The organism is Thermomonospora sp. CIF 1 (genome assembly GCF_001896795.1).
Taxonomy (GTDB): domain Bacteria; phylum Actinomycetota; class Actinomycetes; order Streptosporangiales; family Streptosporangiaceae; genus Thermomonospora; species Thermomonospora curvata.
In genome coordinates this window covers 342,019-454,747 of the sequence record NZ_MOYN02000021.1, presented here as the reverse complement: position 1 = coordinate 454,747, position 112,729 = coordinate 342,019, and the positions used below count along the sequence as shown (strand labels likewise).

The 112,729-nt window shown below is 72.5% G+C and carries 106 protein-coding genes, 1 pseudogene and 3 riboswitches (1 of these 110 cut by a window edge); of the genes and pseudogenes, 63 read left to right on the top strand and 44 right to left on the bottom strand.

What is annotated here, in order from left to right; translation table 11 throughout:
- Nucleotides 1–38: 38 nt before the first annotated feature.
- Together glnA2 and BUE48_RS15345 are read left to right on the top strand one after the other, a co-directional pair.
- Nucleotides 39–1,400 (top strand): gamma-glutamylpolyamine synthetase GlnA2, encoded by a 1,362-nt coding sequence (glnA2, locus tag BUE48_RS15350; RefSeq protein WP_012853432.1) that lies wholly within the window; start codon nt 39–41, stop codon nt 1,398–1,400.
- An 81-nt stretch (nt 1,401–1,481) separates the two neighbouring features.
- On the top strand, nt 1,482–4,517 hold the full coding sequence (locus tag BUE48_RS15345; protein WP_012853431.1) for a bifunctional [glutamine synthetase] adenylyltransferase/[glutamine synthetase]-adenylyl-L-tyrosine phosphorylase: 3,036 nt from the start codon (nt 1,482–1,484) through the stop codon (nt 4,515–4,517).
- Between the two features lie 78 nt (nt 4,518–4,595).
- On the opposite strand, the pseudogene BUE48_RS15340 reads toward BUE48_RS15345, so the two are convergent.
- The 3 genes and pseudogenes from BUE48_RS15340 to glnA form a co-directional block, all read right to left on the bottom strand.
- Nucleotides 4,596–5,234: pseudogene (locus tag BUE48_RS15340) on the bottom strand (phosphatase PAP2 family protein); the annotation flags it as partial.
- A 255-nt stretch (nt 5,235–5,489) separates the two neighbouring features.
- Nucleotides 5,490–6,317, bottom strand: a complete 828-nt coding sequence (locus BUE48_RS15335; RefSeq protein ID WP_286990234.1) for a class I SAM-dependent methyltransferase — start codon at nt 6,315–6,317, stop codon at nt 5,490–5,492.
- A 235-nt stretch (nt 6,318–6,552) separates the two neighbouring features.
- Nucleotides 6,553–7,977, bottom strand: coding sequence for a type I glutamate--ammonia ligase (gene glnA, locus BUE48_RS15330; RefSeq protein ID WP_012853428.1), 1,425 nt, complete (start codon nt 7,975–7,977; stop codon nt 6,553–6,555).
- 251 nt (nt 7,978–8,228) lie between these two features.
- Between glnA and BUE48_RS15325 the strand changes: the two genes are divergently transcribed.
- Complete coding sequence (locus BUE48_RS15325; RefSeq protein ID WP_012853427.1) at nt 8,229–8,711, top strand: RDD family protein; 483 nt, start codon at nt 8,229–8,231, stop codon at nt 8,709–8,711.
- 65 nt (nt 8,712–8,776) lie between these two features.
- On the opposite strand, the gene BUE48_RS15320 is transcribed toward BUE48_RS15325, so the two are convergent.
- Nucleotides 8,777–9,469 (bottom strand): DUF4191 domain-containing protein, encoded by a 693-nt coding sequence (locus BUE48_RS15320; protein ID WP_012853426.1) that lies wholly within the window; start codon nt 9,467–9,469, stop codon nt 8,777–8,779.
- A 36-nt stretch (nt 9,470–9,505) separates the two neighbouring features.
- A complete protein-coding gene (lipA, locus tag BUE48_RS15315; protein WP_041439825.1) occupies nt 9,506–10,432 on the bottom strand; it encodes a lipoyl synthase in 927 nt (308 codons plus the stop codon).
- 52 nt (nt 10,433–10,484) lie between these two features.
- Between lipA and BUE48_RS15310 the strand changes: the two genes are divergently transcribed.
- Both BUE48_RS15310 and BUE48_RS15305 read left to right on the top strand, forming a co-directional pair.
- A complete protein-coding gene (locus tag BUE48_RS15310) occupies nt 10,485–10,814 on the top strand; it encodes a YbjQ family protein (RefSeq protein ID WP_012853424.1) in 330 nt (109 codons plus the stop codon).
- A gap of 142 nt (nt 10,815–10,956) precedes the next feature.
- Nucleotides 10,957–11,472, top strand: a complete 516-nt coding sequence (locus BUE48_RS15305; protein WP_286990230.1) for a YfbM family protein — start codon at nt 10,957–10,959, stop codon at nt 11,470–11,472.
- 13 nt (nt 11,473–11,485) lie between these two features.
- Here the strand turns inward: BUE48_RS15305 and lipB are convergent, their stop codons facing one another.
- The 8 genes from lipB to BUE48_RS15265 form a co-directional block, all read right to left on the bottom strand.
- The gene (gene lipB, locus BUE48_RS15300; RefSeq protein ID WP_041441966.1) at nt 11,486–12,154 is read right to left on the bottom strand and encodes a lipoyl(octanoyl) transferase LipB; all 669 of its coding nucleotides are present in this window, start codon (nt 12,152–12,154) and stop codon (nt 11,486–11,488) included.
- Nucleotides 12,155–12,288: 134 nt separating this feature from the next.
- Nucleotides 12,289–13,026, bottom strand: a complete 738-nt coding sequence (locus BUE48_RS15295) for a Type 1 glutamine amidotransferase-like domain-containing protein (RefSeq protein WP_012853421.1) — start codon at nt 13,024–13,026, stop codon at nt 12,289–12,291.
- A 91-nt stretch (nt 13,027–13,117) separates the two neighbouring features.
- On the bottom strand, nt 13,118–14,011 hold the full coding sequence (locus BUE48_RS15290; RefSeq protein WP_012853420.1) for a TIGR01777 family oxidoreductase: 894 nt from the start codon (nt 14,009–14,011) through the stop codon (nt 13,118–13,120).
- 102 nt (nt 14,012–14,113) lie between these two features.
- Nucleotides 14,114–15,586, bottom strand: coding sequence for a 2-oxoglutarate dehydrogenase, E2 component, dihydrolipoamide succinyltransferase (gene sucB, locus BUE48_RS15285; protein WP_012853419.1), 1,473 nt, complete (start codon nt 15,584–15,586; stop codon nt 14,114–14,116).
- A 37-nt stretch (nt 15,587–15,623) separates the two neighbouring features.
- Nucleotides 15,624–17,015 (bottom strand): dihydrolipoyl dehydrogenase, encoded by a 1,392-nt coding sequence (lpdA, locus tag BUE48_RS15280; protein ID WP_012853418.1) that lies wholly within the window; start codon nt 17,013–17,015, stop codon nt 15,624–15,626.
- Nucleotides 17,016–17,128: 113 nt separating this feature from the next.
- Nucleotides 17,129–18,631, bottom strand: coding sequence for a leucyl aminopeptidase (locus tag BUE48_RS15275; protein ID WP_041439820.1), 1,503 nt, complete (start codon nt 18,629–18,631; stop codon nt 17,129–17,131).
- A 182-nt stretch (nt 18,632–18,813) separates the two neighbouring features.
- Nucleotides 18,814–19,572, bottom strand: coding sequence for an adenosylcobinamide-GDP ribazoletransferase (locus BUE48_RS15270; RefSeq protein ID WP_286990227.1), 759 nt, complete (start codon nt 19,570–19,572; stop codon nt 18,814–18,816).
- Nucleotides 19,569–20,525 (bottom strand): bifunctional adenosylcobinamide kinase/adenosylcobinamide-phosphate guanylyltransferase, encoded by a 957-nt coding sequence (locus BUE48_RS15265; protein ID WP_012853415.1) that lies wholly within the window; start codon nt 20,523–20,525, stop codon nt 19,569–19,571. Before BUE48_RS15265 ends, BUE48_RS15270 begins: the two co-directional genes overlap by 4 nt.
- 131 nt (nt 20,526–20,656) lie before the next feature.
- Here BUE48_RS15265 and BUE48_RS15260 point away from each other — a divergent pair, with 131 nt between their 5' ends.
- Entirely contained in the window at nt 20,657–20,845 is a 189-nt protein-coding gene (locus tag BUE48_RS15260; protein ID WP_342610134.1) for a hypothetical protein, read from the top strand.
- Between the two features lie 26 nt (nt 20,846–20,871).
- On the opposite strand, the gene BUE48_RS15255 is transcribed toward BUE48_RS15260, so the two are convergent.
- Both BUE48_RS15255 and BUE48_RS15250 read right to left on the bottom strand, forming a co-directional pair.
- On the bottom strand, nt 20,872–21,873 hold the full coding sequence (locus BUE48_RS15255) for an aldo/keto reductase family protein (protein WP_286990225.1): 1,002 nt from the start codon (nt 21,871–21,873) through the stop codon (nt 20,872–20,874).
- Between the two features lie 37 nt (nt 21,874–21,910).
- Entirely contained in the window at nt 21,911–22,507 is a 597-nt protein-coding gene (locus tag BUE48_RS15250) for a DUF3043 domain-containing protein (RefSeq protein WP_012853412.1), read from the bottom strand.
- Nucleotides 22,508–22,681: 174 nt separating this feature from the next.
- On the opposite strand from BUE48_RS15250, the gene BUE48_RS15245 reads away from it, so the two are divergent.
- Together BUE48_RS15245 and pspAA are read left to right on the top strand one after the other, a co-directional pair.
- A complete protein-coding gene (locus BUE48_RS15245) occupies nt 22,682–23,509 on the top strand; it encodes a PspA/IM30 family protein (protein WP_083789871.1) in 828 nt (275 codons plus the stop codon).
- Nucleotides 23,506–23,784 (top strand): PspA-associated protein PspAA, encoded by a 279-nt coding sequence (pspAA, locus tag BUE48_RS15240; protein WP_041439818.1) that lies wholly within the window; start codon nt 23,506–23,508, stop codon nt 23,782–23,784. Before BUE48_RS15245 ends, pspAA begins: the two co-directional genes overlap by 4 nt.
- Nucleotides 23,785–23,905: 121 nt before the next feature.
- Here the strand turns inward: pspAA and nadA are convergent, their stop codons facing one another.
- Nucleotides 23,906–25,072, bottom strand: coding sequence for a quinolinate synthase NadA (gene nadA, locus BUE48_RS15235; protein ID WP_012853409.1), 1,167 nt, complete (start codon nt 25,070–25,072; stop codon nt 23,906–23,908).
- Nucleotides 25,073–25,349: 277 nt separating this feature from the next.
- Between nadA and BUE48_RS15230 the strand changes: the two genes are divergently transcribed.
- Nucleotides 25,350–25,709, top strand: coding sequence for a HesB/IscA family protein (locus BUE48_RS15230; protein WP_012853408.1), 360 nt, complete (start codon nt 25,350–25,352; stop codon nt 25,707–25,709).
- Between the two features lie 577 nt (nt 25,710–26,286).
- Nucleotides 26,287–27,261, top strand: a complete 975-nt coding sequence (locus BUE48_RS15225; RefSeq protein ID WP_012853407.1) for a carbohydrate kinase family protein — start codon at nt 26,287–26,289, stop codon at nt 27,259–27,261.
- Nucleotides 27,262–27,315: 54 nt separating this feature from the next.
- Here BUE48_RS15225 and BUE48_RS15220 read toward each other — a convergent pair whose 3' ends face one another.
- Nucleotides 27,316–27,534: a sulfurtransferase TusA family protein gene (locus BUE48_RS15220; RefSeq protein WP_041441963.1), complete on the bottom strand. Its 219-nt coding sequence runs from the start codon at nt 27,532–27,534 to the stop codon at nt 27,316–27,318.
- Between the two features lie 432 nt (nt 27,535–27,966).
- Nucleotides 27,967–29,163: a cysteine desulfurase family protein gene (locus tag BUE48_RS15215; protein WP_012853405.1), complete on the bottom strand. Its 1,197-nt coding sequence runs from the start codon at nt 29,161–29,163 to the stop codon at nt 27,967–27,969.
- A 167-nt stretch (nt 29,164–29,330) separates the two neighbouring features.
- On the opposite strand from BUE48_RS15215, the gene ctaC reads away from it, so the two are divergent.
- The 4 genes from ctaC (at nt 29,331) to BUE48_RS15195 (ending at nt 33,760) form a co-directional block, all read left to right on the top strand.
- On the top strand, nt 29,331–30,149 hold the full coding sequence (gene ctaC / locus BUE48_RS15210; RefSeq protein WP_286990219.1) for an aa3-type cytochrome oxidase subunit II: 819 nt from the start codon (nt 29,331–29,333) through the stop codon (nt 30,147–30,149).
- On the top strand, nt 30,146–31,831 hold the full coding sequence (gene ctaD / locus BUE48_RS15205; protein WP_012853403.1) for an aa3-type cytochrome oxidase subunit I: 1,686 nt from the start codon (nt 30,146–30,148) through the stop codon (nt 31,829–31,831). Before ctaC ends, ctaD begins: the two co-directional genes overlap by 4 nt.
- Nucleotides 31,832–31,834: 3 nt before the next feature.
- A complete protein-coding gene (locus BUE48_RS15200; protein WP_012853402.1) occupies nt 31,835–32,245 on the top strand; it encodes a cytochrome c oxidase subunit 4 in 411 nt (136 codons plus the stop codon).
- A 318-nt stretch (nt 32,246–32,563) separates the two neighbouring features.
- The gene (locus BUE48_RS15195; protein WP_245536867.1) at nt 32,564–33,760 is read left to right on the top strand and encodes a L,D-transpeptidase; all 1,197 of its coding nucleotides are present in this window, start codon (nt 32,564–32,566) and stop codon (nt 33,758–33,760) included.
- An 8-nt stretch (nt 33,761–33,768) separates the two neighbouring features.
- Here the strand turns inward: BUE48_RS15195 and BUE48_RS15190 are convergent, their stop codons facing one another.
- The 5 genes from BUE48_RS15190 to BUE48_RS15170 all read right to left on the bottom strand — a co-directional run bounded on the left by BUE48_RS15190 (nt 33,769) and on the right by BUE48_RS15170 (nt 41,039).
- Nucleotides 33,769–35,064, bottom strand: coding sequence for a M48 family metallopeptidase (locus BUE48_RS15190; RefSeq protein WP_286990216.1), 1,296 nt, complete (start codon nt 35,062–35,064; stop codon nt 33,769–33,771).
- Nucleotides 35,061–36,341 carry a peptidase MA family metallohydrolase gene (locus BUE48_RS15185; RefSeq protein WP_012853399.1) on the bottom strand — a complete coding sequence of 427 codons (1,281 nt, stop codon included), beginning with the start codon at nt 36,339–36,341 and terminating at the stop codon, nt 35,061–35,063. The genes BUE48_RS15190 and BUE48_RS15185 overlap by 4 nt, the downstream gene beginning before the upstream one ends.
- A 54-nt stretch (nt 36,342–36,395) precedes the next feature.
- Nucleotides 36,396–37,166 (bottom strand): CHAP domain-containing protein, encoded by a 771-nt coding sequence (locus BUE48_RS15180; RefSeq protein WP_245536866.1) that lies wholly within the window; start codon nt 37,164–37,166, stop codon nt 36,396–36,398.
- A 10-nt stretch (nt 37,167–37,176) separates the two neighbouring features.
- A riboswitch (cyclic di-AMP (ydaO/yuaA leader) is annotated at nt 37,177–37,326 on the bottom strand.
- Between the two features lie 368 nt (nt 37,327–37,694).
- Nucleotides 37,695–37,868, bottom strand: a riboswitch (cyclic di-AMP (ydaO/yuaA leader).
- 580 nt (nt 37,869–38,448) lie between these two features.
- Nucleotides 38,449–39,369: a C40 family peptidase gene (locus BUE48_RS15175; RefSeq protein WP_012853396.1), complete on the bottom strand. Its 921-nt coding sequence runs from the start codon at nt 39,367–39,369 to the stop codon at nt 38,449–38,451.
- Between the two features lie 215 nt (nt 39,370–39,584).
- Nucleotides 39,585–41,039 carry an NYN domain-containing protein gene (locus BUE48_RS15170; protein WP_012853395.1) on the bottom strand — a complete coding sequence of 485 codons (1,455 nt, stop codon included), beginning with the start codon at nt 41,037–41,039 and terminating at the stop codon, nt 39,585–39,587.
- A gap of 80 nt (nt 41,040–41,119) precedes the next feature.
- Between BUE48_RS15170 and BUE48_RS15165 the strand changes: the two genes are divergently transcribed.
- From BUE48_RS15165 to BUE48_RS15155, 3 genes are all read left to right on the top strand, one after another.
- Nucleotides 41,120–42,907, top strand: coding sequence for a DEDD exonuclease domain-containing protein (locus tag BUE48_RS15165; protein WP_052305524.1), 1,788 nt, complete (start codon nt 41,120–41,122; stop codon nt 42,905–42,907).
- 43 nt (nt 42,908–42,950) lie between these two features.
- The gene (locus BUE48_RS15160) at nt 42,951–43,697 is read left to right on the top strand and encodes a rhomboid family intramembrane serine protease (RefSeq protein WP_012853393.1); all 747 of its coding nucleotides are present in this window, start codon (nt 42,951–42,953) and stop codon (nt 43,695–43,697) included.
- A 71-nt stretch (nt 43,698–43,768) separates the two neighbouring features.
- A complete protein-coding gene (locus tag BUE48_RS15155; RefSeq protein ID WP_012853392.1) occupies nt 43,769–44,053 on the top strand; it encodes an Lrp/AsnC family transcriptional regulator in 285 nt (94 codons plus the stop codon).
- Between the two features lie 128 nt (nt 44,054–44,181).
- Here BUE48_RS15155 and trpD read toward each other — a convergent pair whose 3' ends face one another.
- Nucleotides 44,182–45,261, bottom strand: coding sequence for an anthranilate phosphoribosyltransferase (gene trpD / locus BUE48_RS15150; RefSeq protein WP_012853391.1), 1,080 nt, complete (start codon nt 45,259–45,261; stop codon nt 44,182–44,184).
- 64 nt (nt 45,262–45,325) lie between these two features.
- On the bottom strand, nt 45,326–45,772 hold the full coding sequence (locus tag BUE48_RS15145; protein ID WP_052305523.1) for a response regulator transcription factor: 447 nt from the start codon (nt 45,770–45,772) through the stop codon (nt 45,326–45,328).
- Nucleotides 45,773–45,853: 81 nt separating this feature from the next.
- Here BUE48_RS15145 and ctaE point away from each other — a divergent pair, with 81 nt between their 5' ends.
- The 5 genes from ctaE (at nt 45,854) to BUE48_RS15120 (ending at nt 51,453) form a co-directional block, all read left to right on the top strand.
- The gene (gene ctaE, locus BUE48_RS15140) at nt 45,854–46,507 is read left to right on the top strand and encodes an aa3-type cytochrome oxidase subunit III (protein WP_353745295.1); all 654 of its coding nucleotides are present in this window, start codon (nt 45,854–45,856) and stop codon (nt 46,505–46,507) included.
- A gap of 45 nt (nt 46,508–46,552) precedes the next feature.
- Complete coding sequence (gene qcrC / locus BUE48_RS15135) at nt 46,553–47,464, top strand: cytochrome bc1 complex diheme cytochrome c subunit (RefSeq protein WP_012853388.1); 912 nt, start codon at nt 46,553–46,555, stop codon at nt 47,462–47,464.
- Nucleotides 47,461–48,579: a cytochrome bc1 complex Rieske iron-sulfur subunit gene (qcrA, locus tag BUE48_RS15130; RefSeq protein WP_012853387.1), complete on the top strand. Its 1,119-nt coding sequence runs from the start codon at nt 47,461–47,463 to the stop codon at nt 48,577–48,579. Before qcrC ends, qcrA begins: the two co-directional genes overlap by 4 nt.
- Nucleotides 48,576–50,237 (top strand): cytochrome bc1 complex cytochrome b subunit, encoded by a 1,662-nt coding sequence (gene qcrB / locus BUE48_RS15125; protein WP_012853386.1) that lies wholly within the window; start codon nt 48,576–48,578, stop codon nt 50,235–50,237. Before qcrA ends, qcrB begins: the two co-directional genes overlap by 4 nt.
- 91 nt (nt 50,238–50,328) lie before the next feature.
- Nucleotides 50,329–51,453 carry a glycosyltransferase family 4 protein gene (locus BUE48_RS15120; RefSeq protein WP_012853385.1) on the top strand — a complete coding sequence of 375 codons (1,125 nt, stop codon included), beginning with the start codon at nt 50,329–50,331 and terminating at the stop codon, nt 51,451–51,453.
- A gap of 27 nt (nt 51,454–51,480) precedes the next feature.
- Here BUE48_RS15120 and BUE48_RS15115 read toward each other — a convergent pair whose 3' ends face one another.
- Nucleotides 51,481–51,885 (bottom strand): ATP-binding protein, encoded by a 405-nt coding sequence (locus BUE48_RS15115; RefSeq protein ID WP_012853384.1) that lies wholly within the window; start codon nt 51,883–51,885, stop codon nt 51,481–51,483.
- A 1,770-nt stretch (nt 51,886–53,655) separates the two neighbouring features.
- On the opposite strand from BUE48_RS15115, the gene BUE48_RS15110 reads away from it, so the two are divergent.
- The 6 genes from BUE48_RS15110 to BUE48_RS15085 all read left to right on the top strand — a co-directional run bounded on the left by BUE48_RS15110 (nt 53,656) and on the right by BUE48_RS15085 (nt 58,906).
- Nucleotides 53,656–54,891, top strand: a complete 1,236-nt coding sequence (locus tag BUE48_RS15110; protein WP_286990204.1) for a M23 family metallopeptidase — start codon at nt 53,656–53,658, stop codon at nt 54,889–54,891.
- Nucleotides 54,872–55,594: a hypothetical protein gene (locus BUE48_RS15105; RefSeq protein ID WP_052305520.1), complete on the top strand. Its 723-nt coding sequence runs from the start codon at nt 54,872–54,874 to the stop codon at nt 55,592–55,594. The genes BUE48_RS15110 and BUE48_RS15105 overlap by 20 nt, the downstream gene beginning before the upstream one ends.
- A 558-nt stretch (nt 55,595–56,152) precedes the next feature.
- Nucleotides 56,153–56,737 carry a DUF4142 domain-containing protein gene (locus BUE48_RS15100; RefSeq protein ID WP_169313032.1) on the top strand — a complete coding sequence of 195 codons (585 nt, stop codon included), beginning with the start codon at nt 56,153–56,155 and terminating at the stop codon, nt 56,735–56,737.
- Nucleotides 56,738–56,758: 21 nt separating this feature from the next.
- A complete protein-coding gene (locus tag BUE48_RS15095; RefSeq protein WP_286990201.1) occupies nt 56,759–57,871 on the top strand; it encodes a DUF1996 domain-containing protein in 1,113 nt (370 codons plus the stop codon).
- Nucleotides 57,787–58,029, top strand: a complete 243-nt coding sequence (locus BUE48_RS15090) for a hypothetical protein (RefSeq protein ID WP_286990199.1) — start codon at nt 57,787–57,789, stop codon at nt 58,027–58,029. Before BUE48_RS15095 ends, BUE48_RS15090 begins: the two co-directional genes overlap by 85 nt.
- 217 nt (nt 58,030–58,246) lie before the next feature.
- Nucleotides 58,247–58,906, top strand: a complete 660-nt coding sequence (locus BUE48_RS15085; protein WP_286990197.1) for an NAD(P)H-binding protein — start codon at nt 58,247–58,249, stop codon at nt 58,904–58,906.
- Between the two features lie 124 nt (nt 58,907–59,030).
- On the opposite strand, the gene BUE48_RS15080 is transcribed toward BUE48_RS15085, so the two are convergent.
- Complete coding sequence (locus tag BUE48_RS15080; protein WP_012853377.1) at nt 59,031–60,848, bottom strand: AMP-dependent synthetase/ligase; 1,818 nt, start codon at nt 60,846–60,848, stop codon at nt 59,031–59,033.
- Between the two features lie 269 nt (nt 60,849–61,117).
- On the opposite strand from BUE48_RS15080, the gene BUE48_RS15075 reads away from it, so the two are divergent.
- From BUE48_RS15075 to BUE48_RS15055, 5 genes are all read left to right on the top strand, one after another.
- Nucleotides 61,118–61,885, top strand: a complete 768-nt coding sequence (locus BUE48_RS15075; RefSeq protein ID WP_012853376.1) for a metallophosphoesterase family protein — start codon at nt 61,118–61,120, stop codon at nt 61,883–61,885.
- Nucleotides 61,886–61,943: 58 nt separating this feature from the next.
- Nucleotides 61,944–62,375, top strand: coding sequence for an SRPBCC family protein (locus tag BUE48_RS15070; RefSeq protein WP_012853375.1), 432 nt, complete (start codon nt 61,944–61,946; stop codon nt 62,373–62,375).
- 66 nt (nt 62,376–62,441) lie between these two features.
- Complete coding sequence (locus tag BUE48_RS15065; protein WP_286990193.1) at nt 62,442–62,768, top strand: hypothetical protein; 327 nt, start codon at nt 62,442–62,444, stop codon at nt 62,766–62,768.
- A gap of 27 nt (nt 62,769–62,795) precedes the next feature.
- On the top strand, nt 62,796–63,743 hold the full coding sequence (locus BUE48_RS15060) for an ROK family glucokinase (RefSeq protein WP_012853373.1): 948 nt from the start codon (nt 62,796–62,798) through the stop codon (nt 63,741–63,743).
- Between the two features lie 10 nt (nt 63,744–63,753).
- Nucleotides 63,754–64,461, top strand: coding sequence for an endonuclease/exonuclease/phosphatase family protein (locus BUE48_RS15055; RefSeq protein WP_012853372.1), 708 nt, complete (start codon nt 63,754–63,756; stop codon nt 64,459–64,461).
- An 18-nt stretch (nt 64,462–64,479) separates the two neighbouring features.
- Here the strand turns inward: BUE48_RS15055 and BUE48_RS15050 are convergent, their stop codons facing one another.
- Nucleotides 64,480–65,280 (bottom strand): hypothetical protein, encoded by an 801-nt coding sequence (locus BUE48_RS15050; protein ID WP_012853371.1) that lies wholly within the window; start codon nt 65,278–65,280, stop codon nt 64,480–64,482.
- Between the two features lie 371 nt (nt 65,281–65,651).
- On the opposite strand from BUE48_RS15050, the gene BUE48_RS15045 reads away from it, so the two are divergent.
- From BUE48_RS15045 to thiI, 3 genes are all read left to right on the top strand, one after another.
- Nucleotides 65,652–66,368 (top strand): lysophospholipid acyltransferase family protein, encoded by a 717-nt coding sequence (locus BUE48_RS15045; protein ID WP_012853370.1) that lies wholly within the window; start codon nt 65,652–65,654, stop codon nt 66,366–66,368.
- 325 nt (nt 66,369–66,693) lie between these two features.
- On the top strand, nt 66,694–67,719 hold the full coding sequence (locus tag BUE48_RS15040) for a 6-phosphofructokinase (protein ID WP_012853369.1): 1,026 nt from the start codon (nt 66,694–66,696) through the stop codon (nt 67,717–67,719).
- A gap of 164 nt (nt 67,720–67,883) precedes the next feature.
- Nucleotides 67,884–69,128: a tRNA uracil 4-sulfurtransferase ThiI gene (thiI, locus tag BUE48_RS15035; RefSeq protein ID WP_012853368.1), complete on the top strand. Its 1,245-nt coding sequence runs from the start codon at nt 67,884–67,886 to the stop codon at nt 69,126–69,128.
- Between the two features lie 49 nt (nt 69,129–69,177).
- Here thiI and BUE48_RS15030 read toward each other — a convergent pair whose 3' ends face one another.
- From BUE48_RS15030 to aroF, 3 genes are all read right to left on the bottom strand, one after another.
- On the bottom strand, nt 69,178–70,083 hold the full coding sequence (locus BUE48_RS15030) for a DUF5954 family protein (protein ID WP_286990188.1): 906 nt from the start codon (nt 70,081–70,083) through the stop codon (nt 69,178–69,180).
- 108 nt (nt 70,084–70,191) lie between these two features.
- Entirely contained in the window at nt 70,192–71,145 is a 954-nt protein-coding gene (locus BUE48_RS15025) for a DMT family transporter (protein ID WP_286990186.1), read from the bottom strand.
- 265 nt (nt 71,146–71,410) lie between these two features.
- Nucleotides 71,411–72,454: a 3-deoxy-7-phosphoheptulonate synthase gene (aroF, locus tag BUE48_RS15020; RefSeq protein WP_012853365.1), complete on the bottom strand. Its 1,044-nt coding sequence runs from the start codon at nt 72,452–72,454 to the stop codon at nt 71,411–71,413.
- A gap of 291 nt (nt 72,455–72,745) precedes the next feature.
- Between aroF and BUE48_RS15015 the strand changes: the two genes are divergently transcribed.
- A complete protein-coding gene (locus tag BUE48_RS15015; RefSeq protein ID WP_012853364.1) occupies nt 72,746–73,369 on the top strand; it encodes a sulfite oxidase-like oxidoreductase in 624 nt (207 codons plus the stop codon).
- 435 nt (nt 73,370–73,804) lie between these two features.
- Here BUE48_RS15015 and BUE48_RS15010 read toward each other — a convergent pair whose 3' ends face one another.
- The 5 genes from BUE48_RS15010 to thiO all read right to left on the bottom strand — a co-directional run bounded on the left by BUE48_RS15010 (nt 73,805) and on the right by thiO (nt 78,999).
- The gene (locus BUE48_RS15010; protein ID WP_012853363.1) at nt 73,805–74,665 is read right to left on the bottom strand and encodes a deoxyribonuclease IV; all 861 of its coding nucleotides are present in this window, start codon (nt 74,663–74,665) and stop codon (nt 73,805–73,807) included.
- Nucleotides 74,666–74,794: 129 nt separating this feature from the next.
- The gene (pknB, locus tag BUE48_RS15005) at nt 74,795–76,738 is read right to left on the bottom strand and encodes a Stk1 family PASTA domain-containing Ser/Thr kinase (RefSeq protein WP_286990182.1); all 1,944 of its coding nucleotides are present in this window, start codon (nt 76,736–76,738) and stop codon (nt 74,795–74,797) included.
- Nucleotides 76,739–76,832: 94 nt separating this feature from the next.
- A complete protein-coding gene (locus BUE48_RS15000) occupies nt 76,833–77,657 on the bottom strand; it encodes a thiazole synthase (RefSeq protein ID WP_052305518.1) in 825 nt (274 codons plus the stop codon).
- Nucleotides 77,654–77,854: a sulfur carrier protein ThiS gene (gene thiS, locus BUE48_RS14995; protein ID WP_012853360.1), complete on the bottom strand. Its 201-nt coding sequence runs from the start codon at nt 77,852–77,854 to the stop codon at nt 77,654–77,656. The genes BUE48_RS15000 and thiS overlap by 4 nt, the downstream gene beginning before the upstream one ends.
- Complete coding sequence (thiO, locus tag BUE48_RS14990) at nt 77,851–78,999, bottom strand: glycine oxidase ThiO (protein ID WP_286990179.1); 1,149 nt, start codon at nt 78,997–78,999, stop codon at nt 77,851–77,853. The genes thiS and thiO overlap by 4 nt, the downstream gene beginning before the upstream one ends.
- Nucleotides 78,991–79,104, bottom strand: a riboswitch (TPP riboswitch). Its footprint overlaps the gene before it by 9 nt.
- A gap of 78 nt (nt 79,105–79,182) precedes the next feature.
- Between thiO and BUE48_RS14985 the strand changes: the two genes are divergently transcribed.
- From BUE48_RS14985 to BUE48_RS14970, 4 genes are all read left to right on the top strand, one after another.
- Nucleotides 79,183–80,367, top strand: coding sequence for an NAD(P)/FAD-dependent oxidoreductase (locus BUE48_RS14985; protein ID WP_012853358.1), 1,185 nt, complete (start codon nt 79,183–79,185; stop codon nt 80,365–80,367).
- Between the two features lie 59 nt (nt 80,368–80,426).
- Nucleotides 80,427–80,789 (top strand): Rv2175c family DNA-binding protein, encoded by a 363-nt coding sequence (locus BUE48_RS14980; RefSeq protein ID WP_041439812.1) that lies wholly within the window; start codon nt 80,427–80,429, stop codon nt 80,787–80,789.
- 40 nt (nt 80,790–80,829) lie between these two features.
- Nucleotides 80,830–81,510, top strand: a complete 681-nt coding sequence (gene thiE, locus BUE48_RS14975; protein ID WP_012853356.1) for a thiamine phosphate synthase — start codon at nt 80,830–80,832, stop codon at nt 81,508–81,510.
- 100 nt (nt 81,511–81,610) lie between these two features.
- On the top strand, nt 81,611–81,775 hold the full coding sequence (locus BUE48_RS14970; RefSeq protein WP_012853355.1) for a hypothetical protein: 165 nt from the start codon (nt 81,611–81,613) through the stop codon (nt 81,773–81,775).
- A 12-nt stretch (nt 81,776–81,787) separates the two neighbouring features.
- On the opposite strand, the gene BUE48_RS14965 is transcribed toward BUE48_RS14970, so the two are convergent.
- Together BUE48_RS14965 and BUE48_RS14960 are read right to left on the bottom strand one after the other, a co-directional pair.
- Nucleotides 81,788–82,702 (bottom strand): serine/threonine-protein kinase, encoded by a 915-nt coding sequence (locus tag BUE48_RS14965; RefSeq protein ID WP_012853354.1) that lies wholly within the window; start codon nt 82,700–82,702, stop codon nt 81,788–81,790.
- 407 nt (nt 82,703–83,109) lie between these two features.
- Complete coding sequence (locus BUE48_RS14960) at nt 83,110–84,171, bottom strand: polyprenyl synthetase family protein (protein WP_012853353.1); 1,062 nt, start codon at nt 84,169–84,171, stop codon at nt 83,110–83,112.
- 324 nt (nt 84,172–84,495) lie between these two features.
- On the opposite strand from BUE48_RS14960, the gene metF reads away from it, so the two are divergent.
- Nucleotides 84,496–85,431: a methylenetetrahydrofolate reductase [NAD(P)H] gene (gene metF / locus BUE48_RS14955; RefSeq protein ID WP_286990174.1), complete on the top strand. Its 936-nt coding sequence runs from the start codon at nt 84,496–84,498 to the stop codon at nt 85,429–85,431.
- 88 nt (nt 85,432–85,519) lie between these two features.
- On the opposite strand, the gene BUE48_RS14950 is transcribed toward metF, so the two are convergent.
- The 5 genes from BUE48_RS14950 to BUE48_RS14930 all read right to left on the bottom strand — a co-directional run bounded on the left by BUE48_RS14950 (nt 85,520) and on the right by BUE48_RS14930 (nt 88,355).
- Nucleotides 85,520–86,122 carry a GNAT family N-acetyltransferase gene (locus tag BUE48_RS14950; RefSeq protein WP_245536863.1) on the bottom strand — a complete coding sequence of 201 codons (603 nt, stop codon included), beginning with the start codon at nt 86,120–86,122 and terminating at the stop codon, nt 85,520–85,522.
- Nucleotides 86,123–86,131: 9 nt separating this feature from the next.
- Nucleotides 86,132–86,461, bottom strand: coding sequence for a hypothetical protein (locus BUE48_RS14945; protein WP_012853350.1), 330 nt, complete (start codon nt 86,459–86,461; stop codon nt 86,132–86,134).
- Between the two features lie 58 nt (nt 86,462–86,519).
- Nucleotides 86,520–87,338 (bottom strand): hypothetical protein, encoded by an 819-nt coding sequence (locus tag BUE48_RS14940; protein ID WP_286990172.1) that lies wholly within the window; start codon nt 87,336–87,338, stop codon nt 86,520–86,522.
- Between the two features lie 141 nt (nt 87,339–87,479).
- A complete protein-coding gene (locus BUE48_RS14935; RefSeq protein WP_012853348.1) occupies nt 87,480–87,833 on the bottom strand; it encodes an ArsC/Spx/MgsR family protein in 354 nt (117 codons plus the stop codon).
- Nucleotides 87,834–87,887: 54 nt separating this feature from the next.
- Complete coding sequence (locus BUE48_RS14930; RefSeq protein WP_012853347.1) at nt 87,888–88,355, bottom strand: YbaK/EbsC family protein; 468 nt, start codon at nt 88,353–88,355, stop codon at nt 87,888–87,890.
- 107 nt (nt 88,356–88,462) lie between these two features.
- On the opposite strand from BUE48_RS14930, the gene BUE48_RS14925 reads away from it, so the two are divergent.
- The 3 genes from BUE48_RS14925 to BUE48_RS14915 all read left to right on the top strand — a co-directional run bounded on the left by BUE48_RS14925 (nt 88,463) and on the right by BUE48_RS14915 (nt 91,604).
- Nucleotides 88,463–89,176 (top strand): L,D-transpeptidase family protein, encoded by a 714-nt coding sequence (locus tag BUE48_RS14925; protein WP_148233029.1) that lies wholly within the window; start codon nt 88,463–88,465, stop codon nt 89,174–89,176.
- A 283-nt stretch (nt 89,177–89,459) separates the two neighbouring features.
- Nucleotides 89,460–89,957: an SAV_6107 family HEPN domain-containing protein gene (locus tag BUE48_RS14920; protein ID WP_012853345.1), complete on the top strand. Its 498-nt coding sequence runs from the start codon at nt 89,460–89,462 to the stop codon at nt 89,955–89,957.
- A gap of 222 nt (nt 89,958–90,179) precedes the next feature.
- Complete coding sequence (locus BUE48_RS14915; RefSeq protein WP_012853344.1) at nt 90,180–91,604, top strand: MFS transporter; 1,425 nt, start codon at nt 90,180–90,182, stop codon at nt 91,602–91,604.
- Nucleotides 91,605–91,767: 163 nt separating this feature from the next.
- Here BUE48_RS14915 and bldD read toward each other — a convergent pair whose 3' ends face one another.
- On the bottom strand, nt 91,768–92,262 hold the full coding sequence (bldD, locus tag BUE48_RS14910) for a transcriptional regulator BldD (protein ID WP_012853343.1): 495 nt from the start codon (nt 92,260–92,262) through the stop codon (nt 91,768–91,770).
- A 397-nt stretch (nt 92,263–92,659) separates the two neighbouring features.
- Between bldD and pyrR the strand changes: the two genes are divergently transcribed.
- From pyrR to BUE48_RS14820, 18 genes are all read left to right on the top strand, one after another.
- On the top strand, nt 92,660–93,346 hold the full coding sequence (gene pyrR / locus BUE48_RS14905; RefSeq protein WP_012853342.1) for a bifunctional pyr operon transcriptional regulator/uracil phosphoribosyltransferase PyrR: 687 nt from the start codon (nt 92,660–92,662) through the stop codon (nt 93,344–93,346).
- Nucleotides 93,343–94,284 (top strand): aspartate carbamoyltransferase catalytic subunit, encoded by a 942-nt coding sequence (locus tag BUE48_RS14900; protein ID WP_012853341.1) that lies wholly within the window; start codon nt 93,343–93,345, stop codon nt 94,282–94,284. The genes pyrR and BUE48_RS14900 overlap by 4 nt, the downstream gene beginning before the upstream one ends.
- A complete protein-coding gene (locus tag BUE48_RS14895; RefSeq protein WP_012853340.1) occupies nt 94,281–95,570 on the top strand; it encodes a dihydroorotase in 1,290 nt (429 codons plus the stop codon). The genes BUE48_RS14900 and BUE48_RS14895 overlap by 4 nt, the downstream gene beginning before the upstream one ends.
- Complete coding sequence (carA, locus tag BUE48_RS14890) at nt 95,567–96,700, top strand: glutamine-hydrolyzing carbamoyl-phosphate synthase small subunit (protein WP_286990167.1); 1,134 nt, start codon at nt 95,567–95,569, stop codon at nt 96,698–96,700. Before BUE48_RS14895 ends, carA begins: the two co-directional genes overlap by 4 nt.
- Nucleotides 96,701–96,797: 97 nt before the next feature.
- Nucleotides 96,798–100,121, top strand: coding sequence for a carbamoyl-phosphate synthase large subunit (carB, locus tag BUE48_RS14885; protein WP_286990165.1), 3,324 nt, complete (start codon nt 96,798–96,800; stop codon nt 100,119–100,121).
- A 29-nt stretch (nt 100,122–100,150) separates the two neighbouring features.
- Nucleotides 100,151–101,056, top strand: a complete 906-nt coding sequence (locus BUE48_RS14880) for a dihydroorotate dehydrogenase electron transfer subunit (protein ID WP_286990164.1) — start codon at nt 100,151–100,153, stop codon at nt 101,054–101,056.
- A complete protein-coding gene (locus BUE48_RS14875; RefSeq protein WP_012853336.1) occupies nt 101,053–102,063 on the top strand; it encodes a dihydroorotate dehydrogenase in 1,011 nt (336 codons plus the stop codon). Before BUE48_RS14880 ends, BUE48_RS14875 begins: the two co-directional genes overlap by 4 nt.
- A gap of 12 nt (nt 102,064–102,075) precedes the next feature.
- Nucleotides 102,076–102,774, top strand: coding sequence for an orotidine-5'-phosphate decarboxylase (pyrF, locus tag BUE48_RS14870; protein WP_012853335.1), 699 nt, complete (start codon nt 102,076–102,078; stop codon nt 102,772–102,774).
- 364 nt (nt 102,775–103,138) lie between these two features.
- Nucleotides 103,139–103,465: an integration host factor, actinobacterial type gene (gene mihF, locus BUE48_RS14865; protein ID WP_012853334.1), complete on the top strand. Its 327-nt coding sequence runs from the start codon at nt 103,139–103,141 to the stop codon at nt 103,463–103,465.
- Between the two features lie 28 nt (nt 103,466–103,493).
- On the top strand, nt 103,494–104,165 hold the full coding sequence (gene gmk / locus BUE48_RS14860) for a guanylate kinase (protein ID WP_012853333.1): 672 nt from the start codon (nt 103,494–103,496) through the stop codon (nt 104,163–104,165).
- The gene (gene rpoZ / locus BUE48_RS14855; RefSeq protein ID WP_041439798.1) at nt 104,161–104,433 is read left to right on the top strand and encodes a DNA-directed RNA polymerase subunit omega; all 273 of its coding nucleotides are present in this window, start codon (nt 104,161–104,163) and stop codon (nt 104,431–104,433) included. Before gmk ends, rpoZ begins: the two co-directional genes overlap by 5 nt.
- 28 nt (nt 104,434–104,461) lie before the next feature.
- On the top strand, nt 104,462–105,664 hold the full coding sequence (coaBC, locus tag BUE48_RS14850; RefSeq protein ID WP_012853331.1) for a bifunctional phosphopantothenoylcysteine decarboxylase/phosphopantothenate--cysteine ligase CoaBC: 1,203 nt from the start codon (nt 104,462–104,464) through the stop codon (nt 105,662–105,664).
- Nucleotides 105,665–105,852: 188 nt separating this feature from the next.
- Nucleotides 105,853–107,046 carry a methionine adenosyltransferase gene (metK, locus tag BUE48_RS14845; protein ID WP_012853330.1) on the top strand — a complete coding sequence of 398 codons (1,194 nt, stop codon included), beginning with the start codon at nt 105,853–105,855 and terminating at the stop codon, nt 107,044–107,046.
- Between the two features lie 172 nt (nt 107,047–107,218).
- On the top strand, nt 107,219–109,249 hold the full coding sequence (locus BUE48_RS14840; protein ID WP_041439795.1) for a primosomal protein N': 2,031 nt from the start codon (nt 107,219–107,221) through the stop codon (nt 109,247–109,249).
- 73 nt (nt 109,250–109,322) lie between these two features.
- Nucleotides 109,323–110,870 (top strand): serine/threonine-protein kinase, encoded by a 1,548-nt coding sequence (locus BUE48_RS14835; protein WP_012853328.1) that lies wholly within the window; start codon nt 109,323–109,325, stop codon nt 110,868–110,870.
- Between the two features lie 63 nt (nt 110,871–110,933).
- A complete protein-coding gene (def, locus tag BUE48_RS14830) occupies nt 110,934–111,479 on the top strand; it encodes a peptide deformylase (RefSeq protein ID WP_012853327.1) in 546 nt (181 codons plus the stop codon).
- 64 nt (nt 111,480–111,543) lie between these two features.
- On the top strand, nt 111,544–112,470 hold the full coding sequence (gene fmt / locus BUE48_RS14825; protein WP_286990158.1) for a methionyl-tRNA formyltransferase: 927 nt from the start codon (nt 111,544–111,546) through the stop codon (nt 112,468–112,470).
- Between the two features lie 67 nt (nt 112,471–112,537).
- Nucleotides 112,538–112,729 carry the 5' end (the start) of an RsmB/NOP family class I SAM-dependent RNA methyltransferase gene (locus BUE48_RS14820; protein WP_012853325.1) on the top strand. Its footprint extends 1,224 nt past the window's final position, so the window shows 192 of its 1,416 coding nt (coding positions 1–192); the start codon lies at nt 112,538–112,540; the stop codon falls past the right edge of the window.

The following is a 112,729-nucleotide window of genomic DNA, read 5'->3' as shown; positions in this document are numbered from 1 at the left end:
CGGGTCGGGCAAGCAGAAGGCAATCAAGGGAGAAGGCCTTGGACCGTCAGCAGGAGTTCGTGCTCCGCACTCTGGAGGAGCGCGACATCCGCTTCATCCGACTGTGGTTCACCGACGTGCTCGGGTTCCTGAAGTCGGTCGCGGTCGCGCCCGCCGAGCTCGAAGGCGCCTTCGCCGAGGGCATCGGATTCGACGGGTCGGCCATCGAGGGGTTCGCCCGGGTCTTCGAGGCCGACATGATCGCCAAGCCCGACCCGGCGACCTTCCAGATCCTGCCGTGGCGTTCGGAGGCGCCCGGGACGGCCCGGATGTTCTGCGACATCCTCATGCCCGACGGCACGCCCAGCTTCGCCGACCCCCGCTATGTGCTCAAGCGGGCGCTGGCCAAGGCGGCCGATCTGGGGTTCACCTTCTACACCCACCCCGAGATCGAGTTCTTCCTGTTCAAGAACCTGCCGGAGGACGGCTCCGAGCCCGATCCGGTGGACGCCGGCGGCTACTTCGACCACACCCCGCACAGCACCGCCCACGACTTCCGGCGCAACGCGATCATGATGCTGGAGGCGATGGGCATCTCGGTGGAGTACAGCCACCACGAGGGAGCCCCCGGCCAGCAGGAGATCGACCTGCGGTACGCCGATGCGCTGACCACCGCCGACAACATCATGACGTTCCGGCTGGTGATGAAGGAGGTCGCCCTCGAGCAGGGGGTGTGGGCCTCCTTCATGCCCAAGCCGTTCACCGACCACCCCGGCTCGGGCATGCACACCCACATGTCGCTGTTCGAAGGCGACCGCAACGCCTTCTACGAGCCGGGCGCCGAATACCAGCTGTCGAAGGTGGCGCGGGCCTTCATCGCCGGCCTGCTGCGGCACGCCGCCGAGATCACCGCCGTCACCAACCAGTTCGTCAACTCCTACAAGCGGCTGTGGGGCGGCGTGGGCGCCTCCGCGGGCGCCGGCGGCGAGGCCCCCTCCTACATCTGCTGGGGCCACAACAACCGTTCGGCGCTGGTGCGGGTGCCGATGTACAAGCCGCACAAGGGCCATTCCACGCGCATCGAGTTCCGTTCCCTGGACACCGCGGCCAACCCCTACCTGGCCTTCGCCGCCATCCTCGGCGCCGGTCTGAAGGGCATCGAGGAGGGCTATGAGCTGCCGCCGGGCGCCGAGGACGACGTGTGGGCGCTGAGCCCGGCCGAGCGGCGGGCGCTGGGCATCGAGCCGCTGCCGCAGAGCCTGGATGAGGCCATCAAGGCCATGGAGCGCAGCGAGCTGATGGCCGAGGTGCTCGGCGAGCACGTGTTCGACTTCTTCCTGCGCAACAAGCGCGCCGAATGGGAGGAATACCGGCGTCAGGTCACCGACTGGGAGCGCAAGCGCCACATCGCCGTGCTGTAAGGACACGCCGAGCGAAACTTTCGATCACATCTCGGCCCGGTTTGCCTTCCGAGGCCTGGATGTCCCGTTACGGTTGAGGCCGTGAGCGAGCCGTGGACCTCTGAACGCCGTCCATCCTCTCTGACCGGCCGGCTGGCCCGGCTCGGTTTCACGGACGCCGGGCGTGCCGAACGGCTGCTGGCCGAGGCCGCCGCGGAAGGCGTGACGGTCACCGACGCGATGCTGGACGCCCTGGGCGGCGCCGCCGACCCCGACCTGGCCCTCTCCAGCCTGCTGCGGCTGCTGGGCGAGCTCGACGCGCCGGAACGCGCCGCGCTGCAGGCCGATGAGGGCCTGCGGCGCCGCCTGCCCGCGGTGCTGGGGGTCAGCGCCGCGCTCGGCGAGCACCTGGCCCGGCACCCGGGCGACTGGCGGGTGCTCAGCGGCGATGGAGCGATCCAAGCGCCCGACCCCCGCGACCTGCGCGACAGCCTGCTGCGCGCGGTGGGCGCCGACCCCGCCGACCCCGCCCCCACGGCCGCCGACGCCTCCACCGAGACGCTGGTGGCGCTGCGGGCCGTCTACCGCCGTCACCTGCTGCACCTGGCCGGCCGGGACCTGACCGGCGTGCTGGACGTCGGCGAGGTCGCCGCCGAACTGGCCGACCTGGCTTCCGCCGCCCTGGAGGCCGGGCTGGCCGTCGCCCGGACCGAGGTGCCCGAGGCCGACTCCTGCCGGCTGGCGGTGATCGGCATGGGCAAGTGCGGCGGACGGGAGCTGAACTACGTCAGCGACGTCGATGTGATCTTCGTGGCCGAGCCCCGCCCCGGCCACGACGAGACCGAGGCGCTGCGCGCCGCCTCCCGCCTGGCCTCGGGCCTGATGCGGGCCTGCTCGGCCAGCACCCCCGAGGGCGCGCTGTGGGAGGTCGACGCCGCGCTGCGCCCCGAGGGCAAGGCCGGGCCGCTGGTGCGCACTCTGGCCAGCCACCGCGCCTACTACGAGCGCTGGGCCAAGACCTGGGAGTTCCAGGCGCTGCTGAAGGCCCGCCCGGTGGCCGGGGACATGGAGCTGGGCGCCGACTACATCGACGCCATCGCCCCCCTGGTGTGGAAGGCGGCGGCCGGGGAGGAGTTCGTCGAGGACATCCAGGCCATGCGCCGCCGGGTGGAAGAGCACCTGTACAAGCGCACCGAGGAGACCGACCGGCAGCTCAAGCTGGGGCCCGGCGGGCTGCGCGATGTGGAGTTCGCCGTCCAGCTGCTGCAGCTGGTGCACGGCCGCGCCGACGAGACCCTGCGCAGCCGCGGCACCCTGGAGGCGCTGTCGCTGCTGTCGGAGGGCGGCTACGTCGGCCGCGACGACGCCGCCGGGCTGGCCTCGGCCTACCGGTTCCTGCGCAACGTGGAGCACCTGCTGCAGCTGCACCGGCTGCGCCGCACCCACACCGTCCCCGACGACCCGGCCGACCTGCGGCGGCTGGGCCGGGCGCTGGGGCTGCGCACCGACCCGGTGGGGGAGTTCACCCGCCTGTGGCGGCGGCACGCCCGCACCGTGCGCACCCTCCACGAGAAGCTGTTCTACCGGCCGCTGCTGCGCGCGGTCGCCCGCCTCCCCGAAGAGGAGGCCCGGCTGACCCCCGAGGCGGCCCGCACCCGCCTGGTCGCGCTGGGCTTCACCGACCCGGCCGGGGCGCTGCGGCACATCCAGGCCCTCACCTCCGGGGTGTCGCGGCGCGCCGCCATCCAGCGCACCCTGCTGCCGGTGATGCTGGGCTGGTTCGCCTCCGCCCCCGACCCCGACGCCGGGCTGCTGGGCTTCCGCCAGGTCAGCGACGCGCTCGGCACCACCCCCTGGTACCTGCGGCTGCTGCGCGACGATGTGACGGTGGCCGAGCGGATGGCCAAGGTGCTGGCCTCCAGCCGGTACGCCACCGACCTGCTGCTGCGCGCCCCCGAGGCGGTCGCCATCTTGGGCAACGACGCCGAGCTGGCCCCCCGTCCCTTCGAGGCCCTGCTGAACGAGGCGCTGGCCGCCGTCCGCCGCCGCGAGGACGACGATCGCGACGCCCACGCCTCCGCCGAGGACGCGGTGGCCGCGGTGCGCGGGCTGCGCCGCCGGGAGCTGTTCCGCATCAGCGTCGGCGATCTGCTCGGCCTGATCGATGTGCGCACCGTCGGCGAGGCGCTCACCGACATCGCCACCGTCACCATCGAGGCGGCCCTGCAGGCGGCCATCAACAAGATCGAGATGGAGCGGCGCGGCCCGCTGCCCACCCGCATCACCGTGGTCGCCATGGGCCGTTTCGGCGGACGCGAGCTGGGCTACGGCAGCGACGCCGACGTGATGTTCGTGCACGACCCGCTGCCCGGCGCCGACGAGCGGGACGCCCAGAACGCCGCGCACGCGGTCGCCGAGGAGATGCGCCGCCTGCTGTCGCGGCCCGCCCCCGACCCGCCCCTGCAGATCGACCCCAACCTGCGCCCCGAGGGCAAGGCCGGCCCGCTGGTGCGCACCCTGGCCTCCTACGAGGCCTACTACTCGCGCTGGTCCTCGCCCTGGGAGGCCCAGGCCCTGCTGCGCGCCGACCCGGTCATCGGCGACGCCGAGCTGGGCCACCGGTTCCGCGCCCTGATCGACCCGATCCGCTGGCCCCGGGACGGCATCAGCGATGCGGCGCTGCGCGAGATCCGCCGGCTCAAGGCGCGCATGGAGTCCGAGCGGCTGCCCCACGGGGTGGAGCGGCGGCTGCACACCAAGCTCGGCCCCGGCGGCCTGTCGGATGTGGAGTGGGTCGCGCAGCTGCTGCAGCTCCAGCACGCCCACGAGGTCGCCGGGCTACGCACCACCTCCACCCTGGCCGCCCTCGACGCGGCCGTGGAGGCCGGGCTGCTGGACCCCGCCGACGGGGAGGTCCTCTCCTCGGCCTGGAAGCTGGCCACCCGCATCCGCGGCACCATGATGCTGGTGCGCGGCAAGGCCTCCGACCTGCTGCCCACCGACCACCACCGGGAGCGCACCGCCGTCACCCGCGTCCTGGGCTACCCGGGCACCGGGGACCTGCTGGAGGACTACCGCCGGCACGCCCGCCGCGCCCGCCGGGTCATGGAGCGGGTCTTCTACGGCATCTCCGACTAGCGCGGCGGCCGGGGCGGGCTCCTTCGGCGGCGCCGGCGCACGGTGCCGGTGCGCGGCCCGCGTCAGCAGCAGCGCTCCGGCGACCAGGCAGACGCCCACGACGGCGTCCACCACGTAGTGATTGGCGGTGGCGATGATCACCAGCACGGTGACCGCCGGGTACAGCGCGCCGATCGCCTTGACCCAGGACCGCCCGCCCAGCAGCACCAGCGCGAATCCGCACCACAGCGCCCAGCCGGCGTGCATGGACGGCATCGCGGCGTACTGGTTGGTCAGCGTGCCCGCGCTCTGCCCCGAGTACAGCCCCCACGAGCCCAGCGCCTGCACCGGGTCGACGAAACCTTCGCCGGTCAGGAAACGGGGCGGGGCCAGCGGGTAGAGCCAGAACCCCACCAGCGCCGCCGCCGTGGCCGCCATCAGCGCCGTCCGCAGCCACCGGTAGTGGCGGGAACGGAACCGGTACAGCCACACCAGGACGATCAGTGTCACGGCGAAGTGGGCGATGCCGTAGAAGTAGTTGGCCGACAGCGCCAGCCAGGAGGCCTGCAGCAGCGCCTGGTTCAGGCTCAGCTCGATGTCGATCCCCAGCGTGCGTTCCAGCGCCAGGATCTCGTAGGCGTTCTGGAACGCCACCGCCGTGCCGCCGTCGTTGAGCACCAGCCGGGTGAGGGTGTAGGCGCTGTAGAACACTGCGATCAGCAGCAGTTCACGCCACATCGGCGGGACGGCCCGCCAGGTTCGGGAGGCCGTCTGGACGGTTTCGGACACGGAACCGGGGGACCGCCGGCGGGGGTTCGACAGGGCGGTGGGAACCATGCCACCCATACTGATCAACCGTCACCTGAATGTGATCACCAAGATGAACGGTGTTCATCTCAGACTTGAGTAGTAGGCCCCCTCTGTGGCAGATGGGACTTATAGAGGATAAGGGGATACTTTTTCAGTCCCAGGTCGGGGTGAGATCCCGGCCGGTCAGGGCTCCCACCACAGGGTGCACAAAGTGCGTCCCTCGGTGCCGGGGAAACGCGGCCGGGCGGGGTCGACGCCCAGCTCGCGCAACGCTTCGGCGACCTGTGCGGTGCGCTCGGGCGGCAGGAAGAGCCGCCGCCGCACCCGGTCGGCCAGCGCGCTCAGATCCGGGTAGCGCCCCCAGCCGCCCCGATCCGTCCACCGTTCGATCCGCGGGTCCACTCCGGCCGCCCGCAGCGCGGCCAGCGCGTCGTCGGCGGTCGGACCGTCCGGGCGGACCAGGCCGTGGAATCTCTCCCACAGCGGGTTGAGGGCGTGCAGCGGGTGCCGGGCGGGGATCTCCACGACCACCCGCCGCCGCGCCCGCGCGGTCAGCGCCGCCGCGAACGGTCCCAGATCGGCGACGCCGTACAGCACGTGATGACAGACCACCACGTCGGCCGGGGCGACCTCGGCCGCGACGTCCGGCCAGCGGCCGCGCACCGTCTCCACCCGCACACCCAGATGCCTGCCACTGGCCCGCAGCGCCTCGAGCAGGTGCTCCTCGGGGTCCACGCCCACGATCAGCCCCGCGCGGCCCGCCAGGGGCAATGAGGCCCCGCCGGCACCGCATCCCACATCCAGCACCGTGCCGCCCTCCGGCAGGGCCTGCACGGCGCGCTCATGGGAGCGGCTGCCCGGGGGAAGATCCACCTCGTCCATGCCGCGCACCACGGTGGCCGGGCGCGGCGCCGGCCCGCCGCCCGGGGAACGCAGGTGCCCGGGCGGCCGCCAGGCTTCCACCGCGGCCCGCCAGCGGGCCAGCGGATCGCTGAGAGCGGTTGCGTCCATGACCGCATCAGACCACGGTCCGCCCTCGGGGTGACGGCGCCCCGCCGCTGAGCGGCCGGGACGAGACCCATCCCACCTGTGCGCCGCTCCGTTGAGCGGTGCGGCGCGCGCCACCGCCTTGACGCCGAACGACGCCGAAAACGGCAGGGGCGCCGACCGGATACCCGGCCGGCGCCCCTGGCGCCGTGGTCTCACCGCCCTCCGAGCGGCTGCAGGCCGCCGCGGGAGGAGTGGATCACACGTCGTAGTAGAGCTCGAACTCGTGCGGGTGCGGACGCAGGCGCAGCGGGTCCAGCTCGTTCTCGCGCTTGTAGGAGATCCAGGTCTGGATCAGGTCCTCGGTGAAGACGCCGCCCTCCAGCAGGAACTCGTGGTCGGCCTCCAGGGCGTTGAGCACGGCCTCCAGCGAGCCGGGGACCTGCGGGATGGCGCGGGCCTCCTCCGGCGGCAGCTCGTAGAGGTCCTTGTCGATCGGCTCCGGCGGCTCGATCTTGTTCTTGATGCCGTCGATGCCGGCCATCAGCATCGCCGAGAAGGCCAGGTACGGGTTGCAGGAGGGGTCCGGCACCCGGAACTCGATCCGCTTGGCCTTGGGGTTGGAGCCGGTGATCGGCACCCGGATGCAGGCCGAGCGGTTGCGCTGCGAGTACACCAGGTTGACCGGGGCCTCATAGCCCGGCACCAGGCGGTGGTAGGAGTTGACGGTCGGGTTGGTGAAGGCCAGCAGCGCCGGGGCGTGCTTGAGCAGGCCGCCGATGTACCAGCGGGCGATGTCCGACAGCCCCGCGTAGCCGACCTCGTCGTAGAACAGCGGCGAGCCGTCCTTCCACAGCGACTGGTGGCAGTGCATGCCCGAGCCGTTGTCACCGAAGATCGGCTTGGGCATGAAGGTCACGGTCTTGCCGGCCGCCCGCGCGGTGTTCTTGACGACGTACTTGTAGAGCATCAGGTTGTCGGCGGTGCGCAGCATCTCGCCGAAGCGGAAGTCGATCTCCGCCTGGCCGGCGGTGCCGACCTCGTGGTGCTGCATCTCCACCTGGATGCCCACCTTGAGCAGGTTGACCACCATCTCCGAGCGCAGGTCGGTGTAGTGGTCCATCGGCGGGACGGGGAAGTAGCCGCCCTTGTAGGGGGGCTTGGCGCCCAGGTTGCCGCCGTCCTCCTCACGACCGGTGTTCCAAGCGCCCTCGATCGAGTCGAGGTAGTAGTACCCGGCGTTCTGCTTGGTCTCGAACCGGACGTCGTCGAAGATGTAGAACTCGGCCTCCGGGCCGAAGTACGCGGTGTCGGCGATGCCGGTGCTCTTGAGGTAGTCCTGAGCCTTCTTGGCGACGTTGCGCGGGTCGCGGGTGTAGGGCTCCCCGGTCAGCGGGTCGTGCACGAAGAACGTGATGTTGAGGGTCTTGTGCTGACGGAAGGGGTCCACCACCGCGGTGCTCACGTCCGGCAGCAGCAGCATGTCGGACTCGTGGATCTCCTGGAAGCCGCGGATGGAGGACCCGTCGAACATCAGGCCCTCGGTGAAGACGCTCTCGCTGAAGTTCGAAGCGGGGAACGTGAAGTGCTGCACCGTGCCCGGCAGGTCCACGAACCTGCAGTCGACGAACTCGATGCCTTCGGATTCTATGAAGCTCAGGACCTCGCCGGCGCTGCTGAACATCCAACCTCCTTGGGGCGCTTTCTGCATCTGGAACGCTAGGACCTGGCCGTTTCCCTGTCGTGTCCCAAATGTTTCGCGTGTGTTACGCATCGTGCACTGCTGTGACATGCCGCGCTCGCAGGCCGACGACCTACCCCTTCGTCACCGTCCGAACACCCCTTCGGACGCTGCGTGCGGCATCGGGAGAAGACCGGCGTAAGGGGCCGCGCCCGGCGTCGGAGGGCGGGCCGGGCAGCGGATACCGTTGAGCCATGAGCAGTGGCAGGCAGGCGGCCGGCGGGCCGCGATGGACGCAGACCTGGCTGAGCGGGGCGCGCTCGGCCGGTGCGGATCTGGGCTATCCGGGGCAGCGGCTGGGCCTTCCCGAAGAGGGCCCCACCGCGATCGCCGGCTACGGCCGCCGGCTGGTCGCCCTGTTCATCGACTGGGGGGCGTGCCTGGTGGTCTCCTCGTTCCTGACCCGCGCGCTGGAGCTGGCCCCGCAGGACCGCAGCCTGCTGACGCTGGCGCTGTTCGGCCTGCAGTCGCTGGTGCTGACCGCCACGATCGGGATGACGCTGGGCAAGCGGCTGTGCGGCATCCGCATCGTCCGGCTGGACGGCCGCCCGATCGGGCCGCTGTGGGCGCTGGTGCGCACCCTGCTGTTGCTGGCCGTCGTCCCGGCCCTGCTGTGGGACCGCGACCACCGGGGCCTGCACGACCGGGCCGCCAACACCGCCGTGGTCAACATCTGAGACCCCGCGGAAAACACGACGCCACCGCGCCGAGCGCGGTGGCGTCGTCACGTTCTCGAAGGGTTTCAGCGCATCCTGGGCTTGGGACCCTTGGGCATGCGCACGTTGCGCGGGATGGGGCCCTTGGGCATCTGCATCCGCTGCGGCAGCGCCCGCAGCCGGTCGTTGAGCTGGGCGACCTGCGCCTTGTTGAGGTTGCGCGGCAGCTTCATCAGGTGCCGCTGCAGCTTGGTGAGCGGCACCTGCCCCTCTTCATCGCCGACCTGCACGTCGTAGATGGGAACCTGCTGGGCGGCGCGGGCGATGTGCTTCTTTTCCGCCCCGAGCAGCTGCCCCACCCGGCTGCGCGGCCCCTCGGAGACCAGGATCACCCCCGGGCGGCCGACCACCCGGTGCACCATGTCCAGGTTGCGGTTGCCGCGCACCGCCTCGCTGACCGTCCAGTTGCCGCGCATCGACTTCAGCACCGCCGCGGCCGCTCCCGGCTGCCCGGCGAGCATCTTGAACTGGACGCGCTGGGCCATCTGGCCGAACACGACCATCCCCACCAGCACCGCGAACAACACGCCGAGCGGAACGAAGAACCACAGCCCGCCGAAGATCAGCCCGATCGCCACGAACAGCAGCAGCGTGCCCAGCACGGCGCCGCAGACGATCGGCAGCGCCTTGGGATCCGCCTTCCGCAGGACCTGGGCGACCATGCGGATCTGCTTGAGGCGGCCGGGGCTCTTGCCCGATTCCGTGGCGTTGTTCGACATGTCCCTCAGGATAGTCGCGTCATCGGGGGCCTTCGGCTACCGGCGGGCCGCGATGGCCTGCTGGTAGAGACGGCCGGCGCGGTAGCTGGAGCGCACCAGCGGCCCGGACATCACCCCGGCGAAGCCGATCTGCTCGGCCTCGGCCTTGAGCTCGATGAACTCCTCCGGCTTGACCCACCGCTCGACCGGGTGGTGGCGCGGTGAGGGCCGCAGGTACTGGGTGATGGTGACCAGCTCGCACCCGGCCGCGTGCAGGTCGCGCAGCGCCTGGGAGACCTCCTGGCGGGTCTCGCCCAGCCCCAGGATCAGGTTGGACTTGGTGACCAGCCCCGCCTCCCGGGCCCTGGTGATGACCTCCAGGGACCGCTCGTAGCGGAACGCCGGGCGGATGCGCTTGAAGATGCGCGGCACCGTCTCCACGTTGTGCGCCAGCACCTCCGGCCGCGCTTCGAACACCTGGGCCAGCAGCGACGGCACCGCGTTGAAGTCGGGGATGAGCAGCTCCACCCCGCAGCCGGGCACCGCCCGGTGGATCTGCCGCACCGTCTCGGCGTACAGCCAAGCCCCCTGGTCGGGCAGGTCGTCGCGGGCCACGCCGGTCACCGTGGCATAGCGCAGCCCCATCGCGGCCACCGACTCGGCCACCCGGCGCGGCTCGTCGGGGTCGTAGGCGGCGGGCTTGCCGGTGTCGATCTGGCAGAAGTCGCAGCGCCGGGTGCACTGGTCGCCGCCGATCAGGAAGGTGGCCTCACGGTCCTCCCAGCATTCGTAGATGTTGGGGCAGCCGGCCTCCTGGCACACCGTGTGCAGGCCCTCGTCCTTGACCAGCTTGGTCAGCTCGCGGTACTGCGGGCCGGTCTTCAGGCGCGTTTTGATCCACGGCGGCTTGCGCTCGATCGGGGTCTGGCTGTTTCGGGCTTCTATGCGGAGGAGCCTGCGCCCCTCTGGGGTCACCGTGGTCACCCCTCTAATGTACGTGCCGGCCGATGCCCCCCGACCCGTCATGGGAGTCAGCATGATCGTGAGCACCATGAACGACCTGCCCGGCTATGAGGTGACCGAGGTGCTCGGCGATGTGTTCGGGCTGACCGTCCTCGTGCGGACGCCCTCGTCGCAGATCGAGGCCGGGCTGCGCACCTTCTTCGGCGGCGGCGAGGCCCGCGGGCTGTCCAAGGAGCTGCACGACGGCCGGCTGGAGGCGCGCCGGCGGCTGATCGAGGCGGCCGAGGAGCTGGGCGCCGACGCGGTGCTGGCGATGCGCTTTGAGACCAGCGAGCTGCGCGACAACGGCCTGGAGATCTGCGCCTACGGCACCGCCGTCAAGGCGCGCCGCCGGGCCTCGTAAGGATCTTCGTAACGATTCGGAACGCCGAAGCAGTGCAAACAGGCACAGATCGCCGCGTTCGTGACAATCGCCGCTGCCGGTCTCCCTAAGGTGGTGACTCCCTGTTGCCCGTTACCGATGAGTTAGGTGAAGGAGCCGTCCCGTGGGCCTGGCGATGTCGTACCTCAGGCTGCCCCCGTCGCTTGAGGGCCGGCGGGATCCGGACGGGATCGCCCAGCTGGTGTTCGGCCGGCCCGACTGGCGCCGCCGCCATCCGGCCGACCGGATCGCCGATGTGGGCGGCGCCTGGCAGGCACTGCATTACCTGATCACCGGCGACCCCTGGGACGGCCGCCCGCCCGAGGGCGACGTGGTGTGCGGCGGCCGGCTGCTGACCGAGGACGGCACCGGCGAGCTGGGCATGGACGTGATCTACCTGCCGCCCGAGCGGGTCCGCCCGGTCGCCGAACTGCTGGCCGAGGTCCCGTTCGGGATGCTGGCCGAGCGCTTCGATGCGGCCGCGATGGCCGCCGCCGGGGTGCAGGACGCCGACCGGATGGACGCCGATGCGTGCGAGCGGGTGCTGCGCCCCGCCTACGAACGGCTCACCCGGCTGTTCGGCGCGGCGGCGGCCGACGGCCAGGCCGTCTACAAGACGATGGCTCCCCACGCCCGCTGAAGAAGGGCGGGGCTCAGCCCTCCAGCTGGGCCGGTGTGCGGTGCAGGATCTCCCGCGCGCCCAGCACCTCTGCCAGGTGCCGCTCCACCAGCGGCACGACCTCCTGGACCGGCACCCGCCGCCCCAGCTCCAGGCTGAGCGAGGTGGAACCCACATCGCGGATGCCGCACGGCACGATGCGGTCGAACCACGACATGTCGCAGTCGCAGTTGATCATGAAGCCGTGCATGGTCACCCCGCGCGAGACCCGCACGCCGATCGAGCCGATCTTGCGGTCGGGGGTGCCGGGCACCCACAGGCCCCGCCGGCCCTCCACGGTGATCGTCTCCAGGCCCAGCTCGGCGCAGACCCGCATCATCATGATCTCCAGCTTGCGGACGTAGGCGATCACGTCCACCGGGTCGGGCAGCCGGACGATCGGGTAGCCGGTCAGCTGTCCCGGCCCGTGCCAGGTGATCTTGCCGCCGCGGTCCACGTCGATCACCGGGGCGCCGGGATCGGTGACCGGCCGGTCCATGGGGGTGGTGCGCTTGCCGGCGGTGTAGACCGGCTGGTGCTCCAGCAGCAGCGCGGTGTCGGGGATCAGCCCGGCGATCCGCCGCTCCTGGGTGCGCCGTTGCAGCTCCCAGGCGGTCTGGTAGGGGACGGCCCGCTCGCCGAACCCCACGTGGACGATGACCAGCTCACCATTGCGCGTCGCCGCGGCCCCGGTGTCGCCTGCCGCCGCTCCGCTCGCCTCGAGTACGTCTGTCACAGCGACCAGCCTACGACCGGGCCCGTCGCCGATCGGCCGGTGCCGCGGATCTCGCCGGACGCTCAGGAACCCGACAGCAGCCGCGGTTCGATCACCATCTCCTTGACGCCGCCGGAGCCGTCCGGCTCGATGCCGTAGGCGCGGCCCTGTTCGCGGTAGGAGACCGCCTGCACCAGCTCGGTGCCCACATAGTGCAGCCCGACGCCCTCATCGGCGGCGTACCCGGCGGGCAGCAGGCCCTCGCCCACCGAGCGGTGCAGCAGCGGCCGCCGCTGCGGATCGCTGTCGTAGTGGACGCCGCACGAGTACGGCACAAAGCCCAGCCCGTCGGTCAGCGGGCGCAGCCGCGGCCCGAAGGAGTCGGTGTTGCCGCCCACGTGCCAGCACAGCGCCCCGGCGCTCTGCCCGGCCAGGACCACCCCCTCCTGCCAGGCCTCGCGCAGGATCTCCACCAGGCCGTGCAGCCGCCACAGCGCCAGCAGGTTGGCGACGCTGCCGCCGAACACATACAGCAGGTCCTGGCTGAGGATGTGGGAGCGCACATCGGCGACGTTGGGCATCGGGAACAGCGCCAGATGGCTGACCTCGGCGTCCAGCCTGGACAGCGCCGCATAGCCGCGGGCGATGTGCTCCGAGCCGTCTCCCTGCGCGGTGGCCAGGAAGCACACCCGGGGCCGGTCCTGCCCGGTCAGGTCGAGCGCGTACCGCAGCAGCGGGCTGGGGGACAGCCCGTACCGGTCGTCGGGGATGAACGTCCCCCCGCCGATGGCGAGGATGTGCGGCTGTCCGTCAGTGCTCATCTCGTCGGCCTCTTCTCTGCGGCTGTGTCACCTCACCCGTCACCGTAGGACCACTGGTGTTGTCAGGGCGTGACTTTGGCCAACCTTGACCTCAGGGCCCGGACAGCTCCGCGCGCAGGGCTTCGCTCAGCACGGGATGAGTGAAGGAGAACCCGGCTTCCAGCAGCCGGCGCGGCATCACCCGCTGGCTGACGAAGACGCCCTCCTCGGCGAAACCGCCCAGGGCGATCTTCAGCGGCAGCTTGGGCACCACCCAGGGCGCGGGACGGCGCACCGCCTCGGCCAGCGCCCGGGTGTACTCGGCGTTGGTGACCGGGTGGGGCGCGGTCAGGTTCACCGGCCCCGACAGCCGCCCCTCGATGAGGAAACGCAGCGCGGCCACCTGGTCGGTCAGCGAGATCCAGCTCATCCACTGCCGTCCCGAGCCCAGCCGCCCGCCCAGGCCCAGCCGGAACAGCGGCAGCAGCCTGGCCAGCATCCCGCCCCGGCGGCTGAGCACCACGCCGGTGCGCGGCAGCACCACCCGGATCCCGGCGTCGGCGGCCGGCTGCGTCGCGGCCTCCCAATCGGCCACCAGCTGCGCCAGGAAACCGGCGCCCTGAGGGGAGTCTTCGTCGGCCTCCCGGTCGCCGGTGTCGCCGTAGTAGCCGATGGCCGACCCGCACACCAGCACCTTGGGCCGGTCGGCCAGGCCGGCCAGCGCGGCGGCGATGGTGCGCGTGCCGTTCACCCGGCTGTCGCGGATCAGCTGCTTGTAGGCGCGGTTCCAGCGCCGGTCGCCGATGCCGGCCCCGGCCAGGTGCACCACCGCGTCGGCGCCCTCCAGCGCCGCGGTCTCCACCCGCCCGCCGGGCTCCCAGCGCGCCTCCGCGGGGCCGCGCGGCTGCCGCCGGACCAGCCGCAGCACCCGGTGCCCGTCGCTTTCCAGGCTTTGCGCCAGCGCGCCGCCGATCAGCCCGGACGCCCCCGTGATCGCGACCTTCATGACCCCACCCTAATCGCGGCGGCCCCCTCCAGACGGGAAGGACCCCGCCGCCTCCGCGCCGGGAGACGGACGGGGTCCTGCGGATGCGCGTGGACGCGCAGGTCACAGACCGAGCTCGGCCTCGAAGTTGCCCTCTTCCAGGCGCTGCTTGACGGTGCCCAGGAAACGGGCGGCGTCGGCGCCGTCGATCAGCCGGTGGTCGTAGGTCAGCGCCAGGTAGACCATCGAGCGGACCGCGATGACCTCGCCGAGGTTCGGGTCGTCGATGACCGCCGGGCGCTTGACGACCGCGCCGGTGCCGAGCATGGCGACCTGCGGCTGGTTGAGGATCGGGGTGTCGAACAGCGCGCCGCGGCTGCCGGTGTTGGTGATGGTGAACGTGCCGCCGGTCAGCTCGTCCGGGCTCACCTTGTTGGTGCGGGTGCGCTCGGCCAGGTCGGCGATGCGCTGGGCCAGGCCGGCCAGGTTGAGCTGCCCGGCGTTGTGGATGACCGGCACCATCAGGCCGCGGTCGGGCACGTCCACCGCGATGCCGAGGTTCTCCACGTCGTGGTAGGTGACCTCGTTGGTCTCGCTGTTGATGACCGCGTTCAGCTTGGGGTGGACCTTGAGGGCCTCGACCGCGGCCAGCGCGAAGAACGGCAGGAACGACAGCTTGACGCCCTCGCGGGCGGCGAAGTCGTCCTTGGCCCGCTCCCGCAGCCGCGCGATCTTGGTGACGTCCGCCTCGACCACGGTGGTCAGCTGGGCGGACACCTGCAGCGACTCCACCATCCGGCGGGCGATGGTCTGCCGGATCCGCGACATCTTCTCGGTCTTGCCGCGCAGCTGCAGCGCCTCGGGCGAGGGAACGGCCGGCGCCGGGGCGGCCGGGGCCTGCGGCGCGGCGGGAGCCTGGGGAGCCGCCGGAGCCGGGGCGGCCTGCTGGGCGGCCTGCTTGGCCTTGGCGGCCTCCAGCACGTCCTGCTTGCGGATGCGGCCGCCGACGCCGGTGCCCTTGATCTGGCTGAGGTCCACGCCGTGCTCGGCGGCCAGCTTGCGCACCAGCGGCGTGACGTAAGGGGCCTCCGCGGCCGGGGCGGGGGCCTGCGGCTGCGGCGCCGGGGCGGGCGTTTCGGCCTGCGGTTCGGGAGCCGGAGCCGGCTGCGGCGGGGCCTGCGGAGCCGGAGCCGGGGCCGGTGCGGGAGCCGGGGGCGGCGCCGGGGCGGCCGACTGCGCGGGCGGCGGCCAGGACGCCGGCGGCGGCGACTGCGGCTGGGCCGGGGCGGCCGGCGGCTCGGGCTGCGCCTGCGGCTGCGGTTGCGGCGCGGCGGCCGGGGCGGCGGCGGAGACCTCCTCCTCAGAGGAGATGATCGCCAGTTCGGCGCCGACCTCCACGGTCTCGTCCTCGGCGACGGAGATCTTGGTCAGGATGCCCGAGGCAGGCGAAGGGATCTCGGTGTCGACCTTGTCGGTCGACACTTCGAGAAGCGGCTCGTCCGTCGCGACGTGCTCACCCTCCTTCTTCAGCCAGCGGGTGACGGTGCCCTCGGTCACGCTCTCGCCGAGCTGGGGCATGGTGACGGAGACCGGCATGGCTCTCAGCGACTCCTTCGGAATATGTGCGGGCGGATCAGCCGTGCACGTGCAGTGGCTTGCCGGCGAGCGCCAGGTGTGCCTCGCCGACCGCCTCGGACTGGGTTGGGTGGGGATGTATCAGCTGGGCGACCTCGCTGGGAAGGGCCTCCCAGTTGTAGATGAGCTGGCCCTCGGTGATGAGTTCGCCTACCCGGGCTCCCACCATGTGGATGCCGAGCACCCGGCCGCCCCGTTCGGCGATCACCTTGACCTCGCCCTGTGTTCCCAGGATCTTACTCTTCGGATTCCCAGCAAGATCATATGTAACCTGCATGATTTGATGGCCGCGTTCGGCGGCTTGTGCGGAGGTCAGCCCCACGGAGGCCACCTCCGGGTCGCAGTAGGCGATGCGGGGCACCCCGTCGTAGTCGATGGGGGCCGGGGACAGGCCGCCGAGCCGTTCGGCGACCAAGATGCCCTCGGCGAAGCCCACGTGCGCCAGCTGCGGGGTGGCGATCAGGTCGCCGACCGCGCTGATGGTGGGCACCGAGGTGCGGCAGTAGCGGTCCACCTCGACGAAACCGCGCTCGGTGCGCACCCCGGCCTCGGCCAGGCCCAGGCCGGCCGAGCACGGGGCGCGGCCGACCGCCACCAGCAGCAGCTCCGCCGCCAGCGTCCGGCCGCCGGCCAAAGTGACCGTCACGCCGGTTTCGGTGGTCTTGACGCCCTCCACGCGGGCGCCGAGCTCAAAAGCGATGCCGCGTTTGCGGAAGGCGCGTTCCAGCCGCCGGGAGCTGGAGGGCTCCTCCATCGGCAGCAGGTGCGGCAGCGCCTCGACGATGGTCACCTCGGCGCCGAACGAGCGCCAGATGCTGGCGAACTCCACGCCGATCACGCCGCCGCCCAGCACGATCACCGAGGCGGGCACCCGCTGCAGCGTCAGCGCCTGGTCGCTGAAGATCACCCGCTCGCCGTCGACCGGCAGGCCGGGCAGTGAGCGGGGCGCCGAGCCGGTGGCCAGCACCAGGTGGCGGCCCTCGCAGCGGACCGGGCCGGCCGGCGTGGCGACCTGGACGGCGGTCGGCCCCGCCAGCCGGCCCTCGCCTTCGACGATCGTGACGCCCTTGGCGCGCAGCAGCCCGGTCAGCCCCTTGACGGTGCCGGAGACCACCTTGTCCTTGTAGGCGTGCACCGCGGGCATGTCCACGCCTTCGAAGGAGGCCCGCACTCCGAACCGGGCGGCCCGGCGGGCGGTCTCGGCGACCTCTGCGGCGTGCAGCAGCGCCTTGGTCGGGATGCAGCCCCGGTTCAGGCAGGTGCCGCCGAGGGTGTCCCGTTCGATGAGGGCCACCCGCATGCCGAGTTCCGCAGCGCGCAGGGCGCAGGCGTACCCCCCGCTGCCGCCTCCCAGGACGACGACGTCGAAGGGGCCGCCGCTGTCGACCAACTGAACGCTCCTTGGGTGATGCGTGGTGTCCGGCTCCCGCTGCGGCGCGCAGGCCACAGGGAAAGCTTTTCACTTTTTCCGGCTCGGCACCTGTGGAAACGCGGCGAAGAGGGTCACAGCGTTCCCGCGGCGACCTCCTCGGCGATCTGCACCAGGGTGCGGGTGGCGGCGCCGGTCCCGCCCTTGGGGACCTCGCCGTAGGGCTCGCCCTTGTTGAAGGCCGGGCCGGCGATGTCCAGGTGCGCCCACTTGACGCCCTCGGGGACGAACTCCTTGAGGAAGATGCCCGCCACCAGCATGCCGCCCCAGCGCTCGCCGCTGATGTTGGCGATGTCGGCCACCGCCGACTCCAGCCCCTTGCGCAGCTCCGCCGGCAGCGGCATGGGCCAGGCGGCCTCGCCGGCGCGGGTGGCGGCGGCCACCACCTTCTCGCGGACCTCGTCGTCGTTGGCCATCACCCCGCAGGTGCGGGTGCCCAGCGCCACCAGCTGCGCACCGGTCAGCGTGGCGACGTCCACCAGCAGGTCGGGGGAGTCCTCGCCGGAGCGCACCAGCGCGTCGGCCATGACCAGCCGGCCCTCGGCGTCGGTGTTGAGCACCTCCACGGTCTTGCCGCCGTAGACGGTGAGCACGTCGGAGGGCCGCTGGGCGGTGCCGCTGGGCATGTTCTCCGCCAGCGGCAGGTAGCCGATCACGTTGACCTTGGGCTTGAGCAGCGCGATGGCGCGCAGCGCGCCCAGCACCGCGCCCGCCCCGCCCATGTCGGACTTCATCCAGTCCATGGCCTCGGACGGCTTGAGCGACAGGCCGCCGGTGTCGAAGGTGATCCCCTTGCCCACGAACACCACCGTCTTGGCGGCCTCGGGGTGGGAGTAGGCCAGCCGCACCAGCCGGGGCGGGCGGGCCGAGCCCTGCCCGACGCCCACGATGCCGCCGTAGCCGCCCTCCGCCAGCGCCTTTTCGTCGAGGATCTCCACCCCCAGGCCGACCTCGCCGGCCACCTTCGCGGCGATCTGGGCCAGATCGTCCGGGCCCAGGTCCGAGGGCGGGGTGTTGACCAGGTCGCGCACCAGCGTCACCGAGGAGGCCAGCGTCCGCGCCCGCTCCAGGGCCTGCTCGCCGTCCTCGACCGGGCCGCCGGTGGCCACGGTCAGCTCCGCGACCGGCTTTTTGTGCTCGCCGGTGCGGTACTTGCCGAAGGAGTAGTTGCCCAGCAACGCGCCCAGCGCCACCGCGCCGACCTCCTCGGCCGTGCCCGCCGGCAGTGCGAGGGCCACCTTGGCCGAGCCGGCCAGCGCGCGCACCGCCGCGCCCGAGGCGCGCCGCAGCGCATCGGCGCCGGTCTCCTCCCCGAGCCCGGCCGCCACCAGGACGGGCGCGGGCAGCGTGCCCAGCGTGGGCAGCTTGGTGATCTCACCGGCCTTGCCGGTGGCGCCCAGCGCCTGCAGCGCCGTCGCCAGCCTGCCGCCGAAGGCCCGGTCGATGTCGTGGGCGCCGTCGGCCAGCCGGGGCGGGGCGCCGTCCGACGAGTCGGAGCCGCCGGGCGCGATCCCGATGACGATCGCGTCGACTTCCAGGGCGGACGGGGCTGTGCTGGTAAGACTGATGGTCGTCACGCAATCTGATGCTAGTGCCCTGGCCGACCGCTTTCGTTCTGTTGATCGACTCGCCTTGGAGTTCCTCGACCGGCCGGCCGGGCCGTGACCGGTCCCGGCCGAGGAGTTCGCCGTTGCGGAGCGGGCCGGGCCCATCGCGCTCCCCCGGAACGCCGACGTGCGCGTCTGCGCCCGCAGGGCGCTCAGCGCACGGCGATGAAGGCGACCAGCGCGGCGGTCTCGGCGATCTCCACCAGGGCGCCCAGGACGTCCCCGGTCACCCCGTGCAGGCGGCGCAGCACGCGCCGGAGCGTCACCAGCCCGGCGGCCAGCCCGGCGGCGACGGCGCCGGCGCCGTGCAGGGCGCCCTCCAGACCGCCGGCCGCCGCCCCGGCCGCGGCCGCCGCGGCCGCCGCGGCGACGGTGACGGCGACGGCGGCGGCCGTGGGGACCGTGCCCGCGACGAGCGCGCCGAGACCGCCGGGCCGGGCGCCGGGCACCCCGGCCCGGCAGGCCCACGGCAGGGTGAGCCGCCCGGCCACCGCCGCGGTCACCGCCGCCAGGGCCGCATCGGGCGCCGTGGCCAGCGCGGTGACCTGGATCAGCAGCGTCAGCAGCACCGCGACGACCCCGAACGGGCCGATGTCGGACCGCTTCATGATCTCCAGCGCCTCGGCGGCGGGCCGGGCGCTGCCCAGCCCGTCGGCCAGGTCGGCCAGGCCGTCCAGGTGCAGGGCGCGGGTCACGGCCGCCGTGGCGGCCACCGCCAGCGCCGCGGCCGGCAGGCGGGGGACGCCCAGCGGCCCGGCCGCCAGCAGCACCGCCGCGGCGGCGCCGCCGGTGATCAGCCCGGTGGCCGGGGCGAGCAGCATCGCCGCCCGGGCCGAGGCGCGGTCGATGCGCACCGTCCCGGCCGGGACGACGGTGAGCAGCGTCACCGCCAGCCGCAGACCGGCGATCACCGAAGCTCCAGGACGCGCCCGGCGACGACCAGCACCGCCTCCTCCGACTCGGCCGCAAGGCGCTGGTTGAGCCGGCCGAGCCGGTCGCCGAACGCCCGCCCGGCCGCGGTCAGCGGGACCGGCGCCAGGCCGACCTCGTCGCTCACCGCGACGACGCGGGCCCGCGTGGCCCGCCACGCCGCCACCAGCTCCTCCAGGCGCGGCTCCAGGCGGGAGGGGTCGTCCCAGGCGCCGGTCTCGTCCATCACCGCGGCCAGCCAGCTGCCGATGCCGTCCACCAGGACCGCGCCCGTGGCGGACCTCAGGACGCCCGCGAGATCGGTCGTCTCCACGGTGCGCCACCAGTGCGGGCGGCGTCGCCGGTGCGCCTCGATCCGCGCGGCCCACTCGGCGTCGCCGCCGGCGGGGGCGGCGGTCGCCACGTACGTCACCTGAGGGCAGGCCGCCAGCCGCAGCTCGGCCTCGGCGGACTTGCCCGACCGCACGCCGCCCAGCACCAGGGTGCGGTGGGGGCCCTCGGGCGGATGCGTCCACCACGGCAGGCGGCGCCGCAGCTCGCCGGGGGAGGGCAGGCGGTGGTCGTTGTGGACGGCCAGCACCCGGGTGCCGGGGGCGACCGCGCCCAGGTGCCGCAGCAGCCCCAGATGCTCCGGGTGGCCCGCCAGATCGAGCAGCACGGCGTCGTAGACCGCCCCCGCCGCGGGCCGCGGGCGCTCCCCGGGGCCGCCGGCGACCAGCAGCCGGCCGCCGCCCGGCGAGCGCGCCTCGTACCCGCCGGGCAGCGGCGTGCGCTCCAGGTGCTCCAGCGGCACCCCGTCCACCAGCGCCCGCGTCGGCTCGAACGCCACCCCGGCCCGGCGCAGCCCGCTGCAGGAGGCGCAGCGGCAGTCCGGCTCGGGCCAGCCGCGCGGCCCGGCGGTGCCGATCAGCTCGATGCGGGGAGAGGCTGCCATGTCGCGGCGCACCGGAAACCTTTCATCTGGGACCGGGGCATCTGGGACCGGGCCGGGCATCGGCGGGCGGCAACGGCTAGTCTCGCCTTCCGACAAGGGAGGTCGAGCTTTTCATGCCGTGGAGCTGGCGTTTGCAAGGGGGCGACGGGGAGATCGTGACCGTGCCCGGCGTGCCCGAAGAGACGTTCGCCACCCAGGCGGACGCGGAGTCGTGGCTGGGACTGCACTGGCGCGAGCTGCGGGACGCCGGGGTCGAGCAGGTGGTCCTGCTGGAAGACGGCGCCGTCGTCTACCCGATGAGCCTGCTCGACCCCGAGTGAGCTCCGCCGTCCCGCAGCCGTGACGGCTAAGGACGCCGGGGAGGGCTGACGGTCTTGGCCGGGTCGCGGACGATCACCGGGCCCAGCACCTCGTCGATGCGCTTGAGGACGTCGGCCTCCAGCTTCACCCCGGCGGCCTTGACGTTGTCGCGGACCTGCTCGGGACGGGTGGCCCCGATGATGGCCGCCGACACGTTCGGGTTCTGCAGCACCCAGGCGATCGCCAGCTGCGCCATCGTCAGGCCCAGCTCCTGGGCGATCGGCCGCAGGTTCTGCACCCGGGTGAGGATCTCATCGGTCAGCAGGCCCTTGATGAAGTTCGCCCCGCCGGCCTGGTCGGTGGCGCGCGAACCGGCCGGCGGGGGCTGACCCGGCAGGTACTTGCCGGTCAGCACGCCCTGGGCGAGCGGGGACCAGACGATCTGCCCGATGCCCTCCCGCTCGCACAGCGGCACGACCTCTTCTTCGATGACCCGCCACAGCATCGAGTACTGCGGCTGGTTGGAGACGATGCGGTCCAGGCCCATCTCGTCGGCGATCTTCAGGGCGCGCTCGATCTCCTCGGCCCGCCACTCCGAGACGCCCACGTACAGCACCTTGCCCTGGCGCACCAGGTCGTCGAAGGCCCGCAGGGTCTCCTCCAGCGGGGTCTCATAGTCGAACCGGTGCGCCTGGTACAGGTCGATGTAGTCGGTCTGCAGCCGGCGCAGCGAACCTTCGACCGACTCCATGATGTGCTTGCGCGACAGCCCGCGGTCGTTCTTGCCGGGGCCGGTGGGCCAGTAGACCTTGGTGAAGATCTCCAGGCCCTCGCGCCGCTGCCCCTTCAGCGCCCGGCCCAGCACCTCCTCGGCCCGGGTGCCGGCGTAGACGTCGGCGGTGTCGAACGTGGTGATCCCCTCGTCGAGGGCCGCGTGCACGCACGCCACCGCGGCGTCCTCTTCGATCTGGGACCCGTGGGTCAGCCAGTTGCCGTAGGCGATCTCGCTGATGACCAGACCGCTGCGGCCAAGGTGTCGGAACTCCATGATCCCGACCCTAGCGGGCCGCGCCGCGCGGCGAGCTTCAGCGCCGGTCGCGGGCCTCCACCCGCTCGCCGATCTTCACCTGAGGCTCCGGTATCCGCAGCCGGCGGATCTGCATGGCGCGCACGGCCGCATACAGGCCCACGCCCTTGCGGTCTTCGTCGGGGAAGCGCTCGGCGGTCAGCTTCTTGACCCGCATGCTGATCACCAGGCCCTCGATCAGCACCGCGGCCAGCAGCAGCGGCGGGGCGAACAGCATCAGCAGCGCGGTGATGGGCGAGCGGATGAAGCTCAGCAGCACGATGACCAGCATCGCGTACATCAGGTAGGAGCCGATGGTGCGCCGGCCGTCGACGTAGTCGCGGGCGAACCGGCGGACCGGGCCCTTGTCCCGCTTGAGCAGGTAGCGTTCGTCGCCGCGCCGCATTCCCTCGCGTACCAGCGCGCGCTGCTTGGCCTGCCGTTCGCGGAGCCGCCGGTAGGCCTCCTTGCGGTCGCGCGGGGCGGTGATGTACTGCCGCCGCCGCTTTTCGGCCTCGCGGCGCTTGGGCGTGGGACGACCCTTGCCTCCCGGCTTGGCCACGGGGGGAGGGGGTGCTTCGGAGGTGGCCTGGCTACGACGTCGGAACACGGCCATCAGGGTACCCTCCGCGTCCGCTTGGGCCGTCCGTGGAACCCGGGGGCGGGTGGGTACGTCCTACCAGGACCAGGGGACGGCAACACCATGGAGCCGCCAGACGTTAACGCGTAGGGTGATATCAGCCCCAGCAGTGGTCATTGCAGTACATCACGAAGGGACCGGCGCCGCGCGATGAGCGTGATGAAGCGAATGTCGATGATCTTCAAGTCCAAGGCGAACAAGGCGCTGGACCGTCTGGAGGATCCTCGTGAGACCTTGGACTACTCCTACCAGCGCCAGCTGGAGATGCTGCAGAAGGTGCGCCGCGGGGTGGCCGACGTGGCGACCGCCCGCAAGCGCCTGGAGCTGCAGATCCAGCAGCTGGAGCAGCAGCACACCAAGCTGACCGAGCAGAGCCGCAAGGCGCTGCAGGTCGGCCGCGAGGACCTGGCCCGCGAGGCGCTGCAGCGGCGCGCCGGCCTGGACGGCCAGCTCAACGAGCTGCGCATGCAGCACCAGAACCTGCAGAGCGAGGAGGAGAAGCTGACGCTGGCCTCCCAGCGGCTGCAGGCCAAGGTGGACGCCTTCCGCACCCGCAAGGAGACCATCAAGGCCACCTACACCGCGGCCGAGGCGCAGACCAGGATCAACGAGGCGTTCGCCGGGATCTCCGAGGAGATGGGCGATGTCGGCCTGGCCATCCAGCGGGCCGAGGAGAAGGCCGAGACCATGAAGGCCCGCGCCGGCGCCATCGACGAGCTGCTGGCCTCCGGCGCGCTGGACGACTTCAGCGGTTCCCGGGACGACATCCAGGCCGAGCTGGACCGCATGGGCGCCACCGCCGGCGTGGAGCTGGAGCTGGAGCGGATGAAGGCCGAGCTCGGCCAGGCGCCGGCCCCTAAGCAGCTGGACGCCGGCACCCCGCAGCAGGCCCCCCAGCAGGCTCCCCACCAGCAGGCCGCCCCGCAGCAGCCGCCGGCCCAGGGGCCCTGGCCGCAGCAGCCGGGGGGTGCCCAGTGATCGTCCGCATCATGGGCGAGGGGCAGCTGGAGGTGGCCCCGGGCGATCTGGCCGCGCTCAACGAGCTCGACGAGCGGGTCGAGGCCGCCATCGAGGCGGGGGACGAGGAGGCGTTCCGGACCGCGCTGCACGAGCTGCTGGAGAGCGTGCGCAGCGTCGGCACGCCGCTGCCGGCCGACAGCCTGGAGCCCTCTGAGCTGATCCTGCCGCCGGCCGACTCCCAGATGGAGGAGGTCCGCAAGATGCTGGGGGACGCCGGGCTCATCCCCGGCTGAGGCCGCCCGCCTGCGGCTTTTTACGGCCGGGGAACGCGCCCGCCGGGCGGAAGGCCCGCCCGTCTTCGGGCGCGTCCCTCGTGCCCGCCGCGTGCGGTGCCCGCCCGCGGCCGGCGGTGCGTCAGGGCAGGGCCAGCATCTGGTCCAGCGCCGCCTTGGCGTAGTGGGCGGTCTCCTCGTCCACCTGGATCCGGTTGACCACCTCGCCCTTGGCGAGCGACTCCAGCGCCCACACCAGGTGCGGCAGGTCGATCCGGTTCATCGTGGAGCAAAAGCACACGGTCCGGTCCAGGAACATCACGTTCTTGTCCGGGTGCATGTTCGCCAGGCGCCGCACCAGGTTCAGCTCGGTGCCGACCGCCCACGAGGAGCCGGCCGGCGCCGCGGCCAGGGTCTTGATGATGTACTCGGTGGAGCCGACGTAGTCGGCCTCCACCACCACCTCGTGCCGGCACTCGGGGTGCACCAGGATGTTGACGTCCGGGACGCGGGAGCGGATCTCATCCACCGAGGCCTTGGTGAAGCGGGCGTGCACCGAGCAGTGCCCGCGCCACAGCAGCATCCGGGCGTCGCGGAACTGCCGGGGCGTCAGGCCGCCCTCCGGCCGGTGCGGGTCGTAGACCACGCAGTCGTCCAGCGAAAAGCCCATCTCCAACACCGCGGTGTTGCGTCCCAGGTGCTGGTCGGGCAGGAACAGCACCTTCGAGCCCTTGGAGTAGGCCCACTCCAGGGCTCTGCGCGCGTTGGAGGAGGTGCACACCACGCCGCCGTGCCGCCCCACGAACGCCTTGATGTCGGCCGAGGAGTTCATGTAGGTGACGGGGACCACATCGTCGGCGATCCCCACCTCCTCCAGGACCTCCCAGCACTCTTCGACCTGGTCGAAGGTGGCCATGTCGGCCATCGAGCAGCCGGCCGCCATGTCCGGCAGCACCACCTGCTGGTGGTCGGCGGTGAGGATGTCGGCGGACTCGGCCATGAAGTGCACGCCGCAGAAGACGATGTAGGGCGCCTGGGGACGGGCCGCCGCGTCGCGGGCCAGCTTGAAGGAGTCGCCGGTCACGTCCGCGAACTGGATGACCTCATCGCGCTGGTAGTGGTGGCCGAGCACGAAGACCTGATCGCCGAGCGCGGCCTTGGCCGCCCTGGCACGTTCCACCAGCGCGGGGTCGGAGGCCGGGGGCAGCGCCCCCGGGCACGAGACGCCGCGCTCGCTGGCCGGGTCGGACTCGGTGCCCAGCAGCAGCAGCGGAAGGCTCCGGGTACCGAGCTCGGGGGTGGTGGTCACGGGATCCTCCTCTGCGACGGAGACTTATCGTCGCTCTGACACTAATGGTCGCATATCCCGAAATCCGGTGAACCCCCGGGGTCCCCGGCCGGGGTGAGGCGGAGGTCACCGCCCCGCCCGGGTCCGCCCCGCGGGTAGACGGAATGCCCGCGGCGCGGGGTACGTTGGTGTGCTGAGGAGGCGCGGCGACGTCTTGGGGGCGTCCGCGGCCCCAGCCATCATCGATCGAACGCGACGGTCGCCGGACGGCCGACGAGCTAGACCGGGAGCTGAACACATGACGGTAGAGAGCACCGAGACCACCGAGCAGGTCAGCGGCGTCATCCTCACCGATGCCGCCGCCGCCAAGGCCAAGGACCTGCTGGAGCAGGAGGGCCGTGACGACCTGGCGCTGCGCGTGGCCGTGCAGCCCGGCGGCTGCTCCGGGCTGATCTACCAGCTCTACTTCGACGAGCGGGAGATGGACGGCGACCTGGTGCAGGACTTCAACGGCCTGCAGGTGCGGGTGGACCGCACCAGCGCGCCCTACCTGGCCGGCGCCACCATCGACTTCGTCGACACCATCGAAAAGCAGGGCTTCACCATCGACAACCCCAACGCCACGGGCACCTGCGCCTGCGGCGACTCCTTCAACTGACCCTTACTCGGCGCGCCGTCTCCGCTGAACCTTTTTCAACACGCCGTTTCCACAGGCCGGGACGGGAGCCTCACAGCCAGGGACGATGCCGTGACCTGCGACGTCACGGCTCAGACACCCTCGGGGCTCCCGTCTCCGGCGCCCGAGATCATGTGTTGAAAAGGTTCGCTCAACCTGTTTCGACGCACGGCCCACGGAGCCGGGGCCGGAAGCCCCGATGGTGCCTGCTGCGACGACGTTCCAGGTCACAGCGTCGTCCCTGACCGCGACGTCACCGCCTCGACCTGCGCGGACGGCGTGCTGAAAAGGGTTCGCCGAGCCTCGGCCAAGGCGCCGGCGTCCACGGCGTGCGGCCCGGGTGCCACAGGCGCCCGGGCCGCGTCGCTGCCGCCCTGCACGAGCCCGTCCACGAGGTGACGCGCCGCTTTCTTTCGCCGGAACCGAAGCCGCGATCCCCGCATTCGGGGAGACTTGACGGGCGTTAGCCTTTGGTGGCCCGAAGGCGCCTCCCGTGAAGGCTTTGCGGGACTGAAACAGCCGGAAAAGAACCGGACGACACCGACGAGGAGAGCGACGCGTGCGCATCGCCGTGACCGGATCCATCGCCAACGACTATCTGATGAGCTTCCCCGGCAAGTTCACCGACCAGCTCATCCCCGACCAGCTGCACCGTGTGTCGCTGTCGTTCCTGGTGGACGAGCTGGAGATCCGCCGGGGCGGCATCGCCGCCAACATCTGCTTCGGGATGGGCTCGCTGGGCCTGCGGCCGATCCTGGTCGGCGCCGTGGGCAACGACTTCGCCGACTACCGCTCCTGGCTGGAGCGGCACGGGGTGGACACCGAGTCGGTGCACGTCTCCGAGCTGCGGCACACCGCCCGCTTCCTGTGCACCACCGACGTCGATCACAACCAGATCGCCTCTTTTTACGCCGGGGCCATGAGCGAGGCGCGCGACATCGAGCTGGGGCCGGTCGCCGACCGGGTCGGCGGCCTGGACCTGGTGGTGATCAGCCCCAACGACCCGGAGGCGATGATCCGGCACACCGAGGAGTGCCGCGAGCGCGGCTTCCCCTTCGCCGCCGACGTCTCCCAGCAGCTGGCCCGCATGGAGGGCGAGCAGATCCGCACGCTGATCGAAGGCGCCCGTTACCTGTTCACCAACGAGTACGAAAAGGCGCTGGTGGAGCAGAAGACCGGGTGGGGGGACACGGAGATCCTCGACCGCGTGGAGATCCGGGTGACCACGCTCGGCCCCAAGGGCGTGGTGATCACCCGTAAGGGCCAGCCGGAGATCCACGTGCCCGCCGCCCCCGTGCGCAAGGCGGTCGAGCCCACCGGCGTCGGCGACGCCTTCCGCGCCGGCTTCCTGTCGGCCACCGCCTGGGGGCTGTCCCTGGAACGCGCCGCCCAGGTCGGCAACCTCGTGGCCGTCCACGCCCTGGAAAGCCCCGGCCCCCAGGAGTACCGCCTGGAGCGGGAGGAGTTCCTGTCCCGCTTCACCGACGCCTACGGCCAGAGCGCGGCCGACGAGATCGCCTCGCACCTGCCCTGAGAACGGGCGGGCGCGCCGTTGCGGGCGGCCGTGGCCGAAAGGCCCGGCCGCCTGCTAATAGCAGCGGCGAATGTGGAAGGCCCAGCCCTGGGCAAGGGGCTCTTCGCGGATGAACTCCTGAGACTTCATCCGGCACCAGGCCGGCACGTCGGTGCGGGCGGCCACATCGTCGGCCAGCACCGCCACCACCTGCCCGATGGGGACCTCACGGATCCGCTCGGCCAGCCAGATGATCGGGATGGGGCATTTGCGGCCGAGCGCGTCGATCACCAGCGCCGGCGGGGGAGCCGCGGGCGCGGCGGGCTCGGCCGGGGCGGGAGCCTGCTGCTCGGGGGCGGACCGCGCCCGCCGGCGACCGGCCGCTCTGGCTGATCCGCGGGTGCCGCGGCCTCGGAACATCATCGACCTCCTCCCCACGGCCGAAGCCCGGGGATTTCAGGCCCTCGCGGGCCGGACCTTCCTGTTTCACAGGCCGCGGCGGCCCCTGGGACGAACCCGGCTTGCCGGGGCCTTACACGACCTCTACAGGCTTCACATCCCGCCGGCCCGGCGGTAGACTCAGCGGCTCTTTCCTCTTTGCCATTGAGCGGGCTCAATATATCAGACCGATACCACAGCGCGTGGCCCCGCACTGCACTGCCCCAGTGCCCGAAAGCGCCCATGGACGGCCACGCCACCTGCCTTTTCCCGCCGCTTCGGCGCCGCTCATCCGGTGACCATGCCGGCATCGCGGCGCAGCCGGCTCACCACGTCCGCAAGCACCGTCAAGAACCGGTCGACATCGGGGGATTTCGTGCCACGAGGCAGCGATACCCGCACATTGCCATGGGTAATCACTCCCATGGCCTCCAGCACATGGCTGGGACGCAGGGTGTCGGCCGTGCAGGAGCTGCCGGAGGAGACCGCGAACCCGAACCGGTCGAGCTCGGTCAGCAGCGCCTCTCCCTCCACATACAGGCAGGAGAAGGTGACGATGTGCGGCAGCCGCCGCACCGGGTCGCCGACCACCTCCACATCCGGCACCAGGCGGGGCACCTGCTCGCGGATCCGGTCCACCAGCGCCGACAGGCGGGGGCCTTCGTCGGCCATCTCCGCCCGGAACGCCTCCAGCGCCGCGGCGGCCGCCACCGCCGCGGGCACGTTCTCAAAGCCCGGCACGTGCCGCCGCTCGCGCTCATCGGCCGGCAGCGGCGAACGCCACCGGGTGTTCTTGCGGATCACCAGCAGCCCCACCCCGGCGGGCCCGCCCCACTTGTGGGCGCTGGCGGCCAGCAGCGACCAGCCCTCCGGCAGGTCCGTCCGCCCCACCGACTGGGCGGCGTCGGTGAACAGCGGCACCCGCACCGCCCGGCAGGCCTGCGCCACCTCCTGCACCGGCTGCAGCGTGCCCACCTCGTGGTTGGCGGTCTGCAGGCAGGCCAGCGCGGTGTCCGGGCGCAGCGCGGCGGCGAACGCCTCCGGGTCGACCCGGCCGTGCCGGTCCACGCCCACCCGGGTGACCTCGCCGCCCTCCCGCTCGTGCAGCTCGGCGGCGTGCAGCACGCTGGAGTGCTCCACCGCCCCGACCACCAGGTGACGTCCCACCCGGCGCCGGGCGCGCAGCGCGCCCAGCACCGCCAGGTGCACCGCCTGGGTGCCGGAAGAGGTGAAGAAGACCTCATCGGGCAGCACGCCCAGCACCGCGGCCACGCGGGCGCGCGCCCGCTCCAGCAGCAGCCGGGCGTTGCGCGCCGCCCCGTACAGGCGGGCGGGATCGGCCCAGCCCGCCTCCAGCGCCTCCAGCAGCGCCCGGCGCGCCGCCGGGTGCAGCGGCTCGCCGGAGGCCGCATCGAGGTAGCCGGCGGGCGCGCCCGCCGGCCCCGCCGCGGCGGTGGCGTCGTCGAAGCTGAGCGGCCCGTTCATCGCATGCCGCCGGGTCGGCCGGATACAGATGACACGACCTCGACATTAACAACTCGGCACCCGATCAGGGGGGTGGCGACCCTCCGCGCTAATGTGTCCTGCACACGTGTGAACTACCGATCTGAGTGCCCGGTTGCACCGGGCTTCATCTGTGGGGAAGGCATTCCGTGAGTCCGACCCGCTCAAGGGAGCGGCGTACGCCGGTGCGCGCCCGCCGCGCATTGACCAGTGCCGGCGCGCTGGCCCTGCTGGCGATGACCGCCACCGCGTGCAGTGGCGAGGCGGCCCGCCTTGGCATGCCCGAGCCGATCAGTGACCAGGCCGAGCGCATCCTGCAGCTATGGCAGGGGTCCTGGATCGCCGCGTTCGCGGTCGGTGGCGTCGTCTGGGGTCTGATCCTCTGGGCGGTGCTGTTCCACCGCAAGCGCTCCGACGATCTGCCGCCGCAGGTGCGTTACAACCTGCCCATCGAGATGCTCTACACGGCGGTGCCGTTCGTGATCATCGCGGTGCTGTTCTACTTCACCGCGCGTGATCAGAGCTACATCGAGAAGACGAGCGACGACAACGTCGCCGCCGTGATCGATGTGTACGGCTTCCAGTGGAGCTGGCAGTTCGACTACAAGGAGAGCCTGGCCAAGGACGCCCCGACGGTGGCGTCCGTGGTCGGCGTCCCGGTGGATCCCAACGCCGCCAGCAAGCCGCAGGTGATGATCCCCGCCGGGCAGAAGGTGCGCTTCCGGCTGCACTCCAACGACGTCATCCACTCGTTCTGGGTGCCCGCGCTGCTGTACAAGAAGGACATGATCCCGGGCTACGTCAACGAGTTCGAGATCACGGCCAAGAAGACGGGCCTGTACGAGGGCCGCTGCGCCGAACTGTGCGGCGTGGACCACAGCCGGATGCTGTTCCAGCTGAAGGTGGTCACGCCGGAGGAGTACCAGAAGTTCATCGCTGAGTCCAAGGCGGCCGGAGGAACCCAGTGACCACGCTCAGCCATGCTCCGAGCGCACCGCCGCTCGCTGCGCCGCGGACGAGCAAGGGGCGCCTGCTGGCGTCCTGGCTGTCCAGCACCGACCACAAGGTGATCGGTTACCTGTACCTGATCACCTCGTTCATCATGTTCCTCATCGGCGGCGTGATGGCCATCGTCATGCGTGCCGAGCTGTATGAGCCCGGCATGCAGCTGGTGAGCAACGAGCAGTTCAACCAGCTGTTCACCATGCATGGCACGGTCATGCTGCTGATGTTCGCCACGCCGCTGTTCGCCGGCTTCGCCAACGCGATCATGCCGCTGCAGATCGGCGCGCCGGACGTGGCGTTCCCGCGGATGAACATGCTGGCCTACTGGCTGTTCCTGTTCGGCAGCCTGATCGCGCTGTCGGGCTTTTTGACCCCCGGCGGCGCGGCCAGCTTCGGGTGGTTCGCCTACGCCCCGCTGTCGGACGCGGTCCGCACCCCCGGCGTCGGCGGCGACCTGTGGGTGCTGGGCCTGGCCATGAGCGGTCTGGGCACCATCCTGGGCGCGGTCAACTTCATCACCACCATCCTGTGCATGCGCGCCCCGGGCATGACGATGTTCCGGATGCCGATCTTCACCTGGAACGTCCTGCTCACCTCGATCCTGGTGCTGCTGGCCTTCCCGCCGCTGGCCGCGGCGCTGCTGGGGCTGGCCGCCGACCGGCTGTACGGGGCGCACGTGTTCGACTCCTCGCACGGCGGGGCGATCCTGTACCAGCACCTGTTCTGGTTCTTCGGCCACCCGGAGGTCTACATCATCGCGCTGCCGTTCTTCGGCATCGTGACCGAGATCCTGCCGGTGTTCAGCCGTAAGCCGATCTTCGGCTACATCGGCCTGGTGGGCGCCACCATCGCCATCGCGGGCCTGTCGGTCACCGTGTGGGCGCACCACATGTACGTGACCGGCCAGGTGCTGCTGCCGTTCTTCTCCTTCATGACGTTCCTCATCGCGGTGCCCACCGGGGTGAAGTTCTTCAACTGGATCGGCACCATGTGGCGCGGCCGGCTGACCTTCGAGACGCCGATGCTGTGGTCGCTGGGCTTCCTGGTGACCTTCCTGTTCGGCGGGCTGACCGGTGTCATCCTGGCCTCCCCGCCGATGGACTTCCACCTGTCGGACTCCTACTTCGTGGTGGGCCACTTCCACTACGTGGTGTTCGGCACCGTGGTGTTCGCGATGTTCGCCGGGTTCTACTTCTGGTGGCCGAAGTTCACCGGCAAGATGCTCAACGAGAAGCTCGGCAAGCTGCAGTTCTGGATGCTGTTCATCGGCTTCCACGGCACCTTCCTCGTGCAGCACTGGCTGGGTGCGGCGGGCATGCCGCGCCGTTACCCCGACTACGCCGAGGAGTTCACCGCCCTGAACCAGGTGTCGACGATCTTCTCGATCCTGCTGTCGCTGTCGCTGCTGCCGTTCTTCTACAACATCTACATCACCGCCAAGAAGGGCAAGAAGGTCGAGGTGGACGACCCCTGGGGGTACGGAGGCTCGCTGGAGTGGGCGACCTCCTGCCCGCCGCCGCGGCACAACTTCACCTCGATCCCGCAGATTCGCTCCGAGCGCCCCGCCTTCGACCTGCACTACCCGTACGCGGATGCCAAGGGCGAGCTGGCGGAGGCCGGGGCCGGCACCGGATCGGAGAAGTGACCGATGCGCGTTCAGGCATTCATGTTCTACGGGTGCGCGATCTTCTTCCTGATCACTGACATCGTCTACTGGCTGTGGTCCAAGGAGTGGACGGGCACCACCGCGCTGGCCCTGTCGGTCGGCCTGGCCGGGCTGATCGGGTTCTACATCCACTTCACGATCCGGCGCCTGGAGAAGGCCAACAACGGCCCGCTGTATGAGGACGACCCCGACGGGGAGATCGTCCAGGCGGCCGGCGAGGTGGGCTTCTTCAGCCCGCACAGCTGGTGGCCGCTGTTCGTGGCGGCCTCGGCGGCCTGCATCACCCTCGGCCTGGTCTTCGGCTGGTGGCTGGTGGTCTTCGGGATCGCCGCCACGCTGCTGAGCTGCATCGGCCTCGTCTTCGAGTACTACCGGGGTCACTTCCAGCACTGATCAGGCAAAAGGTCTGCTAAGGGGGCCGGTGTCCGCTTATCAGCGGAGACCGGCCCCCTTCATAATTGACCCGTCCAGACGGTGGGTGACCGGTATCACACCGATGGGGGAATCGCGATCGTCCGGCCCCATTGCGCCGGACGCCGGATGACCGGTCGCCCGGCCCAGGCACGGGGGGTTGTGAGGGTGTACTTCAGCGTCCGCAAGACGGGGGACAGGCGTGCAAGCCGTCCGGCCGTCCGCACCGCGGCGAGCGCGGGCATCGGGATGGTCCTGGTCATCGGGCTCGCCGGTTGCACGGGGGGCGATACCGCCCAGGTGAAGGCCGCACCGGTCGGCTTAAGCGTCGTCCCGCGCAACGGCAGCGGGGACGTCCTCCCCGACACCCCGATCGTGGTCAGCGCGGCGGGCGGCACCCTGCAGAACGTCACCGTCCGCGCCCGCGGCGCCGAGGTGGCGGGCCGGATCAGCGACGACGGCAGCCAGTGGCGGTCGCGCTGGGCGCTCACCCCGGGCACCCGCTACGAGGTGATCGCCACCGCGCTCGGCCCGGACGGCCGCACCCACACGGTCACCGGCACGTTCACCACCCGCACGGTCGAGCGGGCGGTGACCGCCTCCGTCGAGGCGCCCGCCCCGGGCGAGACGGTGGGCGTGGGAATGCCGATCATCGTGCGGTTCGACCGTGAGATCACCGACCGGGCCGCGGTGGAGCGGGCGCTGGAGGTGCGCTCCAGCAAACCGGTCGTGGGCGCCTGGCACTGGTTCGACGGCCAGAACGTCGTCTTCCGCACCCGCGAGCACTGGCCCGCCCACACCCGGGTGCGGCTGATCGCCCATCTCAACGGGGTCCGCGCGGTCCGCGACGGGTACGCCACCGAAGACCTGGACCTGAAGTTCAAGATCGGCGAGGCCCATGCCAGCGTGGCCAACGCCAAGACCCACCGCATGGCCGTCTACCGGGACGGCAAGAAGATCCGCGACTTCCCGATCAGCATGGGCCGCGGCGGGGTCCGCAAGTACACCACCACCAACGGCCACCATCTGACGATGGAAAAGGGCAACCCGGTGATCATGGACTCCTCCACCGTCGGCTGCCCGCCCGGCTGCCCCGGCCACTACCGCCTGACCGTCAACTGGGCGGTGCGCATCTCCAGCAGCGGCGAGTACACCCACTCGGCGCCCTGGTCGCTGCACGCCCAGGGGCACCGCAACGTCAGTCACGGCTGCATCAACATGAGCCCGTCGGCGGCCCGCTGGTTCTACCACTTCAGCTACCGGGGCGACCCCTTCCGGGTCGTCGGCACCAACCGGGAGCTGGAACCCACCAACGGCTGGGGCTACTGGCAGCTCGGCTGGGACGAGTGGGTGAAGGGCAGCGCGCTCAAGCAGGCCCTGTCGGTCGGCCCGCACGGTTCCGAGCCGGTGCGGGAGCCCTTGCCGCAGGCCGAGGCACCGGCGACCCCGGCGGCCTCCCCGTCGGCGCTGATCTCCCCTCAGGCCGGCGGGGACTGAGCGCGGCTTCAGGGCCGGGCGGCCCGCCCGCCGTGCAGGCGGGCCCAGTCCCGGGCCATGGCGATGCGCTCGGGCACGCTGGGGTGGCTGAACCACAGCGCGTACTCCACCGGGTTCGGCCGCAGATCCGACAGGTTCCGCAGCGCCAGCTCGCGCTGCATCGACACGAACGTGGCCGCATCGCCGGTGAGCGCCAGCGCGTGCGCGTCGGCCCGCGCCTCCACCCGCCTGCTGATCAGGTTCTGGACCGGGCCGCTGAGCTGGGTCAGCACGCTGACCACGGCCAGCAGCAGCGCCACCGAGCGCGGGTCGCAGACCACCGGCTCGGCCGTCCGGTCGGCCAGCCCCGCCCGGCGGCGCAGCCCGGGCGAGGTCAGCGCCAGGTACAGCAGGCAGACTCCCCCGGAGACCCCCAGGGCGCCGGTGAGCGTGCCGCGGAGGACGTCGTTGTGCTTGGCGTGGCCGAGCTCGTGGGCGACGATCGATTTGATCCGCTCGGGCGGCGATTTCAGCAGCGTGTCGTAGACCACGATGCGGCGGGTGGAGCCGAATCCCGACACGTAAGCGTTCAGCGAGGTGGTCCGCCGGGAGGCGTCGGCCACCAGGACGTCGGTGACCGGCACCCGGTCCCGCGCGGCCATCGCCAGCAGCTCGGTGCGCAGCGGCCCGGCGGGCAGCGAGTGGAACCGGTTGAACACCGGCTCCACGAGCAGCGGGTAGAGGAACGACAGCACCACCACGAGAGCGAACCCGCCCGCTGCCGCCCCCGCCCACCAGTAACGCGGAAAACGCCGGGCCAGGACGTACAGCAGCAGCACCGCCACCGTCCAGATCACCCAGGCCAGCGCCAGCGACTTGAGCTGGTCGGCCAGCCAGGCCGGCCAGGTCTGGACCGACAGGCCGTAGCGGCGCAGCACACTCTCCCGCCAGATCCGCAGCGGCAGGGCGGCCAGCCGCAGCAGCGTCGTCACCGCCACCACCGCCACCGCCAGCCGCAGCGCCCGCCCGGGCACCCGCGCGGTGCACCAGCCGATGAAGCGCGCCCCCAGCGGGGTCAGCCCCAGCACCAGCACGACCGCCAGCCCGGTGAGCAGCCCCGCGTACGCCGGCGGGTTGAGCGCGGCGTCGAAGGCCGCCGAGCGGGCCAGTTCGGCGGGGGAGAAGTCCCGGGCCGGATCGGGCTCGCTTCCGCCGCCGGGCAGCGGTTCCCACGGCGTGGTCGCCATCAGCAGGACGCCGTCTCCCGCCAGCAGCACCACGCCCGTGATCAGTGCGGCGGCACGGGCCCGTCCGGCAGCGGTCATCGCAGCTCCCTGTGCAGGTAGTCCCGCCACATCGCGGTGAGGCCGGCGGTGTCCAGGCCCAGGACCGAACGCAACGCCGCGTCTTGGGAGCGTTCACCGGCGGCACGGTAGAGCCGCACCAGCGCGTCCTCTCCGTACCGGTCGGCGATCATGCGGCAGGCCAGCCACGCCTCCGCATACGCCTGCGGCAGCCGTGCGGCGTCGGCGAACTCCGCGGGGCCGGGCAACCTCCGCGGCAGGTGCCCGGCGGTCACCTCGGCGCGCAGTTCCCGCGCCGCCGAGCGGACCGGCACCTTCGTGTCCCGGTAGCCCACGTAGTCGGCCAGGCCCTCGATCAGCCACAGGGGAGTGCGCCCGTCGCGGGCGCCTCCGGTGGCGATGTGGGTCAGCTCGTGGGTGAGGACCACCTTCCGGCCGAGGGCGTTGAGCCTGGAGAACGTCCCCGGGGCGATGACGATGCGGTCCTCCCCCGAGTCGCCGGAGACGGCCAGCGCCGCGATGGACCCCGCATCGCCCAGCGGGTCGCCGTCGGGCACCAGCGCGGCGGCCTGCACGTCGTCGGCCGGGACGAGCGCGACCGCCCGGCGCGCCCAGCGCTCTCCCAGCACCTCGGTGACGACGGGCACGGCCGCATCCAGCCGGTCGGCGATCTCCCGCAGCAGGGGAGAGGAGCCGATCACCAGGCTGTGCTCGCCGCGCACGACGTCGAGTGGGCCGCTATCCCAGATGTCGGCCTCGTCGCGCAGGCCGTGGGCGGTGCCGTCCCCGACCAGCCGCCAGGCGCCGCCGCGCCGGGCGAAGGTCAGGTAGCGGGTCCGGGTCACCTCGCGGCGGTCGTGGCCTTTCAGCCGGTACCGCAGCGTCACCTCGAGCACCGCGCCGTCCCGGCCTGCGGCCACCGGGACCGGTGAGGCGAGCTCTTCCCGCCAGCCGCTCAGCGGCAGCCGGGTGAGGTTGTCGAACACGGTCGCCTGCGCGTTCCGGAAGGGTGCGGGGGCGGCCGTGACGGTGGCCAGGAAGGCGATCCGGTCGCCGTCCCGCACGGCGCGGGCGCGGCCGTCCAGGATCTGCCGGACGGCTTGCGCGTCCGGCCGCGGTGGTGCGGGAGCGGCGGTGGCATCGGCCGCCGGGGCGGGGGAGCCGCCGTCCCGCAGGACGGCCCACAGGCCGCCCGCCGCCAGGAGGAGAACGGCCACCAGCGCCGAGACGACGAGCACCGGCCGGCGCACTGTGCGCCGGCCGGTGCCGTTCGCCGATGTCTCGGGTCCGCCGTCCATGCCGGTGATCCTATGGGGGTTCACCGGTGCCCGGACGGGGCGGCCGCCGGGAGGTCACTCGGCGGCGTAGTCGGGGTACCCGTAGCCGACGATGGTGTCGGGGGTGCGGACCTTGGAGACGACGGCGTTGGAGATGTTGCCCTCCACGGTCTTGATCTTGCCGTTGTCGAGCACCTCGGCGACCAGGCCCACGTGGTCGATGCCGCCGATGCTCTTGCCGCCGGCCCAGTCGAAGAACACCACCGCGCCGGGCTTGGGCTTGGTGCCCCAGCGGCCCTTGTCCTTGAAGGACTTGGCGTGGGTGACGGTGTAGGCGTCCGCGCCCAGCTCATCGGTGCCGACCTGCTCACCGACCCAGGTCACGAACATCGCGCACCAGGGGGCGGACTTGTAGACCTTGGGGTCGCTGCCGCCGCCGTCGCGCTGGAGGGTCCGCTTGGCGTGCGGGGTGGAGGCGTACCACTTGCCGAACTTGCTCTCGCCCTTGGCGTCCTCGGTGAGGCCCAGCTGGGACTCGGCCACCTCGATCACCTCGCCGGCGGTCACGGCCTTCTTGCCGCCGTGCTTTTTGGCGGGGGCCTTGTACACCGCGGCGTGCGCGCTGCTCACCGTGCCGGTCCCGCCGGCCAGCGACTTGGCCGCCTTGCCGCTCTCGGCGAGGGTGGTGATCGGGGCGGCGGCGCCCACGGCGGCCTGCGCCGGCGCCTGGGCGGCCACGCCCAGCGCGGTGGTGGCCACCGCACCGGCGACCAGGGCGCTGGCGACGGTGCTCTTGCGGGACTGGAGGGTGCGGGTGAGGCGGGTGATGTGGTGCTTGCCTGCCACGAGCATGTGCTCCTCTGCTTCCAAGCCGCCTACCGGGTTAGCTGACGGGTTCGGGCTGGAAGTCGCCCTACGGCCTGCTGCGGCCGATTCACCCCGGGAAATGCGGTGGGTCCCCGGCTCCGCGCCCTGGGAAGGCATGCGGACTCGGCGGCGGACGTCGTGGACGGACGTCCGTCTGGGCAATGGAAAGGGAATTCTTGGGAAGGGAAGCGGCGCGGCATCGCGGCCGGGCGCCGCTGGGATGAGATCTGCGGCCCTCAGCGGGCGCGGTGCCCTGTGGGCACCGCCGGGCTCAACGCCTGAGGGCGCGGTGAACGGTGTCGGCCTTCACGGGGGCCGGGTGCCGGTCGTGCTCCTGCCAGGAGACGGTGTGCTCCTGCCCGGCGGCGTGCGGCACGGCGGGGGCCTGGGCCGGGGTCGCGGTGCCCAGAACCAGGACGGGCGCCAGCGTCAGTGCACCGACGATCGCGCCGCCGGTGAGCCTGGCGCTACGGGTGATGCTGCTGACAGCGATGCTGAACAGAGGTCACTCCTTCTTCCAGACGCCTACCGGGTTAGCTGACGGGTTCGGGCTGGAAGTCGCCCTACGGCACATCCGTCCCCTGGACGGGATCCGGTGGGGGATGCGCCGATTCACCCCGGGAAAGGTGGGTCCCCGGCTCCCTCGCCTCCCCCGCCCGGCCGTTCGGGCGGCCGGAACGCTCAGATCGGAGGCGAAAGGACTCGGCGGGCCGCAGATATGCGGCGCTGACTTACTGAGTACCTGGTTGTTGCGGCTCGGGCGGCCGGTCCGCATCGGGACCTCCGGCGCCCGCGGCATGTGCGGTGCGCGCCGGGCGGCCGCGCCGGCAATGCACGGGGCGGCGTCTGGGGAACGTCGCCGCCGGTGCGACGCATGGGGGGCGCCGCTGTCCGAACCAACGTATCAAACGTCAACTCGAAGGCAAATCATCCGCAAAACGGACGCGAGACAGGTCACGTGTCCCCAGCGGATGCCCGCTTCAAGTTGTACGTAGGCAAAACCCAGGTTAGGGAGGATTCATTCCCCGGTCTGGGGATTCCCCGGCGGCCGGGCCGCCGAGGGCGCGTGCCGGTCCCGGGGCGCGGCGCCCCGGATCCCCCGTGCGGCAAGGCTTTTGCGGGCCTTGGCCGGATGCCTCCAGAGCGTGGGGGAGCGGCGGGAAAATGACGTCCGTCACACCGGCTGCGGGTAAAGACGAGACGGCGGCCCGACCCGGCCCGCATGAGGCCGGATCAGGCCGCCGGTCGGCGTTTCGGCGCCTCAGGGACGGCCTGCGCCGTAGTAGTTGGCGGCGTAGTAGCCGGAGGTGATGGACACCACCTCCACGTTCTTGCCGGTACGCGGAGCGTGGATCATCTGGCCGTTGCCGACGTAGATGCCCACGTGCCCCAGGCCGCTGAAGAACACCAGGTCACCCGGCTGCAGGTCGCTCTTGGCGACCCGCCTGGTGGCGCTGTACTGCGAGTAGGTGGTGCGCGGCAGGCTCACCCCGGCGGCGCCCCAGGAGCGCATCGTCAGCCCCGAGCAGTCGTAGGCGTTCGGCCCCGCGGCGCCGTACTGGTACGGCTTGCCGAGCTGGGCGTAGGCGAACTGCAGCGCCACGCGGGCCGGCCCGCTGGCCGGACCCTGGTAGGTGCCGCCCCCGCCGCTGCCGGGACGCTCGGGGGTCACGCCGATCCGGCGCAGCAGCGCCTGCTGCTGGGCGATGGACTTTTCGACCTTCTCCTTCTGCGCCTTGAGCTCCTTGGAGCGGCGCAGGACCTCGTCGTAGGCCTCCTGGGCCTGGGCCTGCTGGCGCTTGAGCCGCTGCGCGGCGGCCAGGAAGGACCTCAGCTCCGCGCTGCGGTTGCGGGACAGGTGAGTGAAGATCGCCGTCTGGTCGAGCACCTTCTGGGGGTCCCCGGTGCCCACGAAGCGGGTCACATCGCCCAGCTCGCCGGTCTTGTAGGCGGTCGCCGCCATCTCGGCGATCTTGGCGCGGGTCTTCTCGAAGTCCTCCTGCTCGGCGGCGGCGGCCTTCTTGGCGGCCTTGAGCTTGGCCTTGGCCGCCTTCAGGTCCTCCCTGACCTGGTTGTACTTCTCCACCAGCTGATCGACCTGCTCGTTGAGGCGGTCGATCTTCTTTTGCACTTCAGAGGCCGAGGGAGTGGGGTCGGCGTACGCGGTGACGGGAGCCGCCACCGTCGCCGCTACGGCAAGGCAGGTCGTCGCCAAGAACCTGCGGGTCTTTTCACTGGCCACAGTCGTGTTACGCCCCTCTCTCCACCCTCTCCGGCGCAGACACTAGCGAGACGCAACACCTGTCACAACCGATTCGTATGTTCTTGTCAGGGCATTTCAGTAGTTTCCACGCCCGGTTGTCACATGATCACCATGTGTGCCCCGGAAAGGGCGGTTCAGCCCCGGCCGAGGCGGCGCAGCAGCAGCGCGGCGGACGCCGGGCGGGCCTCGGCGCGGCGGGCGGCGTCGGCGACCTCCCGGTCGGAGGAGACCACGATCACCGGGCGGCCCGGCGGCTCGGCCCGCACCAGCTCGCCGATCAGCTCATCGGCGGTCTGCCCCGGCGCGCTGAAGCACACCCGCACCCCGCGCGGGGCGGCCATCTTCACCGGGGCGTCCAGCTCGGCCCCGTCGAACACGCACGTCACCTCCGCGCCGGTCTGCGCCGCCAGCCCGCCCAGCCCGCTGACCAGCCGGTTGCGCTGGTCGGCCAGCGGCAGATCCCCATATCCGGTCTTGGTGACGTTGTAGCCGTCGACGATCAGGTGCACCTGCGGCAGGGTGAGCAGCCGGTCCAGCAGCTTGGGGTCCTGGTCCGACAGCGACCGGCCGGGCAGCGCCCGGTGGGCCAGCAGCTCGGGCTCCACCGAGCCCACCGAGTCGGCCGGGCGGCCGATCGTGGAGGGCAGGGCCAGCTCCCGGCGCACCCCCAAGGCGGCGTCGACCAGGGTGTCCAGCAGCATCCGCAGCCGCACGTCGTCGACGTTGCGGCCCTCCCGGGCGGCCCGGCGGCTGCTTTCGTGGGCGGCCTCGGCCTGCGCCAGCTTCGAGCGCAGCCGGCGCAGCTCCTTGTCGGCGGCGGCGCCGGCCTCCCGGGCCGCGGCGCGCTGCTGCTCCAGCTCGGCGGCCAGCGACTCGGCCCGCTGCCGGGCGGCCTTGACGGCGGCGCGCTCTTCGTGCAGCTTGCGGCGCAGCTCGGAGATCTCCGCCTTGGCCTTGCGCAGCTCGGCGCGCAGCCGCTCCAGCTCACCGGCCCGTCCGGCGCGGGCCTCGGCCAGCTCCCGCTGCAGCGCGGCGATCCGGCGCTCGTAGGCGGCGTCCTCGGCGGCGCTGGCGGACCGTTCCAGTTCCCGGCGGGCCGTCTCCACCAGGCGGGGCCAGCCGGGCGGGCGCAGCAGGTAGGCCACGGCGGCCACGGTCACCGGGTCGGCGGCCGGCGGGACCGTGCCCGAGGCCACCGCCTCGACCAGTTCCGGTTCGGCCGCCCGCAGCGGCCCGGCGGCCTTCTCCCGGAACACCGGGTCCTGTTCCAGGACGGGGGCGATGTGCCGGCCGGCGCGTTTGGCCCGGTGGCGGCGCTCCCACCGGGCGAACGGCCGCAGCGAGGCCGGGATCTCCTCCGTCGCCAGCGTCCCGAGCAGCTCCGCAGCGGCCTCCACGACCCGCTGGCGCACCGCCTCCGGCAGCGGGCCGTCGAGCCGTTCCGGCGCCCTCTGGGAGACCTCGGGGGTTTCCGGGCCGCTGTCGATGATCGTGCTCCTCCCAGGCTCCCGATTGCGATCCGGCGCGCATACCGGGTTCTTCCCGACCTTCCACGCGTCGGCTGATCGCAAACGCACAAGCGTACGCATCCACCCTAGAGCCACCGCCGCGGTGGCGGGCGGGAGGTGACCCGACTGAAATGTCGGCGTTCTGGACTACGGTACGGCCCATGACGTCCACAGGCGCCGCCGAGCCGCCCACCGGCCCGGGTGCCCGGGGAGTCCAGGGCACCCTCGACGACCTCGGCACGCCGCTGGTGGACGTCACCTTCGTGGTGGTGGACCTGGAGACCACCGGCGGCTCACCGGCCGACTCGGCGATCACCGAGGTCGGCGCGGTGAAGGTGCGCGGCGGCGAGCGGCTGGGGGAGTTCGCCACCCTGGTCGATCCCGGCGTGCCGATCCCGCCGTTCATCACGGCGCTGACCGGCATCACCCAGCAGATGGTGACGAACGCGCCGCCGATGTCGGCGGTGCTGCCGGCCTTCTTGGAGTTCGCCCGCGGCTGCGTGCTGGTGGCCCACAACGCCCCCTTCGACATCGGCTTCCTGCGCGCGGCCTGCACGGCCCATGACCATCCTTGGCCCGCCTTCCCCGTGGTCGACACCGCCGACCTGGCCCGCCGCGTGCTCACCCGCGAGGAGGTGCCCAACTGCAAGCTGGCCACGCTGGCCCGCTACTTCCGCACCGGCACCGAGCCGTGCCACCGCGCGCTCGCCGACGCCAGGGCCACCGTGGACGTGCTGCACGGGCTGATCGAGCGGCTCGGCTCCTACGGGGTGCACTCGCTGGAGGAGCTGCGGGCCTTCGCCAAGACCCCCACCCCCGAGCAGCGGCGCAAACGGCACCTGGCCGACGGCATGCCCAGCGCCCCCGGCGTCTACCTGTTCGAAGACGCCCGCGGCGAAGTGCTGTACGTGGGCAAAAGCAACGACCTGCGCGCCCGGGTGCGCTCCTACTTCACCGCCTCCGAGACCCGCCGCCGGATCCGCGAGATGGTGGGCCTGGCCGAGCGCGTCCGGCCGATCGTGTGCGCCACCGCGCTGGAGGCCGAGGTCCGCGAACTGCGCCTGATCGCCGAGCACAAACCCCGCTACAACCGCCGCTCGAAGTTCCCCGAACGGACGCTGTGGCTGAAGCTGACCGTCGGCGAGACCTTCCCCCGCCTGTCGATCGTCCGCGACTGCCGCGACGAACAGGCCGTCTACCTGGGGCCGTTCGGCTCGCTCCGGCAGGCCGAGGAGGCCAGGGCCGCGCTGCACGAGGCGGTGCCGCTGCGCCAGTGCACCCAGCGCCTGACGCCCCGCCTGATCGCCCACGGCCGGGCCCGCACCTGCGCGCTCGGCCAGATCGGCCGCTGCGGGGCGCCGTGCGAGGGCCGCCAGTCCGCCGACGTCTACCTGCGGCATGTGGAGACGGCCCGCAGCATCATGGAGGGCGACGTGCGGCCCGTGGTGGCCGCGGCCCGGGTGCGCATCGACCGGCTCGCCGTGCAGCTGCGCTATGAGGAGGCGGCGGCCCAGCGCGACCGGCTGGCGGCGTTCGTGCGGGCGGCGGCCCGGGGCCAGCGGCTGGCCGCACTGGCCCGCTGCCCCCAGCTGGTGGCCGCCCGGCCCGCCTTCGGCGGCGGCTGGGAGCTGGCCGTGGTGCGGCACGGCAGGCTCGCCGCCGCCGGGACGGTCCCCCAGGGCGCCTCGCCCTGGCCCCATGTGGAGGCGGCGGTCGCCACCGCCGAGACCGTCATCCCCGGTCCCGGCCCGGTGGGCGGGGCCATCCCCGAAGAGGTGGAATGCGTGCTGCGCTGGCTGGAGGGTCCGGGCACCCGGCTGGTGGAGCTGGAGGGCACCTGGAGCAGCCCGGTGCACGGCGCCGAGGGCCTGCGCGCGTGGCTGGAGCGCGCCTACGCCCCGCTCGAACCCGAGGACGGATTCCGCCGGGGCGGCCGCCCACTAAGGTGAACGAGACGGATCCGGGTGGTGAAGAAGGGCCGGGGGTGACGCGGTGGCAGTGCCTCTGTACGACAGCCAGCCCGCCCGGCGTGCACCGGTGGTCACCTACCTGCTGGTGGCCGTCAACATCGTGGTCTTCCTCTTCACCCCGATGGCCAACTTCGCCGCCTCCTACGGGGAGGGCCGCGTCCGCGAGTGCAACGCCGTGGAGTTCACCCTCGAACACGGCGCGATCCCCAAGGAGCTGGTCAGCGGCGAGCAGCAGCCCCCTCCCGAGCGGGTCGGCCCGTGCCCGGTGGAGCCGTACGAGAAGGTGCCTTGGGTGTCGGCGTTCACCTCGATGTTCCTGCACGCCGACTGGCTGCACCTGATGGGCAACGTGGTGATGCTGTTCGTGCTGGGCGCCGGAGTGGAGGACCGCTTCGGCAGAGCCCGCTACCTGCTGGCCTACCTGCTGTTCGGGCTGGCGGCCGTCTACGGCTACGCCTTCACCACGCCGAGCTCCACCACCCCGCTGATCGGCGCCTCGGGCGCCATCGCGGGCGTGCTGGGCGCCTACCTGATCCTCAACCCCCGGGGCCGCATCGTCAGCTACGTCCCGCCGGTGATCATCAGCCGGCTGCCCGCCTGGGTGCTGTTGGGGCTGTGGTTCGTGCTGCAGTGGCTCTCGCTGGGCGATGAGAGCAGCAACGTGGCCTACGTCGCGCACATCTATGGCTTCGTGGCGGGCATGCTGTTCGCGCTGATGGCGCGGCGGGCCGGTCCCACCCGGCGCGCGGTGGCGCTGGCCAGGGAGTAGCCGGGGGCCGTCCGGCCCTGCTCGGCGATCCCGATAGGGTGCCACCGGACCAGGTGAGATCAGGAGGGGTAGTGATCACCGCGATCGTGCTGATCAAGACCGACGTCGCCCGCATCCCGGAGGTGGCCGAGGAGATCGCCGCTCTGGAAGGGGTCAGCGAGGTCTACTCCATTACCGGCGAGTACGACCTGATCGCGATGGTGCGGGTGCGCGAGCACGAGCAGCTGGCCGAGATCATCCCCGGACGTCTCAACAAGGTGCCCGGCATCCGCGACACCGAGACCCACATCGCCTTCGAGACCTACTCCCGGCACGACCTGGAGGCGGCCTTCGCCTTGGGCCTTCCCGAGGGCTGACCCCTAAGCGGGCTGAAGACCACCGCAGGGAGCGGGACGGCCGTGAAACCGGCCGTCCCGCTCCCTGCGAGATACGCCTTTATAGAAAGGAGTGGGCTCCGCCCGCGGGCGGGCGGAGCCGAAGAACGTCACCGCCCGGCGGCCCCCTGGGACTTCAGCGACTGGGAGACGCGGACCCAGCGGTCCAGCAGCGCGGCGGCCGCGCCGGAGTCCACCGCCTCGGCGGCCCGCCGGTAGGCGTCTCGCAGCGCCTCGGTCAGCCGGTCCGCCGGCGGGGCCCCCTCGGCCGCGACCATCACCGCGGCGGCGTTCAGCAGCGTCATGTCCCGCACCGGGCCGCGTTCACCGGCCAGCAGGTCCCGCGCCACCTTCGCGTTGTGCGCGGCGTCGGCGCCGCGCAGCTGCTCGGCGGTGGCGCGCGGCAGCCCCAGCTCGGCCGGGTCGAAGGTGACCTGCTCGGCGCTGCCCTCGCGCACCACCCACACCGACGAGGTGCCGGTGGTGGTCAGCTCATCCAGCCCGTCGTCGCCGCGGAACACCAGCGCCGAGGCGCCGCGCTCGGCGAACACCCCGGCGATCACCCCGGCCATCCGCGGGTGGAACACGCCCACTGCCGCGGCCTTGGGCTGGGCCGGGTTGGTCAGCGGGCCCAGGAAGTTGAACACCGTCGGGGTGCCCAGCTCGCCGCGCGCCTTGGCGGCGTGCTTGAGCGCCGGGTGGTACAGCGGCGCGAAACAGAAGGTGATGCCGACCTCCTCGGCCACGCGGACGGTGTCCTGCGGCGACAGGTCGATCGCCACGCCCAGCGCCTCCAGCACGTCCGCCGAGCCGCTGGAGGAGGTGGCGGCGCGGTTGCCGTGCTTGACGATGCGCACCCCGGCGGCGGCGGCGACCATCGAGGCCATCGTGGAGAAGTTGACGGTGCGCGCCCGGTCCCCGCCGGTGCCCACCAGGTCGGCGGTGCGGGCCCCCTCGGGGGCCTCCACCCGGATGCGGGTGGCGTTGGCGAGCATCCCCTCGGCCAGCCCGGCCACCTCGGCCACCGTCTCGCCCTTGGCCCGCAGCGCCACCGCGAACCCGGCGATCTGCACGTCGGTGGCCTCGCCCGCCATGATCTGGTTCATCGCCCAGGCGGTCTCCTCGCTCGACAGCGACTCGCCGTCGATCAGGGCGTTCAGCAGTGCGGGCCACGTCGTACGCGCGTCCATGGATTCCCCAAGCAGTGTCCGGAACGAAGAGGCGGCGGGGACGCGGCCGCGTCCCCGGGGACTACTAGCGGACCGGCAGCCGGGAGGCCCGGCGCCGCCGCAACTGGTCGGCCACCGCCTGGGCCAGCGCCATCGGATCCAGCGGCTGGCTCACCACGGCGTCGGCCCGCGACCAGGTCGCCAGCCACCCGTCGTCGCGGCGCGCGATGATCGCCACGAACGGCGGGCAGTCGTAGACCTCGTCCTTGGCCTGCCGGCAGACCCCCAGCCCGCCGGCCGGCTGCGCCTCGCCGTCCACCACCGCCACGTCGATGTCGCCGGCGTCCAGCCGCGCCACCACGGCCGGCTGAGTGGCGATCTCCACGAACTCCACCGGGGGCAGGTCGGCGGCCGGCCGCCGACCGATCGCCAACCGCACCTGCTCGCGGGTGGCGGCGTCGTCGCTGTAGACCAGGACCTTCATGGGGGCCTCGCGCTCTGGCGCATCGGCCCCGGACGGGGAGGTGCTCATGGCGGTAAGGCTACCGGTTCTGCTGCTGCGGGAACCCCTAACCGGGGGTCATGCGTCAGACCTTGGTTGGGTGGGGCAATAATGCTGCCCGTGGCAACAGCATCCGCGATAAAAGCAACTCCGCACGCTCGGACCAACCGTCCCAACCTGGTCAGCGTGGGGACGATCGTTTGGCTGTCGTCCGAGCTGATGTTCTTCGCGGCGTTGTTCGCGATGTTCTTCACCATCCGCTCGGTGATCATCGGCCAGGGAGGGCCGTGGCCCGGCGCCGAACTCGACCTGCCGTTGTCGTCCTTCAACACCACCATCCTGGTGCTGTCCTCGGTGACCTGCCAGATGGGCGTGTTCAAGGCCGAGGCCGGCAAGGTCGGCCGGGACGGCTCCTTGTTCAACGTCGCCCGGTGGGGGCTTCGCGAGTGGTACGTGCTGACGTTCTTGATGGGCGCGTACTTCGTGGCCGGCCAGCTGTACGAGTACTACCAGCTGGTCAACCACGACGGCCTGACCCTGTCGTCCTCGCCCTACGGCTCGGTGTTCTACCTGACCACCGGGTTCCACGGGCTGCACGTGACCGGTGGGCTCATCGCCTTCCTGTTCGTGCTCGGCCGCACCTACGCCGCCAAGCGCTGGACCCATGAGCAGGCGACCAGCGCGATCGTCGTGTCGTACTACTGGCACTTCGTCGATGTGGTCTGGATCGGCCTGTTCGGCGTGATCTACCTGCTCGACCTCTAAGCCCCCTGTCCGACTTCCAATCGACCGACCCGAACGGGGATATCCGTGAAAAGGTTCACCGCATGGCGACGGCGCCCGTGGGCGGGCTACGCCGTCGTGCTGGCGGCCCTGGCGGCGATCGGCGCCCTCTACGCCGGTTTCTCGCCGCGTATCGACCGCGCCGAGGCGGCCAACGCTTCCCAGGCCGCCGCGGATCTGGCCAACGGCCGGGATCTGTACAACAAGAACTGCGCCAGCTGCCACGGCCTCAACGGCGAGGGCACCAAGGACGCCGAGGGCAGGTCGCTGGCGCCCAGCCTGATCGGTGTCGGCGCCGCCTCGGTTGACTTCCAGGTCTCCACGGGCCGTATGCCCGCGGCGAACCCCGGCGCCCAGATGCCGCGCAAGCCGCCCATTCCGGAGTTCAACACCAACATCCCGACCGACCAGCACGACCCCGAGGAGCGTGCCAAGGCCGAGCGGCAGAAGGCCCAGGCCCAAAAGAACCTGTCGGACCTGGCCAACTACATCCAGTCTCTGGGCGGCGGTCCCGAGATCCCCAGCGCGGAGATGGTCGACCCTGACAAGGGCGACGTCGCGTTGGGCGGCAAGCTGTTCCGCACCAACTGCGCCCAGTGCCACAACTTCGTCGGCGCCGGCGGTGCGCTGACCGGCGGCAAGTACGCCCCGCCGCTGGACAGCGACGATGTCACGCCCACCCAGATCTATGAGGCGATGCTGACCGGGCCGCAGGCGATGCCGGTGTTCAACGACACCACGCTCACCCCCGAGCAGAAGCGGGCGATCATCGCCTACGTGGTGAAGACCCGTGAAGAGCCCAACCCCGGCGGCAACGGGCTGGGCCGGATCGGCCCGGTGTCCGAGGGTCTGACCGGCTGGCTGGTCGGCTTGTCGATGCTGGTCCTGGCGGCGATGTGGCTGACCGCCAAGAAGCCCAAGAAGCTGAAGAAGTCATGAGCGACAACAACACCGGCTCGAACGAGCCCATGGAGTCCGGCGACGCCGCCCGCGAGCAGTCGCCCAAGCGCGTGATCGGCACTCCCGAGCAGAGCGGCCGGCTGCTGGTCGCCGACGATCCCGCCCCCCAGGGGGCCGGCGAGGAGCTCGACGAGGCCTCGGCCAAGCGCGCCGAGCGCATCGTGGCGCTGTTCTTCCTGCTGGCCGCGCTCGCCAGCGTCGGCTTCATCGCCGCCTACGTGTGGAGCGGGCAGCAGGGCCCCGACGGCATGCACGGCCTGGCCGACACCCGGGCGTCCAACTACGCCCTGGGCACCACCATGACGGTGGCGATGCTGTCGATGGCCATCGGCGTCACCATCTGGGTGCGCCGGCTGATGACCAGCAAGCAGATCGTCCAGCAGCGCGAGGAGCTGCCCTCCGACGAAAAGACCCGGGCCGAGTTCGAGGCCGAGTTCGTGGCCGGCGCCGCCGACAGCGGGCTCACCAAGCGGCCGCTGCTGCGCCGCACCCTGCTGCTGGCGGCGGCCCCGCTCGGACTGGCTCCGCTGGTGCTGCTGCGCGACCTGGGTCCGCTGCCGGAGAAGCGGCTGCGTCACACCTTCTGGGGCGAGGCGGTCCGCAAGGCCAAGGCACAGGGCCGCAAGGGCGCCCGCATCGTGATCGACGACGGGACCAAGAACCCGCGTCCGCTGCGGGCCAGCGACTTCGCCACTCCCGGCTCGATGATCACGGTGCTGCCGGAGGGCATCTCCGAGTCCGAGCACCACATGAACGAGGCCGCCAAGGCGGTCACCATTCTCATCAACGTGCCCCCGGAGAAGTTCAAGCCGGTCAAGGGGCGCGAGAACTGGCACGTCAACGGGATCGTGGCCTACTCGAAGATCTGCACGCACGTGGGCTGCCCGGCGGCCCTGTACGAGCAGACCACCCACCGCATCCTGTGCCCGTGCCACCAGTCCACCTTCGACGCCACCGACGGCGCCAAGGTCGTCTTCGGCCCGGCGGCCCGGCCGCTGCCGCAGCTGCCGCTGTCGGTGGACGATGAGGGGTACCTGATCGCCACCGACGACTTCCCCGAGCCCGTCGGTCCGAGCTTCTGGGAGCGCGGATGAGCACGCCAACCCCCGGCGCGGCCCCCAAGGCTGTGGCGGGCCCGCTGAACTTCCTCGACGACCGGCTTGGTTCGACGACCTTCTTCAAGCGCAATATGAAGAAGGTCTTCCCGGACCACTGGTCGTTCATGCTGGGCGAGATCGCCCTGTACTCGTTCGTCATCCTGCTGCTCAGCGGAACCTTCCTGACGCTGTGGTTCCAGCCGAGCATGCACGAGGTGGTGTACGAGGGCTCCTACACCAAGCTGCAGGGCGTGCCCATGTCGGAGGCGTACGCCTCCGCGCTGCACATCAGCTTCGATGTGCGCGGCGGCCTGCTCATGCGGCAGATCCACCACTGGGCCGCGATCCTGTTCATGGTCGCGATCATGGCCCACATGCTGCGGGTGTTCTTCACCGGCGCCTACCGCAAGCCGCGTGAGCTGAACTGGCTGATCGGCCTGGGCCTGTTCACCCTCGGCATGGTGGAGGGCATGTTCGGCTACTCGCTGCCGGACGACCTGCTGTCGGGCACCGGCCTGCGGATCACCCAGGGTGTGGCCGAGGCCGTCCCGCTGGTCGGCACCTACATCTACATGTTCCTGTTCGGCGGCGAGTTCCCGCACGGTGACCGCGGCGAGCTCATCCCGCGGCTGTACACCATGCACGTGCTGCTGATCCCCGGCATCATCCTGGCGCTGATCACGGCGCACATGATGATCATGTGGCATCAGAAGCACACCCAGATGCCCGGCCCGGGGCGCACCAACGACAACGTCGTGGGCTACCCGTTCTACCCGGTGTTCATGGCCAAGACCGGCGCCTACTTCCTGTTCACCTTCGGGGTCATCGCCCTGCTGGCGACCTTCGCCCAGATCAACCCGATCTGGAACTACGGGCCGTATGACCCGGGCGCCATCTCCTCGGCCTCCCAGCCGGACTTCTACATGGGTCTGCTGGAAGGCTCGCTGCGGTTGATGCCGGGCTGGGAGACCACCGCCTTCGGCCACACCATCAGCTGGAACGTGCTGATCCCCGGCGTGGTGCCGATCGGTCTGATCTTCACCGGCGCGGCGCTGTGGCCGTTCATCGAGCGGTGGATCACCGGTGATCACCGTCACCACCACCTGGTGGAGCGTCCGCGCAACGCCCCGATCCGCACCGGTGTGGGCATGGCCGGCGTCACCTTCTACGGCCTGCTGTGGCTGGCCGGCGCCAACGACGTGATCGCCGAGCGGTTCCACGTGTCGCTGTTCGCCACCACGTGGTTCTTCCGCGTGGCGATCTTCGTCGGCCCGGTGCTGGCCTTCATCATCACCAAGCGGATCTGCCTGGGTCTGCAGCGCAAGGACGCCGCCACCATGCACCACGGCGTCGAGTCGGGAATCATCGTCATGTCGCCCGAGGGCGGCTTCAGCGAGAAGCACGAGCCGCCCACGGAGGAGGAGCGCGCGGTCATCCTCAGCAAGGAGAACAAGACCATCTCCCTGCCTCCGGCCGAAAAGGACGGCATTCCCGCCCCCGGCGCCAAGGGCCCCCTGGGGCACCTGCGCGCCCGGCTGCACCGCTCCTGGGCTCTCGACGACATCCCCGTGGAGGACCACGGCGACCACCACGAGGTCGAGGGGGCCAAGAGCGAGGGCGTCGAGGGAAGCGGCCACAAGGAGCTGACCCGCTGAAAGGCCGGCCGACGGCCGTCACCGCATCGTCAAGAGCCCGCCACCGGCACCCGGTGGCGGGCTCTTGCGTTCATGGGATGCTGGGCACGCGATGACCAAGACTTTGGTGGTGACCAATGACTTCCCGCCCCGTCCCGGTGGGATCCAGACGTTCGTGCACAATCTCGTGCTGCGCCGCCCCCCGGGTTCGGTGGTGGTGTACGCGCCCTCGTGGAAAGGCGCGGCGGCCTTCGACGCCGCCCAGCCGTTCCCGGTGGTGCGGCATCCCACCTCGCTGATGCTGCCGGAGCCGTCGGTGCTGCGCCGGGCCGAGCAGCTGCTGCGCTCGGAAGGGTGCGACTCGGTGCTGTTCGGCGCCGCCGCCCCCCTCGGGTTGCTGGCCGCGGCGCTGCGGCGCCGCGGCGCCGGGCGGCTGGTCGGGATCACCCACGGGCACGAGGCCGGGTGGGCGGCGCTGCCGGTGGCGCGGCGGCTGCTGCGCCGCATCGGCGACGACCTGGACGTGCTGACCTACCTGGGGGGCTACACCCGCTCCCGGCTGGCCGCGGCGCTGTCGCCGCAGGCCGCCGCCCGGATGGCGCGCCTGGCGCCCGGGGTGGACGAGCGGCTGTTCCACCGGGGGGCCGGCGGCGCCGACATCCGCCGCCGGTACGGGCTGGCCGACCGGCCGGTGGCGGTGTGCGTGTCCCGGCTGGTGCCGCGCAAGGGCCAGGACACGTTGATCCGCGCCTGGCCGGCGGTGCTGCGCCGGGTGCCGGAGGCGGCGCTGCTGCTGGTCGGCGGAGGCCCCTACCGGCCGGAACTGCAGCGGCTGGCCGAACGGTGCGGCGTGGCCGGCTCGGTGGTCTTCACCGGCAGTGTCCCCTGGGAGGAGCTGCCCGCCCACTACGACGCCGGCGATGTGTTCGCGATGCCGTGCCGGACGCGGCGGCGCGGCCTGGACGTCGAAGGGCTGGGCATCGTCTACCTGGAGGCGTCGGCCACCGGGCTGCCGGTGGTGGCGGGGAACTCCGGCGGCGCCCCGGATGCGGTGCTGGACGGCGAGACCGGCGTGGTGGTCGACGGCCGTTCGGTGCCCGCCGTGGCCGAGGCGGTCGGCGACCTGCTGGCCGACCCCGAACGGGCCCGCAAGATGGGCGAGCAGGGCCGGGCCTGGGTGGAACGCGAGTGGCGCTGGGAGGTCCAGGCCGCGCGCCTGGGCGAGCTGCTCGCCTGAGCCGCATCGTCCCCGCGGGGCGCCCGGCTAGGTGGAGGCGGTCGATCGGATGGCGCAGCCCGGGTCGTGCAGCTCGAACCACACCAGCCTGCCCGCGGCCGTGCGGCGGGTCCCCCACTGCTTGGCGAGCAGGTCCACGATGAGCAGGCCGCGGCCGCTTTCGCCGTCGGAGTCGGGCCGGGGGGCCGGGACGGTGTCGGAGCCGGCGTCGTGGACCTCGCCGCGCACCACGTCCCCCACATGGCGCAGCGCCACCTCGATGGTCGCCGAGCGGGTGTGGACGATGGCGTTGGCGGTGACCTCGTCGATGAGGAGCACGGCGTCGTCCAGGACGGAACAGCCGCGCAGCGCCGCCGTGGCGAAGCTGCGCACCTTGGCGAGTTCCGCCGGTTCTCCCTTGAAGGCTCTGCGGTGAACCCGCTCGTTCGCCACGGTCCCGTCCCTCCAGCGCCGGTCGGTTTCCGGAGCCGCCGTCATCGGATCCCGGCACGGCGCCGCACCGCCGTGCCGCAACTGAGCGTAACGATACGCTTTCGAAGTGCTTTCGTCGCGGTGCTCGGGAATTCTGTTCCGGACGTGTCGGGACCGCCCGCCGCATACCGGGGCGCCGTTGTCTCACAAGGTGGACGCAGCCGCCGCACGGCTCGCCGTCTGACTTGCGCGGAAGAGGCCGAAGCCGTCCCGCGATGTACGGAATGCAGAACTCGCCGTGGCGCTCTGGATTCCACTATGACGGTTCCGGTGGCTCTTTATTACCGCCCTTTCAAAGAGTTTCAGCCGGCTCGGCCCGACTGCGATGAGCATTTCCCGACACGCCCTCTTCGCAGGTCACAGTGGGGATCTCGGAGTGCCGGGCGCCGGCGGGACTTTTGTCCCGGCCTCCTTGAGGCACGGGGGAAAGGTCACCGGATGACGGCAGGCGAGCCCCGCCTGTCCGCCGAGGGACGAGCGGCCTCTCCGGCCCGCTGGGAGGGCTTCGGTCTGCTCGGTTGCGCGTCGATGGAGGCGCGGAGCCGGCTGGGGGAGAGCCCGATGCCCGCTCCATCAGGGGATCGGGCCCGGCAGGCGGCCGGAGCCGCGCCGGCACCCCCGAAGGCCGGGGTTCCACGCCGCCCGTTCCGTGCGGGGGATCCGGTTCACATCGGCGGACTGCGCCCGGGGTGGGGGAGTCTGGAGGATGGGCGCTGGCTGGGTGGCGACCGCCTGGCCGGATTTCAGGTGGGCGTGGACGGGGGTGCCGGACGCGGCTCGACGCTGCGGCAGGTCGTACCGAGGAGAACGCACGTGCAGCCGTCGGGAGAGCGAACCCATGCCTTCCTCCTCGGTGATGCCGGGTGACCGGCCGCACCAGGGACGTTAGGCGAGCAGGCGGCCCGGTGCGTCCTTCTTATGCCTCTCTTAAGGAAAAGCTGAGCCAGGGCTAAGGCATCCACTTCCGGTGCGATGGGCGTAACTGAGGCATTACCGAAAGGGTTGGGTCGTCAAAGCGATTCAGGGGAAGTTTGTTGTGCCTCTTCGCCATCCCGGCGGCTTTGAGGGCGTATGCTCCGGAAGTGTCAGGGCGTTGCCGGTGAGAGCGGGCTCAGGTAGCGTCCAGTGACAGGCGCCGTGGGCGCACGCCTCAGCGGAACACCTCAGGGAACAGCAGCGGGGTCAGTTCGTCGTTCGCCGTCTCCACCTCCTCCATAAGGAGAGGGAATGGCACGACGCTCGTCCCCGGACCCAGAGGATCCGTACCGGGAGTTCTGGGAGCACCCGGGCCGTTCGTCCAGGCGTGCCGCCCGGCGGGCGGGGTCGCGGCGCGCCGGCCGCGGGAGGCATTCCGCCGGACGCGCCGGCGGCGTCTCGCCTCGGCCCGAGCCGCCCCCTGCTGCGCGGCCGCGGGAGCCGTGGTGGAGCGAGCGCCGCCCGCCGGCCGATCCGCCGGTCTTTGCCCGCGTCCGGGCGGACGATCCTCCAGGGGGGCCCTATGGCGGGCGGGACGCGCGGGTGGACGCCGACGTCGTGGCAGGCCGCTCGGCTCGGCTCCGGACCGCCTCCTTCGCGGGCGGATACCGGCCGGGCGTCCGGCCGGGATTCGATGCGCGCACGGCCTTCGCCCGGGACGAGCCGGCCCGCCGGAACGTCTCGGCCGGGACGCGGACCGGCCGCAGACGGGCCGGCAGGGGCCGTCACGGGCCGGAGGGACGCCCGGCGGTACCGGTGCGCCCGCCCCGCTACCCGCGCCGGTCGGCCGACGGGCTGACGGCCGCGTCGATCGCCGTGGTCTTCGCAGTCGGCCTGGCGACCTTGGCCGCGTGGGAGAGCAGCCTGCTGACCGGCGAGTTCGTCGGCGCCTCCAGCGCCGCGGCGGCCGAGCGCGGCAAGGGTTCGGCCGCGGCGCGGCCCCGCCCGGACGCCTCGCGCTCCCAGCGCCCGGCCCGCCCCGCCGAACAGGACCTCAGCGACCGGGTCAACGAGCTGGCTCTGCGGCTGCGCGGCCCGGACGCCCGGCGTTCCTATGGCGGGGAGTCCGGCGGCAAAGGCGCGCCGCTGACCGGGGTGATCCGCTTCAGCCCAGACCGCACCTGGGCGCTCGGCAGCACGGTGATCCCCGTCCCCGAGGACCGCGAGGCGATGCCGCAGGCCGCGCTGTATGTGGCGCAGCGGACGGCGGGCCGCTGGCAGATCGCGCTGTCGGGCACCGCGGAGTTCGACGCGCTGCTGGCCAGGGCGCCGGCGCAGCTGATGCCGCCCGGGGAGCGGCGGGCGCTGGCCCGCTTCAGCGCCGGCGCAGCCCGGCCGACCGTGCCCACGCGGCTGATGCTGCCGTGGCGGATCGGCCAGAGCTGGCTGATGACCGCCGCCCCGGCGACCGGCCGGCCGGCCCGGCCGCTGGGCCTGGTGGCCTTCCGGGGCGGCGACGGCCGGGTGCTGGCCGCCGGCCCGGGACGCTTCTACCGGCTCTGCGCCACCCGGGACGGCGGCGGCATGGTGATGGTGATCCATCCCGACGGCCGGGCCACCACCTACTACAACCTGACCGGCATTCCCAAGATCCCCGATGGCGGCGCCGTGGCCCGGGGCACGCCGCTGGGGAGGATCGGCACCGACCGGCCGTGCGGGGGCGCACCGGTCGACCGGCCCCAGGTGCAGTTCGGGCTGCGCAGCGGCAACGACGACCTGCCGCTGGAGGGCGTGACGCTGGGCGGGTGGACCTTCCGGGAGCAGGCCAGCCCGCTGGTCGGCTGGGCCGAGCGCGGCCCGCTGCAGGTCCTGCCGGGCGGGCTGCTGCGCAACTTCGGCCCCCAGCCCCCGCCTCCCGCCGCCCCCAAGGAGGAGCCGCGGCCGGACGTCACGCCCGAACCCGACCCGTCCGACCGTCCCGGAACAGGCCGGCAGGACGAATCTTCCCCGGACAACCAGGAGAGTGATGCCAGTGGAGAGCAGCAACAGTGACCGGCCCCTGCTGCCGCCGTGGGCGCTGCGCCTCATGGCCTTCGGCGCGTTGGCGGTGCTGGTGGGAGTGGCCACTCCGCCCGGCGCCGCCGCGGCCGCCCAGGTGCAGAGTTTCCTGTCGTTCTACGTCGGGGTGTTCGCCCTCCTCTCCCTGACCGCGGCGGTGGTCAGCGGGGTGGTGGCCACCGAGCGGATGATCCTGCACATCGGGCACCGGGTGCTCGCCCAGGCGGTGCACCGTGCCGCCTCGCTGGTCGGCATCACCTGCCTGATCTCGCACATCATGGTCAAGGTGCTGGCCGGGCAGGCCGAGCCGATCCAGATCGTGGTGCCCTTCGCCGAGCCGATCGGGCTGGGCACGATCGCCTTCGAGCTGTTCCTGATAGTGATCATCACGGGCCTGCTGCGGCCCCGGTTCGCCACCGCCGCCCGGCCCTGGCTGTGGCGGACCCTGCACATCTGCGCGTACGCGGCCTGGCCGATCGCCATCACCCACGGGCTCACGGCGGGCCGGTCGGCCGACCGGTGGGTCGTGCTGAGCTACCTGTTGTGCGTCATGGCGGTGGCGCTGGCGGCCATCACCCGGCTGTTCCTGGCGGTCAAGCCGCGTTCGGTGCCGCGCGGCGCCCCGGACACCGTTCCCACGGCGGTGGTCACCGGCCGGCCGGTCGTCTCCCAGCAGCGTCAGGACGCGCTCAACTGAACCTTTTCGTGCGCCTGGTACCGGGGTCTGGGAACGGGAGCCCTTTCCCGGTTGTGACACTCCCGTTCCGCTCGGGGGAGTGGTGTTTATGAAAGGTTCGCTCAGTGGGATTTCCCGGGCCTGGTCTTGGGGCCTGATGCGGGCCCCGCCGGTGTTCGAGGACATGGCGTTGCAGGTCATGGCACCGTCTCGGCCTGCGGGAACGGTGCGTTGAAAAGGGCTTGGCGGCCGTGGCGTCCGGGGCGGGCGGCCCTGCCGGAACATTTCGGAAATCGTGAGTTTTCCTGGAGCCGTCCCGGACGGCTCTGGGGAATTCCGGGTGCGCGGGACCGGGTGGGAACCCGGCCCGCGATTTTTTCTGCCGATCCGGCGGATTTCGTGAACGCGTAGCCGCCGCGCCGCGTATTAGCTGACGACCCGGCAACGGGCGCACGCGGCCATGACGGCACCGCAGGAAAGGAAGACCGGAAGCAGAGGATGGAGGGCGGCAGCATGGGGTTCCTGAACCGCACGAGGAGCCGTCGCCGTGGTGGGAGAGGACTCGGACGGCCCGCGGAGATGGTGTTCCTGGCGGTCGCGGTGGTGGCCGCGGGGGCCGCGTTGTTCATGGTGCTGAGCCCGCCGGGCACTCCCCTGGACGGGGACTCCCTGACCGGGGTGTCCTCCGGGACGGTGCAGACCCGCTGGGGACCGCTGAGCGACCAGGACCGGGAGCTGCTCGTGAGCGTGCGGCGGGCCGGGCTGTGGGAGGCGCCGTCCGGGCAGCAGGCGCAGCAGCGGGCGGCCAGCCCGAAGGTCAAGGAGATCGGCGGCAAGATCGCCACCGAGCATCTGGAACTCGACCAGGACGTGCGCCAGGTGGCCCAGCAGCTGGACGTGGTGCTGCCCAGCGAGCCGAACCGCGATCAAAAGCAGTGGATGGCCGAGCTGTCGGCGCTCTCGGGCGAGGAGTACGACCGGCACTTCGTGTACCGGCTGCGCGCCGCGCACGGCAAGGTCTTCTCCCTCATCGCCAAGGTCCGCGCCAACACGCAAAACAGCCTGGTGCGCGACTTCTCCGCCCGGGCCAACGCCGCCGTGCTCCGGCACATGACCTACCTGGAGAGCACCGGCCTGGTGGATTACTCGGCAGTTGCTTCCTGATCCCGTACCGAGGAGAGCTTCATGCGACGCACGAAAGGCACGGCCCTGCTGGTGCCCGCGCTGGCCCTGGTCGCGGTGGCGGCGCAGATGCCCGCCGGCGCCATGGCCGCGGCCACTTTGACACGGCCTCCCGCGCCGGACCCCTGGGGAGACGGAACGCAGGAGGCCGACCTGGGCGGACACGGCGCGCACCTGCAGCGGGCGGCGGGGCCGGGTGACCACGGCCGCGGTCGTGGGCAGGCGCCGCAGGAGGAGCAGAGCCCCGCCCCGGAGCAGCCCGGTGATGCGGGCCGGGACGCCGGGCAGGGTCAGGACCCCTCCCAGCAGGACCCTGGCCAAGACCAAGACCAAGGGCTGGACCAGGGCGACGGCCAGGACGACGGCCAGGACGACGGCCTCGGCCAGGATCAGGGAGCCGGGCAGGGCGGCGATGCCGGCCAGGGGCAGGGCGCGGGGCAGGATCAGGGACAGGACGCCGGCGCGGGGCGGCCGCCGGAGGGGCCGCGCGCCGAGGACTTCATCGACATCCGCAGCGTGCAGCCCAACGTCCGGCGGATGCGTCCCTCGCGCGGAGGTTCCACCGGCACGTTCACCTCTCGTTGCGGACGCAACGAGAACGGTCACTACAACTCCGATAACTTCATCGTCGCGCCCGGGGTGGTCAACGGCGCCCACCACACCCACGACTATGTGGGCAACCTGTCCACCGACGGGTTCTCCACCAATGAGAGCCTGGCGGCCGCCGGCACCACCTGCGCCCGCGGCGACAAGTCCACCTACTTTTGGCCGGTGATGCGGCTGCGCAGCGACGCCGACCGCAACCAGAACGACCAGAGCGCCGCCGATGGCAACATCGGCCGGATCGTGGTGCCCTCTTCGGTGTCGCTGCAGTTCCGCGGCAACCCGCGCAGCAAGGTCACCGCGATGCCAAGGTTCTTGCGCGTCATCACCGGGGACGCCAAGGCCGCCACCAACGGCACCGCCAACGCCCGGGCCCAGTGGACCTGCACCGGTTTCACCGACCGGATCGTGACCGACAAATACCCCTTGTGCCCGCGCGGCAGCCGCCTGGTGCGGATCTTGGACTTCCCCAGCTGCTGGGACGGGCGCAACACCGACAGCGCCTCACACTGACCTACCGGCTGCCGGGCCGGGCACAGGCGTTCGCGCTCGACAGCTTCCCCGAGCAGCTGCACGCCCCGATCACCGACCACGCCGACTTCGCCAACGTCATGCCCGACAACCTGATGCGCTTTGCGGTCACCTGCATCAACAGCGGCCGCAACTGCTGAAGCGGCCGCGCCCTCAGGCACACGACCGGGAGGCAAGGAAGACCCGTCCCTTGGCGCACCCTTCCCGGTCGTGCCGGCGCGGGGCCGGGGAGCCGCGGCCGTGACCGGACGGACTACGGCGGGTTCGGCGGTCACGGCACCGCTCCCCGGCCCCGCCCCCTTGCCGGCCGTCGCCGGGTGACCGAGGGCGGGCCGTCCCGCTTCATAGGATCGGTGTATGCACGTTGTGATCGCCGGGGGCCATGGGAAGATCGCGCTGCGGCTGGCCAGGCTGCTGGCCGCGCAGGACGTCCGGGTGACGGGCCTCATCCGCAACCCCGATCACGCCGAGGACGTCCGCCGGGCCGGTGCCCGGCCTCAGGTGTGCGACCTGGAGCGCGTCTCGGTGGAAGAGGTCGCCGCCCACCTGGAGGGCGCCGACGCGGCCGTCTTCGCCGCCGGAGCCGGCCCCGGCAGCGGCGCCGCCCGCAAGGACACCGTGGACCGCGCGGCCTCGGTGCTGCTGGCCGACGCCGCCGAACGCACCGGGGTGCGCCGCTTCCTGCAGATCTCCGCGATGGGCGCGGACCGCCTGCCGCGGCCCGGCAGCGATGAGGTCTGGGCCGCCTACATCACGGCCAAGGGCCGGGCCGAGGCCGACCTGCGCGCCCGCGACCTGGACTGGCTGATCCTGCGGCCCGGCAGGCTCACCGACGCTCCCGGCACCGGCCTGGTCACGCTGGCCGAGCCGGAGGTGGGCCGCGCCGAGGTGACCCGCGACGACGTGGCCGCCGTGCTGGCCGCGCTGCTGCACGCCCCGGCGGTGCGCCGCCGCACCCTCGAACTGGTCAACGGCACCACCCCGATCGAAGAGGCCGTGGCCGCCCTGACCGCCTAGCCCGTCTGCACGGGACGGGGGAAAGGCGCTCGGGCGCGCGCCGTCACCGGTTGCGGGCCGAACGGAACGCGCCGCCCGGCTTGAGAGCGGGGCGGCGCGTTCAGTGCGGCTTTCCGAAGGAGCGTCAGGACTTGTTCGCCTCGGCGTCGTCCTCGCTGTAGATGGCCTCGATCTCGGCGGCGAAGTCCTTGATCACCCGGTCCCGCTTGACCTTCAGCGAGGGGGTCAGGTGCCCGCTGGCCTCGCTGAAGTCCACATCCAGGATCCGGTACTTGCGGATCGACTCGGCCCGGCTGACGCTCTTGTTGGCCTCGGCCACCGCCGCGTCGATGGCGGCGCGCACGTCCGGGTCCTGCCGGAGCTGCTCGATGGTCATGTCCGCGGGCTTGCCGTGGGCCTGCGCCCACGGGCCGAGGGCCTCGTTGTCGAGGGTGATCAGGGCGCTGATGAACTTGCGGCCGTCGCCGATCACCACGCACTGGCTGATCAGCGGGTGGGCGCGCAGCCGGTCCTCCAGCGGGGCGGGCGCCACGTTCTTGCCGCCCGCGGTCACCAGGATCTCCTTCTTGCGGCCGGTGATCTTCAAGAAGCCGTCGGCGTCCATGGTGCCGATGTCGCCGGTGTGGAACCAGCCGTCCTCGATGGCCTCCTTGGTGGCCGTCTCGTTGGCCCAGTAGCCCTGCATCACGTTGACGCCCTTGACGAGGATCTCCCCGTCGTCGGCGATCCGGACGGTGACGCCGGGGACCGGCTGGCCGACCGTGCCGACGCGCAGCGCGCTGGGCCGGTTGACGCTGACCGGGGCGGTGGTCTCGGTCAGGCCGTAGCCCTCCAGGATCACGATGCCGACGCCGCGGAAGAAGTGCCCCAGCCGCTCGCCGAGGGCCGCGCCGCCGGAGACGGCGTACTTGACCTGGCCGCCGACCGCCTCCCGCAGCTTGCGGTAGACCAGCAGGTCGAACACCTTGCGCTTGAGCTTGAGGCCCAGGCCCGGCCCGCCGGGGGCGTCCAGCGCCTTGCTGTAGGCGATGGCGGTGTCGGCCGCGGCCTTGAAGATCTTGCCCTTGCCGCCGGCGATGGCCTTCTGCTCGGCGCCGTTGTAGACCTTCTCGAACACCCGCGGCACCGCCAGCAGGAAGGTCGGCTTGAAGGAGGCCAGGTCGGGCAGCAGGTTGGGGATGTCGCTGTGGCCCAGCACGATCCCCGACTCGATGCAGGCCACCTGGATCAGCCGGGCGAACACGTGCGCCAGCGGCAGGAACAGCAGCGTGGAGGAGCCCTCCATGGCGACCTCGCTGAGCGCGCCCTTGATGGCGTTGCGGGTGGTCACCACGAAGTTGCCGTGGCTGAGCTCGCAGCCCTTGGGCCGCCCGGTGGTGCCGGAGGTGTAGATGAGGGTGGCCAGGTCGGCCCCGGTGCGGCCGGTGCGGCGCTCCTCCAGCGTCTCGTCGGAGACCTCGGCGCCCAGCTTGGTCAGCGCGGCCACGGCGCCGTCGTCGATGCGCCACACGTGCTTCAGATGCGCCGGCTTGTCGGCGATCTCATCGACCCGGGCCGCGTGCTCGGCGGTCTCGATGATCAATGCCTTGGCGCCGGAGTCGGTGACGATCCACTCGATCTGCTCGGCGGAGGAGGTCTCATAGATGGGGACGGTGACGGCGCCGACCGCCCAGATCGCATAGTCCAGCAGCGTCCACTCATAGCGGGTGCGCGACAGCAGGGCCACCCGGTCGCCGGGCTCGATGCCGGCGGCGATGAGGCCTTTGGCCGCACCGGAGACCTCGGCGACGAACTGGGAGGCGGTGACCGGACTCCAGGAGTCGCCGGACTTGCGGCGGAGCACGACCTGACCGGGGTTGCTGCGGGCGCGGGAGAAGAGCGCGTCGGTCAGGTTGGTGGATTCGGGCACCTCCACCATCAAGGGGGCGCTGAACTCGCGCACGGTCACTCCTCTATTGAGAACGGTAACAATCTGGGCGGAACTTGAATGTGGACGCTACCGCTTCGTCCTACTCGTGGGTAGCCATCGGTGGGCGAGACGGGTTCACAATCGTGTTACATGCCCGTGCTCCAGGTTATGCGCCCTGGTCGCGCGGCTGTTCGCGCGGTGCCCCGGCGGGCGCGCCCCGGGCCGGGCGGGAGGCGCCCGATCCGGGCGTGACACGGACGTCATGCCCGGCCGGATCGGACAAAGAGGCTTATTGTCGGTGCATGCGGATCCATGTGGTGAGCGATGTCCACGGCAACGTGGACGCGCTCAGGCGGGCCGGCGAGGGCGCGGACGTCTTCATCTGCCTGGGCGACCTCATCTTGTTCATCGACTACGCGGACCACGGGCAGGGCATCTTCGCCGAGCTGTTCGGCCAGGAGAACGCCGACCGCTTCATCGCGCTGCGCACCGAGAAGCGCTTTGCGGAGGCCCGCGAGTTCTCCCGCAGACTGTGGGATTCGCTGGAGGGCGGGGCCTGGCCGCACATCGAACGGGCGGTGCGCCGCCAGTACGCCGCCCTCTTCGAGGCCATGCCGAGCCCGGCCTACCTCACCTACGGCAACGTCGACCTCCCCCAGATGTGGGGGGACTACCTGCGCGAGGGCCACCGGGTGCTGGACGGGGAGGTCGCCGAGATCGGCGGGCTGCGCTTCGGGTTCGTCGGCGGCGGGCTGCGCACCGTCTACCGCACGCCGAACGAGATCGACGATGAGGAGTACGCCGCCAAGGTGGCCGCCGTCGGCGAGGTGGACGTCTTGTGCTGCCACATCCCCCCGGCCGTCCCCGACCTGCTCTATGACACCGTCGCGCGCCGCTTCGAACGCGGCAGCGAGGCCGTCTTGGAGGCCATCCACCGCACCCGGCCCCGGTACGTGCTGTTCGGCCACGTGCACCAGCCGCTGGCAAAGCGGATGCGGATAGGCCGTACCGAGTGCGTCAACGTGGGCCACTTCCGCGCCGCCGGCGTGCCGTACGTGCTGGAGCTGTGACGATACTGGCCGCGGAAGCGATCGAGCGGGCACGGCCCGGGGAAGGGGAGGGCAGTCGATGGCCGAGCGCACCAGTGCCTCCATCACCATCGCGGCGGACCGGGAAAAGGTCATGGAGGTCATCGCCGACCTGCCGGCCTATCCCCAGTGGGCCGGGGGGATCCGTGAGGTTCAGGTGCTGGAGACCGGCCCGGACGGACGTCCGGCCAAGGCCCGGCTGACCATCGACGCCGGCCCGATCAAGGACACCTACGGCCTGGCCTACCACTGGGGCGAGCAGGAGGTGAGCTGGGAGCTGGTGGAAAAGGGCGGCGTGGTCTCCGGTCTGCGCGGCTCCTACCGGCTCGCCGAGACCGAGGGCGGCACGCAGGTCACCTACGAGCTGGCGGTGGACGTGCGGGTGCCGATGATCGGGATGCTCCGCCGCAGAGGCGAGAAGATGATCATTGAAGCGGCGTTGAAGGGACTCAAAGGATATGTCGAGCGCTGAGTAAGACATTCGTTACCCGCGCCAGAACAGTACGGTTCTGGCCGATGACGGATGGATGATGTTGCCATGACGGACCGGCCCGGCGATGTCCTCGACGAGGCCGTACGGCTGCTGGACGGCCTGCGGACCGGCGACCCGTGGAGCCGGGCCGTCCCACGGCAGCGACCCCCGCACACCGCCCCTGAACGTCCCGACCGCCCCCCGCACCGCGCCACGGCGCCCGCCGCAGCGGCGGGCGCGGTCGCCGGTGACCGTCTCCCGGACGCCGCCGCAACGCCGATGACGGCCGCATGGTGGCCCCTGGAGGCTTTGGAGCGATCTAATTTGCTGCATCCCGGCGCCGGGCGGCGGGAGGGCTCCGGCGGGGAGCCCGTCGATGCCGGTGCCGGATGAGCGCAGGGAGCCACGAGGAGGAGACACATGGCGCTGACCATCGGCGTGGATGTGGGAGGCACCAAGGTCGCGGCGGGGGTGGTCGACGACCGCGGGCGGATTCTGGAGAAGGTGCGCAGGCCCACCCCCTCCACCGACCCCCGGCAGACCGCCGAGGTCATCGCCGAGGTGGTCGATCTCCTCAAGGGCAAGTACCCCGAGGTCGAGGCGGTCGGGCTGGGCGCGGCCGGGTTCGTCGACGAGGCCCGCGCCACCGTGTTGTTCGCCCCCAACCTGGCCTGGCGGGACGAGCCGATCAAAGGCAAGGTCGAGGAGCTGGTCGGGCTGCCGGTGGTGGTGGAGAACGACGCCAACGCCACCGCCTGGGGCGAGTTCCGCTTCGGCGCCGGACGCGGCGAGCGCTTCCTGGTGCTGGTGGCGCTGGGCACCGGCATCGGCGGCGGCATCATCGTCGACGGCCGGCTGTACCGGGGACGGTTCGGCATCGGCGGGGAGATCGGCCACCTGCGGATGGTGCCCGACGGCCGCCGCTGCGGCTGCGGCAACCGCGGCTGCTGGGAGCAGTACGCCAGCGGCAACGCCCTCGTCCACGAGGCCCGCGACCTGGCCCGGGTCGCCCCGCTGATGGCCTCCCGGCTGCTGGAGCTGGGCGGGGGCTCCCCGGAGGGCATCCGCGGCCCGGAGGTCACCCAGGCCGCCCGCGAGGGGGACCGGGCCGCGCTGGAGTGCTTCCGCACCGTGGCCGGCTGGGTCGGGCGGGGCCTGGCCGACCTGACCGCGATCTTGGACCCGGGGGCGTTCATCATCGGCGGCGGGCTGTCGGACGCCGGGGACCTGCTGCTGGAGCCGGTCCGCGACGCCTATGAGGCCGTGGTCACCGGGGTCGGCTACCGTCCGCTGCCCGACATCCGGATCGCCGAGCTCGGCTCCGACGCCGGGCTGGTGGGCGCCGCCGACCTGGCCCGCCAGCGCTGAGCGGGCGCCGGTGAGAAGGCTGCGGGTCCTCAGCTACAACATCCGCTCCATGCGGGACGACCGGGCGGCGCTGGTGCGGGTCATCCGCGCCTGCGCCGCCGACCTGGTGTGCCTGCAGGAGGTGCCGCGCCTGGCCCCCACCTGGCGGGCCAGGCGGCGGGCGCTGGCCGCCCGCACCGGGCTGACCGTGGCCTGCGGGCGGCGCGCCGCCGGGCTGGCGGTGCTGGCCGGGCGGCGCGTCCGCCTCCACCACGCCGAGCACCACCTGCTCAGCCGCGTCCCCGGCCTGCACCGCCGGGGCCTGGCGCTGGTCGTGGCGGAGATCGCCGGCGCCCGCGTGATCGTCGCCGACACCCACCTGGACCTGGACGCCTCCGCCCGCCTGGCGCACACCGCCGAACTGCTCGCCCTGCTGAAGCGGGCCCGCGACCGCTACGAGGCTCCCGTGGTGCTGTGCGGCGACATCAACGAAGAACCCGAAGGCCCGTCCTGGAATGCGCTGACCGGTTTCTTCACCGACGCCTACGCCGCCGCCCCGCGCGGTCCCGCCGCCACCTATTCCTCCCGCCGCCCGGCCAGGCGCATCGACGGGATCTTCACCGATCCCCGCATCGAGGTGCTCGGCTGCGGCCTGCCCCCCGGCCCCGCGCCGGCCGCCGACTACCCCCGGGCCAGTGACCATCTGCCGGTCCTGGCGGAGTTGCGGCTGCCGCCTTGAGCCGGCCGGGGACGCCGCTCATACGACGGCGCCGTCGTCGCTGTCGCGGGGATCGTCGCCCATGCGCAGGACGAGGGTGACGAAACCGCCGATGAAGGCCGCCACCGCCAAGAAAGCCGCCCAGCCGGGCACGTCCCAGCCGAGCATCACCGTGACCAGCAGGTAGAGGGGACCGCCGACCAGGCTGATCCAGGCGGCCTTGGTGATCGGGTCGGTGCTGGGCAGCGGCGGGGGCGGCGGGGGGATGTAGTGGTCGTCGTCATCGGCCGCCCGCTCCGCGGCCTCCTCGGCGGCGGGGAATTTGATCACTCGGGCGGTGGGCAGCCGCCCGGTGCGGTCCGCTCCCTCGTCCGCGGGCTCGTCCAGATTCTCCTGCTCGGGCCAGGGCGTCTGGCCATCGGCGGGCGCGGCGTCGAAACTGGCGACGATCTCCGCCCAGATCGCCTCCTCGTCGCGCTCGGCCACCGTGCCGCCGCCGGAATCGCCGGTGCGCACCCGGCCGCGCGGCGGCTCACCGGTCTCGGTGTCCGCCGCTCCACTCTCGCCGGCCGGCTCGCCGTCGGAGGAACGCAACCGGGTCAGCTGGGTGTGCAAGACGCCCTCGGCGGCCGACCGCATCGCGGTGTCGACGTACAACCGGTCCAGCGAGTCGCCGTCCGCGCCGGAGCGCCCGGGCTCGCCCCGGTCGGGACTGGGGGTCACATAAGCGGCGACCCCGGCCTCCCGCAGCGCCTCCAGCATGGCGTCGGCCAGATGGGGCGCAAGGTCGATCAACGGGGCGTACGAGTCGGCGTCCAGTCCATTGCCACGGCGCTTCACGGGGCCGGCTCCTTCGACGACTGCAGCGTGACCGACAGCACCGGCATGACGGCCTCCGCTCCCCAATCAGGTGTCCCCCCAAAGTACCCGCCACGCCATATGGCCGTACTCGGGAGGCGCTCTCCCGCCTGGACTCCTACGGTATTCGTTCCGCGACGATGAACAAGACAAGCGGGACCGATCGGGGTGACCTTCGCAACCGGGTGCGCTCCGGCCCGCCCGGTGACGTGCGCCGCCGGGCCGGGTGATGTGGGCATGGTGTTGCGGAGATGCGATGATGATCCATCGCCATCGTCCGTCAAGCCGTGGCGGGACGGTGGCCAAAGGGGAGTCGGGTGCCGCGGACAGGTGTGGCCGAGGAGGGTATCGGCATGTTCTGGTTCTGGATGCTGCTCCGGATCGTCCTCACACCGATCCTGTACCTGCTGTGGTGGCCGCGGAACTCCGGGATGGAGAACGTCCCCAAAAAGGGCCCGGCGCTGCTGGTCAGCAACCACCAGTCGTTCGCCGACCACTTCTTCGGGCCGCTGCCGCTGCGCCGCCGGATCTTCTTCCTCGGCAAGGCCGAGTACTTCACCGGCACCGGCATCAAAGGGCTGATCAGCAGGGCCTTCTTCACCGGGGTCGGGGTCGTGCCGGTGGACCGCTCCGGCGGCAAGGCCAGCGAGGCGGCCCTGGAGACCGGGCTGCAGATCCTCAAGCAGGGCAAGCTGCTGGGGATCTACCCCGAGGGGACGCGGGCCCCCGACAAGCGGCTCTACAAGGGCAAGACCGGGGTGGCCCGGCTGGCGCTGAAGTCCCGGGTCCCGGTCATCCCGATGGCGATGATCAACACCTTCGACCTGATGCCGGCCGGCCAGCCCTACCCCCGGCTCGGCGTGCGGCCCGGGGTGCGCTTCGGCAAGCCGATGGACTTCTCCCGCTACTACGGCATGGAGGACGACCGGGAGGTCCTGCGCAAGGTCACCGACGAGATCATGCAGGCCATCCGGGAGCTGTCCGGCCAGGAGTACGTGGACCGCTACGCCGCCGACGTCAAGGCCGAGATGGCGGGCAAGGCGCCGCGGCCGGCCGACGAGGACGAGTGAGCGGGCGCTGAGGCGAGCCGGGAGCGGCGGGGACCGCGTTCGCGGCCCGACCGCCGGCCCGCGGGCCCGGCCGACGCAACGGCGCCGGGCGCACGGCCGCCGGGGACGCATGCGCGTCCCCGGCGTGATTGTTTTCCGGGCCCCTCGCCCTCGGCCCGGCCTTGAAGATCGACGGCCGCGTTCGAACGGCGGGTGCCCGCCGCCGAGTGGCGCTATGGTCTAGACCAATGAGACGAGCCGGGCGATCGGCGCCCCGGCCGTGTGCTGAGCCATGCCTTGCCATCTGCGCTATTAGGCTGGCCGGGTGAGCAATGGGGAGGAATACATGCGCGTCGGAGTGCTGACCGGAGGCGGTGACTGCCCCGGTCTGAACGCCGTGATCCGCGCTGTGGTGCGTAAGGGAATCTCGGTCTACGGGTATGAGTTCGTGGGCTTCCGGTCGGGCTGGCGCGGCCCGCTGGAAGGCGACACGGTGGCGCTGGACATCCAGGCCGTGCGGGGCATCCTGCCGCGCGGCGGGACGATCCTGGGCTCGTCGCGGACCAACCCGCTCAAGGTCGAGGGCGGCATCGAGCGGATCAAGGACAACCTGGCCGGGCTCGGTGTGGATGCGCTGGTCGCCATCGGCGGCGAGGACACCCTCGGCGTCGCCAAGCATCTGCACGAGGCCGGCGTCAACGTGGTCGGGGTCCCCAAGACCATCGACAACGACCTGAACGCCACCGACTACACCTTCGGCTTCGACACCGCCGTCAACATCGCGGTGGAGGCCATCGACCGGCTGCACACCACCGCCGAAAGCCACCACCGCGCCCTGATCTGCGAGGTGATGGGCCGGCACGCCGGGTGGATCGCGCTGCACGCCGGGATGGCCGCCGGCGCCAACGTGATCTTGATTCCGGAGCGGCCGTTCGACATCGACAAGGTCGTCGAGTACGTCGAAAGCCGCTTCAAGACCCGGTATGCGCCGATCATCGTGGTCGCCGAGGGCGCCCACCCGATCGAGGGCCAGATGGCGGTGCAGAGCAAGGAACTGGACGCCTTCGGGCACGTGCGGCTGGGCGGCATCGGCCAGTGGCTGGCCGACGAGATCGAAAAGCGCACCGGCAAGGAGGCCCGCTGCACCGTGCTGGGCCACATCCAGCGCGGCGGCACGCCCAGCGCCTTCGACCGGGTGCTGGCCACCCGCTTCGGGCTGCACGCCATCGACGCCGTCCACGACGGCGACTACGGCAAGATGGTCGCCCTGTCGGGCACCGAGATCATCCGGGTGGACCTGTCGGCCGCCACCGACACGCTCAAGACCGTCCCGCTGGAGCGCTACGCCGAGGCGGAGGTCTTCTTCGGCTGACCGGCGGACCGGACCGGGCGGCTGCGGCGCGTCCGCACCGGGCCCGCGGGCGCCGGAATGGAATATCCCGGCGCCTGCGGGCCTTATCCTGTCGCGGTGGTCGCAACGGTGGGCGACACTGGATACCGGTCTTCTTCACCCCGTTCTACGCAGGAGGTCCCCGCATGACCGTGCTCGACACCGCGGCCGGGCAGATCACCGGCGGCCCGCCGGCGATCGGTGAGCCGTGCGTGCTGATCAAACTGGGCGAGGTCGTGCTCAAGGGCAAGAACCGCGAGGTGTTCGAGCGGCGGTTGCAGAACAACCTGCGGTCGGCGGTCCGCGACATCGCGCCGGTGCGCATCTGGCGCCGCCACGGCGTGATGGTGGTGCGCGTGGAACGGGGCGGCGGCGCCGACGTCGCCACGGTGGACGCGCTGGCCCGGCGGATCACCGATGTGATGGGCATCGTCTGGGTGCACCGGGCCTGGCGGGTCGGCAAGGACCCCGACAGCGTGGTGGGCGCCGCCCTGGAACTGATGGCCGGCCGCACCGGCAGCTTCGCGGTGCGCTCCCGCCGCCGCGACAAGCGCTTCCCGCTGACCTCCACCGAGCTGGACCGCCTGGTCGGCTCCAAGATCGTTGAGGCCTACGGGCTGCCGGTGAAGCTGAAGGAGCCCGAGCACACCCTGTCGATCGAGGTCGACCGCGACGAGGTGTTCGTCTTCACCGACGGGCTGCCCGGCCAGGGCGGGCTGCCGGTGGGCATGAGCGGGAGGGCGCTGGTGCTGCTGTCGGGCGGCATCGACTCCCCGGTGGCCGCCTACCGGATGATGCGCCGCGGGCTGCGCGTGGACTACCTGCACTTTTCCGGCATGCCCTTCACCGGGCCGGAGTCGATCTACAAGGCGTACGCGCTGGTGCGCGAGCTGGACCGCTTCCAGGGCGGCTCGCGGCTGTTCGTGGTGCCCTTCGGCAAGGCCCAGCAGCAGATCAAATCCTCCGGCGCCGACCGGCTGGCGGTGGTCGCCCAGCGCCGCCTGATGCTGCGCACCGGCGAGATCCTGGCCCGCCGGCTGGGCGGTCTCGCGCTGATCACCGGCGACTCCCTGGGCCAGGTCAGCAGCCAGACGCTGGCCAACATGACCGCCGTGGACGATGCGGTGGAGCTGCCCATCCTGCGTCCGCTGGTGGGCATGGACAAGGTCGAGATCATGGACACCGCGCGCCGCATCGGCACGCTGACCATCTCCGAGCTGCCCGACGAGGACTGCTGCACGCTGCTGGCGCCGCGCCGCGCCGAGACCCGCGCCAAGATCGAGGACCTGCGGCAGATCGACCGGCGGCTGGACGCCGAGGAGCTGGCCGAGAAGCTGGCCGACTCCGTCCAGGAGCACCGTCCCGTCTACGGCGAGGGCAACGCCGCCTGAGAGTTCCTCGCCCCCTGGACCGTCCGAGCCCAGGGGGCGAGGGGCGTTCTCACAGCTCCCGGTCGCAGGGGCGGGGGGTCTCCGGGCCGTCCGGCCCCATGAGCACCATCCGCTCCACCCGGACGATCCGGAAGCGCCGCCCGGCCGCCACGATGTTGTCGCGGCGCCTGCCGTCCTGCAGCAGGTCCGCCGCCTCGGCGTACTCGGCCGCCTCCAGCGGGTTCGGCCGCTCCACCGCCGGCACCACGTGCCGGAAGTAGGTGGCCAGCGAGTCCCGCGCCTCCTGCGGCATGCCGTACAGCCGGGTGCCGGGCCGCCACAGGTCCCCTGACTGCTCGGCCACGGTGAACATCGGCGTCAGCTGCACCGGGGTCATGAACGGCTTGACCGGCTCACAGCCGCGCCGGGCCGTCTCATCCAGGTACTGGCACAGCAGCTCGGCGGTGACGATGTCGGCCGCGCCGCCGAGGTCGAGAACCGGGTCGGCGATGAACTCCGGCGCCCGGCGGTGCGCCGGGACGGGCCGGGTGGGATCGCGGTCGGTGGGCCGGGGCGGCTCCGGCCCGTCGGGACCGGTCCGCATCAGCTGCTCGATCCGCACGATCCGGAACCGGCGCGCCAGCACCGACACCTCGTCACAGGCCCCGTCGACCAGGTGCCGGGCCGCCTCATGGTAGTCCCGGGCCGCCGCCGGGGCGGCCATCGCCCCGCGGTTGCGCAGGTGGGCCGCCAGCAGCTCACGGGCGCCCTGGGGCAGCGGATCGCACGGGCACACCAGCTGCCAGCCGCCCGGCACCTGCTCGGCCGCGGCGAACAGCGGTCCCGCCACCACCAGCTCCGGGTAGGCGGCCAGCGCACGGCGGGCGTCCGCGAGCATCACGGCGGCCACCGGATCCACGGCGGCCAGATCCTCGGGGAAGATCCGCCCGCCGGGATCCCCCTCGCCGATAGTCATGCGCAGCATCTTCCTTGACGGTTCGGCTTTGCGCGAGTGCTTCAGAGCACTTTCCTTGCTTCGATGCAAAAAAGCGCCCTAGGGCCCGGTGAGGCCGGCGCCGGGACGTCAGCGGCGTCCGGCCGCAACGAGCATCACCAGCCCGGCCGTCAGCAGCGCCAGGCCCGCCAGGGCGACCCCGCCGAGCCGCTCGTGCAGCACCACCAGGCCCAGCACCGCCGCCACCGCCGGCTCGGCCAGCGTCAGCGTCGTCGCCGCGGTCACCGGGGTGCTGCGCAGCCCCCTGGCGTACAGCAGGTACGCGCCCGCGGTGGTGACGACCCCCAGGTAGCCGGTCACCAGCGCGCCGGGGACGGTGAGCAGCCAGGTGGGGGAGCCGGCCGCCAGCGCCGGCAGCAGCAGCGCCCCGGCCGCCGAGAACAGCACCGCGACCACCGCCCGGTCCTCCTGGCCCGCGGTGATCAACCGGGACGTGATCGTCGCGTACGAGGCGTATCCCAGCCCCGACAGCAGCGCCAGCGACACCCCCAGCGGCTCGACGCCGGCCTGCCGGCCGCCGCCCACCAGCGCGGCGCAGCCGACCACCGCGCAGGCCGTCGAGACCGCCCACCGCGCCGTGGGCCGCGGGCCGCCGGTCAGCAGGGCGATCAGCCCGGTGAACACCGGGCCGCTGCCGATCGCCACGATGGTGCCGGTGGCGACGCCGGTGCGGGAGACCGCGGCGAAGAAGGCGGTCTGGTACACCGCGACGCACACCGCGCCCAGGGCCAGCATCCACCGGGCGCGGGGGAGGGCCAGCAGCCGCCGCAGCCCCCGGCCGCGAACCGGGGCGCCGCCGTCACCGGCCGCGGTGCGACTGAGCGCGGCCACGGCCAGCAGGACGGCGCCGCCCAGGGCGATGCGGGCGGCGCCGACGGAGACGGGGTCGGCCCCGGCCGGGGCCGCGGTGAGCACGGTGCCGGTCGTCCCCCACAGCGAGGCGGCCAGCAGGACGTCCATGCCGCCGGCCGACCGCCGGGCGGGCAGGGCGGGATCAGTGGAATCGATGAGGCGTGCGGACACGCGGGCAACTCCTGAACTCGAATCGGATAAGGACGATCCGGGTCCGGGGCACGCGAAGAAGGGACCGGGCGCCGCATGCGCCGGGTCCGGTGCGCTCACGAAGACGAGCCGAAGGAACGCGCCCCGGTCAGGAGCGGGGAGGCCCCAGTTGCGCCGTCCAATACGCCATGGCCGTGACCTTATCAACCCCGCCCGCCTTGCGGACAGCTGCCTTCCGGCGGCGGTTCCGGCGAGGCGGCCGGTGCCCGCCGCCGAAGGCCGCCGCTCAGCCCATGGCCAGCGCGTCGGGGGCCTGGGTGAGGGACCGGCCGAAGACCGGCGGCAGCTCGCGCACCAGCCGGGCCAGCTCCCGCACGTCCCCGTCCACCAGGGCCTGCGCCCCGTCGCACAGCGCGGTCTCCGGGTGCGGGTGCACGTCCACGATCACCCCGTCGGCGCCGACCGCGATCGCCGCCCGGGTCAGCGGCAGCACCAGGTCGCGCCGCCCGCCCGAGTGCGAGGGGTCCACGATCACCGGCAGGTGCGACAGGCGCTGGGCCACCGGCACCGCCGAGATGTCCAGGGTGTTGCGGGTGGCCTTCTCGAAGGTGCGGATGCCCCGCTCGCACAGCACGATGTCCAGGTTGCCGCGCTGGGCGATGTACTCGGCGGCCATCAGCCACTCCTCGATGGTGCCGCTCATGCCGCGCTTGAGCAGCACCGGCTTGCCGGCCTCCCCGACGGCCTGCAGCAGCGAGAAGTTCTGGGCGTTGCGGGTGCCGATCTGCAGCATGTCGGCGTAGGAGGCGACCAGCTCCACGTCGTGGGCGTCCACCACCTCGGTGACGACCGGCAGCCCGGTCTCGGCGCGCACGTCGGCCAGGATCTTCAGGCCCTGCTCGCCCAGTCCCTGGAAGGCGTAGGGGGAGGTGCGCGGCTTGAACGCGCCGCCGCGCAGCAGGGTGGCGCCGGCGGCCTTGGCCATCTGGGCGGCCCGCAGGGTCTGGTCGGGGGTCTCCACCGCGCACGGGCCGGCGATCAGGGTCATGGTGCCCGGCCCGATCGGCACGCCGCCGACCCGCACCACCGAGCGGTCGGGGTGGTTCTCCCGGCTGACGAGCTTGTAGGGCGCCGAGATGCGGATGACGTCGCGCACGCCGTTCATGCGCCGCAGGTTCAGTGAGCCGAACTGCTCCACGTCCCCCACCAGGCCGACGATCGTGCGGCTGACCCCGCGGCTGACGAAGGCCTCCCCGCCCGCCGTCTCCACGATCGAGACGACGGCGGCGATATCGGCCTCGGTGGCCTCCGGTCCCATCACGACGACCATGTCTGTCTCTCCTCGTTGCTCGTCTGTGTCGCTCGTCTGTCGCTGCCGCCTGCTTTCAGGCGTTCGGTCGGGGAGGCGTGCACGAAAAAAGCCCCGGGCCGCTCGGGACCCGGGGCTTTCGTGAGCCTGTCAGCGCAACGCCGGACCGGCCGTCACCCGTGTCCCGGGCCGGCCATAAAAGATCCAGCGGTAGGTGTTGCGCATGGGACGAGGATAACCCATCCGGGCGGCCGCGCGGCAGGGAGGGCCCGAGTATGGCCCAGGTCACCGAGATGGCAGGATGAGCCCGTCATGTCCTCCCCATCGGAACAACCTCCGCACGCAAGGGCTCTGCCCCCCGGCCAGTACGTTCCCCGGGGCTGGCCCGTCCTGCACTACGGCCCGGTGCCCAAGTTCCGCCCCGAAAGCTGGGACTTCAGGGTGTTCGGGGCCACCGCCTCCGGCGAGCAGTACATCTGGACCTGGGAGGAGTTCGAACGCCTGCCCCGGGTCCGGGCGGTCGCCGACTTCCACTGCGTCACCAAGTTCAGCGTCCTGGACAACCTGTGGGAGGGGGTCTCCGGCAGCACGATCGTGGAGCTGGCCCCGCCGCACCCCGACGCCACGCACGTCATGGTGTGGGCCGAGTACGGCTACAGCGCCAACATCCGCATGTCGGACTTCCTCGCCGAGGCGACCATGTTCGCCCTCTACCGCAACGGCGAGCGGCTCACCCCCGACCACGGCTTCCCCGTCCGGCTGGTGGTCCCCCACCTGTATGCCTGGAAGAGCGTCAAGTGGGCGCGCGGGGTGGAGTACCTCATCAAGGACCGGCGCGGCTTCTGGGAGGAGCGCGGCTACCACAACATCGCCGACCCCTGGCGGGAGCAGCGGTACTCCTACCAGGAGGAAGAGGGCGAAGCGCCGCCGCTGTGACCTCCTGCGGCGGCCTTGCGCGAGAAGGCGCCGCAGAAAACTCTCGGCATGCTCGACCTGTCGGCCGCCGATCGGCTACTGTGAGTGCGTCGACGGATACGGATCGTTTGATATCTGCCGCTCAGCGGGATCCATTCGGTCCGGCCGCCGGGTGGTGCGCGCGGCCGGCCGGGGGTGCTCCGTCGGCATGACAAGACGACACCGGAAGACCCGGCGGCGGCCCACAGGCCAGCTCCGCCGCCGGCCGGGTCACAGGGCCGTCAGATCCCGTACCGGGGGGGTGGGATCCGACGGCGGAAAGCCCGGGCGCCGCTGGATAGTCGGGGGGTTGTTCAGCGGCGCCCGGCGCATGCCGGAACCCATCGGCGGATGCGTTCACAACGGCCCTCAGCGCCCGGTGCGCGGCGTGCCGGCCGAAGGGGCAGGGGAAGATCGTCAGGCCGTCCGGGAGGCGTCCCTGAGCCGTTTGAGGGTCTCGATGTCCTTGCGGTGCGGCTCGGGGTCGCGTCCCGGGGTCTCGATGACGAACGGGACGCCGGCGGCCGCCGGGTGACGAAGCAGCTCGGCGAAGGGGGCCTCGCCGATGTGGCCGGCGCCGATGTTCTCATGCCGGTCGCGGCACGAGCCGCACGGGTCCTTGGAGTCGTTGGCGTGGATCAGCTTGAGCCGCCCCGGCCCGACGGTGGCCACCAGGGCGTCCATGGTCTCCTTGACGCCGCCGGGCGCGGTCAGGTCGTGGCCGGCGGCCCAGGCGTGGCAGGTGTCCAGGCAGACCCCCAGCTTCGGGTGGTGCTCCAGGGCCTCGAAGTAGGGGCCGAGCTGCTGGACGGTGGCGCACAGCATGTTGGACTGCCCGGCCATCGGCTCCAGCAGCAGCGGCGGGCCGTCCTCGCCGATCTCCTCCAGGACGGGCAGCAGGCGCTCGTGGATCTGCCGCATCGCCTGCTCGTAGGACTGGCTGACCGACGAGCCGGTGTGGATCACCACCCCGCCGGCGCCGATCTGGTGGCCGCGCCTGAGCGCGTGCCGGATCGCCGCCAGCGACTTCTCCAGCGTCTCGGGGTTGGGAGAGCCGGGATTGATCAGGTAGTTGGCGTGCACGAAGACCGGGACGCCGCTTTCCCTGAGCCTGGCGTCCTCCTCCGGCTTGCCGCCCGGCATCGCCCAGCCGCGCGGGTTGCCCACGAAGACCTGGATCACCTCGGCGCCGATCCGCTCGGCGTACTTCAGCCCGCCGGTGGCCAGCCCCCCGGCGACCGGGACATGCCCCCCGATGGGGGTGTGCACGGCGCTCATCACAGCTCCTGAGATGCGGCGGCCCTGCCCCCGAAGGGCAGAGGGGAATGCGGCATGCGGCCGCGCGACCACGGCCGGCGACCTTCGGCGGCAACCACGCTACCGCCTCCGGCGCCGCGGGCGAGGAGTTCAGTGCCAGATCTTGACCGTGGCGCCGCGGGGGGCGCTGCCGCCCACCCCCGGCTCCTGCCGGATCACCCGGCGCAGCCCGAGCTCGCGGTGCACCTCGACCTTGAACCCGGCGTTGTGCAGGATCCGGCGGGCCTCCTCGATGTCCCGGCCGAGCACCGTGGGCACCGGCAGGGCGTCGGGGTTGTCGTCGTCGCGGCAGAAGGGGTTCCAGTCGCCGAGGAAGCCGCAGTCCTTCTTGTTGACGACCAGCTTCACCTTCTCGCCCCGCGACACCCCGGTGCCCGGCTGCGGATGCTGCTCCAGCACGATGCCCCGCGGCCGGCCGGGCTGGTCCCGCCTTTCGACCTCCACCTCCAGGCCCATCGCCCGCAGCTGGTTCTCGGCCTGCTCGGCGTCGGTGTTCACCACGTTCGGCATGGTCATGCCGGAGCTGACCACGATGCCCACCGGCTCGTCGGGGGAGTGCCGCTCGGCGGTGCGCGGGTCGGTGCGCACCACGTGTTCCTTGGGGACCGTCTGGGACGGCTCGCGGGTCACCTCGCCGACCTGGAACCCGGCCTTCTCCAGGATCTCCCGCGCCTCCTGCAGCGGCTTGCCGCGCACATCGGGAACCTCGATCGGCTCCCGGCCCTTGGACGGGGTCAGCGTGACCGACCCGCCCTTGGGGACCCGCTCGCCGGGGCCGGGGTCGGAGGCCGCCACGTGCCCCTTGGGCACCTTCTCGTGGTAGACGGGCGAGGCGACCTTCACCACGATGCCTTCGGAGCCCAGCGCCTGCCGGGCGTCCTCCAGCCGCATGCCGATGATGTCGTCGGGCACGTGGTCGTACTGCCCGGACACCTGGTACCAGACCGCCCAGCCGAGGATCACCGCGGCCAGCGCGCCGATCGCGATCAGCACATAGCGGCTGGTGGCCGCGCCGATCAGGCGGTCCATCGGGGTGGCCGGCGCGGCGTGCGGGGGCGGCGCGGCCGGCTCGGGCGGCGGCGGGGGCATCATCTCCGGCCCCAGCACCCGGGTCGGCGAGTGCACCGGCCCCTGCGGCGCGGTGGGCATGGGCAGCACCGAGGTGGCGGCCTGGGCGTCGCCGTCGGGCGGCAGCGCGGCGGCCACGTCCGAGACCGCCTTGAGGAACTGCCCGGCGTCCTGCGGGCGGCGCGCCGGATCATGGCTGGTCGCCAGCGTGACCAGGGTGTCGAGCTGGGACGGCAGGCCCGGCACCAGGGTCGACGGCGGCGGCACGATCTCGTTGACGTGCTTGTAGGCCACCGCCAGCGGGGTGTCCCCGGTGTGCGGCTGCCGGCCGGTCAGCAGCTCGAACAGCATGATCCCGGCGGCGTAGACGTCGGAGCGGAAGTCGGCGCGCCCGGTCAGCACCTGCTCGGGCGCCAGATAGCCCACGGTGCCGATGATCAGGCCGGTCTTGGTCTGCTTGCCGGCGGTCTCGGCGCGGGCCAGCCCGAAGTCGGCCACCTTGACCTGGCCGTCCTCGGTGAGGAGCACGTTCTCGGGCTTGACGTCGCGGTGCACCAGCCCGGCCCGGTGCGCGGCGGCCAGCGCGGCCAGCACCGGCCGCATGACCTCCAGCGCCTCGCGGGGGTCCAGCCGCCCGCGTTCGGTCAGCAGGTCGCGCAGCGTCCGGCCGCGCACGTACTCCATCGCCAAGAACACGTGCCGGCCGTCGGTGCCCTGGTCGTAGACCGCCACCACATTGGGGTGCGACAGGGCCGCGGCCGCCTTGGCCTCGCCGATGAAGCGCCGCACGAAGTCCTCGTCCTGGGCGAGGTTGGCGTGCATCACCTTCAGCGCGATCTGCCGATCGAGCTTGGTGTCGCGGGCCACGTACACCGTGGCCATGCCACCTCGGGCGATCCGGGACTCAATGCGGTAGCGCCCGTCGAGCAGCTGCCCGACGAGGGGATCGGCAACCGTGGTGTCCATCGCAGTGAGTGTACGGGCGTTTGGGTCCGCGCCTCATCAGCCCGTGGTATGAAGTACGAACGGGGGCTTCCGTCCCGCCGGTTCTGCGGGCCGGTCAGGGCGCGCTGAGGCCCTCCCAGGGTGAGGACGCCTGGGCGTAGCGGCGCTTGGGAATGCGCCCGGCCAGGCGGGCCAGCCGCCCGGCCTGGACGGCGTGCCGCATCGCGACGGCCATCGCCACCGGCGACTGCGCCCGGGTCACCGCGGTGGCCAGCAGCACCGCATCGCACCCCAGCTCCATGGCCAGCGCCGCGTCGCTGGCGGTGCCCACCCCGGCGTCCAGGATCACCGGGACGTTCGCCTGCTCCACGATCAGCTCGATGTTGTGCGGGTTGCGGATGCCCAGCCCCGAGCCGATGGGGGACCCCAGCGGCATGACCGCCGCGCAGCCGACCTGCTCCAGCCGCCGCGCCAGCACCGGGTCGTCGTTGGTGTAGGGCAGCACCGTGAACCCCTCGTTCACCAGCCGCTCGGCCGCCTCCAGCAGCTCCACCGGGTCCGGCAGCAGCGTGTGCTCGTCGGCGATCACCTCCAGCTTGACCCAGTCGGTGCCCAGCGCCTCGCGGGCCAGCTTGGCGGTCAGCACCGCCTCCCCGGCGGTGAAGCAGCCGGCGGTGTTGGGCAGCACCGCGATGTTGCGGCGGCGCAGCACATCCAGCACCGAGCCGCGGGCGGCCGGGTCCACCCGGCGCATCGCCACCGTGGTCAGCTCGGTGCCGGAGGCCACCAGCGCCTCCTCCAGCACCTGCATGCTGGGCGCCCCGCCGGTCCCCATGATCAGCCGGGAGCCGAACGTCCGCCCGGCGATCACCAGCGGATCCCGGGCCGCCCCGGTGGCGATGTCCGCCGGGTCCGGTGCGCTCGTCGTGGTCACCTTCATCCTCCCTGCACCGCGGTCAGCACTTCGACGCGGTCGCGGTCGCGCACCGCCGTGTCGGCCCACTGCCCGCGGCTGACGACCTCGCCGTTGACCGCCACCGCGACCCCGGTCGTGGCCGCGGTGACCGACGCCACCACCTCCGCCACCGTGGTCCCCTCGGGCAGCTCCCGCTCCCGCCCGTTGACGGTGACCTTCACGCCCTCGCCTCCCCTGCGAACCGGTCGGCGGTGAACGGCGCGGCCTCGGGGGGCACCGTGCCGTCCACCAGGATCTCGGCCATGACGTCCGCGGTGATCGGGGTCAGCAGCACCCCGTTGCGGAAGTGCCCGGTGGCCAGGAACAGACCCGGCAGCGCGCTGGCGCCCAGCACCGGCGCGTTGTCCGGCGAGCCGGGGCGCAGCCCGGCCGACACCTCGGTGAACTCCAGCTCGGTGACGCCGGGCAGCAGTTCCCGGGCGTCCCGCAGCAGCTGCCACAGGCCGCCGGCGGTGACGGTGGTGTCAAAGCCCATCTCCTCCTGGGTGGCGCCCACCACCAGCTCGCCGTCCTCCCGAGGGACGAGATAGATCGACGAGCCCCGCACCACCCCGCGGGTGGTGCGCTCCAGGAAGGGGATCTTCGACCGCAGCCGCAGCACCTGGCCCTTGACCGGGCGCACCTGCGGCACCACCCCCTCCGGCAGGCCCTGCAGGTCGCTGCTCCAGGCCCCGGCGGCCAGCAGCACCATGTCGGCGCGCAGCTCCTCGCCGTCCTCCAGCCGCACCCCGGCCGCCCTGTCGCGCTCCACCAGCAGGTGCGTGGCGCGGCGGCGGACGATGCGCACGCCCTCCTTCTCGACGGCGGCCAGCAGCGCGGCGGTCAGCCGGCGCGGGTCGATCGAGCCGTCCTCGGCGGCCAGCAGCCCGCCGCGCACCGAGGGCGCCAGCATCGGCTCCAGCCGGCGGCACTCGCGGCCGCTCAGCGCCTCCACCGTCAGGCCCAGCGACTGCTGGAAGCGCCGCAGCTCCTCCAGGAACGCCAGGTCGTCGGAGTCGAAGGCGACCTGCAGCACCCCGTCGCCGCGGTACCCGGTGCGCCGCCCGGAGACCTCCTCCAATTCGGCCACGAAGGCCGGGTAGCGGTCCCGGGAGGCCAGCCCCAGCCGCAGCAGCGGCTCCTCCCCGTAGGTCACCTCGCTGACGGGGGTGAGCATCCCGGCGGCCACATGGCACGCCCCGCTGCCGGGCGCGGGATCGGCCACGGTCACCGTCGCTCCCCGGGCCGCCACCCGCCAGGCGGTGGCCAGCCCGATCACTCCCGCCCCGACGACCAGCAGGTCGCCGGGCCCGTCGGGGGTCGGCATCGGCATGCTCCCTTCGCCGGCATGATCCGGATCAGGTCCTGGCGGTCGGCGGCCCGTTCAGCCGCCCTCTCAGCCCGGTCGCACCGGGCTCCCGCGCTCGTCGCCCCTAGCCTATGCGTCCCGCTACCTCCCGGTTTGACCACCCCAAAGCATGTAAGTGCACGGGTATTAAGGTTTGCCTCCATGGAGCGCGTCATTGTGGTGGGCGGCGGGCTGGCCGGGGTCCGCTCCGTCGAGGCCCTGCGGGCCAAGGGGTATGAGGGCGAGCTGACCCTGGTGTCGGCCGAGCCGCACCCGCCGTATGACCGGCCGCCGCTGTCCAAGGCGGTCCTGATGGGCGACCAGGAGGAGACCACGGTCGACGCCGACTGGACGGCGCTGCGCTGCCGGCTGCTGCTGGGCGAGCGCGCCGGCGGCCTGCGCCTCGGCGAGGAGGGCGGCACGCTGGCGACCACCGCCGGCGACCTGCCGTTCGACGGGCTGGTCATCGCCACCGGCGCCACCCCCATCACACTGCCCGGCGACGGCCCCCAGCACGTGCTGCGCACCATCGACGACGCCCGGCGCCTGCGCTCGCAGCTGCGCGAAGGCGCCCGGATCGCGATCGTCGGCGCGGGCTGGATCGGCGCCGAGGTGGCCACCGCGGCGGCGGCCAAGGGCTGCGCGGTCACCGTCGTGGAGGCCGCCGACGCCCCGCTGGCGGGCCCGCTCGGCGCCGAGCTGGGGGCGCACACCGTCCCCTGGTACGCCGAGGCCGGCGTGGAGCTGCGCACCGGCGCCAAGGTCGCCTCCGTCGAGCCCGGCGCCCTGGTGCTGGCCGACGGCGACCGCATCGCCGCCGACGCGATCGTGGTGGGCATCGGCGTGCGTCCCGACCTCGGCTGGCTGGCGGGCTCGGGCCTGGAGGTGGACGGCGGCGTGGTCACCGACGAGACGCTGCGCACCGGTCACCCGCGGGTCGTGGCGGTCGGCGACTGCGCGTCCTGGTGGTCGCGGCGGTACCGGCGGCGGATGCTGGTGGAGCACTGGGACACCGCGCTGAACGCCCCCGACGTGGCGGCCGCGACCCTGCTGGGCCGGCCGGCCGTCTACGACCCGGTGCCCTACTTCTGGTCGGAGCAGTTCGGGCGGATGGTGCAGTACGCCGGGCACCACCCGATCGCCGAGCGCCTGGTCTACCGGGGCGACCCCACCGAGCGCCGCTGGGCCGCCTGCTGGTTCACCGGCGACCGCCTGGAGGCGATCTTGACCGTTGACCGGCCGCGCGACCTGGTGCAGGCCCGCCGGCTCATCGCCGAGGGCGCCCGGCTGGACGCCGCGGCCGTGGCCGACCCCGATACACCATTGCGCAAAGCAGTTCTCACCTGATGGTTTCAGAAGTGTGCGGGAGTGGTAGGCCAGGTGGCGTGACGCAGATGCAAGCCACAATGGAAAGCAGGCTCGACGCACACACCGACGCGCTCGTCGGGGAATGGCTCACACTGCAGGAGGCCGCCGAGAGGCTGGGCCTCAACCTCAGCCGGACCAAGCAACTCATCCGCGACCACAAGCTCCTGGGCGTCCAGCGCGAGGGCACCATCATGGTCCCCGCCGCCTTCATCCGCGGCGGGCAGATCCTCAAGGGCCTGCCGGGCACGCTGACGCTGCTGTCGGATGCCGGCTATGACAGCGTGGAGACCCTGCGGTGGCTGTTCACCGCCGACGACACCCTGCCCGGAACCCCCGTGCAGGCGTTGGCCGAGAATCGGGGGACCGAGATCCGCCGCCGCGCCCAGGCGCTGGCGTTCTAGACGGGCCGCCCCTTAAGGCGGCCCGGGAGGACCCCGTACATTGCCGACTCATCTGTTGTCCGATCGCGCCGTAGCGCTGCGGGCCCGGCTGGACCGGGCCCGCCTCTACCTGTGCACCGACGCCCGGGAGCGCCAGGGCGACCTGCCGGAGTTCCTCGATGCGGTGCTGGCCGCCGGGGTGGACATCGTCCAGCTCCGCCAAAAGGGCCTGGAGGCCCGCCAGGAACTGGAGTACCTGGAGGTCTTCCGGGACGCCTGCGACCGGCACGGAGCGCTGCTGGCGGTCAACGACCGCGCCGACGTGGCGTACGCGGCGCGGGCGGATGTGCTGCATCTGGGACAAGGCGACCTGCCGGTGCCGTACGCCCGCCGGATCGTGGGGGAGGACGTGCTGATCGGGCGGTCCACCCACAGCGACGAGCAGGCCGGCGAGGCCTCCGCCCAGCCCGGTGTGGACTACTTCTGCACCGGGCCGGTGTGGGCCACCCCGACCAAGCCGGGCCGTCCCGCGGCGGGGCTGAAACTGGTGGAGTACGCCGCCTCGCTGCGCGCCGGACGGCCCTGGTTCGCCATCGGCGGCATCGACGCCGGCAATCTCGACCGGGTGCTGGAGGCCGGTGCCCGCCGCATCGTGGTGGTCCGGGCGATCACCGAGGCCGACGACCCGGGCGCGGCCACCGCCGAACTGGCCCGCCGGCTGCGCCAGGCGCCGCCGCTGTGACCGATCTCACCGCCGGCCATCGGCGGCTCCTTGCGCCGGTGGCCGGCGGGAAAAGGAGGATCGGTCGTCGACCGCTCACCGGATGTCCGACAATTGACCCATGACGATCAGCCCTGACGAGGAGCGCCCCGTCGACCTGGTCGACGACGACGAGCTGGAGATCCTGCCCGACCAGACCGTCGATGACACCGACACCGGCTGGGGCCGGTGGCGGGACGACGATGACGACTCACGGCTGCTGGAGGAACGCCCCCCGCACTGGTGAGGATCCGTCCGATCAGACCCCGGGCAGCAGCACTCCCACGGTGAAGCCGGCCGTCACCACCACGGCCAGGGCCACCATCATCCGCCACCGATAGCGCGGGATGCCCTGCGGGCGGGGCCGGGGCGCCGGCGGCCGGCCCTCCCGCAGCGCCCGCACCAGCTGGGCGGCGGTGGGCCTGGCCGCGGGGTTCTTGTCCAGGCAGCCGAGCACCAGGGAACGCAGCGGCTCGGGCGTGCCGCCCAGCTCCGGCGAGCGGGCGACGATGCGGCGCATGACCGCCGCATCGGGTCCCGAGCCGAACGGGGGGCGCCCGGTCGCCGCGTAGACCATGGTGGCGCCCCAGGCGAAGACGTCGGCGGGCGGCCCGACCGGCTCGTCTTCGATCTGCTCGGGCGCCAGGTAGGCGGGGGTGCCGGCCGGGCCGGCAGCGCGCAGGGTGCGAGCGACGCCCAGTCCGATGACCTTGGCGCCGCCCCGGGCCAGCAGCACGTGCTCGGGTGTGAAGTTGCGGTGCACCAGGCCGGCCCGGTGGACGGCGGCCAGCGCCCGCGCGGTGCGCAGGGCCACCTTGTGCAGCCGCTCCTCCGGCAGCGGGCCGCGCTCGGCGACGACCTGCTGCAGCGAAGGGCCGGGCACGTACTCGCTGATGATGTAAGGGCGGTCGCCGCTCACCCGGGCGGCCAGGACCCGGGCGGTGTACGGCCCGGGCACCTGCCGGGCCGCGGCCACCTCCCGGGCGAAGCGGTCGCGGGCGCGGAGCCCGGCGCCGCGCCCTGCGCGCAGCACCTTCACGGTGACCAGTTCGCCGTCCTTTCCGCGGCCCAAATAGACCACGCCCTGCCTGCTCTCACCGAGCCTGCCCAGCAGCAGGCGGCCGCCCAGGCGGCGCGGGTCATCGGGGCTCAGCGGGGCCGTTTGCGGTTGCACGGCACGCTCCGGGTACGGGTTCGGACGAGGACGGACGATCTTTACCGGCTCTTTGTACCGTGTCGGCCCGCCCGATGTGCGGTAAAACGCACAGTAAAACGCCTGTCAAGGCATCGAATGCCGCTTCGTCTCACCGGATCCGGCGGCACGTGCCGGATGTTCGGGACAGGCGTGAGCCTCCGGTGACGCCGCCAGGGCGTCACCGGTTCGATCGGCCCGTGCTCGTCCAGGCCGCCGGAGACCCGCCGCATCGCTCACGGGATCTTTTTCACCACGCGACCCAAGGGCGCCGCGGCGGGAGCCCCGGGGGCGTCCGCTTGGGTCAAGGCATCGCCTTTGATGGCGATACCCCGGCTGCGGCCTGCGCGGACAAGGCGTTGAAAAGGCCCACCTCGCCTGCGGGCCGCTCAGACCCGGCGGGCGGTGGCGGCGACCGCCAGCTCGGCCAGGGCCTGACGGGCGTCGGAGGCGATCGGCGCGGACCGCAGGGCCTCATAGGCCTGCTCGGTGTAGCGGTCGATCAGCTCCTCGCAGGCGGCCAGCGCCCCGCTGCCGTCGATGATCGAGCGCAGCTGCGCGATCCCCTCGGCGTCCAGCTCCGGGTCGCCCAGCCGGCTCTCGATGAACTCGGCCTCGGCGGGGGTGGCGCGCTCCAAAGTGAAGGCCACCAGGACGGTGCGCTTGCCCTCGCGCAGGTCGTCCCCGGCGGGCTTGCCGGTCTCGGCCGGGTCGCCGAACACCCCCAGCACGTCGTCGCGCAGCTGGAAGGCGATGCCCAGCGGGCGCCCGTAGGCGCGCAGCGCCTCCACCACCTCCGGGGTGCCGCCGGCCAGCTCGGCGCCCATGTGCAGCGGGCGTTCGATGGTGTACTTGGCGCTTTTGAACTCCACCACCGTCAGCGCCCGCTCCACCGTGCCGGCGCCGCGGGCGCTCTCCAGCATGTCCAGGTACTGGCCGCAGATCACCTCGGTGCGCATCAGGTCGAACACCGGGCGGCCGCGGCGCAGCGCCTCGGTGTCCAGCCCGCTGGTGTCGAACATCTCCGCCGACCAGGCCAGGCACAGGTCGCCCAGCAGGATCGCCGAGCCCTCGCCGAAGGCCGCCGCGCCGCCCCGCCAGCCGTGCTCGCGGTGCATGGCCTCAAAACGGCGGTGCGCCGACGGCTGGCCGCGCCGGGTGTCGCTGGCGTCCATGACGTCGTCGTGGATCAGCGCGCTGGCCTGCAGCAGTTCCAGCGAGGCCGCGGCGGCGGCGATGCCGGTGGCGGCCTCGATGTCCTCGCCACCGGCGGCCCGCCAGCCCCAGTAGCAGAACGCCGGGCGCAGCCGCTTGCCACCGGCCAGCAGCGCATCCAGCGCGCTGAGCAAAGGTGCCAGGTCATCACTGATCGCCAGCACCCCCGGACGCTGCCGATCCACGAAGGACAGCAGCGCGTGGTCGATTTCCTTGCGAACACGGCCAGCGGACATATCGATCACCCTAGTGAACCGGAGACGGGTGTTCTCACTCAGGTCGGGCCGAGCACCCCAGTTGACGACCGTGCCGCCCCGACCTGTCGATCATGGTCATTATGAACGTCAAGATGGAACGATCCGCAATAGCGGAAAGTGGGTTATTTCCCGCAACTGCCGATTCGACGATCCTCACACCTTACGGACAGGTCACGATGTGGTTTTTCTACGGGTACATTCCTGATCCGCTGCGGTGAGAACGCCGGCCGCCCGCCCCGTCCCCGCCGTGCGGGGCCGCGGGCGGCCCGAGACAGGTTCTGAAGATCGCACTAGCCTGGAGGGATGCGTCCTGTGTTGCCTGACCGCCCGCCCACCATCCGCGAGCTGCTCGCCGCCGGCGGCAAGTCGTTCTCCTTTGAGTTCTTCCCGCCCAAGACCGAGACGGGCATGCGCAACCTGTGGCGCACCATCCGGCAGCTGGAGGCGCTGCGGCCGACGTTCGTGTCGGTCACCTACGGCGCCGGCGGCGGCACCCGCGACAAGACCGTCGAGATCGTCGAGCGGATCGCCACCGAGACCACCCTCACCCCGGTGGCGCACTGCACCGCGGTCAACCACTCCGTCGCCGAGCTGCGCCACCTCATCGGCAGGTTCGCCGCGGTGGGGGTGCGCAACATCCTGGCGCTGCGCGGCGACCCGCCGGGCGACCCCACGGGGGAGTGGGTCAAGCACCCCCAAGGGGTGGAGTACGCCGCCGACCTGGTGCGCCTGATCCGCTCGGCCGGCGACTTCTGCGTGGGCGTGGCGGCCTTCCCCTACCGGCACCCGCGCTCGCCCGACGTCGAAAGCGACACCCGCCACTTCGTGGCCAAGTGCCGGGCCGGCGCCGACTACGCCATCACCCAGATGTTCTTCCGCGCCGAGGACTACTTCCGGCTGCGCGACCGGGTCGCCGCGCACGGCTGCCACGTCCCGATCATCCCGGGCATCATGCCGGTCACCCAGCTGAGCACCATCGAACGCTCCGAGCAGCTGTCGGGCGCGCCGTTCCCGCCGGAGCTGGCCGCCCGCTTCGAGGCGGTCGCCGACGACCCGGAGGCGGTGCGCCGGCTGGGCATCGAGCACGCCGCCGAGCTGTGCCAGGAGCTGCTGGACCAGGGGGCGCCGGGCATCCACTTCATCACCTTCAACAAGTCCACCGCGACCCGCGAGGTCTACGGGCTGCTGGACACCGGTGCCCACCGGCCCGCCCCGGCACCGGCCACGGCCACCGCCTGACGCGCCCCGCGTCGCGCGTCCCGGCTTTCTCGCGCTGAAGGGAGCGCCCTGCGGAAAGCCCGCCGGCCCGGCCGCCGCTGCCGTCTTATCACTCCGGGGAGACCGCCAGCGGCAGCCGGGCGCCCATCACCGCGTAGCGGGGACCGCCCCCGGGGAACTCGAAGTCGGGCAGCAGGTCGATCATCCCCACCGACCGGTAGAGCCGGCGGGCCCGGGTCTCCGGATCGCGGGCCAGCGTGGACAGCACCACGGTCCGCTCACTGCGGCCGGCGCACAGCCTGGTCAGCAGCGTCCGGCCCACCCCCCGCCCCTGGTGGGCGGGGTCCACGTGCAGTTCGGCGACCTCGAAGGCGTCCGACAGCCACTCGGCGGCAAATTGCGGGCCTCCCGCCTCGGTCAGCCCCTGGCGGACCACATCGTGCCACCACTGGCCGGGCGCCCCGTGGAAGCCGTAGGCGAACCCCAGGATCGTCGCGCCGCGCAGGAACGGGCGGCGCGTCTCGGCCACCAGCGCCCGGAACCGCGGGTAGGTGGCGTGCCGCTCCATGATCGAATACCGGCCCGGCAGCTGGTCCCGCGGCGGGTTCATCGCCGCCGCGTACACCTGCAGGATCGGGCCGAGGCGGCGCCGGAAGCCGCGCTCGTCCAGCTCGCGCACTCTGGGCCGGTCGGCCTGGTCAGCGTCGTCCACTCCGCCAGACTAGACCCGTTGGATCGTGCGGGGCGTGGCGATCAGCGCGGCGTGCAAGTCCCTGAGGATCTGCTCGGCCGCCTGCTGCAGCATCCGCCGGTTCTCCTCCAGCCGCTCGCCCCAGCTGCGGGCCTCGGGACCCAGCCAGGCGTCGGTGCCGTTGAGGGTCTTCAGCGGCGGGTCCAGCGCCCGCCGCAGCTGGTCGATGCTGCCGTAGGCGTCCCGGTAGGCGTGATAGAGCCGGGCGTACTCGGGGTTGGGCACCTCGCCCGGCGGCAGCAGCCGCGCGGTGGCCTGGTCGATGGGCGGTGGCACGGTCGGCGGCGGCGGTGGCGTCATATCGGCCTTCCGGGATGTCGGCCCTGCCGGGCCGTCGGTCTCCTCACTGCTCGGGGCGCTACCGCTGTTGCGGCACCGGCGCCAGCGGGCCCAGCAGGTCCAGCCGGTCCAGGGCCGCGTCGGTGCGGGGGCTGAAGTGGGCCTGCGACAGCACGTGAACGGCGATGTCGCGGACGCCGAGCCGGTCCGCCTCGGCCAGCAGCGCCTTCAGCCAGGCGGTGTTCATGGGCAGGTGGAAGCTGGCGGTGCCCAGCGACCGGCTGAGCGCCTGCAGCCGCTCCTCGTCCCCGGCCGCCCGCTTGATCAGCTCGGCGACCCCGGCCGGGCCGAGCCGGTCATACAGCTCCTCGGTGTAGTCCGGATCGTCGGCGGCCTGCTCCAGCCGCCGCCAGACCTCCTGGGGAATCGGCCCGCCTCCCTTGATGGCCCGTTCGATGGCCAGGGCGTCGGCACGGGCGGCCTTTTGGGCGGACGGCCGGTCGGGGAAGAGCCCGATGTCGTCACCGGCGCCCCTGGGCGTCGGTGACCTGCGCGGCGGCTCGGCCGTCCCGCCGCCCCCGTTCGCCCGCGGCACGCCCGGGGCGAACGGGGCCGCAGGGACGGCGCGGGGACCGCCCGCCGGGTCGGGGTGGGTGATGGCGTAGTTGTAGCGCCGGTGCAGCATGCCGAGCTGCTCGCCGACCCACACGCTGACCTCCTGCGCCCGCAGGTGCCCTGAGACGGGCACCCCGGGCGGCGGGGGATGGGCCTCCAGCCACCCGATGATCGCCCGGTTGGCGGCGGTCATCTGCTTGAGCAGGTGCCCCAGCGCATCGGGGTCGATCCCGCGGAACTGCGGGTCCCGTGCGGCGGGACCGCCGCGCATGCTCGCGCTCATGGCCGCTCCGATGCTGACGGACGGTTCGGGGCTCTCACCAGGCCCCAGCGGTGCGGCGGAGGGGCCGTACCGTATACGTCAGATTACGAGTGGTACGTGGCGATGACCAAGCATGCGCCGCGCTTCGGGACGGACCGGCCCTCAGGCGCCCTCCAGCGCCCGCTTCACCGCGGCCTCGTCACGGGCCACCACCGCCCGGCCGTCGTCGGTGATGATGATGGGCCGCTGGATCAGCACCGGGTGGGCGACCATGACCTCGATCCAGCGGGCCCGCTGGCGGGGCAGGTCCTTCAGCCCCAGCTCCTTGGCCACCGGCTCGTTCAGCCGGGCCACCTCCCAGGGCTCGGCGCCGATGGCGGTGAGCACCCGGTCGAGTTCGTCCGCCGTCGGCGGCCGGTCCAGGTAACGGCGTTCGGTGTAGGTCACGCCCGCCGCGTCGAGGGCGGCCTTGGCGGCGCGGCTCTTGGAGCAGCGCGGGTTGTGCCAGATCTCCATGCCGGGATTCTCTCAGGGCCGGGCGGACGCCGCGGCCCGCCCGGCCCCCGCCGTTCAGGCGCCGATGTCGGCCGGGGTGCCGCCGGTGATGCGCACCAGCTCTTCGAAGGAGGTGGGGAAGACGGTGTTGGGGTGACCGCCGGCCGCCCACACCACCTCGTGTTCGCGCAGCCAGGTGTCGACCAGCGTCCGGATCGGCGCCGGATGCCCGACCGGCGCCACCCCGCCGATCGGCTGGCCGGTGGCCTGACGGACGAACTCGGGGGAGGCCCGCCGCACCTTCCGCGCCCCGACCAGGGCGGCGGCCTTGGCGGTGTCCACCCGGTGCGCGCCGCTGGTCAAGATCAGCAGGGGGGCGTCGTCGGCGGCGAAGACCAGGCTGTTGGCGATGGCGCCCACCGGGCAGCCGAGCTTTTCGGCGGCGGCCTCGGCGGTGCGGACCGCCTCCGGCAGCTCCACGATCTGACCCTTGGCGCCCAGCTCCTTGAGGGCCGCGGCCACACGTTCGACGTTGGGATGCATGCCCAGCACCTTAAAGTCTGCGTTCACGCCCTCGGACCGGCGAATGGAACACCCGTCGCGAAGGGAATCCTTGCGGTGGGAGGTCGCGGATGGGGACACGGGCGCAGATGGCGGGATTCCTTCTGGCGGGCGGCGCCTTGGCGCTGTCCGGCTGCACGCAGGCGGGCACCACGGCGGTGAGCCGGCCCCGCCCGGCCGTGGCGACGGTCACCCCCGCCACGCCCGACCCCACGCCCACGCCCCCTCCCACGCTCAAGCCGGGCGCCCGGGGCGAGCACGTCAAGGCGCTGCAACGGCGGCTCAAGGAACTGGGGTACGCCCCCGGCCCCATCGACGGCCGCTACGGCAACCTCACGCAGATGGCGGTGTGGGCGTTCCAGAAGGTCAACCGCATCAAGGTGAGCGATACGGTCGGCGAACGGATGTGGGCGGCCCTGGAGAACCCCAAGGCGCCGCGGCCGGTGTCCAAGCGGCGCGAGCCCGAGCGGGTGGATGTCGATCTGCGCCGCCAGTACCTGGTGGTCTACAAGGCCGGGCGGCCCGTGCTGATCTCTCACATCTCCTCGGGGTCGGGGGAGCACGTGCTGACCCCCACCGGGGACTTCCGCACGGGCCGGCGCGTCTCCGGCTGGGAGACCTCGCCGCTGGGACGGCTGTACAACCCGGTCTACTTCTACGGGGGCATCGCCTTCCACGGGTCGCTGAGCGTCCCCCGCTATCCGGCGTCGCACGGGTGCGTGCGGCTGCCGATGAACGTCGCCGAGGAGTTTCCCAAGCTCGTCGGCACCAACGTCCCGGTGCACGTGCGCCGTCCCGAGTGAGTTGTCCGGTTTTGTCAGACCCGGCTGGTGTACTGGGTCCCGCCATCGGCGAGCCGGGGCGTCCTCTATGGATGACCTGGTGAAAGTCGGTGTTCGAACGTATTGACGAACTGTGATGCGGGCGGTTTACTGAGAGTGCATCGAACTTGTGTTCGATGTGGCGCGGGGCTCGCGGCCCGCGCCAAGGGCACGCCCCGCCGCCGGAGCGGCGGGGCGTGACGGCCGGGCGGAGTGAGGGGAAGCTCTCCGCCCGGCCGGCCCGGAGCCGGAAGGAGGCAGGCGCATGTCCGGATCGACAGCCGCCGGGGGCGGGGCGGACCCCGCCGCCCGCCCGGCGAGCCCGCGCCCCCGCAGCGTCCCGTCGCCGCGGTCCGGTCACACCGTGCGCGGCCAGCTGGAGGCGGCCCGCATGTGCCTGGCCGAGGCGGCCGAGGCCACCTCGCCGGCCGTCCGCTACGTGTCGGCCCACCTGGCCGCCCTGCGCGCCGCCGCGGCCGTGCTGGCCGCCCGCCGGCCGCCGGACAAGCCCCGCCGGGGCCGGCCCCGCAGCGTCTGGGTGCTGCTGCCGGAGGCCGAGCCCGCGCTGCGGGAGTGGGCCGCCTTCTTCGCCGCCGGCGCCGACAAGCGCGCCGCCGCCGAGGCCGGCCTGCCCCGCGCCGTCACCCCCCGCGAGGCCGAGGAGCTGCTGAGCGACGCGGAGGTCTTCGTCTCCCTGGTGGAGGACACCCTCGGCGTCCCCGGCCAGACCGCCCTCCCCCTCCCGCAGACCAGGGCCGGCTGATCACGGCACTCCGGGGAGCGCCTCCGGCCTCCCCGGGCCGGCATCGCCTCCCCCTCCCCTCGGGCGATGCCGGAGCCCCCCGTGTCGGCGGGGCCGCGGGCCCCTGAGCGGCCCCGCCGACACGCCCTCCCCGCGGCCCGCCTTGCTGGCTGTGCGGTGTTTCGGGAGGTAAGGGGGGTGAAGGAGGGCTTTGCCGAGGCCAGTGGGTAACGTGGCCTCGGCATGGGAGTGGGTGGACGGGGCCCGGGCGGGCGGGGCGACCGGCGGGTCGTGCCGTTGCTGGCCTTTTTGGGCGTGATGGCGTACTCGCTGTCGATGGCGGTGGTGACCCCCGCATTGCCGCTGATCCAGCGGGATCTGCAGACCTCCGCCGGAGGGGCGGCGTGGGCGCTGACGGCGATGACGCTGTCGGCGGCGGTGGGGACGCCGGTGATCGGGCGGCTGGGGGACCTGTTCGGGCCGCGGCGGGTGCTGCTGGCGGTGCTGGCGGTGACCGTGGTCGGGATGGTGGTCGCCGCGTTGGCGCGTTCGCTGCCGCTGCTGCTGGCCGGCCGGGTGCTGGCGGGAGCGGGCGGCGGGGTGTTCCCCCTGGCGTACACGATCATCCGGGAGGTGAGCCCGCCGCACCGGACGGCCTCGGCGGTGGGGCTGATGTCGTCGATGCTGGGCCTGGGCGGCGCGGTGTCCTGGGTGATCGCCGGGCCGGTCATCGACTGGTTCGGCTGGCGGTGGCTGCTGTGGGTGCCGGTGGCCGGACTGGTGCCGGGGATGGCGGCGGCATGGTGGATCGTTCCAAGGTCGACCGGGCGGACGGGGGCGCGGATCGACTGGTGGGGCGCGGTGCTCTTTGCCGCCTGGATGGTCGGCGGGCTCACCGCGCTCACCCAGGCCCCGGCCCGGGGCTGGACCGATCCGCTGCTGCTGGCCCTGCTGGCGGCGGCCGCGCTGCTGGCCGCCTGCTGGCTGGCGGTGGAGTCCAAGGTGGCCGAGCCGCTGGTGGACCTGCGGGTGATGCGCATCCGCGGGGTGTGGACGGCCAACGTCGCCTCGGTCCTGGCCGGCTATGCGCTGATGGCCGGGGGAGTGCTGTTCCCCCTGCTGGTGCAGGCGCCCGCCGGCGGCGGCTTCGGGTTCGGCGGTTCGGCCACGCAGGCGGCGCTGCTGCAGCTGCCCGCCAGCGTGGGGATGACGGTGGCGGGATTCGCCGCCGGGGCGCTGGATGTGCGGATCGGCTCCCGCACGGTGCTGCTGGCCGGGGCGTCGATGGCGCTGGCCGGATACGGGTACGTGGCGTTCGCGCACGAGGAGATGTGGCAGCTGTACGCCGCGAGCACCGTCCGCGGGATCGGCCTCGGCCTGGCGTATGCGGCGGTCGCCAATCTGGTGGTCGCCGCCGTCCCGGCCGGGCAGACGGGGGTGGCCACCGGGGTGAACACGCTGATCCGCACGGTGGGGGCGTCGCTGGGGACCCAGGCCAGCGCCGCCATCATCACCGCCTCGGCGACGGCCGGCGGCACGCCGACCGAGGGCGGCTTCGTCGCCGGGTTCCTGGCGGCCGCCGCCACGATGGCGGCCGCGATGGTGTTCGCCCTGCTCGCGCCCGGAAGACGCGCCGGTCCGGCCGCCCGGCGGACGGGCCCGCATTGAGCGCCATGCGCCGCCCTTTCCCGCCCGGGCGGTTCCGGCGCTCAACCCTCCGGGAGGCGGCACCTCCCGCTCGGAGGAGTCCAGGGCGGCTCTCCCGTGAAAAGACGAACCGCCGCATCGCAGACCGCTCAAGCGGCCTGCGATGCGGCGGGTACGGCGGGAATCAGAAGGCCTCGACGGCGCGGCGGGCCTCCGGGTCGAGGACGCCCCAGCTGATGAGCTCCTCGGTCAGGTCGGCGGGGGACTTGTCGTAGATCACCGCCAGGGAGCGCAGGTCCTCCTGGCGGATCGACAAGACCTTGCCGTTGTAGTCGCCGCGCTGGCTTTGGATCGTGGCGGCGTAACGAGCCAGGGGGCCGGCCTTGTCCTTGGGAAGCTGCTGGAGCCGCTCCAGGTCGATCACCAGCTTGGGCGTCGGCCCCAGCGGGCTGGGCGAGGCCCCGCCCGGCAGCAGCTCCGAGACCGGCACGCCGTAGAAGTCGGCGAGCTCGGCCAGCTTCTGGACGGTGACGGCGCGGTCGCCGCGCTCATAGGAACCCACCACGACGGCCTTCCAGCGGCCGCGGGACTTTTCTTCCACGCCGTGCAGGGACAGGCCCTGCTGAGTACGGATCGCGCGCAGACGCGCGCCAAGAGCCTTAGCGTATTCAGACGGCATCGTTGCGGCCCCCCAGGCTCACTTTCGTCGTCAAAATCAGCTCGGTACCGGGGAGCGGCGGTCTCGCACTCGCCCCCGGAGGGAGCTGGGACCGGGACCGAACGCCCCGGACCCGTCTCCAGGGATGGTTACGGACAGTGACGGTAAAACGGGGAGGGCCCCAGGTCAAGCCGATTGGAAAAAAGCGGTCGAATCGCGGGGACGGGCCCCGGCCCCGGCATGCCCCGCCCGCCCGGCTCACCGCGGCGGCCCCCGCCGCACCCCGCCCGAAGTGACCTCTCTCACCTGGCAAGACGTCCCGGCCTGGGAGCAGACCGGCCGAAGCGGGCTGCTACGGTGAGGGCGGCAAGACGTCCTTTAAGCCCCGTCCCGTGAGGCGGGAAAGGAGGTTGAGGCGGTGAACGCTGCCTCCAGGCCGGCGGAGCCGGCCGAGGCGCGCGATGCGGAACGTGATTTGCGACACAAGGCCGTTCTCGAGGCCCCCGAGATCCGCCGCGCGCTCACCCGTATCGCCTACGAGATCCTCGAACGCACCAAAGGCGGCGACGACGTCGTCCTGCTGGGCATCCCGACCCGCGGGGTGACGCTCGCCCGCCGGCTGGCCGCCCGGCTGCAGGAGGTCGAGGGCAAGCCCTTCCCGCACGGCTCGCTCGACGTCACCATGTACCGCGACGACCTGCGGATGCGTCCGGCCCGGGCGCTCGGCAGGACCGACCTGCCGGCCGAGGGCATCGACGACCGCATCGTGGTGCTGGTGGACGATGTGCTGTTTTCCGGCCGCACCGTCCGCGCCGCGCTGGACGCCCTCAGCGATCTGGGCCGGCCGCGCGCCGTGCAGCTGGCGACGCTGGTGGACCGGGGCCACCGCGAGCTGCCCATCCGCGCCGACTATGTGGGCAAGAACCTGCCCACCTCGATGCGCGAGACCGTCCGGGTGCTGCTGACCGAGAACGACGGCCGGGACGCGGTGCTGATCGGACCGGCCGACGGCGCCCGCGACGGATCGCCGTCGCCGGCCCGCCGCCCGCCGGCCCGGCGCCCCGACGATGCAGCAGGTTCGCCCGACAGGAAGTCCGCAAAGTGAAGCGTCACCTCATCTCCGCGGCCGATCTGAGCCGGGACGACGCGCTGCTGGTGCTGGACACCGCAGAGGAGCTCGCCCAGATCGCCGACCGCTCGATCAAGAAACTGCCGACCCTGCGCGGCCGCACGGTGGTCAACCTGTTCTTTGAGGACTCCACCCGCACCCGCATCTCCTTCGAGGCCGCCGCCAAGCGCCTGTCGGCCGACGTGATCAACTTCTCCGCCAAGGGCTCCAGCGTCTCCAAGGGCGAAAGCCTCAAGGACACCGCGCTGACCCTGGAGGCCATGGGCGCCGACGCGGTGGTCATCCGGCACAGCGCCGCCGGCGCCCCCCACCGCCTGGCCACCTGGGTGCGCGGCAGCGTCATCAACGCCGGCGACGGCACCCACGAGCACCCCACCCAGGCGCTGCTGGACGCCTTCACCATGCGCCGCCGCCTGGGCGACCTGGACGGCCGGCGGGTCACCATCGTCGGGGACGTGCTGCACAGCCGGGTGGCCCGCTCCAACGTGCTGCTGCTGAACACCCTCGGCGCCGAGGTCACCCTGGTCGCCCCGCCGACGCTGCTGCCGGTCGCGGTGGACTCCTGGCCCTGCTCGGTCTCCTACGACCTGGACGCCGAGCTGCCCAAGAGCGACGTGGTGATGATGCTGCGGGTGCAGCGCGAGCGCATGAACGCCGCCTACTTCCCGACCGTCCGTGAATACAGCCGCCGCTACGGGCTGGACGCCGAGCGCGTCGCCAAGCTGCCCGAGCACGCCATCGTCATGCACCCCGGCCCGATGAACCGCGGTGTGGAGATCGCCGCCGAGGTGGCCGACTCGCCCCGCTCCACCGTGACCGAGCAGGTCACCAACGGCGTCAGCGCCCGCATGGCCGTGCTCTACCTGCTGCTGGGCGGCTCGGAGCCGGCCATCGGCAAGGAGGTGTCCGAGTGAGCCACAGCTTCCTCATCAAAGGCGCGCGCCTGCTCGGCGGGGAACCCGCCGACCTGCTGCTGCGGGACGGGGTGATCGCCGAGGTCGGCCGCGGCCTGGACGCCGCCGGCGCCCAGGTGCTCGACGCCGCCGGGCTGATCGCCCTGCCCGGCCTGGTCGACCTGCACACCCACCTGCGCGAGCCCGGCCGCGAGGACGCCGAGACCGTGGAGACCGGCACCCGCGCCGCCGCCAAGGGCGGCTACACCGCGGTGCACGCCATGGCCAACACCCACCCGGTCGCCGACACCGCCGGCGTGGTGGAGCAGGTGTGGCGGCTGGGCCGCGAGGCCGGGTACTGCGATGTGCACCCGGTCGGGGCGGTCACCCAGGGCATCGCCGGCAAGCACCTGGCCGAGCTGGGCGCGATGGCCGACTCGGCCGCGCGGGTGCGGGTGTTCTCCGACGACGGGCACTGCGTGTCGGACGCGGTGATCATGCGGCGGGCCCTGGAGTACGTCAAGGCCTTCGACGGCGTCATCGCCCAGCACGCCCAAGAGCCCCGCCTCACCGAGGGCGCCCAGATGAACGAGGGCGAGGTCTCCGCGGAGCTGGGACTGCCCGGCTGGCCCGCGGTGGCCGAGGAGGCCATCATCGCCCGCGACTGCCTGCTGGCCGCGCACGTGGGCTCCCGGCTGCACGTCTGCCACGTCTCCACCGCCGGCTCGGTGGAGATCATCCGCTGGGCCAAGAGCAAGGGCTGGCAGGTGACCGCCGAGGTCACCCCCCACCACCTGCTGCTGGACGACACCCTGGTGCGCGGCTACGACCCCATCTACAAGGTCAACCCGCCGCTGCGCACCGCCGAGGACGTGGCCGCGCTGCGCCAGGGGCTGGCCGACGGCACCATCGACGCGGTCGCCACCGACCACGCCCCCCACCCGGTCGAGGACAAGGAGACCGAGTGGGCCGCCGCCGCCATGGGCATGATCGGGCTGGAGACGGCGCTGCCGGTCATCCAGCTCGCCATGGTGGAGACCGGGCTGCTGGACTGGGCCGGCGTGGCCGACCGCATGTCCTTCCGCCCGGCCCGCATCGGCCGCCTGGAGGGGCAGGGCCGGCCGCTGGAGGCCGGCTCCCCCGCCAACGTGGTGCTCTACGACCCGTCCCCGCGCACCGTCGTCGACCCGGCGACCTTCGCCTCCAAGAGCCGCAACAGCCCCTTCGCCGGCCTGGAGCTGCCGGGCCGGGTGGTGGCGACGTTCCTGCGCGGCCGGCCCACCGTCTGGGAAGGAAAGCTGCAATGACCCGACCCGCCGCGATGCTCGTGCTCGAAGACGGCCGGGTGTTCCATGGGGTCGCCTTCGGCGCCGAGGGCGAGACGTTCGGGGAGATGGTCTTCAACACCGGCATGACCGGCTACCAGGAGACCCTCACCGACCCGTCGTATGCCGGGCAGATCGTGGCGATGACCGCTCCGCACATCGGCAACACCGGCGTCAACGACGAGGACCCCGAGTCCGGGCGCATCCAGGTGGCCGGGTACGTGGTGCGCGAGCCGTCCCCCATCGCCTCCAGCTGGCGGGCCCGCCGCACCCTGGAGGAGGAGCTCAGGGCCCAGGGGATCGTCGGCATCGCCATGCCCGGCACTCGCGCCCTCACCCGCCACCTGCGCGACAAGGGCGCCATGCGCGGCGGGATCTCCAGCGTGGAGACCGACCCGCAGGCGCTGCTGGAGCGGGTGCTGGCCAGCCCGTCGATGGAGGGCGCCGACCTGGCCCGCACCGTCACCACCCCCGAGCCGTACGTCGTCCCGGCCGTCGGCCCCAAGCGCTACACCGTGGCCGCCGTGGACTTGGGGATCAAGGCGATGATCCCGCGCTACATGGCCGAGCGCGGCTGCCAGGTGCACGTGCTGCCGGCCACCTCCACCGCCGAGGACATCCTGGCGCTGGACCCCGACGGGGTGTTCTTCAGCAACGGGCCGGGCGACCCGGCCGCCACCGGGTACGCGGTCGAGACGCTGCGCGGGGTGCTGCAGGCCGGCAAGCCGTTCTTCGGCATCTGCCTGGGCAACCAGATCTTCGGCCGGGCGCTGGGGCTGGGCACCTACAAGCTGCGGTTCGGCCACCGCGGCATCAACCAGCCGGTGCGGGACCGCCGCACCGGGCGGGTGGAGATCTCCGCCCACAACCACGGGTTCGCCGTGGACGCCCCGCTGGACGGCCCGTTCGACACGCCCTTCGGCCGCGCCGAGGTCAGCCACGTCAACCTCAACGACGGCTGCGTGGAGGGCCTGCGGCTGCTGGACTACCCGGCCTTCAGCGTCCAGTACCACCCGGAGGCCGCGGCCGGCCCGCACGATTCCACTTCGCTGTTCGACCGGTTCTGCGAGCTGATGGATGGGAAGGCCGCGAACGGGAAGGCGCGTGCGTAATGTGTCCCGATTTCTTCCGTCCTGGGGCTGTCGTCGGCCCGTGTGATTCCGCCGGTCTTCTCGACCAGTTCTGTGAAGCCATGGAGGGCGCCCGGTAATGCCTCGCCGCCAAGATCTCAAGTCGGTCCTGGTGATCGGCTCCGGGCCGATCGTCATCGGCCAGGCATGTGAATTCGACTACTCCGGAACCCAGGCGTGCCGGGTGCTCAAGTCCGAGGGGCTGCGCGTCGTCCTGGTCAACAGCAACCCGGCGACGATCATGACCGACCCGGAGTTCGCCGACGCCACCTATGTCGAGCCGATCACCCCGGACGTGGTCGAGAAGATCATCGCCAAGGAGCGGCCGGACGCGCTGCTGCCCACCCTGGGCGGCCAGACCGCCCTCAACACCGCGATCGCGCTGCACGAGTCGGGGGTGCTGGAGCGCTACGGCGTGGAGCTGATCGGCGCCGACATCGAGGCCATCCAGGCCGGGGAGAACCGCGAGCGCTTCAAGGAGGTCGTCGCCGCGGTCGCCGCCAAGTACGGCCTGAACGCCGAGTCGGCCCGCTCGGTGATCTGCCACAGCATGGACGAGTGCCTGGCCGCCGCCGCCGAACTGGGCTACCCGCTGGTGGTGCGGCCCTCCTTCACCCTCGGCGGCACCGGCTCGGGCATGGCCTACAGCGAAGAGGACCTGCGCCGCATCGCCGGCGCCGGGCTGGCCGCCAGCCCCACCAGCGAGGTGCTCCTGGAGGAGTCCATCCTCGGCTGGAAGGAGTACGAGCTGGAGGTCATGCGCGACCGGGCCGACAACGTCGTCATCGTGTGCTCCATCGAGAACCTCGACCCGATGGGCGTGCACACCGGCGACTCCATCACCGTCGCCCCGGCGATGACGCTGACCGACCGCGAGTACCAGAACATGCGGGACGTGGCGATCGCGGTGATCCGCGAGGTCGGGGTGGACACCGGCGGCTGCAACATCCAGTTCGCGGTGCACCCCGAGACCGGGCGGATGATCGTCATCGAGATGAACCCGCGGGTCTCCCGCTCCTCGGCGCTGGCCTCCAAGGCCACCGGCTTCCCGATCGCCAAGATCGCCGCCAAGCTGGCCATCGGCTACACCCTCGATGAGATCCCCAACGACATCACCCGCGAGACCCCGGCCAGCTTCGAGCCCACCCTCGACTACGTCGTGGTCAAGGTGCCCCGCTTCGCCTTCGAGAAGTTCCCCGGCGCCGACGCCACGCTGACCACCCACATGAAGTCGGTGGGCGAGGCCATGGCGATCGGCCGGTCCTTCCCCGAGGCGCTGCAAAAGGCGCTGCGGTCGCTGGAGCAGAAGGGCTCGTCCTTCTCCTGGGACGGCGAGCCCGGCGACCCGCAGGAGCTGCTGCGCAGCGCCGGCCGCCCGCACGAGGGCCGGCTGCGCGATGTGCAGCGGGCGCTGTGGGCCGGCGCCACCGTCGAGCAGGTCCACCGGGCCACCGGCATCGACCCGTGGTTCCTGGAGCAGATCGCCGCCATCAACGAGGTCGCCGACCAGATCCGCACCGCCGAGGACGCGCTGACCCGCGACAAGCTGCTGACCGCCAAGCGCTACGGCTTCTCCGACGCCCAGATCGGGCAGTTGCGGGGCCTGCCGGAGGAGGTGGTCCGGGAGCTGCGGCGGGCGCTGGGCGTGCGGCCGGTCTACCACACCGTGGACACCTGCGCCGCGGAGTTCGCCGCCCGCACCCCCTACCTGTACTCCACCTACGACGAGGAGACCGAGGTCCCCACCGGGGACAAGCCCAAGGTCATCATCCTCGGCAGCGGCCCCAACCGCATCGGCCAGGGCGTGGAGTTCGACTACTCCTGCGTGCACGCTTCCTTCACCCTCTCGGAGGCCGGTTACGAGACCGTCATGGTCAACTGCAACCCCGAGACGGTCTCCACCGACTACGACACCTCCGACCGGCTGTACTTCGAGCCGCTCACCTTGGAGGACGTGCTGGAGGTGGTGCACGCCGAGCAGCAGACCGGCCCGGTCGCCGGGGTGATCGTCCAGCTGGGCGGGCAGACCCCGCTGGGGCTGGCCCAAAAGCTCAAGGACGCCGGCGTGCCGATCGTGGGCACCTCGCCGGAGAGCATCCACCTGGCCGAGGACCGCGGCGCCTTCGGCCGGGTGCTGGAGCGGGCCGGGCTGCCGGCGCCCAAGCACGGCACCGCCACCTCGTTCGAGGAGGCCCGCAAGATCGCCGCCGAGATCGGCTACCCGGTGCTGGTGCGCCCCTCCTACGTGCTGGGCGGACGCGGCATGGAGATCGTCTACGACGACGCCACGCTGCAGTCCTACATGGCCAAGGCCACCGAGGTCAGCCCCGAGCACCCGGTGCTGGTGGACCGGTTCCTCGATGAGGCGGTCGAGATCGACGTCGATGCCCTCTTCGACGGCGAGGAGCTGTACCTGGGCGGGATCATGGAGCACATCGAGGAGGCCGGGATCCACTCCGGCGACTCGGCCTGCGCCCTGCCCCCCATCACGCTGGGCCGCGAGGACATCGAGCGGATCCGCACCTCCACCGAGGCGCTGGCCCGCGGCATCGGGGTGCGCGGCCTGATCAACGTCCAGTACGCCCTGTCGGCGGGGGTGCTGTACGTGCTGGAGGCCAACCCGCGCGCCTCCCGCACCGTCCCGTTCGTCTCCAAGGCCACCGCGGTCCCCCTCGCCAAGGCCGCCGCCCGGGTGATGATGGGCGCCACCATCGCCGAGCTGCGCGCCGAGGGGCTGCTGCCGCGCGAGGGCGACGGCGGCACGCTGCCGCTGGACGCCCCCATCGCGGTCAAGGAGGCGGTGCTGCCCTTCGACCGGTTCCGCAACGCCCAGGGCCAGGGCGTGGACATCGTGCTCGGCCCGGAGATGCGCTCCACCGGCGAGGTCATGGGCATCGACGAGACCTTCGGCACCGCCTTCGCCAAGTCCCAGCAGGCCGCCTACGGGGCGCTGCCGACCAAGGGACGGGCGTTCGTGTCGGTGGCCAACCGGGACAAGCGCTCGATGGTCTTCCCCGTCAAGCGCCTGGCCGACCTGGGCTTTGAGATCCTGGCCACCGAGGGCACCGCCGAGGTGCTGCGCCGCAACGGCGTGCATGCCAAGATCGTGCGAAAGCACAGCGAAGGGCCCGGTCCCGACGGCGAGCCCACCATCGTCCGGCGCGTCCTCGACGGGGAGGTGGACCTCATCGTCAATACTCCCTTCGGCAGCCCCGGCCAATCGGGGCCGCGACTGGACGGCTATGAGATCCGCACCGCCGCGGTGCTGCGGGGCATCCCGTGCGTGACCACCACGGCCGGACTGGCCGCCGCGGTGCAGGGCATCGAGGCCATCGTCCGCGGCGACCTGGGCGTCCGCTCGCTGCAGGAACACGCCGAACGCCTGCGGGCCGCCCGCCGGTGACGGCCCGCCGATGAGGGAGGGACGAGGGGGTGACCGACAACGCCGCTCGGGCCGCCGCCGGCGCCCTGCGCACCTCGGCGATCGTGCTGACGGTCCGCCAGGTGCGCGACTACCACGCGATCACGCTGGTGGCGCCCGCGGTCGCCGAGCGGTTCCGGCCGGGGCAGTTCGTGGCGCTGGCGGTCGGCGGGGAGCACACCGGCCGGCTGCTGCGCCGCTGCTTTTCGGTCTATGAGGTCAAACCCGACTACGGCGGCACCGTGGAGGTGGTCTTCGACCACCGCGGCTCCCGCGATGTGGGCACCGCCTGGCTGGCCGGCCGCAAGGCCCGCGACAAGGTCGATGTGGTCGGCCCGCTGGGCCGTCCCTTCCGGCTGCCCCGCGACCCGGTCAACTGCCTGCTGGTGGGCGGGGGAGTGGGCGCGGCGGCGCTGTTCGCGCTGGCCGACACGCTGCGCCGGCGCGAGTGCCGGGTGCACTTCCTGCTGGGCGGGCGCTCGGCCCAGGCGGTGTTCGGGGCCCGCTCGGCCCAGCGGGTCGGCGACTCGGCCACCGTCGTCACCGACGACGGCTCGCTGGGGGAGAGCGGGACGGTGCCCCAGGTGCTGCCGCGGGTGATCGAGGAGACCGCCGCCGATGTGGTCTACGCCTGCGGTCCCACCGAGATGCTGCGCGCGGTGAGCACCACCGCCACCCGCTACGGCCTGCCCTCCCAGGTGTCGGTGGAGGAGTTCCTGCAGCAGACCGCCGCCTGCGGCACCGGGCTGTGCCTGACGTGCGTGCTGCCCATCGTCGGCGACGACGGGATCACCCGCATGGTGCGGGCCTGCGCCGACGGCCCGGTGCTGCGCGGCGACCGGGTGCGCTGGGGCGATCTGGGCACCATCCCGTTCGACGCGCTGGGCGCCCCGCGGGCGGCCGGAGGTGGGACATGACCGACATGACCACCCGCCTGGGGCCGCTGGAGCTGGCCAACCCGGTGCTGACCGCCGCCGGCTGCGGCGGCACCGGCCGCGAGCTGGCCCGCTTCTTCGACCTGACCAGGCTGGGGGCGTTCACCACCACCTCGGTCATGCTGCAGCCCAGGGCGGGCCGGCCCACCCCGCGCGTGGCCGAGACGCCCAGCGGCATCCTGACCGCGATGGGGCTGCCCGGGCCCGGCGTCGACTCCTTCCTGGAGCGCGACATGCCCTGGCTGACCGAGCGGGAGGTGCCGGTGATCGTGTCGGTCGCCGGCCACAGCGTGGAGGAGTACGCCGAGGTGGCGCGGCGGGTGCAGATCGCGCCGGCGCTGGCCGCCGTGGAGATCAACCTGGCCGCCCCCAACCTGGAGGACCGGGGCCGGATGTTCGGCCGGCTGCCGGGCCCGGCCGCCGACGTGGTGCGCGCGGTGCGCTCGGTCACCCGCCGCGACGTGCCGGTGCTGGCCAAGCTCGCCCCCGACGTCAGCGACCTGGTCACCATCGCGCTGGCCTGCGTGGACGCCGGCGCCGACGGGCTGAGCCTGATCAACACCATGGCCGGGCTGGCGATCGACCCGCACACCATGCGGCCGGCGCTGGCCGGGGTGTCGGGCGGGCTGTCGGGCCCGGCGATCCGGCCGGTGGCGCTGCGCTGCGTCTACGAGGTGCACGCCGCGCTGCCCACCACCCCCATCATCGGGATCGGCGGGGTGTCCAGCGGGTTGGACGCCTTGGAGTTCATCCTGGCCGGCGCCAGCGCGGTGGCCGTGGGCACCGCGCTGTTCCACGACCCCGTGGCCCCTCCGCGGATCGTGCGCGAACTGGAGGACGCGCTGAGCGCCCGCAAGATCGCCCGGCTGGCCGATGCGGTGGGACTGGCCCACCGGCTGCCGCCCCAGGGGCAGGCCGGGTACGTTCCCCCACAGATCAGCCCTCCGCGGCCCGTCCCGCCGGGCGTGGGCCGGGCTGAAGGAGCCTAAGGAGACGCCGCCGTGACACCCGCTCCGATCGCCGTCGCGCTGGACGCGCCGGACCTGGAGACCGCCGCCCGCTGGGCGAGCCTGGTGACCCCCCATGTCAGCACCGTCAAGGTCGGTCTTGAGCTCTATCTGCGCTACGGGCCGGACGTGGTCGCCAGCGTGCGCGGCGCCAGCGGTGTGCAGGTCTTCTTGGACCTGAAGCTGCACGACATCCCCGCCACCGTCGCCGGGGCCGCCCGGGCGGTGGCGCGGCTGCGGCCGGACTTTCTGACCGTGCACGCCACCGGCGGGGAGGCCATGATCCGGGCCGCCGTGGAGGCCGCCCCCGACGTGCGGATCGCGGCGGTGACCGTGCTGACCTCCCTGGGGGAGGAGGACCTGGGCCGGATGGGCCTGGCCGGACCGGCCTCAGACGCCGTACGGCGCCTTGCGGCGCTGGCGGTGGGGGCGGGGGCGCGGGCGCTGGTCTGCTCGCCGCAGGAGGCCGCTGCGGTCCGCGCAGAGGTGGGGCCCTCGATCACCCTCATCACCCCCGGGGTGCGCCCGGCGGGCAGCGCCGCCCAGGACCAGGCCCGGGTGGCCACCCCCGAGCAGGCCCTGCAGGCCGGCGCCGACCTGCTGGTGATCGGACGGCCCATCACCGGGGCCCCCGACCCGGGCGCCGCCGCGGCCGCCATCGCCGCCGCGCTGCGCCGCCGCGCCGCCGGCTGAGAGCCGGACGCCGCGAAGGTCTTACCGGAGCCGGGCGGGGAAGATGACCGATGTGTTTCGGGCTTCGGCCGAGCCGGGGCGCCGGTTCCGAAAAGAACACGGCGGATGCGTTTTCGAGATGAAGATCACTCTTTGCGGAGAGCGCGGCGCCGGTTCCGTGCCGGTGTGCGAAAGCCCTGGCACGCAAGGGGATCCGGCGTCGCCCCGGGAGATTGTGTACACTGTGTATTCAGGACACTCCAAGGAGTGATTTTCGTGATTTTGTGGCGGGCGGAACAGCACTTCACGTTGCTTTATGGGGTGTGAACTCGCTAGTTTCCCAACCCGTCCGACTCCGTCGAGTGGAAACACGAGGTGACCCGGCGTGGCTCTTCCGCCCCTAACCCCCGAACAGCGCGCCGCAGCATTGCAGAAGGCCGCTAAGGCCCGTAAGGAGAGGGCCGAAGTTAAGAATCGGCTCAAGCATGGGGGTACCTCGCTCGCCGAGGTCCTCAAGATTGGGCAGACCGATGATGTCATCGGAAAGATGAAGGTGTCGGCTCTCCTGGAATCCCTTCCGGGCGTGGGCAAGGTCCGTGCCAAGCAGATCATGGAGCGCCTGGGCATCGCCGAGTCCCGCCGCGTGCGGGGCCTGGGGGCCAACCAGCGCGCCTCCCTGGAGCGTGAGTTCGGCGGCGGTGCGAACCGCTGACGATGATCGCGCAGGCGGGCGCGGCGCAATGAGCGCCGCGGCCGGTTCCGGCCTGCCCGAGGAGAAGGGCGCTCGGAACGGCACCACCCCGCCCGGTTCCGGCGCCGAGCCGGCCGCGGGCGGATGCGCGCCGTCCTCGCCGCGGCGCCGTCTGACCGTTCTGTCCGGGCCGTCCGGCGTCGGCAAGAGCACGGTGGTCACCGAGATCCGGCGATCGCACCCGGAGGTGTGGCTGTCGGTCTCGGTGACCACCCGGCCCCCCCGCCCGGGGGAAAAGCACGGCGTGCAGTACTTCTTCGTCGATGATGCCGGTTTTGACCGGCTCGTCGCCGATGGGGAATTGCTGGAATGGGCGGAGTTCGCGGGGAACCGCTACGGGACCCCGCGGGCTCCGGTCGCCGAAAAGCTCGCCGCGGGCGTGCCCGTCCTGCTGGAAATCGATCTGCAGGGGGCGCGTCAGGTGCGCCGGGCGATGCCGGACGCGCTGCTGGTGTTCTTGGCCCCGCCCTCCTGGGACGAGCTGGTGCGCCGCCTGGTGGGCCGCGGCACCGAGCCGCCGGAGGTGATCGAGCGCCGGCTGGAGGCCGCCCGCGTCGAGCTGGCCGCCGAAAAAGAGTTCGACGTCACCTTGGTCAACACATCCGTCCAGGATGTGTGCCGGGAGCTGCTAGCCTTGATGGTCGACCAGACTTCGGATTAGTGGAAGGCCAAGCGTGGCAGCCAACAGCGAAGGCATCACCAACCCGCCGATCGACGAGCTGCTGGAGGTCGTCGACACCAAGTACGGCCTGGTGACCATCGCGGCCAAGCGGGCACGCCAGATCAACGCCTACTACGCCCAGCTCGGCGAGGGGCTGCTGGAGTACGTCGGCCCCCTGGTGGAGACCCAGGTCCAGGAAAAGCCCCTGTCGATCGCGCTGCGCGAGGTGCGCGAGGGCCTGCTGCACGCCGAACCCATCGACAACTAGCGGCGGGCGGCCCGCTACCCTCGTTCGCATGACCCCCGCCAAACCCCGGGTCGTCCTCGGGGTCGGTGCCGGCATCGCCGCGTACAAGGTGTGCGAGCTGCTGCGGCGGCTCACCGAGTCCGGCCACGATGTGCATGTCGTGCCCACCCGCGACGCCCTGCGTTTCGTCGGCGAACCCACCTGGGCGGCCCTGTCGGGCAACCCGGTGGCCGCCGAGGTGTGGACCGGTGTGGATCAGGTCCCGCATGTGCGGCTGGGGCAGGGCGCCGACCTGGTGTTCGTGGCCCCCGCCACCGCCGACCTGCTGGCCAGGGCCGCCTGCGGGCTGGCCGACGACCTGCTCACCAACACGCTGCTGACCGCCCGCTGCCCGGTGGTGTTCGCACCCGCGATGCACACCGAGATGTGGGAGCACCCGGCCACCCAGGCCAACGTGGCCACGCTGCGCGAGCGCGGCGCGATCGTGCTGGAGCCGGCGGTCGGGCGGCTGACCGGCGCCGACACCGGCAAGGGCCGGCTGCCGGAGCCGGCCGAGCTGTTCGAGGTCGCCCGCCGGGTGCTGGCCCGCGGCAACGCCCCCGCCGACCTGGCCGGCCGGCACGTGGTGGTCTCCGCCGGCGGCACCCGCGAGCCGATCGACCCGGTCCGCTTCATCGGCAACCGCTCCTCCGGCCTGCAGGGGTACGCGCTGGCCCGCACCGCGCTGGCCCGCGGCGCCCGCGTCACGCTGGTGGCGGCCAACGTGGCGCTGCCCGACCCGGCGGGCGCCCAGGTCGTGCCGGTGGGCACCGCCGAGGAGATGCGCAAGGCCGTGCTGGAGGCGGCGGCCGACGCCGACGCGGTGGTGATGGCCGCGGCGGTGGCCGACTTCCGGCCCGCCGACTACCGCACCTCCAAGATCAAAAAATCCGAGTCGGGCGAGCCTGAGCCGATCGAGCTGGTGCGCAACCCCGACATCCTGGCCGAGCTGGGGCAGCACCGCCGCCCCGGGCAGGTGATCGTGGGGTTCGCCGCCGAGACCGACGACGTGCTGGCCAACGGCCGCGACAAGCTCGTCCGCAAAAAGTGCGACCTGCTGGTGGTCAACCAGGTCGGGGAGAACCTCGCCTTCGGCCGTCCCGACAACGCCGCCGTGGTACTGGCCGCCGACGGCGCAACCACCGAGATCCCACGCGGCCCCAAAGAGGACCTCGCGGACGTGGTATGGGACCTGGTCGTTGCGCGCCTGTAGCGCCCGGGCGCGGCGAAGCGCGCTTTACCGCCGAGAGGAAAGCGGTGGGATCGGGCGGCGGCGTCGCCGTTCCCGATACACTTCGTCGGAAATAGACCGCCGGCGCGGCAGCGCGCCGGGTCGGCCCTCGATTATGCACAGTCCGTCCTGCGACGTCAGTCAGCAGCCGCTGCAAGGAGTTCACGCACGTGTCTCGCCGTCTGTTCACCTCTGAGTCCGTCACCGAAGGACATCCCGACAAGATTGCGGACCAGATCAGCGACGCGATCCTGGACGCGATGCTGAAGGACGACCCCAAGAGCCGGGTCGCCGTGGAGACCCTGATCACCACCGGCCAGGTGCATGTGGCCGGCGAGGTGACCACCGAGACCTACGTGGACATTCCCGGGGTCATCCGCGAGAAGATCCTGGAGATCGGCTACGACTCCTCTCAGAAGGGTTTTGACGGTCACTCCTGCGGCGTTTCGGTGTCCATCGGCGCCCAGTCGCCCGACATCGCCCAGGGCGTCGACGACGCCTATGAGTCCCGTGAGGGCGAGGCCGTCGACGAGCTGGACCGGCAGGGCGCCGGCGACCAGGGCCTGATGTTCGGCTACGCCACCAACGAGACCCCCGAGCTGATGCCGCTGCCGATCACCATCGCGCACCGGCTGGCCCGGCGGCTGGCGCAGGTCCGCAAGGACGGCACCGTCCCCTACCTGCGTCCGGACGGCAAGACCCAGGTGACCATCGAATACGACGGCGACCGTGCGGTGCGGCTGGACACCGTGGTGGTCTCCAGCCAGCACGCTCCCGACATCAACCTCAAGGAGCTGCTGACCCCGGACATCAAGGAGCACGTGGTCGACCCGGTGCTGGCGGAGTTCGACCTCGACAGCGACGGTTACCGGCTGCTGGTCAACCCGACCGGCAAGTTCGAGATCGGCGGCCCGATGGGCGACGCCGGGCTGACCGGCCGCAAGATCATCGTGGACACCTACGGCGGCATGGCCCGCCACGGCGGCGGCGCCTTCTCCGGCAAGGACCCCTCCAAGGTGGACCGCTCCGCCGCCTACGCCATGCGGTGGGTGGCCAAGAACATCGTCGCCGCCGAGCTGGCCGACCGCGCCGAGGTCCAGGTCGCCTACGCCATCGGCAAGGCCAAGCCGGTGGGCGTGTTCGTGGAGACCTTCGGCACCGAGAAGGTCCCGGTCACCAAGATCCAGGAGGCCGTGCTGGAGGTGTTCGACCTGCGCCCGGCCGCCATCGTGCGCGACCTGGACCTGCTGCGCCCCATCTACTCCCAGACCGCCGCCTACGGCCACTTCGGCCGCCAGGAGCCGGACTTCTCCTGGGAGCGCACCGACCGCGCCGACGCCCTCCGCTCGGCCGTCGGCCTGTAAGAGAGCACGCGCCCTTCGCGGGCGGCTTGCGAGCGTGCGCGGGCGGCTCGCCCGCTCCGGCCACCGGGCCGGGGCGCGGCGGGCCGCCCGCCTGTGCCGCGCCTTCCCGGTCCCCGGGATCTGGTAGGACGGGAGCGTGACGAACGGCGGCGAGACAGAACCGATCCCGGGCATGGGCGCGCTCGCCGCGCCGAAACCCGGGAGCGCCGCCAAACCCGCCGGCAAGGAGCCCAAGAAGGGCGCCCGCCGGCCCGCCGAGCGCCTGCCGGTGGCCCGGGTGCTGGTGGACGTGCCGCTGCCGCACCTGGACCGGCCCTTTGACTACCTCGTCCCCGAGCAGCTGGACGCCCAGGCGGTGCCCGGCTGCCGGGTGCGGGTGCGCTTCGCCGGGCAGCTGGTGGACGGCTTCCTGGCCGAACGGGCGGAGGGCAGCGACCACGAAGGCCGCCTGCTCTTCCTGGAGCGCGTCATCTCCCCCGAACCGGTGCTGACCGGCGAGATCGCCGCGCTGGCCCGGGAGGTCGCCGACCGGTACGCCGGCACCGTGGCCGATGTGCTGCGATTGGCCATCCCGCCCCGGCACGCCCGCGTCGAGGCCGAACCGGCCGCCGCGCCACAGCCGTGGCGGCCCGACCCTCCCGCTCCCGGCCCGTGGGCGCACTACCCGGCCGGGCCGTCCTTCCTGGCGGCGCTGGCCGCCGGCGGCTCGCCCCGCGCGGTGTGGACGGCGCTGCCCGGCCCGGACTGGCCGCAGGCCATCGCCCGCGCCGTCCAGGCCGCCCTGGCCTCCGGCCGCGGCGCGCTGGTGGTGCTCGCCGACGGCCGCCAGGTCGCCCGGGTCGACGCCGCGCTCGCCGCAGAACTCCAGGCGCCCTCCCGGCACGTGGCGCTGACCGCGGACCAGGGGCCGGCCGAACGCTACCGGCGCTGGCTGGCGGTGCTGCGCGGCACGGCGCGGGCGGTGGTGGGCACCCGGGCGGCGATGTTCGCGCCCGTCCGCGACCTGGGACTGGTGGTGCTGTGGGACGACGGCGACGACGTGCACGCCGAACCCCACGCCCCCTACCCCCACCCCCGCGAGGTTCTGGCGCTGCGGGCGCACCGGTGCGGGGCCGGGGCGCTCATCGGCGGCTTTTGCCGCACCACCGACGCCACCGTGCTGGTGGAGACCGGCTGGGCGCGTCCCCTCACCGCCGAGCGGGCACGGATCCGCGCGGTGATGCCGCGGGTGCGGCCCGCCGGCGACGACGCCGAGCTGGCCAGGGACGAGGCGGCGCGCACCGCACGCCTGCCCGACCTGGCGCTGCGCACCGCCCGGCGGGCGCTGGCCGACGGCCCGGTGCTGGTCCAGGTGCCCCGGCGCGGCTACCTGCCCGGGCTGCGCTGCGAGCGCTGCCGCGAACCGGTGCGCTGCGCCGCCTGCCGGGGGCCGCTGTCGCTGCGGTCGGCGCAGGCGGCCCCCGACTGCCGCTGGTGCGGGCGGATCGCCGGCGGCTGGCGCTGCCCCGAGTGCGGCTGGGCACGGCTGCGGGCCGCCGTGGTGGGCGCCAAGCGCACCGCCGAGGAGCTGGGCCGCGCCTTCCCCGGCGTGCCGGTGCGGACCTCCGGCCGGGAGGGGGTGCTGGATGCGGTGGACGGCCGTCCCGCGCTGGTGGTCTCCACCCCCGGGGCCGAGCCGGTCGCCGCCGGCGGGTACGCGGCGGCGCTGCTGCTGGACGGCTGGGCGCTGCTGGGCCGCGCCGACCTGCGGGTGGCCGAGGAGACGCTGCGCCGCTGGATGAACGCCGCCGCGCTGGTCCGCCCGGCCGCACCGGTGGTGGTGCTGGCCGAAGGGTCGCTGCCGCCGGTGCAGGCGCTGCTGCGCTGGGACCCGGTGACGCTGGCCGAACGGGAGCTGGCCGACCGGCGGGAGCTGGGGTTCCCGCCGGCCGTCCGGATGGCGTCGCTGACCGGCACCCCCGCGGCGATCCGCGAGCTGCTGGAGGCGGCCCGCCTGCCGCCCGGCGCCGAGGTGCTCGGGCCCGTCCCGGTGACGGACGAGGCCGCCGCGGAAGGCCCGGTCAAGGAGCGCGCCCTGGTGCGGGTGCCGCGCCGGGCGGGGCCGGCGCTCGGGCGGGCGCTGAAGGAGGCCCAGGGGGTGCGCAGCGCCCGCCGCGCCCCCGACCCGGTGCGCGTGCAGATCGACCCGCTGGAACTGTTGTGAGGCGGCTGGCTTTCAGGGAGATCAAGCTCGCGAAGCGCCGGTCAAAAGCCGCCGCCTCCGCTAGGGTGCCCTGGTGGCTGACGAGCAGGTGGACAACTGGGCAGAGCGTGCCCTGGCCGATCTGGACCGCTGGGCGGACGGGCACGAAGGCGGCATCGACACATACGGGATCCGGCTGCTGCTGGAACTGGTGCGCCAGGAACCGGAGCTGAGCGAACCGCAGGAGCTGGACCCGCCCCGGCTGCGCCGGCTGATGCTGGAGACCTTCGTGGAGACGGTGGTCGCAGAGGCCGAGGACCTGCCGTCGATCATGGCCAGTGCGGGCGCGCTGGTGGACTTCCTGGCCGGCACCGGGCGGATCCCCGCCGGGCGGGCCGCCGAGCTGCACGCGGAGCTGAAGGCGCTGGAACCGGAACTGGCCGAGATCCTCACCGAGCTGGATGAGGCCGAACAAGAGTCGGTCCAGGAACTGGTGCAGGGCATGATGCTCGCCGACGGCATCGACCTGGACGATGAGGCGGCCGTGCAGCGCTGGCTGACGGACTTCGAGTCCCTCAGCGAGGCCGAGCGCTTCGCCCGGGCCGGCGCCTATCTGCAGGCGAGCGAGGAGATGCGGGTGCCGCCGGTGGTGCTGGCCCCGCCCGCCGAGCTGGCCGCCGCCGCCCGCCGCTGCGCGGCCGCCGCGCCGGGCGACGGCGACGACGAGGCCGTGCTGGCCTCCTGGCTGCAGTCGTTCGACCGGGCCGTGACCGGCGGCTTCGCAGGCGGCGACGAGGCCGCCGCGCAGGTGCGCGCCGAGCTGACCGGCGTGCTCCTTCACCTGTACGAGCAGGACGAACCGGCCGCCCCCCGGGAGCTGGCGCAGGCGCTGACCGAGCATCTGCGGCAGGTCGCCGCGGCGCCCGCGCCCGAGGAGGTGGCCGCCGCGTTGGACCGCGAACTGCAGGAGCTGCAGCGCTGGGGCGCCGTGGAGACCACCGCCGAGGGCGGGGTGGCACTGACCCCGCTGGGCGTGTGGGGGGTGCGGGAGTTGCTGCTGGCCGAAGGGTTCATCGCCCCGGTCGTCGGCGAACTGGCCGACCGCCCGGCCGCCGCCCTGGTGGAGGGGCTGGCCTGGCACGGCCCCGAGGAGCTCGCCCTGGAGGTCGAACGCTGGCTGAGCGCCCGTCCGCCCGAGTCCGCCGCCGCCGAGCTGGTGGAGGTCATGCGCTTTGGCAGCCCGTCGGCCCGCGGCATCGCCGCCGCCGTGCTGGGCGGCCTGGACGCGAGCGCCGCCCCCGTGGTGCGGGAGGCGCTGGAGGACCCGGCGACCCGTCCCTACGCCAGGCTGTGGCTGCACGAGCGGGGGGACGCCGCGGCCGAACCCGCCCGCGAGGACCTGGTGTGGATGCTGACCGACACGGTCGCGGCGATGCTGGAGACCGCCGACCCCGCCGAGGCCGTGGCCGAGGCGGTGGACACCCTCCCGCCGGGCGCCGGGCTGCGGGAGCTGATCGACGGCATGGCCGGCATCGGGCACCCCCAGGCCGCCGAGGTGCTGGACGCGCTCGCCGCGCACCTGGCCGACCCCGTGCTGGCCGAGGCCGCCCGCGCCGAGGCGGCCCGGGCGGGCGCGCGGTGAGCGGGCCGTGCGGATCTCCCTAGACTGAAAAGACGTTTTCTCCCCGTCCGACAGGAGCCGTAAGTGGCCGTCAAGCCCATCCGTCTATTCGGCGACCCGGTGCTGCGCACACCGGCCGAGCCGGTCAAGGACTTCGACAAGGAACTGCGCAAGCTGGTCAAAGACCTCACCGACACCATGATCGACGCGTCCGGGGCCGGACTGGCGGCCCCGCAGCTGGGGGTGAGCCTGCGGGTGTTCACCTACTGCGTCGAGGACCGGCTGGGGCACCTGGTCAACCCGACGCTGGACCTGTCGGAGGACCAGGAGGAGGACGAAGAGGGCTGCCTGTCCATCCCCGGCCTGACCTTCCCGACCCCGCGGGCCAAGCGGGCGGTCGCCAAGGGCTTCAACATGTACGGCGAGCCGATCACCCTGGAGGGCACCGACCTGCTGGCCCGCTGCGTCCAGCACGAGACCGACCACCTGGACGGCATCCTGTTCATCGACCGGATGGACCCCGAACAGCGCAAGGCCGCGATGAAGCTGATCCGCCAGGCCGAGTGGTTCGGCGAGCCCGTCCCGGTGATCAAGGAGTCGCCGCACCGCACCCTGGGCAGGGCGCTGTAGCGCGCGGCAGGCAGGTGCGGCCGCCCTCGCGCCGGGTAGGCCGCCTGAGGGAGGCAACGATTACATGAGGCTGGTCTTCGCCGGTACGCCCGAGACGGCGCTGCCCGCGCTGGAGGCGCTGCTGGAGTCGCGGCACGAGGTGGCCGCCGTCGTCACCCGGCCCGATGCGCCCGCCGGCCGGGGCCGCCGCCTGACGGCGAGCCCCGTGGCCCAGCGCGCCGAAAAAGCCGGGATCGAGGTGCTCAAACCCGCCAAGGCCAAGGACCCCGACTTCCTGGACCGGCTGCGGCGGATCGCCCCCGACTGCTGCCCGGTGGTCGCCTACGGGGCGCTGCTGCCCCGCGTCGCCCTGGACATCCCCCGCCACGGCTGGGTCAATTTGCACTTTTCGCTGCTGCCCGCCTGGCGCGGCGCCGCCCCCGTGCAGCACGCCATCCTGCACGGCGACGACATCACCGGCGCCTGCACCTTCCAGATCGAAGAGGATCTGGACACCGGGCCGGTCTACGGGATGCTCACCGAGCCGATCCGCCCCACCGACACCGCCGGGGACCTGCTGGAGCGGCTGGCCCGCGCCGGCGCCCGGCTGCTGGTGGACACCATGGACGGCATCGAGCAGGGCGCGCTGCAGCCCAGGCCGCAGCCGGCCGAGGGCGTCTCCTATGCGCCCAAGCTCACCCCCGAGGACGCCCGCATCGACTGGCGGGCCCCGGCGATGCGCGTGGACCGGCTGGTGCGCGCCTGCACCCCGGCCCCCGGCGCCTGGACGACCTTCCGCGGCGAGCGGCTCAAAGTCGGCCCCGTCCGCCTGGCCGCCGGCGGCGGCGAGCTGGCCCCCGGGAAGCTGAAGGCCGGCAAACGGGAGGTGCTGGTGGGCACCGCCACCCACCCGGTGGCCCTGGGGGAGGTCCAGCCGCAGGGCAAGCGCCGGATGCCGGCCGCCGACTGGGCGCGCGGCCTGTCCCTGACCGACGAGGACGTGCTGATCTGATGACCGCGCTCTGCAACGCCGGCCTCCCGCCCGGCGCGCCTGTCCGCACCCGGGGGGTGCGGCTCTGATGGGCTCCCGCAACGCGCGCACCCGGCGCGCCGGACGGCGGCCCGGTGCGCCCCGCCGCACCGGACGCCCCCAGGACCTGGTGCGGCGCACCGCCTTCGAGGTGATCCGGGCGGTGCAGACCCGCGACGCCTACGCCAACCTGCTGCTGCCGGTGCGGCTGCGCGAACGGGGCCTGACCGGCCGGGACGCC

Bases quoted from the DNA above. Each gene is read 5' to 3' on its own strand.
- BUE48_RS15335 (WP_286990234.1), bottom strand. From the start codon at position 6,317: ATGGACGCAACCGCTCTCAGCGATCCGCTGGCCCGCTGGCGGGCCGCG.
- glnA (WP_012853428.1), bottom strand. From the start codon at position 7,977: ATGTTCAGCAGCGCCGGCGAGGTCCTGAGCTTCATAGAATCCGAAGGC.
- BUE48_RS15325 (WP_012853427.1), top strand. From the start codon at position 8,229: ATGAGCAGTGGCAGGCAGGCGGCCGGCGGGCCGCGATGGACGCAGACC.
- BUE48_RS15320 (WP_012853426.1), bottom strand. From the start codon at position 9,469: ATGTCGAACAACGCCACGGAATCGGGCAAGAGCCCCGGCCGCCTCAAG.
- BUE48_RS15310 (WP_012853424.1), top strand. From the start codon at position 10,485: ATGATCGTGAGCACCATGAACGACCTGCCCGGCTATGAGGTGACCGAG.
- BUE48_RS15295 (WP_012853421.1), bottom strand. From the start codon at position 13,026: ATGAGCACTGACGGACAGCCGCACATCCTCGCCATCGGCGGGGGGACG.
- BUE48_RS15290 (WP_012853420.1), bottom strand. From the start codon at position 14,011: ATGAAGGTCGCGATCACGGGGGCGTCCGGGCTGATCGGCGGCGCGCTG.
- sucB (WP_012853419.1), bottom strand. From the start codon at position 15,586: ATGCCGGTCTCCGTCACCATGCCCCAGCTCGGCGAGAGCGTGACCGAG.
- BUE48_RS15265 (WP_012853415.1), bottom strand. From the start codon at position 20,525: ATGGCAGCCTCTCCCCGCATCGAGCTGATCGGCACCGCCGGGCCGCGC.
- BUE48_RS15255 (WP_286990225.1), bottom strand. From the start codon at position 21,873: ATGGAGTTCCGACACCTTGGCCGCAGCGGTCTGGTCATCAGCGAGATC.
- BUE48_RS15250 (WP_012853412.1), bottom strand. From the start codon at position 22,507: ATGGCCGTGTTCCGACGTCGTAGCCAGGCCACCTCCGAAGCACCCCCT.
- BUE48_RS15245 (WP_083789871.1), top strand. From the start codon at position 22,682: ATGAGCGTGATGAAGCGAATGTCGATGATCTTCAAGTCCAAGGCGAAC.
- BUE48_RS15230 (WP_012853408.1), top strand. From the start codon at position 25,350: ATGACGGTAGAGAGCACCGAGACCACCGAGCAGGTCAGCGGCGTCATC.
- BUE48_RS15215 (WP_012853405.1), bottom strand. From the start codon at position 29,163: ATGAACGGGCCGCTCAGCTTCGACGACGCCACCGCCGCGGCGGGGCCG.
- BUE48_RS15200 (WP_012853402.1), top strand. From the start codon at position 31,835: ATGCGCGTTCAGGCATTCATGTTCTACGGGTGCGCGATCTTCTTCCTG.
- BUE48_RS15190 (WP_286990216.1), bottom strand. From the start codon at position 35,064: ATGACCGCTGCCGGACGGGCCCGTGCCGCCGCACTGATCACGGGCGTG.
- BUE48_RS15185 (WP_012853399.1), bottom strand. From the start codon at position 36,341: ATGGACGGCGGACCCGAGACATCGGCGAACGGCACCGGCCGGCGCACA.
- BUE48_RS15170 (WP_012853395.1), bottom strand. From the start codon at position 41,039: ATGCGTACGCTTGTGCGTTTGCGATCAGCCGACGCGTGGAAGGTCGGG.
- BUE48_RS15165 (WP_052305524.1), top strand. From the start codon at position 41,120: ATGACGTCCACAGGCGCCGCCGAGCCGCCCACCGGCCCGGGTGCCCGG.
- trpD (WP_012853391.1), bottom strand. From the start codon at position 45,261: ATGGACGCGCGTACGACGTGGCCCGCACTGCTGAACGCCCTGATCGAC.
- BUE48_RS15145 (WP_052305523.1), bottom strand. From the start codon at position 45,772: ATGAGCACCTCCCCGTCCGGGGCCGATGCGCCAGAGCGCGAGGCCCCC.
- ctaE (WP_353745295.1), top strand. From the start codon at position 45,854: ATGCTGCCCGTGGCAACAGCATCCGCGATAAAAGCAACTCCGCACGCT.
- qcrA (WP_012853387.1), top strand. From the start codon at position 47,461: ATGAGCGACAACAACACCGGCTCGAACGAGCCCATGGAGTCCGGCGAC.
- qcrB (WP_012853386.1), top strand. From the start codon at position 48,576: ATGAGCACGCCAACCCCCGGCGCGGCCCCCAAGGCTGTGGCGGGCCCG.
- BUE48_RS15120 (WP_012853385.1), top strand. From the start codon at position 50,329: ATGACCAAGACTTTGGTGGTGACCAATGACTTCCCGCCCCGTCCCGGT.
- BUE48_RS15100 (WP_169313032.1), top strand. From the start codon at position 56,153: ATGGTGTTCCTGGCGGTCGCGGTGGTGGCCGCGGGGGCCGCGTTGTTC.
- BUE48_RS15095 (WP_286990201.1), top strand. From the start codon at position 56,759: ATGCGACGCACGAAAGGCACGGCCCTGCTGGTGCCCGCGCTGGCCCTG.
- BUE48_RS15085 (WP_286990197.1), top strand. From the start codon at position 58,247: ATGCACGTTGTGATCGCCGGGGGCCATGGGAAGATCGCGCTGCGGCTG.
- BUE48_RS15075 (WP_012853376.1), top strand. From the start codon at position 61,118: ATGCGGATCCATGTGGTGAGCGATGTCCACGGCAACGTGGACGCGCTC.
- BUE48_RS15070 (WP_012853375.1), top strand. From the start codon at position 61,944: ATGGCCGAGCGCACCAGTGCCTCCATCACCATCGCGGCGGACCGGGAA.
- BUE48_RS15065 (WP_286990193.1), top strand. From the start codon at position 62,442: ATGACGGACCGGCCCGGCGATGTCCTCGACGAGGCCGTACGGCTGCTG.
- BUE48_RS15060 (WP_012853373.1), top strand. From the start codon at position 62,796: ATGGCGCTGACCATCGGCGTGGATGTGGGAGGCACCAAGGTCGCGGCG.
- BUE48_RS15045 (WP_012853370.1), top strand. From the start codon at position 65,652: ATGTTCTGGTTCTGGATGCTGCTCCGGATCGTCCTCACACCGATCCTG.
- BUE48_RS15040 (WP_012853369.1), top strand. From the start codon at position 66,694: ATGCGCGTCGGAGTGCTGACCGGAGGCGGTGACTGCCCCGGTCTGAAC.
- thiI (WP_012853368.1), top strand. From the start codon at position 67,884: ATGACCGTGCTCGACACCGCGGCCGGGCAGATCACCGGCGGCCCGCCG.
- BUE48_RS15030 (WP_286990188.1), bottom strand. From the start codon at position 70,083: ATGACTATCGGCGAGGGGGATCCCGGCGGGCGGATCTTCCCCGAGGAT.
- aroF (WP_012853365.1), bottom strand. From the start codon at position 72,454: ATGGTCGTCGTGATGGGACCGGAGGCCACCGAGGCCGATATCGCCGCC.
- BUE48_RS15015 (WP_012853364.1), top strand. From the start codon at position 72,746: ATGTCCTCCCCATCGGAACAACCTCCGCACGCAAGGGCTCTGCCCCCC.
- BUE48_RS15010 (WP_012853363.1), bottom strand. From the start codon at position 74,665: ATGAGCGCCGTGCACACCCCCATCGGGGGGCATGTCCCGGTCGCCGGG.
- pknB (WP_286990182.1), bottom strand. From the start codon at position 76,738: ATGGACACCACGGTTGCCGATCCCCTCGTCGGGCAGCTGCTCGACGGG.
- BUE48_RS15000 (WP_052305518.1), bottom strand. From the start codon at position 77,657: ATGAAGGTGACCACGACGAGCGCACCGGACCCGGCGGACATCGCCACC.
- thiO (WP_286990179.1), bottom strand. From the start codon at position 78,999: ATGCCGACCCCCGACGGGCCCGGCGACCTGCTGGTCGTCGGGGCGGGA.
- BUE48_RS14985 (WP_012853358.1), top strand. From the start codon at position 79,183: ATGGAGCGCGTCATTGTGGTGGGCGGCGGGCTGGCCGGGGTCCGCTCC.
- BUE48_RS14980 (WP_041439812.1), top strand. From the start codon at position 80,427: ATGGAAAGCAGGCTCGACGCACACACCGACGCGCTCGTCGGGGAATGG.
- BUE48_RS14970 (WP_012853355.1), top strand. From the start codon at position 81,611: ATGACGATCAGCCCTGACGAGGAGCGCCCCGTCGACCTGGTCGACGAC.
- BUE48_RS14960 (WP_012853353.1), bottom strand. From the start codon at position 84,171: ATGTCCGCTGGCCGTGTTCGCAAGGAAATCGACCACGCGCTGCTGTCC.
- metF (WP_286990174.1), top strand. From the start codon at position 84,496: ATGCGTCCTGTGTTGCCTGACCGCCCGCCCACCATCCGCGAGCTGCTC.
- BUE48_RS14945 (WP_012853350.1), bottom strand. From the start codon at position 86,461: ATGACGCCACCGCCGCCGCCGACCGTGCCACCGCCCATCGACCAGGCC.
- BUE48_RS14940 (WP_286990172.1), bottom strand. From the start codon at position 87,338: ATGAGCGCGAGCATGCGCGGCGGTCCCGCCGCACGGGACCCGCAGTTC.
- BUE48_RS14935 (WP_012853348.1), bottom strand. From the start codon at position 87,833: ATGGAGATCTGGCACAACCCGCGCTGCTCCAAGAGCCGCGCCGCCAAG.
- BUE48_RS14930 (WP_012853347.1), bottom strand. From the start codon at position 88,355: ATGCATCCCAACGTCGAACGTGTGGCCGCGGCCCTCAAGGAGCTGGGC.
- BUE48_RS14925 (WP_148233029.1), top strand. From the start codon at position 88,463: ATGGCGGGATTCCTTCTGGCGGGCGGCGCCTTGGCGCTGTCCGGCTGC.
- BUE48_RS14920 (WP_012853345.1), top strand. From the start codon at position 89,460: ATGTCCGGATCGACAGCCGCCGGGGGCGGGGCGGACCCCGCCGCCCGC.
- BUE48_RS14915 (WP_012853344.1), top strand. From the start codon at position 90,180: ATGGGAGTGGGTGGACGGGGCCCGGGCGGGCGGGGCGACCGGCGGGTC.
- bldD (WP_012853343.1), bottom strand. From the start codon at position 92,262: ATGCCGTCTGAATACGCTAAGGCTCTTGGCGCGCGTCTGCGCGCGATC.
- carA (WP_286990167.1), top strand. From the start codon at position 95,567: ATGACCCGACCCGCCGCGATGCTCGTGCTCGAAGACGGCCGGGTGTTC.
- carB (WP_286990165.1), top strand. From the start codon at position 96,798: ATGCCTCGCCGCCAAGATCTCAAGTCGGTCCTGGTGATCGGCTCCGGG.
- BUE48_RS14875 (WP_012853336.1), top strand. From the start codon at position 101,053: ATGACCGACATGACCACCCGCCTGGGGCCGCTGGAGCTGGCCAACCCG.
- gmk (WP_012853333.1), top strand. From the start codon at position 103,494: ATGAGCGCCGCGGCCGGTTCCGGCCTGCCCGAGGAGAAGGGCGCTCGG.
- coaBC (WP_012853331.1), top strand. From the start codon at position 104,462: ATGACCCCCGCCAAACCCCGGGTCGTCCTCGGGGTCGGTGCCGGCATC.
- BUE48_RS14840 (WP_041439795.1), top strand. From the start codon at position 107,219: ATGGGCGCGCTCGCCGCGCCGAAACCCGGGAGCGCCGCCAAACCCGCC.
- fmt (WP_286990158.1), top strand. From the start codon at position 111,544: ATGAGGCTGGTCTTCGCCGGTACGCCCGAGACGGCGCTGCCCGCGCTG.